The 89119-nt window shown below is 41.9% G+C and carries 76 protein-coding genes, 5 tRNA genes and 1 other RNA gene (1 of these 82 running past the window's edge); 25 read left to right on the forward strand and 57 right to left on the reverse strand.

Annotation, left to right across the window (positions count from 1 at the left end; genetic code table 11):
* A protein-coding gene (locus PSH50_RS15270; protein ID WP_273587108.1) for a hypothetical protein crosses the window boundary here: on the forward strand, positions 1-1060 show its 3' portion. It extends 89 nt beyond the left edge of the window; the window shows 1060 of its 1149 coding nt (coding positions 90-1149); its start codon lies beyond the left edge, outside the window; its stop codon occupies positions 1058-1060.
* A 48-nt stretch (positions 1061-1108) separates the two neighbouring features.
* Here PSH50_RS15270 and PSH50_RS15275 read toward each other — a convergent pair whose 3' ends face one another.
* From PSH50_RS15275 to PSH50_RS15285, 3 genes are all read right to left on the reverse strand, one after another.
* Positions 1109-1360 carry an antitoxin gene (locus PSH50_RS15275; protein WP_273587107.1) on the reverse strand — a complete coding sequence of 84 codons (252 nt, stop codon included), beginning with the start codon at positions 1358-1360 and terminating at the stop codon, positions 1109-1111.
* 74 nt (positions 1361-1434) lie between these two features.
* On the reverse strand, positions 1435-2514 hold the full coding sequence (locus PSH50_RS15280) for an RDD family protein (protein ID WP_273587106.1): 1080 nt from the start codon (positions 2512-2514) through the stop codon (positions 1435-1437).
* 192 nt (positions 2515-2706) lie between these two features.
* Positions 2707-3792 (reverse strand): alkene reductase, encoded by a 1086-nt coding sequence (locus PSH50_RS15285; protein WP_273587105.1) that lies wholly within the window; start codon positions 3790-3792, stop codon positions 2707-2709.
* A gap of 216 nt (positions 3793-4008) precedes the next feature.
* Here PSH50_RS15285 and zigA point away from each other — a divergent pair, with 216 nt between their 5' ends.
* Positions 4009-5208 (forward strand): zinc metallochaperone GTPase ZigA, encoded by a 1200-nt coding sequence (zigA, locus tag PSH50_RS15290; RefSeq protein ID WP_273587104.1) that lies wholly within the window; start codon positions 4009-4011, stop codon positions 5206-5208.
* The gene (locus PSH50_RS15295) at positions 5208-5897 is read left to right on the forward strand and encodes a DUF1826 domain-containing protein (protein ID WP_273587103.1); all 690 of its coding nucleotides are present in this window, start codon (positions 5208-5210) and stop codon (positions 5895-5897) included. The genes zigA and PSH50_RS15295 overlap by 1 nt, the downstream gene beginning before the upstream one ends.
* Before the next feature lie 26 nt (positions 5898-5923).
* Here PSH50_RS15295 and PSH50_RS15300 read toward each other — a convergent pair whose 3' ends face one another.
* The 4 genes from PSH50_RS15300 to PSH50_RS15315 form a co-directional block, all read right to left on the reverse strand.
* Complete coding sequence (locus PSH50_RS15300) at positions 5924-8683, reverse strand: response regulator (RefSeq protein ID WP_273587102.1); 2760 nt, start codon at positions 8681-8683, stop codon at positions 5924-5926.
* A 138-nt stretch (positions 8684-8821) separates the two neighbouring features.
* Positions 8822-9136 carry a hypothetical protein gene (locus PSH50_RS15305; protein WP_273587101.1) on the reverse strand — a complete coding sequence of 105 codons (315 nt, stop codon included), beginning with the start codon at positions 9134-9136 and terminating at the stop codon, positions 8822-8824.
* Between the two features lie 351 nt (positions 9137-9487).
* Positions 9488-9584, reverse strand: an RNA gene (gene ffs / locus PSH50_RS15310) — signal recognition particle sRNA small type.
* A 138-nt stretch (positions 9585-9722) separates the two neighbouring features.
* On the reverse strand, positions 9723-10598 hold the full coding sequence (locus tag PSH50_RS15315; protein ID WP_004586946.1) for a DUF3014 domain-containing protein: 876 nt from the start codon (positions 10596-10598) through the stop codon (positions 9723-9725).
* A 222-nt stretch (positions 10599-10820) separates the two neighbouring features.
* Between PSH50_RS15315 and PSH50_RS15320 the strand changes: the two genes are divergently transcribed.
* The gene (locus PSH50_RS15320) at positions 10821-11966 is read left to right on the forward strand and encodes a patatin-like phospholipase family protein (RefSeq protein WP_273587100.1); all 1146 of its coding nucleotides are present in this window, start codon (positions 10821-10823) and stop codon (positions 11964-11966) included.
* Between the two features lie 128 nt (positions 11967-12094).
* Here the strand turns inward: PSH50_RS15320 and PSH50_RS15325 are convergent, their stop codons facing one another.
* Entirely contained in the window at positions 12095-14068 is a 1974-nt protein-coding gene (locus PSH50_RS15325) for a monovalent cation:proton antiporter-2 (CPA2) family protein (RefSeq protein WP_273587099.1), read from the reverse strand.
* 133 nt (positions 14069-14201) lie between these two features.
* On the opposite strand from PSH50_RS15325, the gene PSH50_RS15330 reads away from it, so the two are divergent.
* A complete protein-coding gene (locus PSH50_RS15330) occupies positions 14202-15098 on the forward strand; it encodes a GGDEF domain-containing protein (RefSeq protein ID WP_024033826.1) in 897 nt (298 codons plus the stop codon).
* A 67-nt stretch (positions 15099-15165) separates the two neighbouring features.
* Here PSH50_RS15330 and PSH50_RS15335 read toward each other — a convergent pair whose 3' ends face one another.
* The 6 genes from PSH50_RS15335 to lpxB all read right to left on the reverse strand — a co-directional run bounded on the left by PSH50_RS15335 (position 15166) and on the right by lpxB (position 23118).
* Complete coding sequence (locus PSH50_RS15335; RefSeq protein WP_055253102.1) at positions 15166-15504, reverse strand: hypothetical protein; 339 nt, start codon at positions 15502-15504, stop codon at positions 15166-15168.
* Positions 15505-16809 (reverse strand): tRNA lysidine(34) synthetase TilS, encoded by a 1305-nt coding sequence (gene tilS, locus PSH50_RS15340; RefSeq protein ID WP_273587098.1) that lies wholly within the window; start codon positions 16807-16809, stop codon positions 15505-15507.
* 91 nt (positions 16810-16900) lie between these two features.
* Entirely contained in the window at positions 16901-17857 is a 957-nt protein-coding gene (gene accA, locus PSH50_RS15345; RefSeq protein WP_004586940.1) for an acetyl-CoA carboxylase carboxyl transferase subunit alpha, read from the reverse strand.
* A gap of 16 nt (positions 17858-17873) precedes the next feature.
* Positions 17874-21365, reverse strand: a complete 3492-nt coding sequence (gene dnaE, locus PSH50_RS15350) for a DNA polymerase III subunit alpha (RefSeq protein ID WP_273587097.1) — start codon at positions 21363-21365, stop codon at positions 17874-17876.
* A 3-nt stretch (positions 21366-21368) separates the two neighbouring features.
* Positions 21369-21971: a ribonuclease HII gene (rnhB, locus tag PSH50_RS15355; protein WP_096041417.1), complete on the reverse strand. Its 603-nt coding sequence runs from the start codon at positions 21969-21971 to the stop codon at positions 21369-21371.
* A complete protein-coding gene (gene lpxB, locus PSH50_RS15360; protein ID WP_024033822.1) occupies positions 21961-23118 on the reverse strand; it encodes a lipid-A-disaccharide synthase in 1158 nt (385 codons plus the stop codon). The genes rnhB and lpxB overlap by 11 nt, the downstream gene beginning before the upstream one ends.
* A gap of 291 nt (positions 23119-23409) precedes the next feature.
* On the opposite strand from lpxB, the gene PSH50_RS15365 reads away from it, so the two are divergent.
* The 5 genes from PSH50_RS15365 to cydC are packed head-to-tail and all read left to right on the forward strand — an operon-like array spanning position 23410 to position 29803.
* On the forward strand, positions 23410-24993 hold the full coding sequence (locus tag PSH50_RS15365) for a cytochrome ubiquinol oxidase subunit I (protein ID WP_273587096.1): 1584 nt from the start codon (positions 23410-23412) through the stop codon (positions 24991-24993).
* Complete coding sequence (gene cydB, locus PSH50_RS15370) at positions 24990-26129, forward strand: cytochrome d ubiquinol oxidase subunit II (RefSeq protein WP_096739322.1); 1140 nt, start codon at positions 24990-24992, stop codon at positions 26127-26129. The genes PSH50_RS15365 and cydB overlap by 4 nt, the downstream gene beginning before the upstream one ends.
* Before the next feature lie 12 nt (positions 26130-26141).
* Positions 26142-26306 (forward strand): cytochrome bd-I oxidase subunit CydX, encoded by a 165-nt coding sequence (gene cydX, locus PSH50_RS15375; protein ID WP_004586934.1) that lies wholly within the window; start codon positions 26142-26144, stop codon positions 26304-26306.
* Positions 26296-28068: a thiol reductant ABC exporter subunit CydD gene (gene cydD, locus PSH50_RS15380; protein ID WP_273587095.1), complete on the forward strand. Its 1773-nt coding sequence runs from the start codon at positions 26296-26298 to the stop codon at positions 28066-28068. The genes cydX and cydD overlap by 11 nt, the downstream gene beginning before the upstream one ends.
* Positions 28061-29803, forward strand: coding sequence for a thiol reductant ABC exporter subunit CydC (cydC, locus tag PSH50_RS15385; RefSeq protein ID WP_273587094.1), 1743 nt, complete (start codon positions 28061-28063; stop codon positions 29801-29803). The genes cydD and cydC overlap by 8 nt, the downstream gene beginning before the upstream one ends.
* 192 nt (positions 29804-29995) lie before the next feature.
* On the opposite strand, the gene PSH50_RS15390 is transcribed toward cydC, so the two are convergent.
* The 14 genes from PSH50_RS15390 to rpsB all read right to left on the reverse strand — a co-directional run bounded on the left by PSH50_RS15390 (position 29996) and on the right by rpsB (position 43377).
* The gene (locus PSH50_RS15390) at positions 29996-30382 is read right to left on the reverse strand and encodes a septal ring lytic transglycosylase RlpA family protein (protein WP_273587093.1); all 387 of its coding nucleotides are present in this window, start codon (positions 30380-30382) and stop codon (positions 29996-29998) included.
* A 138-nt stretch (positions 30383-30520) separates the two neighbouring features.
* Positions 30521-31291 carry an acyl-ACP--UDP-N-acetylglucosamine O-acyltransferase gene (gene lpxA / locus PSH50_RS15395; protein WP_029773689.1) on the reverse strand — a complete coding sequence of 257 codons (771 nt, stop codon included), beginning with the start codon at positions 31289-31291 and terminating at the stop codon, positions 30521-30523.
* Between the two features lie 2 nt (positions 31292-31293).
* The gene (gene fabZ / locus PSH50_RS15400) at positions 31294-31746 is read right to left on the reverse strand and encodes a 3-hydroxyacyl-ACP dehydratase FabZ (RefSeq protein WP_004586929.1); all 453 of its coding nucleotides are present in this window, start codon (positions 31744-31746) and stop codon (positions 31294-31296) included.
* A gap of 26 nt (positions 31747-31772) precedes the next feature.
* The gene (lpxD, locus tag PSH50_RS15405) at positions 31773-32795 is read right to left on the reverse strand and encodes a UDP-3-O-(3-hydroxymyristoyl)glucosamine N-acyltransferase (protein ID WP_273587092.1); all 1023 of its coding nucleotides are present in this window, start codon (positions 32793-32795) and stop codon (positions 31773-31775) included.
* A 7-nt stretch (positions 32796-32802) separates the two neighbouring features.
* Positions 32803-33321 (reverse strand): OmpH family outer membrane protein, encoded by a 519-nt coding sequence (locus tag PSH50_RS15410; protein WP_024033815.1) that lies wholly within the window; start codon positions 33319-33321, stop codon positions 32803-32805.
* 11 nt (positions 33322-33332) lie between these two features.
* A complete protein-coding gene (gene bamA / locus PSH50_RS15415) occupies positions 33333-35804 on the reverse strand; it encodes an outer membrane protein assembly factor BamA (RefSeq protein ID WP_024033814.1) in 2472 nt (823 codons plus the stop codon).
* 102 nt (positions 35805-35906) lie between these two features.
* Positions 35907-37259: a sigma E protease regulator RseP gene (gene rseP, locus PSH50_RS15420; protein WP_004586925.1), complete on the reverse strand. Its 1353-nt coding sequence runs from the start codon at positions 37257-37259 to the stop codon at positions 35907-35909.
* 1 nt (position 37260) lies between these two features.
* Complete coding sequence (ispC, locus tag PSH50_RS15425) at positions 37261-38466, reverse strand: 1-deoxy-D-xylulose-5-phosphate reductoisomerase (RefSeq protein ID WP_029773686.1); 1206 nt, start codon at positions 38464-38466, stop codon at positions 37261-37263.
* The gene (locus PSH50_RS15430; protein WP_004586923.1) at positions 38463-39329 is read right to left on the reverse strand and encodes a phosphatidate cytidylyltransferase; all 867 of its coding nucleotides are present in this window, start codon (positions 39327-39329) and stop codon (positions 38463-38465) included. Before PSH50_RS15430 ends, ispC begins: the two co-directional genes overlap by 4 nt.
* Before the next feature lie 21 nt (positions 39330-39350).
* Positions 39351-40130, reverse strand: a complete 780-nt coding sequence (locus tag PSH50_RS15435) for an isoprenyl transferase (protein ID WP_004586922.1) — start codon at positions 40128-40130, stop codon at positions 39351-39353.
* Between the two features lie 81 nt (positions 40131-40211).
* Positions 40212-40769, reverse strand: coding sequence for a ribosome recycling factor (gene frr / locus PSH50_RS15440; protein ID WP_004586921.1), 558 nt, complete (start codon positions 40767-40769; stop codon positions 40212-40214).
* Positions 40770-40782: 13 nt separating this feature from the next.
* The gene (pyrH, locus tag PSH50_RS15445; protein ID WP_039972186.1) at positions 40783-41532 is read right to left on the reverse strand and encodes a UMP kinase; all 750 of its coding nucleotides are present in this window, start codon (positions 41530-41532) and stop codon (positions 40783-40785) included.
* 159 nt (positions 41533-41691) lie between these two features.
* Positions 41692-42543: a translation elongation factor Ts gene (tsf, locus tag PSH50_RS15450; protein ID WP_029773685.1), complete on the reverse strand. Its 852-nt coding sequence runs from the start codon at positions 42541-42543 to the stop codon at positions 41692-41694.
* A 105-nt stretch (positions 42544-42648) separates the two neighbouring features.
* Entirely contained in the window at positions 42649-43377 is a 729-nt protein-coding gene (gene rpsB / locus PSH50_RS15455) for a 30S ribosomal protein S2 (RefSeq protein WP_004586918.1), read from the reverse strand.
* A gap of 238 nt (positions 43378-43615) precedes the next feature.
* Here rpsB and map point away from each other — a divergent pair, with 238 nt between their 5' ends.
* The 4 genes from map to PSH50_RS15475 all read left to right on the forward strand — a co-directional run bounded on the left by map (position 43616) and on the right by PSH50_RS15475 (position 50518).
* Positions 43616-44434 carry a type I methionyl aminopeptidase gene (gene map, locus PSH50_RS15460; protein ID WP_223230592.1) on the forward strand — a complete coding sequence of 273 codons (819 nt, stop codon included), beginning with the start codon at positions 43616-43618 and terminating at the stop codon, positions 44432-44434.
* Positions 44435-44702: 268 nt separating this feature from the next.
* Positions 44703-47321 carry a [protein-PII] uridylyltransferase gene (gene glnD, locus PSH50_RS15465; RefSeq protein WP_024033810.1) on the forward strand — a complete coding sequence of 873 codons (2619 nt, stop codon included), beginning with the start codon at positions 44703-44705 and terminating at the stop codon, positions 47319-47321.
* A 9-nt stretch (positions 47322-47330) separates the two neighbouring features.
* Positions 47331-48158, forward strand: a complete 828-nt coding sequence (dapD, locus tag PSH50_RS15470; RefSeq protein WP_273609817.1) for a 2,3,4,5-tetrahydropyridine-2,6-dicarboxylate N-succinyltransferase — start codon at positions 47331-47333, stop codon at positions 48156-48158.
* Positions 48159-48487: 329 nt separating this feature from the next.
* Positions 48488-50518 (forward strand): BCCT family transporter, encoded by a 2031-nt coding sequence (locus PSH50_RS15475; RefSeq protein ID WP_273607446.1) that lies wholly within the window; start codon positions 48488-48490, stop codon positions 50516-50518.
* A gap of 87 nt (positions 50519-50605) precedes the next feature.
* Here PSH50_RS15475 and PSH50_RS15480 read toward each other — a convergent pair whose 3' ends face one another.
* The 8 genes from PSH50_RS15480 to pspA form a co-directional block, all read right to left on the reverse strand.
* Positions 50606-50950, reverse strand: a complete 345-nt coding sequence (locus PSH50_RS15480) for a 4a-hydroxytetrahydrobiopterin dehydratase (RefSeq protein WP_004586913.1) — start codon at positions 50948-50950, stop codon at positions 50606-50608.
* A 38-nt stretch (positions 50951-50988) separates the two neighbouring features.
* Positions 50989-51786, reverse strand: a complete 798-nt coding sequence (gene phhA / locus PSH50_RS15485) for a phenylalanine 4-monooxygenase (RefSeq protein WP_273609818.1) — start codon at positions 51784-51786, stop codon at positions 50989-50991.
* A gap of 237 nt (positions 51787-52023) precedes the next feature.
* Positions 52024-53205 (reverse strand): methionine gamma-lyase, encoded by a 1182-nt coding sequence (megL, locus tag PSH50_RS15490; RefSeq protein ID WP_273609819.1) that lies wholly within the window; start codon positions 53203-53205, stop codon positions 52024-52026.
* Positions 53206-53350: 145 nt separating this feature from the next.
* Entirely contained in the window at positions 53351-54379 is a 1029-nt protein-coding gene (locus tag PSH50_RS15495; protein ID WP_273609820.1) for a TIGR01620 family protein, read from the reverse strand.
* Entirely contained in the window at positions 54376-55800 is a 1425-nt protein-coding gene (locus PSH50_RS15500; RefSeq protein WP_273609821.1) for a YcjX family protein, read from the reverse strand. Before PSH50_RS15500 ends, PSH50_RS15495 begins: the two co-directional genes overlap by 4 nt.
* 55 nt (positions 55801-55855) lie before the next feature.
* A complete protein-coding gene (gene pspC, locus PSH50_RS15505) occupies positions 55856-56257 on the reverse strand; it encodes an envelope stress response membrane protein PspC (RefSeq protein WP_126007707.1) in 402 nt (133 codons plus the stop codon).
* Positions 56254-56487, reverse strand: a complete 234-nt coding sequence (gene pspB, locus PSH50_RS15510) for an envelope stress response membrane protein PspB (RefSeq protein ID WP_004586907.1) — start codon at positions 56485-56487, stop codon at positions 56254-56256. Before pspB ends, pspC begins: the two co-directional genes overlap by 4 nt.
* A 67-nt stretch (positions 56488-56554) precedes the next feature.
* Positions 56555-57214 (reverse strand): phage shock protein PspA, encoded by a 660-nt coding sequence (pspA, locus tag PSH50_RS15515; RefSeq protein ID WP_004586906.1) that lies wholly within the window; start codon positions 57212-57214, stop codon positions 56555-56557.
* A gap of 186 nt (positions 57215-57400) precedes the next feature.
* Between pspA and pspF the strand changes: the two genes are divergently transcribed.
* Genes pspF through PSH50_RS15545 form a run of 6 tightly spaced genes read left to right on the forward strand, consistent with a single transcriptional unit; the run spans position 57401 to position 63756 of the window.
* Positions 57401-58465 (forward strand): phage shock protein operon transcriptional activator, encoded by a 1065-nt coding sequence (gene pspF, locus PSH50_RS15520; protein WP_248462753.1) that lies wholly within the window; start codon positions 57401-57403, stop codon positions 58463-58465.
* Positions 58466-58480: 15 nt separating this feature from the next.
* Complete coding sequence (locus tag PSH50_RS15525; RefSeq protein WP_121637755.1) at positions 58481-60088, forward strand: ABC transporter substrate-binding protein; 1608 nt, start codon at positions 58481-58483, stop codon at positions 60086-60088.
* Positions 60088-61122, forward strand: coding sequence for an ABC transporter permease subunit (locus PSH50_RS15530; protein ID WP_004586903.1), 1035 nt, complete (start codon positions 60088-60090; stop codon positions 61120-61122). Before PSH50_RS15525 ends, PSH50_RS15530 begins: the two co-directional genes overlap by 1 nt.
* On the forward strand, positions 61109-62002 hold the full coding sequence (locus PSH50_RS15535; RefSeq protein ID WP_024033801.1) for an ABC transporter permease subunit: 894 nt from the start codon (positions 61109-61111) through the stop codon (positions 62000-62002). The genes PSH50_RS15530 and PSH50_RS15535 overlap by 14 nt, the downstream gene beginning before the upstream one ends.
* The gene (locus tag PSH50_RS15540; protein WP_004586901.1) at positions 62003-62995 is read left to right on the forward strand and encodes an oligopeptide/dipeptide ABC transporter ATP-binding protein; all 993 of its coding nucleotides are present in this window, start codon (positions 62003-62005) and stop codon (positions 62993-62995) included. It begins immediately after the preceding gene.
* Entirely contained in the window at positions 62995-63756 is a 762-nt protein-coding gene (locus PSH50_RS15545; protein ID WP_004586900.1) for an ATP-binding cassette domain-containing protein, read from the forward strand. The genes PSH50_RS15540 and PSH50_RS15545 overlap by 1 nt, the downstream gene beginning before the upstream one ends.
* Positions 63757-63870: 114 nt before the next feature.
* Here PSH50_RS15545 and PSH50_RS15550 read toward each other — a convergent pair whose 3' ends face one another.
* The 11 genes from PSH50_RS15550 to PSH50_RS15600 form a co-directional block, all read right to left on the reverse strand.
* Positions 63871-65772, reverse strand: a complete 1902-nt coding sequence (locus PSH50_RS15550; protein ID WP_054983058.1) for a SurA N-terminal domain-containing protein — start codon at positions 65770-65772, stop codon at positions 63871-63873.
* A gap of 172 nt (positions 65773-65944) precedes the next feature.
* Positions 65945-66244 carry an HU family DNA-binding protein gene (locus PSH50_RS15555; protein WP_286247754.1) on the reverse strand — a complete coding sequence of 100 codons (300 nt, stop codon included), beginning with the start codon at positions 66242-66244 and terminating at the stop codon, positions 65945-65947.
* 183 nt (positions 66245-66427) lie between these two features.
* Positions 66428-68788, reverse strand: coding sequence for an endopeptidase La (gene lon, locus PSH50_RS15560; protein WP_004586897.1), 2361 nt, complete (start codon positions 68786-68788; stop codon positions 66428-66430).
* Positions 68789-68938: 150 nt separating this feature from the next.
* On the reverse strand, positions 68939-70222 hold the full coding sequence (gene clpX, locus PSH50_RS15565) for an ATP-dependent protease ATP-binding subunit ClpX (protein WP_004586896.1): 1284 nt from the start codon (positions 70220-70222) through the stop codon (positions 68939-68941).
* Between the two features lie 135 nt (positions 70223-70357).
* A complete protein-coding gene (gene clpP, locus PSH50_RS15570; RefSeq protein ID WP_024033798.1) occupies positions 70358-70975 on the reverse strand; it encodes an ATP-dependent Clp endopeptidase proteolytic subunit ClpP in 618 nt (205 codons plus the stop codon).
* Between the two features lie 163 nt (positions 70976-71138).
* A complete protein-coding gene (gene tig, locus PSH50_RS15575; protein WP_004586894.1) occupies positions 71139-72443 on the reverse strand; it encodes a trigger factor in 1305 nt (434 codons plus the stop codon).
* A gap of 355 nt (positions 72444-72798) precedes the next feature.
* Positions 72799-72875, reverse strand: a tRNA-Pro gene (locus PSH50_RS15580).
* Positions 72876-72926: 51 nt separating this feature from the next.
* Positions 72927-73003, reverse strand: a tRNA-Pro gene (locus PSH50_RS15585).
* A 15-nt stretch (positions 73004-73018) separates the two neighbouring features.
* Positions 73019-73094 (reverse strand) — tRNA-His (locus tag PSH50_RS15590).
* Positions 73095-73118: 24 nt separating this feature from the next.
* Positions 73119-73195 (reverse strand) — tRNA-Arg (locus tag PSH50_RS15595).
* Positions 73196-73249: 54 nt separating this feature from the next.
* A tRNA-Pro gene (locus tag PSH50_RS15600) sits at positions 73250-73326 on the reverse strand.
* 341 nt (positions 73327-73667) lie between these two features.
* Between PSH50_RS15600 and folD the strand changes: the two genes are divergently transcribed.
* Complete coding sequence (gene folD / locus PSH50_RS15605; RefSeq protein ID WP_029772557.1) at positions 73668-74522, forward strand: bifunctional methylenetetrahydrofolate dehydrogenase/methenyltetrahydrofolate cyclohydrolase FolD; 855 nt, start codon at positions 73668-73670, stop codon at positions 74520-74522.
* A gap of 72 nt (positions 74523-74594) precedes the next feature.
* Here the strand turns inward: folD and cysS are convergent, their stop codons facing one another.
* Complete coding sequence (gene cysS / locus PSH50_RS15610) at positions 74595-75974, reverse strand: cysteine--tRNA ligase (protein ID WP_273587087.1); 1380 nt, start codon at positions 75972-75974, stop codon at positions 74595-74597.
* Between the two features lie 100 nt (positions 75975-76074).
* The gene (locus PSH50_RS21255; protein ID WP_369127935.1) at positions 76075-76239 is read right to left on the reverse strand and encodes a hypothetical protein; all 165 of its coding nucleotides are present in this window, start codon (positions 76237-76239) and stop codon (positions 76075-76077) included.
* A gap of 148 nt (positions 76240-76387) precedes the next feature.
* On the opposite strand from PSH50_RS21255, the gene PSH50_RS15615 reads away from it, so the two are divergent.
* The 3 genes from PSH50_RS15615 to PSH50_RS15625 all read left to right on the forward strand — a co-directional run bounded on the left by PSH50_RS15615 (position 76388) and on the right by PSH50_RS15625 (position 78554).
* Positions 76388-76879: a peptidylprolyl isomerase gene (locus tag PSH50_RS15615; protein ID WP_024032242.1), complete on the forward strand. Its 492-nt coding sequence runs from the start codon at positions 76388-76390 to the stop codon at positions 76877-76879.
* 84 nt (positions 76880-76963) lie between these two features.
* A complete protein-coding gene (locus tag PSH50_RS15620) occupies positions 76964-77701 on the forward strand; it encodes a UDP-2,3-diacylglucosamine diphosphatase (protein WP_273587086.1) in 738 nt (245 codons plus the stop codon).
* A gap of 52 nt (positions 77702-77753) precedes the next feature.
* On the forward strand, positions 77754-78554 hold the full coding sequence (locus tag PSH50_RS15625) for an ABC transporter substrate-binding protein (RefSeq protein ID WP_004586889.1): 801 nt from the start codon (positions 77754-77756) through the stop codon (positions 78552-78554).
* A 32-nt stretch (positions 78555-78586) separates the two neighbouring features.
* Here the strand turns inward: PSH50_RS15625 and miaE are convergent, their stop codons facing one another.
* The gene (gene miaE / locus PSH50_RS15630) at positions 78587-79357 is read right to left on the reverse strand and encodes a tRNA isopentenyl-2-thiomethyl-A-37 hydroxylase MiaE (RefSeq protein ID WP_004586888.1); all 771 of its coding nucleotides are present in this window, start codon (positions 79355-79357) and stop codon (positions 78587-78589) included.
* A 215-nt stretch (positions 79358-79572) separates the two neighbouring features.
* On the opposite strand from miaE, the gene PSH50_RS15635 reads away from it, so the two are divergent.
* Positions 79573-80172, forward strand: a complete 600-nt coding sequence (locus PSH50_RS15635; RefSeq protein WP_004586887.1) for a Yip1 family protein — start codon at positions 79573-79575, stop codon at positions 80170-80172.
* A 100-nt stretch (positions 80173-80272) separates the two neighbouring features.
* On the opposite strand, the gene purF is transcribed toward PSH50_RS15635, so the two are convergent.
* The 7 genes from purF to PSH50_RS15670 all read right to left on the reverse strand — a co-directional run.
* Positions 80273-81799: an amidophosphoribosyltransferase gene (gene purF / locus PSH50_RS15640; RefSeq protein ID WP_004586886.1), complete on the reverse strand. Its 1527-nt coding sequence runs from the start codon at positions 81797-81799 to the stop codon at positions 80273-80275.
* An 18-nt stretch (positions 81800-81817) separates the two neighbouring features.
* Complete coding sequence (locus PSH50_RS15645) at positions 81818-82312, reverse strand: CvpA family protein (protein WP_004586885.1); 495 nt, start codon at positions 82310-82312, stop codon at positions 81818-81820.
* 171 nt (positions 82313-82483) lie between these two features.
* Positions 82484-83119 carry an SPOR domain-containing protein gene (locus PSH50_RS15650; RefSeq protein ID WP_273587085.1) on the reverse strand — a complete coding sequence of 212 codons (636 nt, stop codon included), beginning with the start codon at positions 83117-83119 and terminating at the stop codon, positions 82484-82486.
* 11 nt (positions 83120-83130) lie between these two features.
* Complete coding sequence (gene folC / locus PSH50_RS15655; protein WP_273587084.1) at positions 83131-84396, reverse strand: bifunctional tetrahydrofolate synthase/dihydrofolate synthase; 1266 nt, start codon at positions 84394-84396, stop codon at positions 83131-83133.
* A gap of 25 nt (positions 84397-84421) precedes the next feature.
* The gene (gene accD / locus PSH50_RS15660; protein ID WP_024032247.1) at positions 84422-85297 is read right to left on the reverse strand and encodes an acetyl-CoA carboxylase, carboxyltransferase subunit beta; all 876 of its coding nucleotides are present in this window, start codon (positions 85295-85297) and stop codon (positions 84422-84424) included.
* Positions 85298-85437: 140 nt separating this feature from the next.
* A complete protein-coding gene (truA, locus tag PSH50_RS15665; RefSeq protein WP_054983053.1) occupies positions 85438-86232 on the reverse strand; it encodes a tRNA pseudouridine(38-40) synthase TruA in 795 nt (264 codons plus the stop codon).
* Positions 86233-86503: 271 nt separating this feature from the next.
* On the reverse strand, positions 86504-89119 hold a 2616-nt coding region (locus tag PSH50_RS15670), incomplete at its 5' end, for a FimV/HubP family polar landmark protein (protein ID WP_337946902.1).

Below are 89119 nucleotides of genomic sequence, written 5' to 3' on the forward strand. Positions count from 1 at the left end.
GGCTACACTTTGGTATAATAATATGACGTTAGATGTGATTACTAAAATCTTTACTGCTGCAGGTAGTTTCGCAACTTGCCTAACTTTCATTTATTTAATCATACAAAACTCTAATAGAATTGAATTTGAAAAAAAGCAAAGTAGTTCACTCGAAAAACAGAATGAGATGCTTAACTTTCAAAAATATCAACTCCATCGGGCTGAATTCTATTCTTTGTTAGAAACTCTTGAAGATAGAAATAACGGTTTACTGATATTCCAAAATAAAGATAGACTTTATAAAAGGTTATTCCCTGAGAACTCCTTCTCTTATTTAGTCTATGACTATAGCATTAATCCAATCGCTGAAGAAAATCCACTAGAATTGAGCAAAGACGCTATTAATAGATATAAAAACGACACTATTTTGCTTAAAGATGAAAACTGTGAATACGAAACTAATATCCTAGAACAATCGTTAAAATCAATACGATTAAATACAAATAAATTACAAAACCTATTTAATATCATTGATAATTCAAAGCCTGAATTTGGATCTGTTTTATCAGAAAAACACGTTTTAATGAACTGTACTGGTGTGTTCCGTAATATAGAAACACTAATTAAGCTAATTAATGAGATTAGAATGTTTACTAACCTACCAGAATTTTATGGCAATAAAAATCAAGGTAATATTTATTATCCAATTCCTGTATCACTAAAGGTGATAAGGTATTTAACCGAAAGAGATTCTGAGCTCTCGGTTATTGGGCTTGATATCTTGAAGGCAGTTATTGAACTAGATGATAATTTAAAAAACGATAAATTTAACAACTTTGCATTTAACTCCCTTAAACTTTCATCATTTTTGAACTACACAACTTTAAAAAGTGAGTTTAATTGCAATGATGAAGAAATTATTAATGAGCTCAAAAGGCGAATCAACAATTTTAAAGAAAAGCATACAAAAGAAATCAGTGTTAATTCAAGTTTAAAAAATTCTATTCAAGAGCTAGAAGATAAACTATTAAATAACAAGCCTTTGAATAACGAAAATAGCCTATTAAACTTAATGTTTTAAAAATATATAAAAACTCTACGGGTTCCTAAACACTACTTCGATTTAAATTTATAATTTGTCTACATCCACATTAATCATTAGTGATAAATCAGCTCTACGACTTTCAACAATTTTAGTTAATTCAAATTCATCAAGCTGATCCATTAGTAACTCATACAATTGTGCTGGAACTAAATAAGCAACTGGCTCATTATATTTTAAAATTTCGATAGCCTCTCCATCAGGATTATTTATGAGGGCAATTGGATTTTTCTTTAGTTCTGAAATACTTGCTGAACAATCAGCTAAAATCTTTTTCATAGCTCACCTGATAAAGTTAAACCTGTACTTCATTTTAAGTTTTTAAACTCAACCTGTATATTTTTATAATTACTTTACGCTTTCACTGCTTCTACAACCGTTTTCACATTTACAACTTGGTTCACGCTGCCCTGAATAACCACAGTCGCTGATATTTTATCTTGAATAGCTTGCCTGTTTGGGTCCCAGTACACTTGTAAAAAGCCTAATAAGCCCGTGGCAAAACCGGCGCCGTACCCGCCGTATCTGCCAAAACAATCAAGCATACCTAGTGGCTCGCCATTTAGTGAGACCACCCGAATATTACATACTTTTTTACCTGGGGTTTGTCCGCGCCATAATAACGAGAACAACGTAAAGTATACGGCCGCCCAGCCAAAACCAAGGCCTAGGTCTTGAATAATGCCTTTACCCCACTGCAAAATGCTGGTGACAGGTTTGGTTTGCTCGCTTTTAGTTTCAGCTTTTTCAGTGATATTGCTTTTATGAGTTATTTCGCCCGAAATGCTTTCTCGCTCTGTCTCATTATTTTTAAAATCATCTGCCGCAACGGGCTCATCATCAGATATAGCCATTAAGTGCAATAATGTGCGCGTAACTTCAATACCTCCTACGTTTTGCATTTCAGCAAGCGCTGGTAATTGGCCAACTAAATTTGCTCGAGCAACGCTTTGGCAAGCGTCATCACAGTTTTTATCGTCGTCTGTTTGTGTTAAATAGGTGCGTATTATTGCTTTATCATGCTCGCTTAGCTCATCGTTTTGCTGTGTTTTTTCTAGTTGAGGTGTTTGAATAGCGGTATCGCCTTCAAAAAAATCAATCGCTAACGAGAGTACAGTTAGTGAACTTACAAATAAAAAGCTCGCGGCAAAAAGCTTTAAGGCTCTGCGCCAAAACGACGACATTTTTGGAAGATATTGCTGCGCAGTGCCTTTATAAAAAGCCATGGCCGCCACAAAGGCAATTAAAGTGGCGCTTAGCTTAGCGGCCATAAATATTAAAGTGACATCAATAGTCATCGCCAATGCACGTTTAATTGGGCTCGCTAATGGAATACCTAATAACGCTTGGTCAATTTTAAAGGCATACGGGGTGATCACGTCTTTGGTTTCAGAGTCTGATAACGCGAGTTGCTCTATCTCTTTGGTTTTCATTTTTATTTTTATTTTTATGTTTTTAAAATGGGTAAGCTGTTTAACTTACGCGCTTTTTATTGTTATATCAATCCGCTTAATTAAGTGATCTATTTTTCGAATTGGTATTAGCTCAAGTTAAAGCTATTGATTTACCAGCATAAAAAAAGGGCTGCATACATGCAGCCCTTAAAATACTTTATTTATAAATAATTAAGCGGCTGGGTAATCGGTATAGCCTTGCTCTGCACCACCAAATAAGGTGTCGGGGTTGTGGCTATTTAGCGGTTTACCTTGCTCTAAACGTGCCGGTAAATCTGGGTTAGACACAAATGGGCGACCAAAGCCAATCATGTCGGCCCAGCCTTGTGCTAGGGCTTCATCGGCACGTTCTTTAGTGTACTTACCTGCATAAATTAATACGCCGCTGTACGCTTTACGAATAGCCTGTTTAAATTCAACACTCATTAAAGGGGCATCATCCCAGTCGGCTTCAGCAATGTGCATGTAGCCCACGCCAGCGTCGTTTAGTGCTTGAGCAACGGCTAAATATGTTTGCTCTGGGTTATCATCAACCGTGCCGTTAAGCGTGGTAAGTGGTGCAAGCCTTACACCTACTTTTTGACTACCAATTTCATCGCTTACTGCATTTACAACCTCTGTTAAAAAACGCAAACGATTTTGCACACTGCCGCCATATTCATCAGTACGGGCATTTGATTGCGAGTCTAAAAATTGGTTAATTAAATACCCATTAGCGGCGTGTAGCTCTATGCCATCAAAGCCTGCGTCTACTGCATTTTTAGCCGCTTGGCGAAATTCGCCTAGTACATTTTCAATATCTTGCTTGCTCATTTCACGCGGTAACTGAGTCTCAACAAAGCCAGGTTCGCCGTTAGTATCTACAAATACTTTTACGTCTTTTGCAGCAATGGCCGATGCCGATATAGGCTGAACACCGCCCGTGTTGTCGCTGTGAGTTACGCGCCCTACATGCCAAAGCTGCGCAAACATAACGCCACCAGCATCGTGCACTTTGTTGGTCACCGTGCGCCAACCTGCGACTTGCTCGTTTGTGTAAATACCTGGTGTCCAGGCATAGCCTTTACCCAGCTCACTTATTTGTGTGCCTTCGCTTACTATTAACCCAGCACTTGCTCGCTGCGCGTAATAAGTGGCCATTAAATCATTGGCAATGTCGCCAGGCTGCGTTGAGCGCGAGCGAGTCATTGGTGGCATAACAATACGGTTTTTTAAAGTTTTACCTGCAAGTTCTATGGGTGAGAAAAGTAACGTCATAATGCCTCCTAAGTTTGATGGCGCTCATAATAGCGCAGCTATATAAATTCAAAAATAGCAAAAAACACAAAATAGCTTTGTTGTATTTGCAAAAGTGTCTGCTTATTCTTCTGCTGAGCATTACATACAAACCATTTAAAAAGTCATGCTAGTGCTAGAAAACTCAATTGATACAATATAACATACCAATATATACCTATTAGTAAGTAAAATTAAATGATCAATAAAAAGCCCGTCACAGTGTTATCAGGCTTTTTAGGCTCAGGTAAAACAACCGTACTTAGCCATATTCTTAATAACCGACAAGGGATAAAAGTGGCTGTTATAGTCAACGATATGAGCGAGATAAACATAGATGCAGCCACAATTAAAAACGATGTGTCGCTCAATCACAGCAACGAAAAACTCGTCGAAATGAGCAACGGCTGTATTTGCTGCACACTACGAGAAGATTTACTTGTTGAAGTGGGTAAACTTGCCAAAGATGGCCGTTTTGATTATCTCGTCATTGAATCAACAGGCATTTCAGAACCCCTACCGGTTGCCGAAACATTTACCTTTGCCGACGAAAACGGGGTTTCTCTTGGTGATGTTGCCACTCTCGATACCATGGTAACCGTGGTTGATGCGGTTAACTTTTTAACCGACTACGAACAAGCAAACGATTTACAAGATACTGGCGAATCGTTAGGAGAAGACGACGAGCGAAGCGTGGCCGACCTACTTGTTGATCAAATTGAATTTGCCGACGTTATTTTAATTAGCAAAACTGATTTAGTCACCAATGAACAGCTCAATAAGCTTATTGCCATTTTAAATACGCTTAATACTCAAGCTAACATTATTCCTATATCAAACGGCAACATTAATATTAATGAAGTGCTCAATACGGGCTTATTTAATTTTGCACGCGCCCAACAAGCACCAGGTTGGCTTAAAGAAATGCGTGGTGAACACATCCCCGAGACCGAAGAGTATGGTATTAGCAGCTTTAATTATACGGCGCGCCGCCCATTTAACCCTGAAAAGTTTTATCACTTGTTGCACAACACCGAGCAATTTGGCCAGCTCATTCGCTCTAAAGGGTATTTTTGGCTCGCAACGCGCCCTTTATTTTGCGCGCAGTGGAGCCAAGCAGGCGGTATAGCTCATTACGGGTTTGCTGGCATGTTTTATAAAGCAATTCCTAAAAAAGACTGGCCCACAGAGCTCGAGCTACTTGCTGATATAAACAGTAAATGGGTAGAGCCCTTTGGTGATATGCGTCAAGAACTTGTATTTATTGGTCAGTCGTTAAATAAACAAGCCATGATTGAGGCGCTTGATGACTGCCTACTGCCAGAAGAAGCTGTGCTTAAAGGTAAAGATTTTTGGAAAACCTATAACGACCCGTTTCCTATTTGGGAGGAAGTGTAATGAATGCCCTAGCTCCAATAACGGCGCAAATAAAACCCACTGAGCAACTCCACCGAAGAGCAGCTAAAGAACGTAACGCCAATGTATTGCCACACATTTATGACCAAAGCACTAACATCGTTATTTGGCAAAGAGACCTTGAACAAGTATTAACAAATGCCGTTAATACACTCATTAGCACTAATGCCATAAAACCACTTGAGCTTGCGGTATCACCCGATGATGCGCTTGATAAGTTAGTTACTGCACTTAAACCAGATGATAATAACCGCGATGAAACTGATGCGCTGTGTAAAGACATAGCATTATTAGTTGAAATGTTTTGCTGCCTATTTGATTTAAAACGCGCCGGTTTAAGGCTAAAAATATTAGATAAACCTATGTGCCCGCGTTTTCATGTAGACAAAATTCCGTGCCGATTAGTGACTACTTACCAAGGCGTTGCAACGCAGTGGTTAAATCACAGCGATGTAGAGCGCTCAAAGCTTGGAACTGGTAATTTAGGTAAGCCCGATGAAGAGTCTGGCTTATTTAAAAGCCTAAATAATATTAATCAGCTAAATCAAGGGGATGTTGCGCTACTTAAAGGTGAGTACTGGGATGAAAACGAAGGCGCAGGGCTTGTGCACCGCTCGCCACCGGTGGTTACAAACGAGCAACGCTTGTTGGTCACCCTTGATTTTATTTAAAGTTTGTTATGGTGATAAACGCTGCACTAATGGGCGTTTATCACCCTCGCGATTACTTCGTACAACCCTTGTGTATTTACCGGTTTAGAAACAAAGTCATCCATGCCTACACTTAAACAGCGCTGCTTATCATCTTCATAGGCGTTTGCGGTAATAGCAACAATGGGCACATGTGCCTTTGTGTTTACCTCGTTAGCTCGTATTGTTTGGGTGCACTCGTAGCCATCCATATTAGGCATTTGGCAATCCATTAAAATTAAATCAAAGCGATTACCTTCAATTACTTTTAGCGCTTCTATGCCGTCGGTTGCCATCACTAAGTTTACCTTTGTAGGCTCTAGCATTTTTGCAATTACTTGCCGGTTAATGGGGTTATCTTCAACCAGTAAAAGTGTTTTATCGCTTAAATTAGGCAACGACTTCGGCTGTTTAACGGGCTCTGGTTTGTTGGACTGTGCTTTAGGTGCACTTACGTAAAATTTAAGTACACTGCCTTTGCCTGGTTCGCTGTTGAGGGTAATTTCACCCTGCATTTTTTTAATTAACCCTTGGCTAATTGCTAAACCTAACCCTGTGCCACCATACTTACGTGCCACACCTACATCTGCTTGCGTAAACTCACTAAATAACAACGACTGCTGATCTTTTTCAATACCAATGCCGCTATCGGCTACGCTTATTAAAAGTTGCTCGTTTTCGTAATCAAACGATAAACGCACAAAACCACGCTCGGTAAACTTATACGCATTAGATAGCAAGTTAATAATGACTTGGTTTAAACGTAGGTCGTCTACTTTTACGCAATCTGGCAGCCTGTCGCTTTGACTAACAATAAACTCGACGTGATCAGAACTTACAATGGGAGAAAACAACGACTTTATATTGGCAATAAACGGCGCAAGGTTAGTCGCCCTAGGGCTAATTTCCATGGCGTTAGCTTCTATTTTAGAAAAATCTAAAATATCGTTTAAAATTTTCAGTAAATTTTGTGCGCTTTTTTGCTGCGTATTTAATAGCTCCCGCTGCTCATCGGTTAATGAATTATCGCGCAATAAAACCTCTCCCATGCCTAAAATACCGTTCATAGGGGTGCGTAGCTCGTGGCTCATATTGGCTAAAAATTGCGACTTAGCAACATTGGCTAAATTAGCCCTATTTACCGCTTTTTTAAGCTCTGTGGTTTGTTCTGCTACTTTGCCCTCTAGCTGCTGATTAAATTCGCTCAGCTGGGTATTTAACCCTTGGTTTCTGATATTAGAGGCTTGTAGGTTTTCTATTGAACGCTGCAGCGCATTAGCTAGTAATTCAAATTGCTGTTGCAGTTGCAATACCTCATGCCAGCTTGAGTCTGTATTAAACTTATGTGTTTTGGTTTTGCCAAAGCTTTGCATTAGCGTAGTTAAGCTAGTGATTGGCTGCACTAATAAATTAGCAAGTTGGTGTATAAAAATAACCACCATAAGCATCAATATCGCACTTAACAAAATAGTGGGTAGCCAAGCTTTTGCCACCGACATACTTAAATGCTTACGATTATAAAAGGTAATAACTTGCCAGTGATTTTGTGGATCAATGTACCTAGAGCTGTGGTACACCTCGTTTTTGCTTGAACGAAATAGGTTTTTATCACCTAAGTTACTGGTATTAAAGCCCTCCCCGTTAAAATGGCTCAGTATTTTAAATTCATCAAGGGAGCTAAATACCACTTTTTGCTGCGCATCTAGCACCACTAAATCGCCCGTGTACTCAAATAAGTTAGGTATAAACCGCTCTAAGCGGTCTAACTTTAACGAGCCCTCTACCACACCATAAAACGTATTGTTACGGTATATAGGTGCCGACAGCGCCACAATGGCCTCGTTACCTAGGCCGCGACCTTGAAACACACCACTGGTATAACCCAGAGGGAACTGCTGAGCTTGAGTAAAGTATGCTCTGTCTTTAACACTACGCTGCGCAAGGCTAAGCCCCTCTATTAAATCGCTGGGCGAGCTAAGCTCTACAAAGCCATCTGGGTTTGCATACAAGCTGGTTGTAAAGCCTGGAAATAACGACATTAATCGTTTGAGCTGCACATCGCTTGCAGTGCCCGCACTTATTGCGTCGCTACTCATAACAATGGCGTTTTTATGAAATGCTAAATAATCATTTAATTGCGTGCTAATAGACTCGGCTTTTTCTTTTAGTTGAGCGTTTACTTCATACTCTAAGCGCGCATGATGATCGTTTACTAAAATTACACTGGTTAGCAATACCACTAAAATAATAATGACACTAACCACATAGCTTAAAATTTTTGCCAGTGGCCTACCCTGATACGCACGGCTAGCGTAAGGTACAAATACACTAACTAAATCAACCACCGCCAAACTTATTAGCGCGTTAATTAAGTACTTTGATATCGCTACTATTAGCGTTAACCAGGCCAAGCCAATAACAAATTGGCCTATAACCCATACAAAGGGTAAACCAATACATAGCCAAAATACGCTACCCAGAGGAAGAATAGGTTTAGAGCGGCGTAAGCAAAAAGCATAAAGCCAACAAAGCTCGAGTAAATACACAATACTCGGCCAACAATGGCCCCATCTATAAAGTAAAAAACCAGAAACAATGGCAAGGCTTAGGCACGCGTAACGCAGCCCAGTAAATACTAAGCTGCATAAAACAAACAATTGCCCAAACAAAAATTCGGAGCTGTCGAAAAAATACAATGGCGAGAGATTTACTAACCCGCCTAATAACCCTAATAAAACAGCGAGTGTCCACTTACTTCTTTGCGGCATTAATCAACCTTGGGGCACTTTGTTAACACTTTATATGTTAAAATTAATGTAATTTTTACATTATTACGTACAAGGCAAGGGTTGTCTAGCAGCAATAAAACAGGAACAGATACACATTACCCCCTGTCAAAAAGCGTGTTATGTGTTTTTACACTTACTCTTTTTATGACTGTCACTTAAATTTAACTTAATATCCTTAAGCATAGGCTTAGCATTCGCGATTGCTAAATAGGCATTAGCTAACGCTTCTGGAGCTGCGCAATAGTCTACATCGAGTATTACTGTTGAAACATTGAGTGACTGCAATTTATTGCCAAGCTCAGTAGATGTGAGCTTTGCTTTGGAGTTGCTAATTAAGTAATTTGATTCTTTTACATAAATAGTGATTGTTTCATCTGCTAGTGCAGTAAACGGCAGTAATAAAAACAGTGTGAATGTAAAAATAATGCGCATAAATCCTCCATGGTGTATAACGCCGAAAAAGCACTAAGCAACAATTGACTATAATACAGAGCGAAGCGAAACCACAACAGCCATTACAAAAGCCTCGTCTTGAATAAATTACTGCGCCACTACAAACCGACAAATGTCCATACATTACAATGAATTCATCTTAGCCCTCGAATAAGCTCATGTAAACAAGCTAACTTAGACACACAGGTTGCTGATGTATAAACATGTAAAAACGAGGTAGAGCGGTAATAGTGGAAAATCGACACTCGTGATACTAAATATCTAACGGTGTTACTAAGGAATAATTTAAAAGGAATGTATTTTCACCCAAATGAGGAATTTGGGTGGCAGTCTTACCAGCCACATCTCGGCACACACGTCACAAACTGTGGCTGCTCCCTTCCGGGCCTGACCAGGTTCGCCTGCTAGTGTTGCGAGAGGACCAATAAGACTACCATTGAGGGCCTTGGTTGGCGCGGGAAGGATTATCTCTACTTTTGGTGTGTTATTCAAGGGATAATCAAAAAAGAAAGTGCGATTGCATACTTCATATACAATCGCGGTTAAAAACAGCCTTTAATGCCTATTAATTACGCTCTAACTCGGCTTTAATTTTACGCAGTGCTGCTTTTACTTTTTTCATGTTTTCTGGGCCCATACGTAACAGCTGTTTTTGTGCAGCCGGTAATTGCTCCCATTCAGAAAACGCATACTGATAAGTAACCGAGTCTCGCAGTAGCGGTAACTCGCCTTCTGGCTCCGGTGTATCAAGTAATAACTCAATAGCATCTTCTAGCGTTTGATTAAATTCATCATCGCCGTAACCAATTTCACTGTACGCGTTGTTGATTAATGGCTTGTACTGCTCGTACATACGCACAGCTTGGGCGGCGCTCATGCTCGTAAATACTTTTACATACGGTGTATAGCGCTCGTAGCTGTTAGGGTCAATTGTTAAAATGTCCCCTTCGTTTACGCTAAATTCTTCTTCAGGTTTAACCACTGGCGTGTGCTTTTTAGCAATTTTGCCTTTGGCTATGTTGTCTATAAATACAACGCCACGGCGAATTACATCGTCGGTTACCATTAGGCTCATTACCGAGTCGCTTAGGTATTCATCCATTTTGGCAACCACTACGGTGTCGCTTTCATCAAGCGTTGGTAATGGCTCTACAACCGGCTCTGGCTCAGCTGGGCGTTGAGCAGGTACGCTTAGCTCAGCTGGCTTTTCAGGCTTAACTGATGGCGCATCTACCACAGGGTCGTTTTCTGGCTTTAGCTCCATCACCGGTTGCTCTTTAGGTGTTTGCTCTACCTCTGTGCGAGTTTCTGGCTCGTCAGTGGGCGATAGCAGGACGAACGCAGCGGCACACACTAAAATAATTAAAATAATAACGGCGAATAAAAAATTGTTTTTAGGCGGACGTTTTTGAACATCTGACGCTTCTGGTTTATCTGACATACAAACTCCATAAATTTAAATGCATATTACTCAGAGTACGCTGAGTGGAAAAAATTCACTATCGGTAATCACTATTACTTTAAATATAGGCTTTACAACATAAACCTACACTTACTAATTAGAACAACGAGCCATAGTAACTCAGTTATTCTTTGATTCTTCTAGCTTAAAGACTTAAAGTTGATAAATAAAGAAAAGACGTTAAGCAGTTCAAAAACCACTATGAAAATCCAGCAAGTTGACCCACATAAAACTAAAATAGCCCTATTACTTACAGGTGGTGGCGCTCGCGCTGCTTATCAAGTGGGCGTGCTTAAAGCGCTTGCTCATAGTATGCCTCGCACCGCGCCTTTGCCATTTAGAATTATTAACGGCACTTCTGCAGGCGCGATTAATTCTGCAGCTTTGGCCTGTTATGCCTCGTGTGCGCATTTGGCCGTGCGTAAACTTGAGTCTGTTTGGAAAAACTTTTCAACGTCTATGGTCTACAAAAGCGACTTTTTAAGTGTGTTTGGCCATATTGCGCGCAATATTTTAACCAGTTTTCAGTCTGAGCACATAAACCACCCGCCAGGCAGTTTGCTAAATAACCGCCCTTTGCGCGGTTTATTAAACGAAATTTTAGACCTGCACCGCATTGAGCGTAATTTACACCGTAATTATTTAGAAGCGATTTCTATTACCGCTTCAAGCTATACAACCGGTGACTCTGTTGCTTTTTTTCAGTCAAACACACAAACACCTTGGCAACGTGCCAAGCGCGAAGGTCGCCCTATGCGCATTAACGTTGAGCATTTAATGGCATCAAGCGCCATTCCTATGGTGTTTCCAAGTGTTAATGTATTTAACCACTATTTTGGCGATGGCTCTATTCACCAGCTCTCACCGCTTAGCCCGTCCATTCATTTAGGGGCTGAAAAAATATTTATTATTGGGGTAGACCAACCAAAAGAGTCGCATCCGGCGGGTTACTCGCCCCACTACCCTGGGCTTTCTGCGGTTGCTGGGCATTTACTCGATAGTGTATTTAGCGACACCATGCAAGCCGACCTTGAGCGCCTTGAGCGTGTAAATCGCACCTTAGGGCTGCTTCCGGCGCGCGACAAACATCAAGAGCTGAAACAAATAGAGACGTGTATTATTAATCCATCAAAAAACTTTAACGATATTGCCGCGCAATACTACAGCGATATGCCGTGGGCAATTAAGTTGCTGCTACGCACAATTGGGGTAAAAAAGCACTCGCAATCGAGTTTAACCAGCTATTTATTGTTTGAAAAACGCTACACTCAGCACCTAATTCAAATTGGCTATGAAGATGGCATGAAAAAACTACCCGAAATACGCCAATTTTTAGAGCTCGACTAGCTAATGTTGGCCTTGAAACCTGCTATTTAAGCGCAGAGTAAGCTTTGAAACCAACTGAGCCCGATAACTACCTCTGCGTTATTTTAATAACTTGCATCTATGTCAGTAAAAAACATCAAATGCATTTTTTATTCAAGCCCATCGAGTAGGTAATGCTCTACTCGCTCTACCCGCCTAGGCTTACCTTGCAATACCAGTACATCGTTTGCGCACAATGTGGTGCTGGTTGATGGGTCGTCTATTTCTTGCCCCTCTCGGCGCAAAGCTTTTACAGTCACGCGGCGTTTAGATAAGTTAAGCTCATCTATTGTTTTATCCACCGCATAGGCTTGATCTGGCAACGCAACAACGTGCAAATATTCTAAGCGCTCAGAGGAGGTTTCTTCATTATCTTTAAAGTAACCGGCGTAAAAACTTTGCATAAGCGGGTAGCGATTACGGCGCTCTTTACTAACACGGCGTACAATGCGTGTCATCGGTACGCCCGACATCGACAACACATGCGAAACCAACATTAAGCTTGCCTCTAACGACTCAGGCACCACCTCAGTAACCCCCAACTCTTTTAAGTTGTTTAATTGGCTGTCGTCGCGGGTTCTTATTAGTATTTTAACGTTGGGTGCAAGCTGCTTTATGGCGTCTATTACCACGTGTGCATGCTCAAGCTCTGTAAAGGTAATAATCACTAAGCGTGCTCGCTCTACCCCTGCACACTTTAAAATATCTTTTTGTTTTACATAGCCAAATATTACTGGCTCACCTGCGGCTTTGCCCTCTTGTACTAAAATAGGGTTACTTTCTATGGCAACGTAATCTATGGCTTCCGGTTTTAAAAATCGCGCTATAGTTTGTCCTACGCGTGAAAAGCCACAAATAACCACGTGATCGTTATATAAGGTGCTACTTTTAGGCTCGCTCTCCCTCGCCATACTGGGGTGATCTAAAATACCCAATTGATTTAAAATTAGTGGGGTTTTATCAATTAAAAACGGGGTTAGCGCCATCGAAAGCACCCCTAAGGCAATTAAAAACGAGGCTTGCTCTGAATTGAGTAACTCATGCTGACCTGCCAAAGCAATAAGCACAAACCCAAATTCTCCCATTTGCCACAGCATAACGCCGCAGGCTAGCGAGTCTTGATTGCGCTCATGCATTAATCTGGCACTGAATGCCAGCACGGTAATTTTTAATATTAACAAGCCAAATAACGCGCCAATAATCACAAAACCATGCGAAAGCACAAATAAAATATCGAGCTGCATCCCCACAGTTACAAAAAATAGCCCCATTAAAATATCGCGAAATGGCCTAATATCAGCCTCTAGTTGATGGCGGTAATGGCTCTCTCCTAGCATCATGCCGGCTAAAAATGCCCCAAGCGCCATTGATAAACCAAACATGTAAGTTAAAAAGCCGGCAAATAACGCCACCAAAATTGTGGTAAGCACAAACAGCTCATCGGTTCGTACCTGCGCTATTTCTTTAAATACTTTAGGCAGCACCCATTTACCAATCGCCCACAGTAATAAGCACACAAACGCGCCTTTTGTAAGCGCAAATGCCAGCGCCCAACTAATACTTTGCGAATCGCTTGAGGCAAACAGCGGCAAAATAATAAGTAAGGGCACAACGGCAATATCTTGAAACAGTAATACGCCCACCGCCAATTGCCCACGGCGCTGGTTTAGTTCGCCAGTTTCTTTTAATAGCTTAACCACCACCGCGGTTGAAGAAAGCGCCATAATTGTGCCAATGGTAAAGCTAGTGAGTAAGCTAAAATTTAAGCAATATAAAATAATAATGAAGAGCAAGCTGGTAACACCAACTTGTAACGAGCCCAGTCCAAACACAATATTGCGCATGGCCATTAGCCGCGATATAGAAAATTCGAGCCCTAAACTAAACAGTAAAAATACGATGCCCAGCTCAGCAATAAACTCTATTTCGTGAGATTGCGCAAGCCAGCCAATGCCATGGCTGCCGGCTAAAACGCCTGTTGCTAAATACGCCAAAATAGGCGGCAAGCCAATGCGCTTAAAAAACCATACAAAAAGCACCGCCGCCACTAACAAGCCAAAAATTTGAGCGTTTATACTTTGCAAATTCGGCCTCCAGCGTCAATTAAACTACGGAATGAACTTTAAATATAGCAACCATATGTTTATCAAGCAATTTTAAAATATGGCATAAAAATAGCTTGGTTATTGCAAAGTAACACCCTGGGGGAAGATTTTAATGGAAAATGTCCATATTTTGACACAACGCGTGTCTGGGCGCGGCGATTTTTTGCCGTTTTCGGCAGAGCAAACACACACAAACGAAACAGCGGCAACGCACGATTTAGTTACCGAGCTACAAACAAGCCTAGTAATAGAAGATGTATTGGCTATTTATGCAAAGTTTGCCAAACAGCTACTTAACTTTTCAGGGCTGCAGTTTCAATCAACGCTCGGCACTGCACAAACCTCAGATAGCAACACGAACACTAGCCCGTACTCTTACGATTTAGCTATTGGTCGCGAGCACTTAGGACAGCTAATTTACTTTAGCCAATACCCTATTAGTAAAGCGATTGAAAACAAATTACGTGCCTTGCACAGCGCCCTTGTGTACCCACTGCGTAACGCAATGATGTACAGCCGAGTGTTAAAACTTGCCACAAAAGATGCGCTCACTGGTTTAAATAACCGTAGCCAATTTAATGACATGTTATCGCAAAAGCTCGAAAACTGCCGCCGTTACCAGCGCCCTTTTAGTTTAATGCTGCTTGATTTAGATAACTTTAAGCAAGTAAACGACAACTATGGTCATAAAGTAGGTGACGATGTTTTAAAAGAATTTTCGCAGGTACTTTGCAGCAGTATACGCGGCACAGACTCTGTATTTAGATTTGGTGGCGATGAGTTTTCGCTGATTATTGAAGACCCCGAGTTTACAACAAACAAAGTGGTTGCTGAGCGCATTATGCACTTAGTCAGAAACTCAAGTTTAATGTCTAAGTACAAAGTAACCACCAGCATTGGCTTTACCCTAGCCAATAGCCAAGATTGCGAAACAGAAATATTTGCTAGAGCCGATAAAGGCTTATATAAGGCTAAAGCCTCTGGGCGCAACTGTGCAAAAGCATATTAGTATTTATATAACTGTATTATTTATAAAAGCTTAGCTTCCCCCGCTGAGCTTTTTTATTACTGTTTAATTATTTATTAGCCAGTAATTTATAAACAAACAAGGCTGCACAAAAGCCAAAAAAGAAGCCGCTCACTAAATTAAGCAATGCTGTTATGCTTGCAAGCGGGGTAAATAACACTAAAACCAATGGTAAACTTACGCCTAAAATAAAAAATAACCCGCCTTTACCTAACCAGTAGGCTAGCAGTAATACCGCCGATATCACCCCGCCCACAACGGCATAACCTAATGTAATAATATTAAGCTCTAGTAGTACATTGGCTATAACAGCAACTAACGCTGTTATTAACATACCCATCGGCGCTTTGCTAACTAGCGATAAGCCTACATGTGGCTGATCTTTCATTTATTTACACTCCCAAAAAATGCCGTTTTCGTCTTGGTGTTTTTCACTTACAAAATAACCAACAACTTGCACAAGCTCATCGTTATAAAATATTAAAGGCACGCGCTCCCTTAACCACGGGGCTACTTTTGCATCTTTAAACCAGTGTTTAATCGTATTGCTGCCTGGCTTTTTTAACGGCTTTATACGCGCACTATTACAATTAAAGCGCACGGTGACTTGCTCGTTTGGTAAAGGGGCACGTAGGCCTTTACCTTGTTGCTTTATTAAAACGCGCCCATCATTAAGCGCAAGCTCGTTGCTCGTTAGCGCTTCATCGGCTAATAATATGTGTGGTGTAACAAAATACAAATACCCTTGATGGCGTCGTATTTGCCCCTCGCTTAAATCAACTTGCATTTGCGCATCAGCCTGCGCATTTATGGCTTGGTTAATTATTTGAAAAAGTTGCTTTTGTGAAGGCATTACTTGGGTAAATAAGCTAAGCCATGCACGAACCACATTGGTTATACGCACGTTGCTGTAGGTGGTTAGTTGGCTAACGCTCAGTGCTTGATGGGCAGTTATGCTTTGTTTTAAATCAAGTTCAGTGTACTCATCAAGTAGCGCTTGTTGTTGCTGTAGTAACTCAATGCTGCGCCCAGCACAGTGCTCAAAACCTTTAAAACGCTTTGCAAGTAAAGGCACTACACGTGCACGTAAAAAGTTACGATCAAAACGCTCATCGGTATTTGAGTCATCAGTAATGTGCGTAATATTAAACTCTGTGGCAAAGTGCTCTATATCACTGCGCGTTATGTTTAAAAGCGGCCTGTAGCATATTCGCCCGCTTTGTAATTCACGCATTTTTTGCATTGCGCCTAACCCTTTTAAGCCAGAGCCGCGCTTTAACCGCAGTAAAAACGTTTCTATTTGATCGTTTAAATGCTGACCCAGCAAAATAACACTGCCCGCGGGGCTTAGCTCATCAAGTGCTTTGTAACGCGCCTCACGTGCCTGCGCTTCAAGGCTTGTTCGTGTTTTTGAGTTTATTGTTACCTGCGCGGCATTAAACGATATATTTAGCTCAGCGCACAAGTTTTGGCAAAAGCGCTGCCAGTCATTCGCGTATTGGCTTAAACCATGATTAACATAAATCGCGTTTACGTTTAGCTTTGGTTGCGCTTGTTTTAATAAGTGCATTATATGAAGCAATACCACCGAATCCACGCCACCCGAAAGCGCCACCGTAAAGTTATACTGCTGGTGCTTAAAAAAGTGCTCAAGGGCGTGTTTAACGTGCTGATAAATAGGTGATGCTTGCATGGATACGCTATAAATTTAATGTTTGCAGTATTTTAAAACAAAAAAGCCGCATAAGCGGCCTTTTTTAACAATAAATGCGTTGGTTAGCTAATTAGCAGTAACCAAACGACATTAAACGTTTGTAACGTTGATCAAGCATGTCTTCAAGCGATAGCGCTTGTAAGTCAGCAAGGTCACGTTTTAAACGTGTTTTTAAGTTACGTGCCATTGCATCGTAATTGCGATGTGCGCCGCCTAAAGGCTCTTCAACTAAGTTATTAATTAAATCGAGCTCTTTAACACGCTCTGCAGTTACACCCATTGCCTCTGCGGCAAGTGGTGCTTTATCGGCGCTTTTCCATAAAATTGAAGCACAGCCTTCTGGCGAAATTACTGAGTACGTGCTGTATTGCAACATGTTAACTCTGTCGCCAACACCAATGGCTAATGCACCACCAGAGCCGCCTTCGCCAATAACCGTACAAATTGTGGGTACTTTAAGTGCCGCCATTACTTTTAGGTTACGTGCAATTGCCTCAGACTGACCGCGCTCTTCAGCGCCCACACCTGGGTATGCCCCTGGGGTGTCGATAAAGGTCATAATTGGCATTTTAAAACGCTCGGCCATTTCCATTAAACGTAGCGCTTTGCGGTAGCCTTCTGGTTTTGGCATACCAAAGTTACGTTTAATTTTTTCAGCTGTATCACGCCCTTTTTGCTGGCCAATCACCATTACTGGTTCGCCATCTAAACGTGCAACACCACCTAAAATAGCCGGATCGTTAGCAAAAGTACGATCGCCTGCAAACTCGTCAAATTCCGTGAAAATGCGCTCGATATAATCTCGAGTGTAAGGACGCAACGGATGACGCGCTAACTGCGATACTTGCCAAGCGCCTAAATTTGAGAATATTTCCTCTTTTTGCTTAGCGCTTTTTTCTTTTAATTTGCTGACTTCCTCTTCTAACTCAAGGTCTAATTCGCCAGCGCGGCTTATGCTTTGTAATTCTTCAATTTTTGCTTCTAATTCTGCAATCGGAAGCTCAAAATCAAGATAATTGAGGCTCATGCTCTAAACTACCTAATCAGTTAAATTCTAGTTCTACATCTTGTGCCGCCATGAGTGATAACTTATGAATTAAGTCGTCGCTCGGCGTAACACACCATTCGATCCCTAGGGTTAATTGAGCCAACGCATCGGGGCGCTGGTAATAAACCTTGATCGGACACGTTCCCATTTTATAAGGTTCGAGTACTTTTTGTAATTTATCGAAGAAACCTGCCTCGATTTGCACCATGTTCAGCGTCATTTTAATCGCTTTAATGCGTTTTTCACGCGCTTGAGCAATGGTGTTTATTTCTCTGGCGGTCATTGTAATGCCACCGGAGAAGTTATCAAAGCTGACCTGTCCAGATATTACCAAGATATTGTTTACTTGAAGCATTTCTTGGTACATTTCGAACTGCTCAGGAAACAAGCGTACATCAATACGGGCGCTCTTGTCATCTAAAGTTATTAAGCCCCAACGATTTCCTTTTTTATTAATTAAGGTCCGCGCTGAAATAACTAAACCCGCCGCCGTAGAGAGTACATCACGATTTGTTGGCTGTAAATCCACCAGCTTGCCGCTTGTGTAATGTCTAAGTTCACGGCGATACTGATTTATCGGATGCCCTGTTAAATAAAGGCCTAGCGTGTCTTTTTCGCCATCAAGCCATTGGTTATCGGTAAGCGGTGTGGCTTTAATAAAGGCTTGCTCAACTTCATCAGGCTCGGTGGCCAGTAAGCCAAATAAATCGCTTTGCCCTAGTTGCTCAGCTTTGTTGTGCTGATCGGCAGCGCGCATGGCATCTTTTAAACTTGCCAGTAATGTTGCACGCCCTGCTTGGGTTTTCTCTGGCCCGAGTTGATCAAGTGCACCGGCGTAAATTAATTTTTCGGTTACACGTTTATTTAAGCGTTTTAAATCTACACGGGCACAAAAATCAAATAAATCTTTAAATGGGCCGCCTTTTGCGCGCGCTTCTAAAATGGCCTCTACCGGCGCTTCACCTACGCCTTTAATAGCACCAATACCGTAAACAATTTCACCTTGCAGGTTTACCGTAAACTTAAATTCTCCGGCGTTTACATCAGGCGGTAATAAGGTGAGCTTCATGTTTTCACATTCATCCACCAAGATAACTATTTTGTCGGTGTTATCCATATCGGCCGACATTACCGCAGCCATAAATTCTGCTGGATGGTGCGTTTTCATCCACAGCGTTTGGTACGAAACCAGTGCATACGCTGCCGAGTGAGATTTATTAAAACCATAACCTGCGAATTTTTCTACCAGGTCGAAAATTTTAATTGCCAGTTCGCCGTCTATACCATTATTGCGTGCGCCTTCTTCAAAGGTTGAACGCTGCTTGGCCATCTCTTCGGGTTTTTTCTTACCCATTGCACGACGTAGCATGTCGGCGCCACCAAGCGTATAGCCTGCTAGTACCTGGGCAATTTGCATTACTTGTTCTTGGTACAAAATAATGCCGTAAGTAGGCTCAAGTATGGGCTTTAAGCTTTCGTGTTGGTATTGGGCATCTGGGTACGAAATTTCTTCTCGGCCAAGCTTACGGTCGATGAAGTTATCTACCATGCCTGATTGCAGTGGGCCTGGGCGAAACAAGGCTACCAATGCAATCATATCTTCAAAGCAATCGGGCTTTAATCGGCGTACGAGGTCTTTCATGCCGCGCGATTCTAGCTGGAATACCGCGGTTGTTTCGGCGCGCAGTAATAGCTCTATACTTTTTTTATCATCCAGTGGAATTGTGTTTATATCAACGGGCGCTTTGCCTTCGCGCTTCATGCGCTCGTTGGTCATATCCACAGCCCACTGCAAAATGGTCAAGGTACGTAAGCCCAAGAAATCGAACTTAACTAGGCCTGCGGTTTCTACGTCATTTTTATCAAACTGTGTTACCGGAAACTTACCTTCATCATCGCAATAAAGTGCAGCAAAGTCGGTAATGGTCGTCGGCGATATTACAACACCACCGGCGTGTTTACCGGCATTACGTGTACACCCTTCTAGGATGCGACACATATCGATTAAATCTTTTACCTCTGAGTCGCCATCATAGGCTTCTTGTAAACGCGGCTCTACCTCAAACGCTTTGGCAAGCGTCATGCCGGGATCCCCTGGGATCAGCTTAGAAATTCGATCGACAAAACCATAAGGGTGGCCAAGTACACGGCCTACATCGCGTATTACCGCTTTTGCAGCCATGGTACCAAAGGTAATAATTTGTGATACCGCGTCCCGCCCATACAATGCCGATACATGGTCAATTACCTCATCACGCCTGTCCATACAAAAATCGACATCGAAATCGGGCATTGATACACGTTCAGGGTTTAGGAATCGCTCAAAGAGTAGGTCAAATTCAAGCGGATCAAGGTCGGTAATTTTTAGGGCATACGCCACTAATGAACCCGCACCCGAACCACGCCCCGGCCCCACTGGAATATTGTTATCTTTACTCCACTGAATAAACTCCATTACGATTAAGAAGTAGCCAGGAAAACCCATTTGGTTAATTACACCAAGCTCTACTTTTAAGCGCTCGTCGTATTCGCCTCGTTTTTCTTGTCGCTCTTGTTCATCGGGGAATAAAAACTGCAGGCGCTCTTCAAGGCCATCTTCTGAAACCTTAACTAAAAAGTCTTCAATTTTTAACGAGCCGGTTGGGTAATCAGGCAAAAAGTAAGTGCCTAGTTGCACCGTTACGTTACAGCGTTTGGCTATTTCTACTGTATTTTGCAGCGCTTCAGGAATATCGCTAAATAGCTCTGCCATTTGCTCAGGCGTTTTTAGGTATTGCTCTTGTGAGAATCGTTTAGGCCGGCGTTTATCATCAAGGGTGTAACCGTCAAAAATAGCCACACGAATTTCGTGCGCTTCAAAATTTTCGGGCTTTAAAAAAACCACTTCGTTTGTGGCAACAACGGGCAGCTGCTCTTTTGCTGCAAGCTCTACCGCCATATGCAGGTAGTCTTCTTCAAGCGGACGGTCGGTGCGAATAAGCTCTACATAGTAATGATCGCTAAAATGCTGCTTATAAAAGCTCACTACAGATTCAATAACGCCTGGGTTATTTTTTAATAAGGCTTTACCTAAGTCACCGTCTTTTGCGCCTGAGAGAATAATAAGCCCTTCTTTGTGCTTAACTAGCCATTCTCGGTCAATCACCGGGCGATGAAATATATGCCCGCGTTGGTAAGCTTCAGATATTAATAAGGTAATATTTTTATAACCGTCGTTGTTTTTAGCTAGCAACGTAATACGGCTTGGCTCATCTGGAAACTCTGGGCTGCGCAACCAAAAATCGGCTCCCACTATGGGTTTAATACCGGCACTGTGGGTTGCGCCATAAAAACGCACTAAACCACAAAAGTTCATTTGATCGGTAATTGCCAGCGCTGGCATTTCAAGCTCTTGCGCTTTAGCAACAATAGGCTTGGTTTTAGCTAAGCCATCGACCATCGAAAAGTCTGAGTGAACCCGTAAATGTACAAAATCTGGAGCGGCCATTATTTATGCCTCGCCCTTTGCTTGCATTAGCACACGCTGTACTGGCTTAAAGCTTTTACGGTGCTCTTCAATAGCGCCGTATTGCTCAAGCGCTGCAAAATGTGCTTTAGTTGGGTACCCTTTGTGCCCTGCAAACCCGTATTGCGGGTAGCGTGTATCAAGCTCAAGCATTTCATCATCACGCGCTACTTTGGCTAAAATAGAGGCTGCTGAAATTTCAGCCACTAAACTGTCGCCTTTAACAACCGCTTGAGCCGGCATAGCTAATTTAGGTAAGCGGTTACCATCTACAAATACAAACTCTGGTTGCGTACTTAACCCCTCAACTGCACGCGTCATTGCAAGCATAGTTGCATGCAAAATGTTTAATTCGTCAATTTCTGTTGGGCTACAACGACCAATGGCATAACACAGCGCTTTTTGTTTTATTTCTATAGCCAGTGCTTGGCGCTTTTTGTCGGTTAGCTTTTTAGAGTCAGCTAAACCTGCAATAGGATTCGCTGGGTCAAGTATTACCGCAGCGGTAACAACATCGCCGACAAGCGGGCCACGCCCTACTTCATCTACACCGGCAATTAAGGTTACGTTGGGTCGTTCAATTTGCATTTATTAACTCCGCCACAGCCTTGGCTGCTTGTTTGCTGGCATTTAATCTAATTTTTTCGTGGATGGCTAAAAAGCGTGCTTTTAGTTCTTTATTATCGGTATTTAGCATAGGCGTAAGTGCGCCCGTTAAATTAGCCACGTTACATTCACTTTGTAAAAACTCCGGCACTAGCTCTTCATCGGCTAATAAGTTTGGCAGTGAAAAATATTTAATGTTAAAGGTAAACAAGGTTTTAAAAATCCAATAGCTCATTGGCTTAATTTTATAACCCACCACCATAGGCTTTTTATACAGCATGCCTTCAAGCGTTGCTGTGCCTGATGCCAGTAAAATGGCATCGGCTGCTTGCATGGCTAGTTTTGACTGACCATCGAGTAGGTTTACATTTAAATTTGGCGCAGTGGCATTTAAAATTTCACTAAATTGCGCTTTGCGTTTTTCGTTAACCAGCGGCACCACTATTTTAAGATCTGGGTTTTGCGCTTGTAACTGCGCAGCTGTATTTATATAGGTTTCGCTGAGTAAGCCTACTTCTGAGCCACGGCTACCTGGCAGTAAGGCCAGTACTTTGTCGTCGGTATTTAGGCCAAGTTCTTGGCGAGCTTGGCTATCGTCGTGCTCAAGCGCTATATCGTCAGCTAAGGTGTGCCCTACAAATGTACACGGTACTTGGTGCTTATCGTAAAATTCTTTTTCAAATGGCAGCAAAGCAAGCACTAAATTTGTGGCAGCACTAATGGTATGAATGCGTTTTTCGCGCCACGCCCAAACCGACGGGCTCACGTATTGAATGGTTTTAATACCGGCATCTTTTAAAGGCTTTTCTACGCGTAGGTTAAAATCGGGCGCATCAATACCGATAAATACATCGGGTGGGTTATCTTTAAAGTGCTGTACCAGCTGCTTACGTATTTTAAGTAAACGCGGCAAACGCCCTAATACTTCAACCAGCCCCATTACCGAGAGCTCGTCCATATCGTAAAGCGTTTTACAGCCTTGCGCCTGCATTTTTGGCCCTGCAATGCCTTCAAAAATGGCATCTGGAAAGTGCGTTTTAAGTGCTTTAATTAAGCCTTCGCCTAAAATATCGCCCGACAGCTCACCTGCCACAATACCAATACGTAGTTGTTTTTTCTCTTTATTCATTCGACTTTATTTATCAGGCGTTCATAGCGGTTAGTTTACCGTGTTTTAATGTTTGGTTAAACGCTTTAAATTAACGATTATTTGTAACTAATTTAGTACCAAACGATTGTTTATATTTCATACTGATGTAGCATGGTGAATATATATTAACTTTTTCTAATATGTTTATTGACAAAAATTGTGCAAACGTAAATAATATTCCAAACTTTCAGTAATTACTGAAAGTTCATTAATTTTAACTTTGCCAATTATTAATTGCCTTGTTAACCCGTCACCCTCAAGGAGCCAAAAATGATAGATGAAACCTTTGTGGATCTATCGCGATTGCAGTTTGCTGTTACCGCACTCTTCCATTTCTTATTCGTGCCTTTAACCATAGGTATGACCTGGATTTTAGTTATTATGGAATCGGTTTATGTTATGACCGGTCGCGAAATTTATCGTGATATGACTAAGTTTTGGGGAAAATTGTTTGGTATTAACTTTGCTATTGGGGTGGCAACGGGCCTGACCATGGAGTTTGAGTTTGGTACTAACTGGTCTTATTACTCGCATTACGTAGGCGATGTATTTGGCGCCCCGCTCGCTATTGAAGGCTTAATGGCGTTCTTTTTAGAGTCGACCTTTGTGGGTATGTTCTTTTTAGGCTGGGATAGGTTAACTAAACGCCAACATTTGGGCGCTACATTTTTAATGGCGCTGGGTACAAATATGTCGGCGTTGTGGATATTAATAGCTAACGGGTGGATGCAAAACCCTGTTGGGGCAGAGTTTAACTATCAAACCATGCGCATGGAAATGACCAGCTTTGCAGAGCTTGTATTTAACCCTGTGGCGCAGGTTAAGTTTATTCATACGGTATCGGCAGGTTACGTAGCCGCTTCTATGTTTGTACTGGGCATTAGTAGCTGGTACATATTAAAAGGCCGTGATTTAGCCTTTGCTAAGCGCTCGTTCTCGGTAGCATCGGGCTTTGGTTTAGCATCCATATTGTGTGTCATTTTATTAGGTGACGAATCAGGCTACGAAGTAGGCGAAGTTCAAAAAGTAAAACTTGCCACCATAGAAGCTGAGTGGCATACCGAAGAAGCACCCGCTGCGTTTACCGCGCTTGGTTTTCCTGACTCAGATGAGCAGGTAACGCATGCAGCAGTAAAAATACCTTACGCACTGGGTATTATTGCTACCCGCTCTTTAGATGAGCAAGTTATTGGTATTTCTGATTTAGAGAAAAAACACGAGGTACGCATTCGTAACGGCATGATAGCGTACGAATACCTCCAAAAGCTAAGAAATGGCGATGACAGCCAAGAAAACATAGCTAAATTTGATTCTCTTAAAGCCGATTTAGGTTATGGCTTGCTGCTTAAGCGCTATACCCCCAATGTGGTAGATGCCACAGAAGAGCACATTCAAATGGCAGTTAAAGACTCGTTCCCTAAAGTGGGGCCTATGTTTTGGTCATTTAGGATAATGGTGGCCTGTGGTGTAGCTATGCTGGCCGTGTTTGTATTGGCATTTTATTACAACGCACACCGTATCATTGAGCAAAAACGTTGGCTACTGTGGGCTGCAGTATTAAGTATTCCACTACCATGGATTGCAATAGAGTTTGGTTGGATCGTTGCTGAGTATGGTCGCCAGCCTTGGGCTATATCAGAAATATTACCGACCTTTTTAGCCACCTCGTCACTGACGGTAAACGATATTTTGATTAGCTTAACTGGGTTTATTATTTTTTACACTGGCCTTGCCATTGTAGAAGGTTGGTTAATGGTGCGCTTTATTAAACAAGGCCCAAGCTCGTTACATACAGGTAAGTATCACTTTGAGTTACCAAACAAAGCAGATAAAGACGCAGGAGAGCAATTATGATTTTTGATTATGAAACATTAAAAATGCTGTGGTGGTTGCTCATTGGCGTACTACTAATAGGCTTTGCAATTACCGATGGCATGGATATGGGCGTAGCGATGCTGCTTCGCCTAGTTGGTAAAACAGACTCAGAGCGCCGCACGGTAATAAACACCATTGGCGCCCACTGGGACGGTAACCAAGTATGGTTTATTACCGCAGGCGGCGCTTTATTTGCAGCGTGGCCTATGGTGTATGCCGCTGCATTTTCGGGCTTTTACTTTGCCATGATGCTGGTCTTGTTTGCGTTATTTTTTAGACCTTTAGGTTTTGATTACCGCTCAAAAATAGACTCTAAACGCTGGCGTAATAACTGGGATTGGGGTTTGTTTGCAGGCAGCGCCATTCCGGCTTTAGTATTTGGTGTGGCATTTGGTAACTTATTTTTAGGTGTACCGTTTAACATTGATAACTTACTGCGTGTAAGTTATCAAGGCTCGTTTTTTGGCTTACTCAACCCATTTGGCCTACTGGCAGGTTTAATTAGTATCACTATGTTAATTGCCCATGCAGGTATGTGGCTACAACTGCGCACAGCAGATGCCGTTGCAGCGCGCTCAGCGCAATATGGCCGCTACGCATTAGTGGTATTTATTGTACTGTTTGCGGCTGCGGGTTTTTGGGTAGCAAACATAAATGGCTACCAAATTGTTTCTATGCCAGATACGCAAAGCCATGCAGATCCTTTGGCAAAAGTTGTAAGCACAGCGCAAGGTGCGTGGCTTAATAATTACAGCGAGCGCCCATGGACAATGACCTTCCCTATTTTAGGCTTTGTTATGGCACTCAGTGCTTTACTGTTCTCTAAACTAAACAAGCCAGCGCTTGGGCTTATTTCAACCAGCATTATGTTAATTGGCGTTATTATGACGGCGGGTGTGTCGCTCTTCCCATTTATTATGCCATCTGTTAATAACCCAGATATTAGCTTAACTATTTGGGATGCGGTGTCGAGCCACAGAACGCTTAATATTATGTTTGTTGCTGTTGTTATATTCATTCCGTTAATTTTGGCCTACACCACCTGGTGTTACGTAAAAATGTGGCGCAGAGTAACGGTAGACGAAATTGAAAACAACACGCATGGTAGCTACTAAGGAGACTAAATTATGTGGTATTTCGCTTGGATTTTAGGTGTACTTTTAGCCTGTACCTTAGGTGTTATAAATGTAATGTGGTACGAGTTTCATCAAAATAAAAACAGCATAGCTGATGATGAACAACCGATGCACGATTTACTAAACGAAGCTAACAACACAAAAGATGACGACTAATCCCCGACCAAATCGCGCGCAGCAGCAATCTCTGCGCGCTTTTTTAAAACGGCAAAGTAAGCCTGCGGGTGCATGGCTAAAGTTAAGTATTGCACTGGGCACATTTAACGCTATTTTAATGATTGCAGGCGCCTATTTACTGGCACAAACTATTCATAATGTGATGTTTGAAGGTGCAAGCCTTTACCAAGTAACCCACTTACTTTGGCCACTTACGGGTATTATTTTACTCAGAGCCCTGTTTTTAGCTATCAGTGAAAGGCTCAGTGCTTATGCGGCACTTAAAATAAAGTCGGCTATGCGCCAAACCTTATTGACCAAATTAACGCAACTTGGCCCAAGTTATATTGAACAACACGGCCAAGGAGCAACGCTTAACACCGTGCACGATGGTGTTGAAGCACTGCACGACTACTACGCTAAATACTTGCCCGGCGTTGCTTATAGCGCGCTTATTCCACTGGCAATCTTGGTGGTTATTTTTCCAACCGACTATAAAGCAGGTTTAATATTTTTATTAACCGCTCCGCTTATTCCGTTTTTTATGATTTTGGTGGGCTCAAAGGCCGAGGCGTTAAATCAAAAAAGATGGCAGCAACTGGCCGTACTAGGTAATTACTTTTTTGACCGCGTACAAGGTTTAACACAACTTAAATTGTTTAACGCAACACAAAAAGAGCTTAAACAAATAGCCAAAATTTCTGATGACTTTAGGCACGCTACACTCGGTGTATTAAAAATTGCCTTTTTATCATCATTTGCGCTGGAATTTTTAGCCACAATTAGTGTGGCACTGGTGGCGGTAATCATTGGTTTTAGACTGTTTTTTGGCACGCTTGATTTTGCAACCGGCTTTGTTGTTTTACTACTAGCCCCAGAATTTTACTTACCACTGCGCCAATTAGGCAGCCACTACCATGCCCGTTTGCAAGGTATAAGCGCAGCGGCCGATATGGTCACTATTTTAAATGCCCCACTTCCTGAGCAATCACAGCAACATGAAGCAAAGTTTGAGGAGCACATAAGCTCAATAAACATAAACAACTTAAACTTTACCTACCCAAACAGTAACGAAGGCATAAAAAATATAAACCTTACGCTACCCGCTAAAGGATTAGTGGCAGTAGTAGGTACTAGTGGCTCAGGTAAAAGTACTTTATTTGATTGTTTATTAGGATTTCATCCGCAGGTGATTGAACAAATAAGCATTAATAATAAACCACTTGATGCTACAAGCATGAGTACATTACAAAACGCAATTGCGTGGATCCCACAAACCCCAACGCTTTTTTATCAAAGCATTAGCGATAACATAAAAATAGCCAAGCCAGCCGCTACGCAGCTAGAGCTTGAGCAAGCCGCACACCAAGCGGGCGTCTTAGATTTTATAAACACGTTAGAGAATGGGTTCGACACCCTGATAGGTGAGCAAGGTGAAGGGCTCTCTGGCGGTCAAAAGCAGCGTATAGCCCTTGCACGGGCGTTTTTAAAACAAGCGCCTATTTTAGTGCTTGACGAACCGACAGCCCACCTTGATAGCCAAACCGAGCAGCTTATTCAGCAGGCTATAAATAATTACGCTAAAAACCACTTAGTGTTGGTCATTGCCCACCGGCTAAATACAGTGAAAAACGCAAGCAGTATCCTTGTTATGAAAAATGGCGAAATAGCACAGCAAGGTACTTACAGCCAACTTGAGCAACAACAAGGCGCATTTAAATCACTCCTTAATTTACAAGCGCAAGGAGCAAACAATGACTAATTTTATTAGGCTATTAAAGCTTTGCCGACCGCATTATAAAGCCATGCTACTGGGTACTTTTTTAGCGACGTTAACGGTACTTGCAAACGTGGGCTTACTCGCTATATCGGGGTGGTTTTTAGCTTCAATGGCGGCAGCGGGTATCGCAGGCATACAAATGAATTACTTTACACCTGCAGGAACCATTCGATTTTTAGCGATTGTACGAACTGCATCACGCTATGGTGAGCGCTTAGTAACACATAACGCGACGTTTTTATTGCTTAGTGAAATACGCGTTAATATGTTTGCCACGCTAAGTAAGCTAAACAATGTAGATTTAGCAATGAGCCGCAGCGCCGATTTAGTTAACCGCTTACAAAATGATGTGGATGCGCTTGATAAGTTTTACTTAAACATATTACTACCTATGCTGGTAGCGCTGTTGAGTGTGCCCATAATTATGGTGTTTATGGCGGCCTATAACGCCAATGTTGCGCTTATTTGCTTTATAGGCATTTTATTAATTGGTGTTGTTTTACCTGCGCTGTTAAGTGCTAAATTAAATAAAAATAGCCATAAAGAAACACAGCTCAGTGCACAACTTAGAGCAGAGCTTTCTGACACCCTAACCGGCCTTAGAGAGCTGAGTATTTATCAGGCACGTGCTGGGCAAATTTCAAAATGTAATGAACTAAACGAGCAGTATAATCAACAACTTTATAGTCGCCATAAAGCACTCGCAAATAGCGACGGTTTAAGTTTGCTGGTTGTGCAGCTAGCTATGCTTGGCGCCATAGTCACTATTGTGCCTTTGGTTTACAGCGGCGCTATGGTAAATGTTGAGCTTGCTATGTTAAGCCTATTTGTATTAGCAAGCTTTGAAACTGTATTACTGTTGCCCAATGCATTTATAGAGCTGCCCACTGTACTCAAAGCCGCTGAGCGACTATTTACACTGGAAGATAAAGTCACAGCGCAAGAAGCTAATAGCGCTGAGTTAATTGAGATGCAGTTTGATAAAAACAATACAACTTTGGCGCTTAATAACATTGGCTATAAATACCAGGAGCACAGTGCTTTAACTAATATCAGCTTTACCCTTAAGGCACAGCAAAAAGTGGCGATTGTAGGCAGAAGCGGCAGTGGTAAAAGCACCTTGGTTAATTTACTTACCGGTTTATGGCCAGTGCAGCAAGGCAGTATTAGGCTAAGCGATGAAAATAACGCAGAAGAACTCCACGCACTAAGCAGCAACACCCGCGCAAGCGTTATTAATATACTCGCGCAGCAGCATCATATTTTTGATGGCACATTAAGTGAAAACTTACGCTATGCAAAGCCAAGCGCCACAAAAGAAGAAATGCTTGAAGCCATTAACCTTGCACAGCTAAAACCTTGGTTTAATGAGCTACAAGATGGATTAAAAACCCGTTTAGGTACAGGTGGGAGAAGTGTTTCTCAAGGCCAGTCAAGGCGCATCGCCATTGCGCAAGCTTTATTACAAAACCCAGCCATTTTAGTCCTTGATGAGCCTACTGAAGGGCTTGATAACCAATCTAAGCAAACGGTAATGAGCGCTATTATGCAGGTAATGAGTAACGCAAGCGTACTTACCATTACCCACGACCCTGCTCTTTTAGCGCAAATGGATAACATTATTTGGCTAGAAAATGGCAGCCTTGTAGCGCAAGGCACTCATAAAGAGCTTAGCGAAACATATTCCGATTATGTTGCCTTAACTACTCGGTTTTAGCTCGAACTCTGGTTAAGAGATTTACTAACCAACCGAATATTAATGAAACTTAATTCTGTTTTTCTCTAGCTGGAAATTTTAAGTGGAAACAAGGCTAATTTACGCGTCAATAGCTAGCCTATTGCAAGAAAATTCAACGCAGTTAGCGCTAAAAATAGCTGCTTGAGATAGATATATTATCCAGAGACCAAGTTAATCATTTAAAACGCTGATGGATACATCTATAACGCCGACTTTAGGGTCGGCAATTTTTTTAAACATACCTAACGATAAATCAATAACCCGCCCTCTAACGTACGGGCCTCTATCGTTTATTCTCACGATCACCGATTTGTTATTTGCCAAGTTTGTAACCTTCACTTTTGTACCAAAGGGTAATTCTAAATGCGCAGCAGTGGATGCATTTTGGCTAAATGTTTCGCCGTTTGCTGTTGTGCGACCATGGTATTTATTAGCGTAATAAGAGGCTTTACCTAACTGAGCACGCTCGCCATTAGCAGAGGTAACTATAGGTTGGCTGCTACACGCAGCTAAAGTTGATAAAAAACTGAGGGTAAAAATTAACTTAGTAAAAGACATAGATGCGCTTTAATTATAAAAATTCGCGCAAAGGTTAACCTTACGTGGCTGAGTGTGTACTGAATTAAAATATTTTATAGGCAATAAAAAACCACCGGCGATTACTCTTAGGTGGTTTTTTTTAAAAGCATAAAGCGCTTATCTTACGATACCGCGCTCAGAGCTTTTCACAAAATCAATCATGGTTTGTACTGCAGGATACTTAGCGGCATCTTCACTTAGTGAGGCAATTGCTTCGTCCACACTTAAGCTCTTACGATAAAACGCTTTATAAGCACGGCGTACGGCCATAATTTCGTCGCTTTCAAAGCCACGACGCTTCATACCTTCTTTATTGGTCGCAGCAGGGCCTGCTGGCATACCAATGGTGGTTACAAATGGCGGTACGTCTTTATTAACACCTGAGTACATGCCAATAAATGCGTGATCACCAATTTTACAAAATTGATGCACACCTGAGTTACCACCTAAAATAACCCAATCGCCTACATGCACGTGGCCTGCAACGCTTGCGTTATTAGCAAATATAACGTTATTACCAATTACGGCATCGTGAGCAACGTGGGTATACGCCATAAATAAGTTATTGCTACCAATTTTAGTAACACCTTGGTCTTGAATAGTACCACGGTGAATGGTTGCACACTCACGTATAACGTTGTTATCGCCCATAATAAGAGTGGTTGGTTCGTTGTTATATTTTTTGTCTTGGCAGGCTTCGCCTACTGACGCAAATTGAAAAATATGATTGCCAGAGCCAATAGTAGATGGCCCTTTAATAACAACGTGAGACTCAATAATACAGTCATCACCGATCACAACATCATTGCCAATATAGCTATATGGACCAACTGAGACATTGTTGCCTAGTTTAGCGCCAGGTTCGATTATTGCTGTAGAATGGATCACTATTAAAACTCTCTTCTCGCACACATAATTTCGGCACTACATACAACCTTGCCGTCGACTCTTGCTTCAGCGGCAAATTTCCATATATTGCGACGCTCTTTTAAAAACTCTACATGCAAATGCATTGTATCGCCCGGTATAACTGGCTGTTTAAAACGTGCGTTATCGACTGCAGCAAATAAGTAAAGCTCGTTATCGCTACGGTTTTCTACTGTTTTAAATCCTAATAAACCGGTGGCTTGCGCCATGGCTTCTAATATTAGCACACCAGGGAAAATTGGCTGATTTGGAAAGTGGCCAGTAAAAATAGGCTCGTTAACCGATACATTTTTAATCGCATGAAGTGACTCGCCAGGCGTAAAGTCAATTACACGATCAATTAAAAGCATCGGGTAGCGGTGTGGTAATAAACTTAAAATTTCTTGAATATCAAGGCTATTTAATTCGTTTGCCAAAATAGCATCCTTATTAGTGTTCAACGTTATGACTTAGCCAATGCTTCAAGCGCTTTGAGACGTGATTTCATGTCTGAAAGATTACGCAAGTGGGCAATTGATTTACGCCATTCTTTATTAGTTGTATGGGGCATACCAGATGAGTAAATACCCGGCTCGGTGATCGATTTAGTCACCATACTCATGCCGGTAATTATAACACCATCACATACTGACATGTGACCATTAATTGCGGTCATGCCACCTATTTGGCAGTTTTTACCAATGGTTACACTACCTGCTAGTACAGTACAGCCTGCAATTGCAGTACCCGAGTTAACTTCAACATTGTGTGCTATTTGACATTGGTTATCGATGATCACATTACTATGAATAATCGTGTTATCGAGTGCGCCGCGGTCAATTGTTGTGCTTGCGCCCACTTCTACCTTGTCGCCGATAATCACAGAGCCTAGCTGAGGAATTTTAACCCACTGCCCGCGCTCGTTTGCATAGCCAAATCCGTCACTGCCAATCACACTGTTTGCTTGAAATAAACAATCAGCGCCAATTTCAACATCGTGATAAATAGTCACACTCGGCCAAAGCTTTGTGCCAGAACCTATTTTAACACGTTCACCGATGAAACTGTTCGGACCAATTTGTGCGTTATCACCAATTACAGCACCGGCTTCTATAACAACATTTGCGCCAATGGCAGCACTTGTGCTTACCGTTGCACTTGGGTGAATAGTCGCACTAGCGTGTATACCCTGCTGCGCCGCTTGCGGGGTTGTATCCATAAATTGTGCAAGCTTTGCGTAGCTCACATACGGATTTCCAACAATGATTTTTGCGCCACTAAAATACGGTGCATCGGCTTCGCTAAGAATAACAGCGCTGGCTTGTGTGGTTTCAAGCTGCGTACGATATTTTGAGTTCGCTAAAAATGCAATATGCCCAGAACGGGCATTTGCAAGTGTAGCTATTTTTGTAATTTCTAAAGCGCCATCACCTTGAAGTTCGGCGCCTAGAAGTTCCGCAATGTGCGAAAGCGTATAATTTTGCATAGAGTGATTATTTCTTACTAACTGCTGATACAACTTTGCTTGAAAGATCAGTTACTTCTTTAGGGTTAAAGTAAATAGTAGTGTCTTTAACTTTAACTTCATCGAAGTCGCCATCTTTAGCAATTTCTTCAATTGTTTTAACAATTAAACCCTGAACTTTAGCAAGCTCTTGGTTTTGACGTGCTTTGATTTCTTGCTCTAAAGGACGACCTTTTTCAGCAAGGTTTTGTTGCATGCCTTGGATTTTGTCACGTAGTGCATCTTTTTGAGCTTGGCTCATTGTAGTGCTTTCACGCTTAAATTTTTCTGCTTCAAAGCGAATGTCGCCTTGTAGTTTTTCAAGCTCTTGACGACGCTCAGCAAACTCAGTTTGTAAAGACTGCTCAATTTTAGCCATTTGAGGAATTTGCTTGTAGATCTCTTGCATATCAACAATGCCTACTTTGTGGGCAAATGCACTTGCAGAGGTGCCCATCATCAATGTTGCTAACACGGCTACTGCTGTTGATTTAAATAATTTTTTCACAAAAAACTCCTTTAGAAAGTGTTACTAATATTAAAGCTGATGGTCTTTGTATCGTCATCTTCTTCTTTTTGCAATGGATACGCAAAACTAATCAGCATTGGACCCATTGGAGAGATCCATTGTAAAGATAAACCGGTTGATACCCTAAAGCGCATTGGATCAGAGTAATCATCTAACTTAGCACGCTCATCTGGCGCTAAGTTTTGGAAACGGTCAACGTTAAATTCAGTATCCCATACGTTGGCAGCATCTACAAAGAAACTGGTACGTACAGAACTGGTGTTTTCTTCATCTAAGAACGGCGTAGGTACAATTAACTCCATACCTGCAACCGCTTTTGCATTACCACCAATACGCCCTTGTGGTACTAAAATATCAAACTCATCAGAGCCACCGATGCTACCGGTTGTAGTACCATCAGCACCTGGCGTACCAGGGATTGATAAAGGAACACGTGATACAGCACGCGGCAATATAGTATTACGGTCAAAGCCACGTAGTTCCATTTCCGTTATACGGAAGAACTCTTGGAATGGCAGAGTTTGCTCATAACCATTGGTTGACCCATAACCATTACCGTAACCAAGCGCTGCACGTGTTGAGAACACCCAACGGTGGTCATTAGATATTGGCCAGTAAAAACGCGAATCGTAGTTCAGTTTAAAATACTGAAGGTCAGAGTTAGGCGTTGTGGCTGTTAAATTTAATGTTTGGCGCGAACCCGCTGTTGGGAATAAACCACGGTTAACTGTGATACGCGACCAACCAACACTTAGCTCATATTTAGTAAAGTCAAAGCCAGCATCTGGGTTTTCTTCATCTAAGAAGGTTTCGCGTAGTACGCGAGTTTGTTCGTACTCGGCAATTTCTGAAAGTTCTTCTTGAATCCAACGTACGCCAAAGTTAACACGGTTTACCGCATCAATTGGGAAACCAATATTGGTACCAATACCGTAACTTGTTGATTTATAATCTACTAGGCTAAATTTACTGGCATCGTAGTTGTTGTAAAAAATACTGCTGCCTTGCGATACACCATCTGGCGTAAAGTAAGGGTCGGTGTACGACAAGCTAATGCTTTCAGAACCAGTAGAGGTATTTAAGTTTAAGCCAATTTGATTACCCGTACCTAAAAAGTTAGATTCGGTCACACCAATATTAAACTGAAGCCCTGCGTATGAGCCATACGCTAAGCCCGCGTTAAAGCTACCGGCCGATTGCTCTTTTACTGTAAAGTCTACGTCTACTTGGTCATCTACACCCGGTACTGGTACTACGTTAAAGTCAACAGTTTCCATGTACGGTAAACGTTGAATTTGCAGCTTTGAGCGCTCAAGGTTTTGATTAGATAACCATGCACCTTCAAGTTGTGTCATTTCGCGGCGAAGTACTTCATCAGCGGTATTTTGGTTACCACCAACGATGATACGACGTACGTACACACGCTTGCCCGGATTTACCGACAGCGTAAGTTGCACTTCTTGTTTTTCATCATCAATTTCTGGAATTGTGCGTACTTCGGCATTGGCATAACCAAAGCGCGCTAAATAGCTTTTGATAAATTCTTCAGATGAGGTCACCACTGAACCATTGTAAAGCTCGCCGGCGCGAAGTGGGATAACGCTTTTGATTAGCTCTTCTCGGCCAAGTAAATCACCGATAAAGTCAAAACCTTTAACTGTGTACTTAACACCTTCTGTTAAGTTAGCAGTTACATACACAGATTCGCGCTCAGGACTTACTGATACTTGCGTAGAGTCGATATTAAAACGTAAGTAACCGCGGTCTAAGTAAAAGCTGCGAATTTTTTCTAAATCGCCTTCAATGGTTTGTTTTTGGTAACGGTCGCTACCCATAAACTGCCACCACGGTAAATCTTGTTGCGATTCAGCAAGCTTTAAAAGCTCTTCGTTAGAGAATAATTCGTTACCAACTAAGTTGATTTGACGAATAGAGGCGGCTTCGCCTTCGTCAAATTCTAGCTTAAGCTTTACACGGTTACGTGGCAGCTTAGTTACGCTAATATCAACGGTGGCATTGTATTTACCAATACTGTGGAAAAACTCTACCAACCCTTTTTCGATATTATCGATAACGGTTTTATCAAGCGGTTCACCTTGGCGAATATCTTGCTGATCGAGTGATTCGTTAAGCTGCTCGTCTTTTATATCTTTATTGCCTTCAAACTCAATAAAGCTAATAGTAGGACGCTCAGTCACTTTAAAAATAACGTTATTACCATCGCGTAACGCTTTGATGTTGTCAAAGTGACCTGAACGATAAAGTGACTTTATTGTTTTTGAAATCGTATAGTCATCAACGTTATCGCCCACATTGATAGGAACATGCGTTAGTGCTGCACCAAGTGCTACACGTTGCAAACCTTCAATTTTTAAATCTTCAACAATAAAGGAGTTTTGGCCCAGGGCTGCAAAACTTGCACCCAATAAACTTGAAACTGCCAAATGTTTTTTTATAGCCATTTTATTATCTTTATCCTTTACAACTGTATTACCGCTTAACATCAAAACTAATAATTAGTGATGCTTACAATCGTGTTCTAATTAGTAATTGTCACGCTGTAACTACAAACGCGATACATCATTGAACAAAGCGAAACATGTTAAAAATATGAGCAGCAAGGCGCCCACTTTAAAACCAAATTCTTGTGTCTTTTCAGAGACCGGCTTTTTACGGAAAAGTTCAATTATGTAATACATTAAGTGTCCACCATCAAGCACTGGCAGAGGTAATAAATTAAATACTCCCAAGTTAACGCTTATTAGCGCTAAAAAGCTCAAAAAGGCGACTAGCCCGTAGCTTACGCTAGTTCCTGCACCAACTGCAATGCCCACAGGGCCACTTAAATTTTTAACCGAAACCTGACCTGTAATTAAATTACCAATCATGTCAAAGCTAAGCGTTATAAGGCGCCAGGTCTCTTGGGTACCACGAGCAATACTATCAAGCGGACCAAAGCTTCGGGTTTCAACATAGCCCTCAGGCCAAGGTTGAACAACCGGCGCAACACCTAAAAACCCTTGTTCAATACCGTGCTCATTAATGCGCGATTTAGGCGTTACTGTTACGCTATTTATACTATCTTGTCTTTTTACACTAAACTGTAAAGATTTGTTAGCCGATTGCGTAATAAGATTAACTAATTGCTGCCAATCGCTTATTGTTTCACCATTTACAGCGATAATCGTATCGTTAACCTGCAAATTAGCCAGTTCGGCTGCTGAATTTTTAGTAATAGCCGCAATGGTTAATGTGGCTTGGGGTCTAAACGGTACAATACCCAACGAACTCAGTGGCGGCACGTCTTGTTGATCGAGCTTCCAACCCTCTACGTTAAGCATTTTTGTTTGCTCTTGGTAGTTTTCGTTACGCACTACTACGGGCACGCTTTGCTCACCTAAGCTCGACATAAGTGCAAAAGTTGCATCTTGCCAGGTGGCAATCGTGTCATCACCAATTTTAATAATTTGTTCAGAGGGCATAATGCCCGCCTGCTCTGCTCTGCTACCTTCGGTAATACTACCCACTACAGGTTTTACCGATTGCACGCCTACCATGTACATAGCCGCCAACGCCACAATAGCAAATAAAAAATTAGCCAGCGGGCCGGCTGCCACTATGGCTATACGGGCCTGAACCGATTTAGCGTTAAATGACAAATGGCGCTCATTTTCTGGCACTTCATCCACGCGTTCATCAAGCATTTTAACGTAGCCACCCAGCGGAATAGCAGCAATTACGTATTCTGTATTGTATTTATCGTGCCACTTTAAAAGCGGTTTACCAAAACCAATCGAAAAGCGCAGCACTTTAACACCCATTTTACGGGCCACCCAAAAGTGCCCATATTCATGAATAGCAACTAAAATGCCCAGCGCTAAAATAAACGAGCCAAGATTCCAAAAAAAATCTAACATATTAATGAGTCACTTTTGTTATTAGGTCCGCTGCACGTTGGCGGGCTTGTTGGTCACACGCTAATATTTCATCTAGGCTTTGTACGTTAGTGAATGTGGCCGCATCAAGCGTTTGTGCATTAATTTTATAAATGTCAGTAAAGCCAATTTGGCCTTTTAAAAATGCCGCAACCGCTATTTCGTTTGCTGCATTTACCGTTGTGGTTGCGCCTTGCCCCGCGCTGCACGCATCAATAGCAAGTTGTAAATTTGGATAACGCGCAAAATCAGGTTTTGTGAACGAAAAATCACAAATATCCGAAAAGTTGAGTGGTTTTACACCCGCGTTAATTCGATCTGGGTAAGCGAGTGCGTGTGCAATAGGTGTGCGCATATCGGGGTTACCCATTTGCGCTAAAATGGAGCCATCGTGGTATTGCACCATAGAATGAATAATACTTTGCGGGTGGATCACCACATCAATATCGCTGGTGTCACAATTAAACAGCCATTTAGCTTCAATAAATTCAAGCCCTTTGTTCATCATGGTGGCTGAATCTACCGATATTTTTTGCCCCATAGACCAATTAGGGTGAGCGACGGCTTCACTTACTGTTACTTCTTTTAAGGTATTTATATCGCGCGTTAAAAATGGCCCACCAGAGCCGGTAAGCAATATTTTACTTACGCCATGCTCTTGTAAATTTTGATCAGCGTTTGCGTTTTGAAGTGAATGAGGTAAGCACTGAAAAATAGCGTTATGCTCGCTATCAATAGGTAACAACGTGGCTTTATGCTGTTTTACTTTATCAATAAACAACTGCCCTGACATAACCAACGATTCTTTATTGGCAAGCAGTACTTTTTTACCTGCTTCAACGGCGCTTAGTGTGGGCAGTAAGCCGGCAGCGCCAACAATAGCTGACATGACGGTATCGACATCGGGATGCGCACATAAATCACTCATAGCCTGCTGTGAGTGCATTACTAAGGTTTGGCATGGCGTATTATTTAAATACGATGATAATTGCTCTGCAGCGCTTTGTGTGGCCATAACCGCATATAACGGTTCGTGCTCAATACACAGCTCAGCCATTTTTTTTGCATTGTGGCCTGCAGTGAGGGCAAATACGTTGAATAGCGCTTTGTTTCGCGCTATAACATCTAATGTACTTAACCCAATTGAACCTGTAGCGCCTAAAATAACAAGTTGTTGCTGTTGGCTCATAAACTCAAGGTCCATGCATAGCACATTACAAACATTGGGGCTGCTGCGGTTAAGCTGTCAATTCTATCTAAAATACCGCCGTGGCCGGGTAAACAGCGACCACTGTCTTTAAGGCCGGCTTCACGCTTAAACATGCTTTCGAGTAAATCACCGACAGCCGAAAACAAGGCTATAAAGGCGGTCATTACGGCATAAATAGGCCATACAGCAAAATCCACACCGGTAAAGTGACAAAAAGCTAAAACAAATATAATCGATGCAACCACACCGCCTGCTAGGCCTTCGATGGTTTTATTTGGGCTCACCTTTGGCATAAGCTTGTGCTTACCAAAACTTTTGCCTGTAAAATAAGCCCCTACATCGGCGCTCCACACAATACCAAGTACCACTAAAATCAGTACCGAGCCAAAGTGCGTTGATTCAGCGTATTGCGCGCTACGTAAGGTATTGAGTGCAAGCCAAAGTGGGATTAAAGTAAGCAACCCGGCAATGCCGCGCATTACCAAGCCTTCGTTCCATGCTTTGGCCATGGCTGGGTAGCGCCAAATTAAATAACTGGCCACAATCCACCAAGCAAACGAGAGCGTAAATAAGTAATTTGCATCCCCGACCAGCTGGCCGTTTTGCCACAGTGATTCAATCGGCCAATGTAAATTTAACAGCGCCAATAACGCGCCAATTAACACCACAAACGCACCACGTTTTAATTTTGTGCATAGGCCCATAAAAGCAGACCACTCCCACGCGCCAAGTAAAACAATAATACCGGCAAAATAACTAAACAATGTTAGTGGAGTATAAAAAACCAAGGCTAGCGCTAACGGCGCTAATACAACCGAGGTTAAAATTCGTTGTTTTAACAAAATAGTGACCCTTATTCTATTTTAGGTTTGAGCGAGTAATTGTTTTATTTGTTCGCCCGTACAACCAAAACGTCGCTCTCTGGCAACGTAACACGCAATGGCCTCAGCAAATGCTGCTTCATTAAAATCAGGCCAAAGAGTTTCGGTAAAGTAAAGTTCCGCATAAGCAGCTTGCCATAGTAAAAAGTTACTAATACGAACATCACCACCCGTGCGAATTAGTAAATCCGGCTCCGCTTGGTCTGCCATGCTCATATGCTGTGCTAAGCGCTCTTCTGTAACATCCTCTGCCTTGAGTTGTCCGTTTGCAACTTGAAGTGCTAGTTGCTTTGCTGCATTTGCCATATCCCATCTACCGCCATAATTAGCAGCCACGTTTAAATGCAAACCGGTGTTATCTGCTGTTAGCTCATGCGCAGCGTTTACTTTGCTACGTAAACTTTCAGAGAATCGTGATAAATCTCCAATAATGGTCAGTTTTACATTATTTTTATGAAGCTTTTTTACTTCCTTTGTTAAAACAAACAAAAAAAGCTCCATTAAAGTGTTTACTTCGTCTTCGGGGCGGCGCCAGTTTTCACTACTAAAAGCAAATAAGGTTAACGATTGTATCCCTAATTTAGTACAAAACTGAACAGATTGACGAACTGCGTCCACGCCTTTTTTATGCCCGAACACACGAGGTCTATTTCTAGCTTGCGCCCAACGCCCGTTACCATCCATGATGATGGCAACATGTTTAGGTAAACATTGCTGTGAAATTGTATCAGCGTCTAGAACCATAAATATTGAGTATTCCATAAAAAAACGCCGCCTAGTATACCCTAGACGGCGTTTCAAAACTAATATATTTCATAACCTGCATTGAGGTTATTTAGCTGTTTAGATTTCCATCAACTCAGCTTCTTTCGCTGTTAGTTGTGCATCCATTTCTTTGATAAATTTATCTGTAAGCTTTTGAATTGTATCTTCTGCTTGACGCGCTTCATCTTCAGAAATTTCTTTATCTTTTAATAAAGATTTTACATCGCCATTAGCGTCACGACGAATATTACGCACAGCAACACGGCCGCTTTCTACTTCGCCACGTACAATTTTAATTAAATCTTTACGACGCTCTTCTGTAAGCGGAGGAAGTGGTACGCGAATTACTGTACCAGCAGACATCGGGTTTAAACCTAAGTCAGACGCCATAATTGCTTTTTCTACAGCTTGCGCTAAAGACTTGTCAAATACGCCGATAGCAAGCGTACGAGAGTCTTCAATCGTTACATTAGCCACTTGGTTAAGCGGTGTATCAGCACCGTAGTACGATACCATAATGCCGTCTAAAATTGCTGGGTGAGCACGACCTGTACGAATTTTTGATAGTTGACTACCTAGTGCTGCTACACTTTTTTGCATGCGCTCTTGCGCATCTTTTTGAATATCGTTAATCACGGTTTAATCCTAATTATTTGATTACTTCATCTGAGGCTTGTGAAGAGATAAGTGTGCCTTCTTCTTCACCCATAATTACGCGTTTTAAGGCGCCTGATTTATTCATGTTAAATACGCTCAGTGGCATATTATGATCGCGAGCGAGTGTAAACGCCGCTAAATCCATTACTTTTAGTTCTTTATCAATAATTTCATTGTAGCTTAAGTGACGGTAAAGCGTGGCTTCTGGGTTTTTAACCGGATCATCACTAAATACGCCATCAACCTTAGTCGCTTTAATTACAGTGTCGGCTTCAATTTCAATACCGCGTAAACACGCAGCAGAATCGGTAGTGAAGAACGGGTTACCAGTACCTGCTGCAAAAATAACAACGCGGCCAGATTTTAATAAGCTAATTGCCTCAGCCCAGTTGTATGCATCACATACACCGTTTAGAGGGATTGCCGACATTAAACGACAATTAACAAATGCACGGTGTAGTGCATCACGCATTGCAAGGCCGTTCATTACGGTTGCAAGCATACCCATGTGGTCACCAACTACGCGGTTCATGCCAGCTTCTGCTAGTGATCCGCCACGTAAAAAGTTACCACCGCCGATAACCAAACCCACTTCTACGTCGAGTTCTACCAGCTCTTTAATTTCTTGGGCCATACGATCTAGCACTTTTGGGTCGATGCCGAAGCCTTCGTCTCCCATTAAAGCTTCACCACTTAATTTGAGAAGAACACGTCTAAAAATAGGTTTACGATTGATAGTCATAGTATTGGGGCCAACTTTTTATTAAATTATGGGTAAAAAATAACCGCGCTTATGATAAACATAAAAGCGCGGTTATTTTAAAGAATTTCTAAGCGTGACGCAAAAGCAAATAGTACTTTAATGGCATCTAATTTCCTTATGCATCACAAATAGTTAATCTTACTCGCCTTTTGCAGCTGCAATTTGAGCAGCAACTTCAGCAGCAAAATCTTCTTCTTTCTTCTCGATACCTTCACCAACTTCTACACGTGCGAAGCTAGTAACTGTTGCGTTTTTCTCTTTAAGAATTTCGCCAACAGATTTTTTAGGCTCCATGATGAAAGCTTGACCAGTAAGAGAAACCTCACCAGTAAATTTCTTCATGCGGCCAACAACCATTTTTTCAGCGATTTCAGCAGGCTTGCCTTCGTTCATCGCGATGTCGATTTGAACTTGCTTTTCTTTTTCTACAACGTCAGCAGGTACATCTTCAGGCGTTAAGTACTCTGGGTTTGAAGCAGCAACGTGCATTGCAATGTGCTTAAGTGTTTCTTCATCAGCAACACCTGCAACAACAACACCAATACGCTCACCGTGACGGTATTCAACAAGTGTTTCACCAGTGATGTACTGAAGACGACGTACGTTGATGTTTTCACCAATTTTAGTTACTAGCTCAACACGGTCTTCTTCAAACTTAGCTTGTAAGTCTTCGATAGTGACTGTTTCAGCGATAGCAGCGTCAGCAACTTTGTTAGCAAACGCTAAGAAGCTTTCGTCTTTTGCTACGAAGTCAGTTTGACAGTTAACTTCTACAAGTACTGCAACACCATCGTTTTGCTTGATGATGATAGTACCTTCAGCAGCAATGTTACCTGCTTTCTTAGCAGCCTTTGCAGCACCGCTCTTACGCATGTTTTCAATCGCTAACTCGATGTCGCCATCAGTTTCAGTTAACGCTTTTTTACAATCCATCATGCCAGCGCCAGTACGCTCGCGTAATTCTTTAACTAGGGCAGTAGTTACAGCCATTAGTAAATCCTCAAATCTGAAATCAGGTATTAGATAAGCGGGTAAACCGCTCTACAAGAATAGCAAGTCTTCACCTTAAAAAGATGAAGACTTGATGACAGCTAATTACTCAGCTTCTACAAAGTCGTCTTTCTCAGCTTGAGCAACGATGTTGTTCTCACGACCTTCAGTGATAGCAGCTGCAACAGAGCTAGTGTAAAGGTTGATTGCACGGATAGCATCATCGTTACCAGGTACGATGTAATCAACACCGTCTGGGTTAGAGTTAGTATCAACGATTGCAACAACTGGAATACCTAGGTTGTTTGCTTCACGGATAGCAATGTGCTCGTGATCAGCATCGATAACGAAGATAGCGTCTGGAAGGCCACCCATGTTTTTGATACCGCCAAGGCTCTTTTCAAGCTTTTCCATTTCGCGAGTAAGCATTAACGCTTCTTTCTTAGTTAACTTCTCGAAAGTACCGTCTTGGCTTTGAGCTTCAAGGTCTTTAAGACGCTTGATTGACTGACGAACTGTTTTCCAGTTAGTTAACATACCACCTAACCAGCGGTGGTTAACGAAGAACTGGTCGCTTTGTAAAGCAGCTTCTTTAACTGCTTCGCTTGCTGCGCGCTTAGTACCAACGAAAAGAACTTTACCTTTGTTTGCAGCAGCACTTGATAAAAACTTAAGTGCGTCGTTGAACATTGGTACTGTTTGCTCAAGGTTGATGATATGTACACGGTTACGTGCGCCGAAGATGAAAGGCTTCATCTTAGGGTTCCAGTAACGTGCTTGGTGACCAAAGTGAACACCAGCTTGAAGCATATCGCGCATTGAAACGTTTGCCATTTTGTAAATCCTCTATGTAGTTTAGGGTTAGGCCTCCACATATCCCATAGCACCAACACCGAAGTATTTAAACTTCAAATGCACCCAAGTGTATGTGACGATACGTGTGTGTGTTAAAATAAAATTGTGTTTGCCTTAAATACAAAAAATCATTTAAGAATTTATTTGTAAAAAGACGGCGCGCTTTATACCATATTAAAATTAAATACTCAACGTCGCGTGCAAAATTTGTGCGACGATAAATGTTAAAAAACGCAACTTTGGAGCCTCAATGAGCGCTGTGATCAAGACCCCTGAAGAAATTGAAAAAATGCGTGTAGCCGGGCGTTTAGCGGCAGACGTACTTGAAATGATTGAACCACATGTAGTGCCAGGTGTGACTACTGATGAGCTAAATACAATTTGTCATGATTATATTGTAAATGTGCAAGATGCTATCCCTGCGCCACTAAATTACCACGGTTTTCCTAAGTCGGTTTGTACCTCTGTAAATCATGTAATTTGCCACGGTATTCCAAATGACAAACCGCTAAAAGATGGCGATAGCGTCAACATTGATGTAACCGTAATTAAAGACGGTTACCACGGCGACACCTCAAAGATGTTTCATGTAGGTACGCCTAACATTCAAGGTAAACGCCTTGCACAAGTAACACAAGAAAGCTTATACCTTGCCATTAAAATGGTAAAACCAGGCGTGCGTTTAGGCGATATTGGTGAAGCAATTCAAAAATACGCAGAGAGCTTTAACTACTCAATTGTACGTGAATACTGCGGCCACGGTATTGGTAGCGAATTTCACGAAGAGCCTCAAGTAATGCACTACGGTAAAGCGGGTACTGGCGAAACACTTAAAGCCGGTATGTGTTTAACAATAGAGCCAATGGTTAACGCAGGTAAGCGCCAGTGTAAACTTTTAAAAGATGAGTGGACTGTAGTTACACGCGACCGTAGTTTGTCTGCACAGTGGGAACACACCCTATTAGTGACTGAAAATGGTGTTGAAATTTTAACGCTGCGATCAGATGATACTATCGACAGGATTATCGAACACTAATAAAAACCGAGCCGCTTGATAAAAAGTATTTAACCTCTAATCGGGTTAATATACTTAATAACATACTGAATTATATGTAATATTTAATTTATTTTTCCCAAACCGGAGATTTTCAGTGAAAACAAATCGAATTGACGCGCCAAATAGCGAGCCTATTTGCAAGTGGATTCAACACTGTTAACACTGAAAATAGCCGCTTGGGATAAACTTATTACTTCACATTCAGGTTATTTATCAATGCTAACGGTTCAATAAGGAGCCAGCCCACGTGGCATTACCCAACAAAGTAAAAAAGTTACTTAGCGATGCTGAGCAACTGAGCGATTATCGCGATTGTTCTAGCTATTTTTATAAGTGGTTACATAACGAATTTTCTAAGCAACCAGTTGGTAATTTAATTAATGCCCGGGCTGAGTTTATAGACCGCCTGCTAATTAAACTGTTTCATGTTTACGATTTAGCTCACGAGCCTGATCTTGCCCTTATTGCCGTGGGCGGGTACGGCCGTGGCGAGCTACACCCCTACTCCGACATTGACTTTTTATTGCTTGTTACGCAGCCGCCTAGCGAGCAAATATGCGAAAAAATAGGCCAGTTTGTTACCATGCTATGGGATCTCAATTTAGAGATAGGCCACAGCGTACGTACCATTGAACAAGCCATTGAGCAAAAACGTGAAGACGTTACCTTTGCCACCAGCTTGCTCGAAAGCAGGCTCATTTTTGGTAATCACATTGAGTTTGAAAAACTCAAAACGCATATTATAGAAACCCCTGTTTGGCGCTCAGGCGAATTTTTTGTAGCCAAAGTGCAAGAGCAAAACCTACGCCACAAAAAGTGCCACGGCACTGCTTACAACCTAGAGCCAAACATAAAAGAAAATCCCGGTGGTCTTCGCGATTTGCAAACCATTATTTGGGTTGCTAAAAAGCACTTTAGAGCCGAAACCCTACAAGAGCTAATTAGCCACGGCTACTTAACGCATGAAGAGTTTCAGGAGCTTTCGGAGTGCCTAGAGAACCTTTGGAATATTCGCTTTGCACTGCATTTAGCCGCTGGGCGCTCAGAAAACCGTTTGTTGTTTGACCATCAACCACACACAGCTGAAATACTTGGCTTTGGTAGCGATGGTAAAGCTTCGGTTGAGCGTATGATGAAACGCTTATTTAGAATAATGAGCCGCGTACGCGAGCTTAATCAAATGCTGCTATCGTACTTTGAAGAAAGTATTATGCCAGAGAGCAGCGAAGCGCCAGTGATTGAGTTAGACAAAGACTTTGAACGCGTTGGGCACCAAATTAGGGTTAAAAACCCATCGGTATTTTTTAGACGCGATCAACTTTTTGTTTTGTTTGAGCATATTGCCGACAACCCCGAAATTACCCATATTTACCCAAGTACTATTCGTACCATTAGGCAAGTACGCAGGCGTTTATTAGGTGACTTACAAGATTACGCAGCGTGTCGCGAGGCATTTATGCGTATTGTAAAACACCCTAACGGCATGGGCCGCGCATTCACGCTCATGCACAAACACGGCATGCTGGCCGCGTATTTACCGCAGTGGCGTAATATATTTGGGCAAATGCAATTTGACTTATTTCATGCCTACACAGTAGATGAGCACACCCATAAATTAATCAATAATATTTACCAATATTTTGATAAATCTAAAGTGAGCGAGTTTCCTATTTGTAGTGAAATAGTAACTCGTATGGATAAGCCTGAGCTGCTTTATTTAGCGGGTATTTTTCATGATATTGCTAAAGGGCGTGGCGGCGATCACTCAGAGCTAGGCTCGGTTGATGCCATTGCTTTTTCTAAATTACATGGCTTCCCATCATCTGATGGCAAGCTTATATCGTGGTTAGTTGGTAACCATTTACTTATGTCGGTTACTGCGCAGCGTAAAGACATAAATGACCCAGGTGTTATTAAAGACTTTGCCTCACGCGTAAAAACAGAGCGCCAACTCGATTACCTCTATTGTTTAACCGTTGCCGATATACGCGCAACCAACGACAACTTATGGAATGATTGGAAAAACACCCTACTACGCGAGTTATACTTACATACTCAGCGCGCATTACGCCTAGGGCTTGAAAACCCAATGGATCAACGCGACCAAATACGCGATAAAAAACACCAAGCTAAACAGCGCTTACTTAATTTGGGCTACCTAGAAAACCAAATTGATTTAATTTGGAGCCGCTTTAAAGCCAATTACTTTACTGCCTTTAGCGAGCAGCAAATATCATGGCAAACCGAGCACCTATTAAAATGCGCAGACTTAAGCCTACCCAGTGTCATTGTTTCTGATAAAGCAATGCATGGTGGCACGCAAGTGTTTGCTTATAGCCCATATTCTGGGCCGTTATTCGCTCGCTTAGTTAGCGTAATTGGTTCTAAAAAGGCGCAAATACAACACGCTCAAGTGCTTACTACCAAAGACGGCTACGCCCTATTTAACTTTGTAATACTTGAAGTGAGCGGCGACCCTATTGCAAGTAGCCGTGCTCAGTCAATTAAACGTGGGCTTGAGCAAGCACTTAGCGAACCACGTAAAAAAATACGCTTTAAAAAGAATCGCTCGCAACGATTTAAAGACTTTAATATTAAACCTAAAATAGTGCTGCGCCCTCATGCACGTAAAGATCGCAGCCTAATAGAAATTCAAGCTGTTGATATACCCGGTTTACTTACTAAAATTGCCGAAGTTTTCCAAGCGCATTTATTACACATTCACGCAGCCCGTATTACAACGGTAGGTGAACGTGCAGAGGATTTCTTTGTCGTATCAAATAACGAATACCAAGCGCTGACTGATGAAGAGCAAGCCAAAATTCATCAGGCATTACGTAAAAAATTCAACGCCGAAACAGAATAAGGACACACCATGTCAGATTTAAAAACCATGATAGAAAACGCCTGGGATAACCGCGATAGCATTAGCCCAAGCAGTGTATCTAGCGAAGTAAAACAAGCGATTATTGACGCACTAGAGCTTCTTGATAGCGGTGCAGCCCGTGTTGCTGAAAAAATATCAGGCGAATGGGTCGTACACCAATGGCTTAAAAAAGCCGTTTTATTATCGTTCCGTATTCGCGATAACCAACCAATGAACGACGGCGTAAACCAGTTTTACGATAAAGTACCGCTTAAATTTAGCGACTACACACCGGAGCAATTTCAGCAAGGTGGCATGCGCGTAGTACCAAATGCTGTAGCACGTAAAGGCAGCTTTGTAGGTAAAAACGTCGTACTTATGCCATCGTATGTGAACATTGGCGCCTACGTTGATGAAGGCACCATGGTTGATACATGGGCAACTGTTGGCTCGTGTGCACAAATTGGTAAGAACGTACACTTATCGGGCGGCGTGGGCATAGGCGGCGTTTTAGAGCCACTACAAGCTAACCCTACCATCATTGAAGACAACTGCTTTATTGGCGCACGCTCTGAAATTGTTGAAGGTGTAGTAGTAGAGGAAGGCGCTGTTATTTCAATGGGCGTTTACATTAGCCAAAGCACTCGTATTTATGACCGTGAAACCGGCGAAATTCATTACGGCCGCGTACCAGCAGGTGCTGTAGTTGTGCCAGGCGCATTACCATCAAAAGATGGCACCCACAGCCTGTACGCTGCAATTATCGTGAAAAAGGTAGATCAACAAACACGTGAAAAAGTAGGCATCAACGCCCTACTACGCTCAATTGATGATTAAAATAAGCGATAAGCTTTTAGCTGTAAGCCCTAAGCTGATTGGTGTTAAACGTAGGTTGGGTTGAGTGAAACAAAACCCAACGGCACATTAAAGCTTAGTGTTTTAACAAAATTTAGAAAGCTCTAAGCCCTTTGGGTTTAGAGCTTTTTTGTTTAGATTAGAGTTTATCTCTTAAATAGCTAAACCGTTGGGTTTCTCTGTGCTCAACTCAACCTTAATTCAAAGCAATATACGTATACAAAATAAACGACTGAATTAGCCAACACACCCAAGATATAATAAGGTAGTAAAGCATACTTGAAAGTTAGCAATTAATATTAAGGATTAATATGACAAAAACTGCTTTACGCTCAACTATTTTGCTACCGGTATTTTTGCCTGCGGTATTTATTATTCTGCTTTTGGTCATTGGTACAAGTAGTAACCCTGAACTGGCAGGGCAAGCATTCAGTGTCGCCCTCAAGTGGATAACAGAAACCTTTGGCTGGTTTTATATGTTATCAGTTGCCATCTTCTTAGTTTTCATCGTTTGTGTTGCCGCCTCCAGCTGGGGAAATATCAAGCTGGGGCCTGATCATGCGCAACCGCAATACAGCTTTGGCGAATGGTTTGCCATGCTATTTTCGGCCGGTTACGGAGTCGCATTACTTTATTTTGGTGTAGCAGAACCCGTGCTCCATTATGCATCTCCACCTGCGGGCGCCGCAGAAACCGTTAATGCCGCTAAGCAGGCTATGCAAATTGCATTTTTTCATTGGGGTTTTCATATATGGGCAATTTATGGGATTGTTGGTTTAGTGCTTGCTTACTTTGCATTTCGCCACGGTCTTCCGCTGTCTATTCGCTCAGCCTTGTATCCACTTATTGGTGATAAAATATATGGCCCTATTGGGCACACTGTTGATGTGTTTGCCATATTAGGCACGCTATTTGGTATTGCCACAACGTTAGGGCTTTCGGTTACTCAAATTAATGCCGGGCTGCACTACTTATGGCCAAGCATCCCTATTAATACCACGGTACAAATTACCGCTATTGTTATTATTACCGCAGCGGCAACGTTTTCTGTGGTGGCAGGTATGGATAAAGGCGTGAAGCGTTTATCTATAATAAACATGACACTCGCCGTATCATTAATGGCCTTTGTGTTTTTTATTGGCCCGACTATTCATATTCTTGAATCGTTTTTACAAAATACCGGCAGCTACCTTAGCGGTATTGTTGAGCGTACTTTTAATTTACAAGCCTATAGCCGTAGTGATTGGATTGGTAACTGGACTCTATTTATATTTGGCTGGACTATAGCGTGGGCACCCTTTGTTGGTATGTTTATCGCTAAAATTAGCCGCGGCAGAACCATTAGGCAATTTGTTGTGGGCGTGATGCTAGTTCCGACTATTTTTACCTTTTTATGGTTTTCTGTATTTGGTGATACCGCGCTAAATTTAATAATGAATGAAGGGTTTAATACTTTAATAACCGATGTTCAAGCAAACCATGCCGTTGCGCTATTTCAATTATTTGAAGTGCTACCGTTATCGTTTATTATTTCGCTACTAACGGTTATTTTAATCATTACCTTTTTTGTAACCTCATCTGACTCGGGCTCGTTAGTTATTGACTCCCTCGCCTCTGGCGGGAGTATTGATACGCCTGCATGGCAACGGGTGTTTTGGGCTGTGCTTGAAGGCGCTGTGGCTGCTGTTTTATTAGTAGCAGGTGGGCTAAGTGCACTACAAACTATGACAATAGCCAGTGCCCTACCCTTTGCTGTTATTATGCTTATTGCAACCGCGGGACTTTGGCGCGCACTTACCATTGAAGGCCATCGCGATACGAGCTTACAAGCACATGCGCTCAATAGCCGTAATGTTAACCTATCTCATTGGAAGCGCCGGTTAGCCGCTATGGTTAATTATCCGAATAAGGAAAAAGTGCATACCTTCATTAGTAGTGTGGTGGTACAAGCAATGCAAGCTGTTCAAGCAGAATTAAAAGCGCGCCAGTGGCATGCCGAGGTAGATTTTGATACTGACTTAGGCCGCGCCCATTTAACCGTACTACGCCATGAACATGTTGATTTTGTGTATGATATTCGCCTTACTGAGCACCCAATGCCAAGCTTTGCCTATACAGAGCTAAAACCGGATGCTGATAACTCCGAGATGTATTACAAGGCAGATGTTTTCTTACGCCGCGGTGGGTTATCTTACGATGTATATGGCTACAGTGAAGATGATATTGTGAAGGACATTCTTGATCAATTTGAGAATTACTTACACTTTTTAGGTAACAGCCCAGGGGAACTTCCGTGGGATATGGCCGAACACGATGACATGTTAAATAGCGACAAACCTTAAATAAGCGCTTTATTTAACAGCGCAATTTTGATGCAATAAAAAAGGCACTGAAAAGTGCCTTTTTAGTCTGCTCAATTAATTTTTTAATTACAGCGCGTTAAATACGTCGTCTGTTTTAGCTGCGCAAATAAAATCGTTTTTGTGCAGGCCTTTAATTGAATGGCTCCACCACGTTACGGTTACTTTGCCCCACTCGGTTAATAAACCTGGGTGATGGCCTTCATCTTCTGCCATATCACCTACTTTATTGGTAAACGCCATAGCTTGCTTAAAGTTTTTAAACTTATAAACACGCTCAAGTTGCATAATGCCGTCGCGTACCTCTGGTACCCAGTCTGGAATTTTTGTAATAAGTTGGGCAAGCTCTTCCTCAGATACTTTTGGCGCATCTACGTGACAGGCTTCGCATTTTTGTTCACTTAATGAAGACATTTTAAATCCTTACTTTAGCGTTTCTTTTTAAATTAAAGTTAACCGGCTAATTTTTCTTTAGGTGGAAATTTTGGGTCGTGCAAACCAAGCGCTTTAGCTTGCTCAACCAAAGTCATAATATCCATTTGCGATATATCAAACAGATCATGAATCGAATTTATGGTGTAGTACTGTGGTTGCATAATATCAATGCGGTACGGCGTACGCAGCACATCAATTACGCTCATAGGCGTTATCTCTGGTGTATCTGAATACACGTACTGGGTTTCACCTGGGCTTGATAATATACCACCGCCGTATATACGCAGGCCGTTTTCGGTTTGCATTAAACCAAATTCAACCGTAAACCAATACATACGTGCAAGGTATACACGATCTTTTTTCTGCGCTGTATACCCTAACTGGCCGTATTTGTGTGTGAATTCGGCAAAGTCGGGGTTTGTTAGCATAGCGCAGTGGCCAAATATTTCATGGAAAATGTCAGGCTCTTGCAGGTAGTCAAACTCTTCTCGACTACGAATAAACGTCGCTACCGGAAATTGTTTGTTTGCCAATAACCTAAAAAATTCATCAAAATCGATAAGCGCAGGTACAGGCGCTACTTGCCAACCGGTGGTGGCAAGAAGCACTTCGTTGAGTTCGCTTAACTGCGGAATACGATCGTGTGGTAGGTTTATTTTTTTAAGCCCCTCCATGTACTCATCACAAGCTTTGCCTTCTATGCACGCAAGTTGGCGCGTAACAAGCTCAGACCAAATTTTATTTTCTTCTTCGCTCCAATGAATAACACCGTTTTCATCAGGTGTTTTAGAGGTGTATTTACTTGCTTTAGCCATAATAACCTTCTTGGGGTTAAGCCCTAAATGTGTGTCAGTGTGGTACTCAAGATGAGTGAATATCTAATGCAGCCATACTATGCAAAAGTGAAGAAAAGTTTAATAGTTAGGCGGACATCTACATTTAGCACGATCCCCTAAAGTGTATAGTTAAAATTACACCAACGGCATTAATATTATACAACCATTAAATTAAAGGCGTTAAGGGTAAACTCAACTGTACACAAATAAATACACCTAACAAATTAATGTAAAAGCTTGGTTTAAGTCGTCAATAATATCGTTAACATCTTCAAGCCCTACAGAGAGTCTTATTAAGCCATCACTTATGCCTGCGGCTGCTCGCTCCTCGGGTGTGTAAGGAGAATGCGTCATTGATGCGGGGTGCTGAATAAGCGTTTCGGCATCACCTAAACTTACAGCAAGTGTGCAAAGCTTCATGCTATCTATAAACTGCGATCCTTGAGCAAGGGTGCCTTTAATTTCAAATGCGATAACGCCGCCTGCGGCTTTCATTTGCTTGCCTATATATTTGTTGCCAGGGTGCGATTTAAGCCCAGGGTAATAAACAATATTAACCTGTGGATGCGCCTCTAAATATTCGGCAACCGTTTGCGCGCTTTGGCAATGGCGCTCCATGCGTATGGCTAAAGTTTTTAATCCGCGATTAATAAGCCATGCGTCGTGCGGGCTTATGGTGGCACCAATATCTTTAAGTACCGTCATTTTTATTAAGGTAATGTGCTCATGCGTTCCACACACAAGCCCCGCTACTACATCGCCATGGCCGTTTAAGTACTTAGTGGCACTGTGCACAATAATATCTATGCCGTACTGCTTAGGTGATTGCAGCAGTGGCGTTAAAAAGGTGTTGTCGACCACACTAATTAAATTATGTTGCTTAGCGAGCGCGCCAATTAAGGCTAAATCAATGACTGCCATTGTGGGGTTGATTGGCGTTTCTACAAATATCATTTTTGAATTAGGTTTTATAGCAGCGCGAAGCTCGCCCTCGTTGGTCATATCAACAAAAGTAACTTCTATTCCCCAGCGCGGTAACATGTGAGCAAAAAACGCAAAAGTACATCCATATAATGCACTTGATGCAATTAAATGATCGCCCTGCGATAAAAAGCTTAATACCGACGCCGATACAGCGCCCATACCTGTGGCGGTAGCCGCTGCAGCTTCGCAGCCCTCTAACTGTGCTACTTTTTGCTCAAGTTCGGTGGTGGTTGGGTTACCTAGGCGGGTGTAAATATAACCGGGCTCATCGCCTGCAAAACGCGCGGCACCTTGTGCTGCATTTTCAAAATGAAAGGTAGAGGTTTGATACAAAGGCGACGTGAGTGCGCCGTGCGGATCGTTTGCTTTTTGCGGGCCATGAATACATTGGGTATTAATATGCTGCTTGCTCATTGTGTGATCTCGTTTTTATTATGTGTGTCAATTACATAAATAAAACGCACCGCAGTTTAAATCACAAGCATGCCGGATGCTCAGATGGCTATTTGTGCAAAAACCGCTCAGCGCGGTTTTGTACACAAATATTGCCACTGCTACTTTAGGACGTTGGCTCGGCCTTTTTACGGCTCATGATTTTGCTGGCAATACTTTGCACTGTGCCTTTTAACAAGCTGCGTTTGTTTTCAAGCCGTGGTAATGGGCGGCTAAGCTCCATTGCTTTGTAACCAATACGTGCTGTAAAAATACCGGCGCTTACACCTTGCGCTGCACGCCCCGAAAGCTTACCTAAAAGCTCAGCACTGAGCGCTGTGGCTGCTAAATCAGATACAAGCTCAGCACTGCCTACAAACATAACTTGTTTTATTAGCATACGGTAGAGCTTAATGCGGCTTGCGTAACCAAAACCAATGCCATAAATTTTACCAATTTGCTCTATTAATTTAGTACCGCGCCAAAGTACCGCCATCATGTCCACCAGCGCAAGTGGGCTTAAGGCAACAAGCAACGCTGACTCTGTCGCAAAACGATTTATAAGCTTTTTAGCTTTGGTGTCTTGCGTTATAAGCAAGCTATTTGCGTAAAGGGTCATTATTTCTTTATCGCTATGGTGGGTAGCCACTTGGTTTTTAAACGCTTCGAAGTTGTCTAGTTGTTGGTGCTTATTTAGTTTTTCAAGCCAGGGTAATGCGCCACCTACTTGCTCACTATTTAAGAGTCTGTCGGCTTCTTGGCGGTGTAATTGATTACGCTTTAAACTGCGCAGCATTCTGTATTCGCGCCATAGCATGCGCCCAATTAGCAACACACCGCTTACCACCGCCGTTAAATACACGCCGCCTAAAATGACCGACTGCTGAAACGCAAACACTAACGAATACGCAAATTCTAAAAGCACTAACACTAAAAAGCTTACAGCAAACACCCCTTTAAGCGTTTGCCATTTAGACTTTTTATATACCGGCTCTAGGTCTATTTCTTCATCAAGAAGTTCATCTTCAGGCTCTTCAATGTATTCACTTTGACCTTGGGTAATTATTTTTGCAGGAGCAAGCGTCGCCTCAACCTGTTCATCAGCTTGGCTATCAATTCGCCTACCTGCTTGAAAAGTTTGCTGTGTGTCGTTCATGATAATTTGTCTCCTAACAAGTACTGCATCACATGATCAAGGCGAATATGCTTAAGTTGCTTATCGGGGTTTGGCATAGGCGCAAACGATAAAAACTCAAAGCCCTGCGCTGGCCACTCATTTTTATTAAGCATGCGCTTTGGTGGCTGTGGGGGTAAATAAGTAAGCCAATCTTGCTCGTTAAGTGGTTTGCCATAAATGCAATCAAGCGTTTGGCCTTTATCGGCCACTTGGCACGGCTGCGTTGCTGCAATTGACGACATTGCCATGGTTTCTATTTGTACGCCATCAAACTTTAAGTGATTACTTTGCTCATGCACTAATGAGTCAAGTAGTAGTGCTAAGTCTTTATGGTGCTTTGCACTTATATGATCTGACTTATTTGCAGCAAACAGTATTTTATCTATGTTGGGTTTAAATAAACGCTTAAAAAATCCCGACTCGCCGTAATTAAAGTGTGAGAGTAATTGGTTTATTACACTACTTTGCTCTTGGAGTGTTTCATGGCCTTCATTTAAAGCGCTGAGTACGTCTACCAACACAATTTGGCGGTCAAAGTGTTTAAAGTGCTCATTATAAAATGGCTTAACCACCTCTTTTACATAGGCGTTAAAGCGCTTAATTAAATGCGCTAAGTTAGAGCCTGCCACTACCTCATCACTTTTTATATGCTGCGCATTTACCGGAAAAAACAACAAAAGCGGCGCACCTTGTAAGTCACCAGGCATAAGCATGCGCCCAGGTTGTAACATGGCAAGCTTAGTATCTTTTTTAAGCCCTACCAGCATACTTTGATAAAGCGCTGCAATGTGTGCAAGTAAGCCTTCATCTACAGGGGCATTTAAATCAAGCTGTTCAAGCGCGTTTAAAAATTCAGTAGAGGTGTTCACACGCGGGTGCTGTAACAATAGCGGATATTGTTGCTCGCACCACTGACTATAGCTTTGCTCAAGCATAGGTAAATCAAGTAGCCATTCACCAGGGTAGTCGATAATGTCTAAATACAGCGTAGATTGCGGCGAAAAATGCCCACGTAACCCTGATGCGCTTTGGTATTTAATCGCTAAACGCAGGGTATTAATACGCTCGGTTGATGCAGGCCATGTAGGCTCCCCATCAGTTGGGAGCAAGGCATTAAGTGCACGCGGATAGTCAAACGTAGGGACTTTTAACGCCTCTTGCGGCACCACTTTAGTGGCTATATGGCGGTGCTCTCGCATTACATCAAAAAACGGTAAGTTTTTATCATCGCTTTGTGTTGTAAGGTGCTTAACAAGTGCGGTAATAAACGCGGTTTTACCACTGCCACTTAGGCCGGTTACGGCCAATTTTACGTGTTGATCTAAACTGCGATGAAGGGCTTTTTGGGCTGAACCTTTAATACTTTTAAAGGTTTTTTTGGCAAATGAAGTGCTACTCATAATGGGCTAGCACTTCATTGATGCTTAATCACCGAACAAAGTGCTATTAAATCCTTTAAAGTTTGTTGATTTCACGGCTAACCGTAAACTCGCTTGAAGTAACATGGCGCTCCATATCTTGAAGACGCGTGTCTATTCGCGTTAAACGCTCTTTTAAGTCTTGCAATGCGCGGCGCGGTGGCTCGCCTTTTTGCCATACTTTAAATTTAACTTCTAGCGGATCGTCAGTTTTAGTTGAGCTACTAGCATGTATAGTTATGGGGTCTTTTTTATCTAAAATAAACCACGCTGCAATATACGCTACCACAAATAATGGGCCACCCGTTAGCAGTACCGCACTAACAAAAATAATGCGAACTAACCATAACTCCATATTAAAGTAGTCACTTAATCCCGCACATACACCGGCGATTTTGCCGCGCTGTGGGTCTCTTAATAATTCGCGTTTGGCACTCATACTTTGCGTCTCCATTGTGGTGACTCTTGATCGAGTAATGCTTCAAGGGTTTCTACTCTATCAGCCATTTTTTCGGCCTTGTGGGCAAGTTCCAATAACTGGCGATGTTCATGCTCACTTAACCCTTGGCTCACTTGCTTTTTGCTACGGTAGTGCAAAATTAACCACAGTGGCGCAACAAAAATCATGAACAAGATAAATGGTGCAATTAGTATCTCTGGATCAAACATAATCCTCTCCTGACAATCCGTAATCGATGTTTTAAGCAGTGGGGCACTTTAAGTACCCCTTTATAAGTTATTTATCAGCTAGCTTCTTTTTAAGTTCGGCAAGCTCATCATCTATCTTTTCATTTTTTTGTAGGTCGGCAATTTCATCTGCAAGCGACTTTTTACCTAAATCGTAAGACTCTATTTGAGATTCTAGTCCATCAATTTTAGTTTCGTAGCGCTCAAAGCGATTAAGTGCATCTTCTACTTTAGAGCTATCAAGGGCTTTTTTCACTTCAAGGCGCGACTCAGCCGAACGTTGACGTAAAATAATTGCCTTTTGACGTGCTTTAGCATCGGCTAGCTTTTCTTGTAGAGTGGTGACTTCTTGCTGAAGTTTCTCAATATGAGACTCTACATGCTCAAGCTCAGACTCTACTGCTGCGACTGCTTCTGCCGATTTTTGCTTTTCTAGTAATGCTGAACGCGCTAAATCGTCGCGGTCTTTACTTAGTGCAAGCTCTGCTTTGTCTTGCCAATCACTTACTTGTGCTTTTAGTGTGTCTACACGACGTACTAATTCTTTTTTCTCAGCCAGTGTTTTAGCTGAAGTAGAGCGCACCTCTACCAATGTGTCTTCCATCTCTTGGATAATAAGACGAACCATTTTTTCTGGGTCTTCTGCTTTATCTAAAATGGCATTGATATTAGAATTAACAATGTCTGCAAAACGTGAAAAAATTCCCATAACATTTACCTCTGTAATATAAACTTAGTTGGTCTGCTGTAACTAGTATCAATATGCTTGCCAACTTTTTAAAATCTAAAATACACTTTATTTTCATTAAGTTAAACTAAATATACAAATTCCTTTAGTTATCCCTGATTATGAAATACACTAACTGTTAGCAAAAATGACCAAGAGTTAGGAAAAATGAGCCAATATCGCCAACAGGATAATTTACTCGGCCAATCTGATAGCTTTTTAGCTGTACTTGATCAGGTATCGCAGTTAGCTAATTTAGATAAGCCAGTGCTTATTATTGGCGAGCGAGGAACCGGTAAAGAGCTTATAGCCGCCCGTTTACACTTTTTATCAAAGCGTTGGGATCAAAACTACGTAAAGCTTAACTGTGCAGCCCTTAACGAAAACCTCCTCGAAAGCGAATTATTTGGTCATGAAAGCGGTGCTTTTACCGGAGCAAGTAAACGTCACGAAGGTCGCTTTGAGCGCGCTAACAGCGGTACCTTATTTTTAGATGAGCTGGCTAATACATCGGCCATGGTACAAGAAAAGCTTCTGCGCGTTATAGAATATGGTGAATTTGAGCGGGTTGGTGGTAAACACACTGTAAAGGTAGATACTCGTTTAGTGTGTGCCACCAACGAAGATTTACCCCACCTTGCTGAACAGGGCGAATTTAGAAGTGACTTACTTGACCGCTTAGCCTTTGATGTAATTACCCTGCCACCACTGCGCGAACGTCAAGACGATATTATGCTACTCGCTGAGCAATTTGCGATGAACATGGCACGCGATTTAGAGTGGGAGTTATTTAGTGGCTTTACCCGCAGCGCCACCGAAACCCTGCTAAATTACGATTGGCCGGGTAATATACGCGAGCTTAAAAATGTAGTTGAGCGAAGCTTGTATCGTCATGGCAATGAACATATCCCCGTTCACCAGATTATTTTAGACCCGTTTGAAAGCCGTTTTAGACCCAAAGCACGCATTAAAGCTGCTATTGCAACACCGGTTGCCCCAGCTGAGCCTACAACACTAGCCACACCTGTTAGCGAGCTTAGTAACGAGCTTAGCGCCCCAATTGAATTTCCGTGTAGCTTAAAAGAGCGCTCTAACGAATTTGAAATAAATATGATTAATAAAGCCCTTGAGCATAGCCAATTTAATCAAAAGAAAACTGCAGAAGTACTCGGTTTAACGTATCATCAATTACGTGGTTATCTTAAAAAATACAATTTATTAGAAGATAAATAGTTAGAGGTTATGCGAGTGCATAAAATACTACTTGTTTTACTAGCCAGCACCTTAACAGGCTGCTTTGATAGTAAAGAAGAAATAATAGCAGAGAAAAACCAAGGCCTCGTTTATTGCGCCGAAGCGAACCCTGTGTCGTTTAATCCGCAAGTAACAACCACTGGCTCAACTATTGATATTATTGCTAATCAGTTATTTGACCGTTTAATTAGTATTGACCCTGTTACTGCAGATTTTAAAAGTGAGCTGGCAACCGATTGGAAAATTAGCAACGATGGAAAGTCGGTTACCTTTACGCTGCGTAAAGGCGTAAAATTTCATTCTACCTCGTACTTTACCCCTACTCGCGATTTTAACGCTGATGATGTGATTTTTACCTTTAGCCGATTATTTGACGTGTACAACCCGTACCATTTTGTAGGCGATGCAAACTACCCGTATTTTCAAAGTGTGGGGCTCGATCAGCTTATTCGTAAAATTGTACGCGTGTCTGACTATCAAGTGCGCTTTGAGCTATTTCACCCAGAAAGCAGTTTTTTAACGAACATGGCCACCGACTTTGCCGTGGTGCTGTCGCAAGAATACGCAATGCAATTAAAAGCGCGAGATCAAACTAATTTATTCGATCAGTACCCTATTGGCACAGGCCCCTACATTTATAAAGAGTACCGACGCGATCACTTAGTGCGCTTTTACCGCAACCCCCTTTATTGGAAGCACGATGTTGCCCTTGAACAGCTGGTTTACGACATTACGACAAACGGCACTACGCGCATAGCAAAAATGCTCACTAAAGAGTGCGATGTAACCGCGCACCCAAGTAGTGCACAACTGAGTATTTTAGCGCAACGAGACGATATAAACGTTGAAAAAGAAACCAATTTAAATATTGGTTATTGGGCCTTTAATACTGAGCGCGCCCCTTTTGATGACATTAGAGTGCGCAGAGCCCTTGCGCATGCAATTGATATAGACAAAATAATGCAAGCCGTTTATTACGGTAATGGCATACGCGCGCAATCTATTTTACCGCCGACCTCGTGGGGCTTTGAACCACAAGAAAACATGCCTATGTTTGATCCAGAGCTGGCTAAAAAACTGCTCATAGAAGCGGGGTTACCTAATGGCTTTGATATGACCATTTGGGCAATGCCGGTGAGTCGAATATACAATCCTAATGCCCGTAAAATGGCTGAGCTGATGCAAAGCGATTTACGAAAAATAGGTGTTAACGTGAGTATTGTTGAGTACGAGTGGAATACTTTTATTCAGCGTATAGGTGAGCACCGCCACGATAGCGTATTACTCGGCTGGGCTGCCGATACCCCCGATCCAGATAACTTTTTTAGCCCATTGCTAAGCTGCACTGCCACTTTTAGCGGTAAAAACCCAGCCAATTGGTGTAACCCGCAGTTTGACTTATTGCTCACCCAAGCGCTCGACACCACCGATTTAAGCTTACGCAAACAGTATTACGATCAGGTTCAAGCGCTCATTGTAGATCAGCTTCCGTTAGTGCCTATTGCTCATGGTATGCGTTTTCAAGCAAATAGTGCCGATGTAGAAGGGATAACCCTTGGCCCATTTGGGGCGATTTCACTCGCAAATGCGAGGAAAAAATAATGATACTTGATTATATATTACGCCGCCTTGGCTTGTTTTTGTTCATGATTTTAATGCTAAGCATATTTACCTTTTCGCTTAGCTACTTGTTCCCAGGGGATCCGCTTAGCAACCTAAGTGGCATTCCTAGCGGTAATTTTTCTCAGCACAGTGAGCTTGAAGATAAATACATGTATGACAGCAACTACGTTATGCAGTATTTAGCGTTTTTAGGGCGTATATTTCAAGGTGATTGGGGCGTGTCGTTTGCCTCGGGAGATAACGTTTTTCAGCACATTTTAGATTTAATTCCAGCAACTTTAGAGCTGTGTGTTTATGCGCTTATTGTATCGGTTGTGGTAGGTGTACCAGCGGGCATTTTGGCCTCAGCATATACACGCCGTTGGCCAGATAAATTAATTAGCTCTACCACCATGATTGGTTACTCTATTCCGGTTTTTTGGTTAGCGCTGTTACTTATTATGATTTTTTCGCTCAAACTGGGCTGGTTTCCTATGTCGGGTAGAATGGGATTACTATTTGAAATACCGCCTAATACCGGGTTTATATTAATCGATATTATGCTCGCAGGCTTCCCCTACAAAGGTGAAGCATTTATAGATGCACTGCATCACTTAACACTGCCAACCATAGTACTGGCCATGTTTCCTACCACTGTTTTAGTGCGCTTTACCCGCGACTCTATGCTTAAAGTAATGGATCAAAGCTTTATAAAAACAGCCAGGGCAAAAGGCCTTAATCGCCGCCAATTAATCATGCATCATGCGCTGCGCAATGCGCTATTGCCGGTAATAAAACAAATAGGGCTGCAATTTAGTACGCTCATTACGCTTGCAATGATAACCGAAGTTATTTTTTCTTGGCCGGGTATTGGCCGTTGGCTAATCGATAGTATTTACCAACGAGACTACCCTGCTATTCAAGGCGGTTTAATGGCGGTGTCTATGTTTGTTATTATTGCCACTATTGTTGCCGAGCTTACATATACTCTGTTCGACCCAATTTCGCGGAATCAGGCACATGGTAAAGTTTAAATTATTTTCTGAAGAGTCGAATAAATCGCCGCTGGCGCGTTTTTGGCGAAAATTTAAAAACAATCACCCCGCCTTGGTGGGGTTATGGATTTTTATGGCGTTTGCGTTATTGGCCGCCAGTGCGCCCTTTTTAGCGCCGTATGGAGTTAACCAGCAACATAGCGATGCTTTACTTATACCGCCATCATGGCGAGAAATGGGCGATGTGCGCTTTATTTTAGGCACCGATGATTTAGGACGCGATGTACTCTCGCGCTTGATGAATGGCGCAACCTACACGTTTGGCTTATCGGTGGTGGCTGCATTTATTACCACCATTATTGGTGTGCTTGTTGGCACCTTTGCCGGCATTAGCCGCGGCCTTCGCTCAAGCTTTTTAAATCACTTGCTTGATATCACGCTCTCTATTCCGTCTTTGCTATTGGCGATTATTATTATTGCAGTGCTTGGGCCGGGCTTAATGAATACAGTGTGGGCCATTATACTGGCGTTATTACCGCAATTTATTCACTCTATTCGTAATTTAATTGTTGATGAGCTAAGCAAAGACTACATTACCGCTTTTAGGCTTGATGGTGCCTCTAACTGGCATATTTTGTCACGGGGTATTTTTCCTAATATTTATGAGCACATTGTGGTTATTTTTACCACCGCGCTTTCTACTGCTATTTTAGATATTGCCGCCTTAGGCTTTTTAAAACTTGGTGCACAGCCCCCAACAACCGAATGGGGCGCCATACTGGCTGAGAATTTAGGCCTTATATATTTAGCACCTTGGACCGTTGCGCTACCGGGTGTATTATTATTTTTAGCGGTTTTGTCTACCAATTTAGTAGGTGATGGCCTACGAAAAGTGCTTAAAGCACGTAAGGCTGATTAAATGCAATTACTCGACGTTAGAAATTTAACCATAGAGCTGCGTACCTCTGAAACGGTGATTCGCGCTGTAGATAGAGTCAGCTTTAGCCTAAAAGAAGGTGAAGTACATGGCTTGGTGGGTGAGTCGGGCTCTGGTAAAAGCTTAATAGCCAAAGCCATTGTTGGGGTACTTAACGAACGCTGGCATATAACAGCCGATAGAATGCATTGGCGCGGTGTTGATTTAATGCGCTTAACCCCAGAGCAACGCAGAAAAACAGTCAGCCAAGACATTGCGATGATTTACCAAGACCCTAGCCGCTGCCTTGACCCGACCGCTAAAATATTTGACCAAATAGCCGAAACACTGCCTGAAACATCCACTAAAGGCTTTTTTTTAAAGCGCAATAGAGAACGTAAAGACCGCGTAAAAGCACTTATCCATAAAGTGGGTATTAAAAACCACGACGCTGTGCTTGATAGTTACCCGCACGAGCTATCAGAAGGCGTGTGCCAAAAGGTCATGATTGCCATGGCCATAGCGCGCACTCCTAAGCTACTAATTGCTGATGAGCCGACTACAGCGCTTGAAAGCACCACTCGTGCACAGGTATTTAGGTTGCTAAAAAGCTTAAATCAATTAAAAAATATGTCTATTTTGATGATTTCTCATGAGCTTGAAGAAATAGCCGACTGGTCGCACGGTATTCATGTTTTATATTGTGGGCAAATGGTTGAAGCCGGCCCTACGCAACGTATTTTCCGCCAGCCTCGCCATCCTTACACGCAAGCGTTATTAAAAAGCTTACCCAATTATGAGCAAGGCTTAGCACACAAAGAACCCTTTTATGCACTTAAAGGCACTATCCCTACTTTGCAACATTTACCTATAGGTTGCCGATTAGGCCCACGCTGCCCTCAAGCACAAAAAGAATGTGTAATTACCCCTGCACTTACTAAGCACCATGGGCACAGCTATGCGTGTCATTTTCCGCTTATTAAGGAGATGAAGTAATGCAACCGGTATTAAAAGTACAAGCGCTTTGTAAAACCTTTAACATACGTGCCGGTTTATTTAGCCGCAAAAAATTTGAGGTACTAAAAAATATCTCTTTTTGTGTGGGCAAAGGCGAAACAATCGCAGTAATCGGTGAAACCGGTGCGGGTAAAAGTACACTCGCTAAATTACTCGCAGGGGCAGATAGCGCCGACAGTGGGCAAATTTTATTAGAAAGTAACATTATTGAAGATGACGGCGTGCGCGATGATCAATGTCGACATATCCGCATGATATTCCAAGACTCCGCTGCCTCGCTCAACCCGGGTCTCACCATAGGTGATATGCTAGATGATTGCTTGCAGTATAATACCGATTCAGACCAACTCGCTCGCCAAGAAAAAATAGATGCCACGCTTTCTAAAGTGGGATTGCTAATCGATCATCAACATTATTACCCTCACATGTTTAGTGTAGGCCAATTGCAGCGTGTAGCGTTGGCGCGGGCGCTCATTTTAGACCCTAAAGTGGTGGTGCTTGATGAAGCGCTGTCGGCTTTAGATCCCTCCGTTCGTGCGCAAACAGTTAACTTATTACTTAAGCTGCAAAAAGAAACCGGTCTAACTTATGTACTCATTACGCACCATTTAAGTTTAGTGCGCCATATCAGCGATCAGCTAGTAGTGCTTGAAAAAGGTGAGGTAGTAGAATATGGGCGTACCGAAGAGGTGTTTCAAAATCCGCAATCAAAAGTAACACAGCGCTTAATTTGCTGTTAATACTAAGCTTATATTTATAAAACAATACTGCCTAATTATTTTACTAAGCACATTGAAGTTATAAAAAAGGCGCGTTACTTATAAAGTAACGCGCCTTTTTTTAACGTATCGCGATTATTCTGCTGCTTGCTCTACCACAGGTAGATTTAGCTCAGCTTTAGCCTTTAAAGACTCAATAAACGCTAAGTAGTTTTTGTTAGCTTGCGCCATAGTAATGTTTTGCTGTACTTGCGGGTCGATATTTGCGGTTACTTGCGCATCGCTTACCGATTTAAGTGCAACAATTGCTGCATCACCGTTGTTTAAATCAACCACGTCTGTGCTTGGTGCATCATTAGGACGAGGCATTTTAAACGCTTGCGTTACAATAGCAGGCGAAACCGTGTAGCTTTGACGCGTTAAGCTCGCTTCTTCACGTACCGTTAGGTTTTGCTCACTGGCCACATCGCTTAGCGTTTTACCTGCTTGAACTTGTGCAAATAACTCACGTGCTTTTTCTTTAGCAAGTGTTGATGCTTTTTCATTAACTAAACGTGTTTTGATTTGCTCACTCACTTGCGCAAGCGGTTTAGTTGCAGATGGCTCGTATTTATTTACACGTACTACAATAACGTGCTCATCACCTAGCTCAATCACTTCTGAGTTTACTTTATCTTCAAGTAATTCTACTGAGAACAACTGAGAAATTACCGCAGGTGTATTAAGTGGCTCTGGCAATGCATTACGTGCAACAAGTGGCGTGGTTTTAACTTCAACGTCTGCCACTTCTGCTGCATCGTCTAAACGGTCAGAAATCTCAAATGCTAAGGCACCCATTTCTGTTTGCTTTTCGTAAAACGCATCTACTTTTTCAGTTTGCTCAAGCTCTGCACGTAAGTCGGCTTTTACGTCGTCATACGCTTTTACTTGCTCTGGCTGTAAGTCAGTAAGTTTAATGATGTGATAACCAAACTCTGATGCTACAACTTCTGAAATATCACCTTTGCTTTGAAGCGCAAATGCAGCATCTTCAAAAGCTGGGTCCATTACATCGCGCTCAATCCACTCTAGGTCGCCGCCCATTTCGCCACTCACAACATCATCAGATGATGACTCTGCAAGCTGTGCAAAATCAGCACCTTGCTCTAACTGCTCATGTAATGCGTTGGCTTTTTCAAGCGCGGCATCATCATCTTCGCTGTTATCAATTAAAATGTGCGATACACGGCGTTTTTCAGGCTCGATGTATTGTGCTTTATTTTGCTCATAATACGCTTTTACGTCGTCTTCTGTTACCGACTCTACGGTGATATCTTGTGCTTTAAGCTCAATGTAATCAACCGATACACGCTCTGGCGATAAAAATTGTGATGCGTTTAGCTCGTAGTAATCAGCAATTTCTTGCTCAGATACGTCTACGTTTGCTTGTAACGCTTCTTTGCTTAACACAAGGTAGTCTATGCTACGCGTTTGCTGCTGCAGGGCTGCAGCGCGTTTAAGCTCGTTTTCAAGTGCAAACTCAGTACCAGCAACCGCAGACACTAATTGGCTGCGTGTCATGTCTTTACGTAAGTACTCACGAAAAGCATCTGGTTGAAAGTTCATTTGACGAATTACTTGTAGGTAACGGTCGTTATTAAATTTTTCACCAATTTGAAAGTACGGTAGTTCTAAAATTGTTTTACGTACGCTGTCGTCGCTTACGCGAAGGCCTAAATCTGCCGCTAATTGTGATTGCAATTCTTGTTGTACTAAGCGGTCAATTACACCTTGACGAATTTGCGCCATGTAATTTGGATCTGCACTGATTTGTGCAAAGTATTCGCCAAATTGTTGCTCTAAACGGCTACGTTCGTTTTGATAAGCACGATTAAATTCGGTTTGGCTAATTTTAATTCCATTTACTTCAGCAACGGGTTGTTCTGGGGTTTGACCTAAGTAACTACCGATCCCTGCTAAGGCAAAAGATAAAATCACCGCGCCTAAAATTATTTTGGCTACAGGACCCTGTGAGCCCTCTCTGATTTTCTCAAGCATTTGTTTATCTCTTATTGATCAAGGTATTTTACCTTGTCATATGTAAAAAAAGCGTATCTTACCAGATACGCTTTTTCACTTGAAGTAACTGGCGGTGAAGTTACTTAATTCATCGATTAGGATAATTAAGTTTATATACACTCGCCATAACTAATCTGTATTTAAACAGTGATTAGTTTACTGCGTCTTTCAGCGCTTTACCGGCTTTGAAAGAAGGAATATTTGCCGCAGCGATTTGGATAGTTTCACCAGTTTGTGGGTTACGGCCTGAACGAGCAGCACGCTCGCGTACTGAGAAAGTACCAAAACCTACAAGTGCAACTGAATCGCCATCTTTAAGCGCTCCAGATACAGACTCGATGAATGAATCTAGTGCACGACCTGCAGCCGCTTTAGAAATGTCAGCGTCAGCTGCGATTTGATCGATTAATTGAGATTTATTCACAATATCATCCTCTTTCATTGTTATTATCAAGAGCGATTGTTTTTTAAACTAACATCACTTTTTTGAAAATTTTAGAGCAAACTTTTAATGCTCACATGATTATATTTTTCTTAAGCCTAGGCCCCATAAGGGCTAGGCTCGAAAACCAGTGCTTAACTTATCATACCGATTAGATTTGAAAAGCCCTTTAAAGCACTTTTTTTGGGTTTTTTATTGGTTTTTCGGTGTTTCGACTGAAAAACTCTCAACAGGATGCACTAAAGCTAACTTTAATACTTCATCAATCCATGTAACTGGGTGAACATCTAAGCCTGCCAGTACGTTATCTGGGATCTCTTTTAAGTCACGTTCGTTAATTTTTGGAATGATGACTGTTTTAATTCCACCACGGTGTGCAGCAAGTAGTTTCTCTTTTAAACCACCAATAGGCAGTACTTCACCGCGCAGTGTTATTTCACCTGTCATTGCTACATCGGCTTTAACGGGGTTACCTGTTAAGCTCGATACTAAACCCGTTACCATTGCTGCACCGGCGCTTGGACCATCTTTAGGGGTCGCGCCCTCTGGTACATGCACATGAATGTCGCGTTTTTCGTAAAAATCGTTATTAATACGGAACGTATCAGCACGATTACGAACCACCGTCATGGCCGCTTGTATCGACTCTTGCATTACATCGCCCAGTGAACCTGTGTAGCTTAGCTTGCCTTTACCTGGCACAGCCGCACATTCAATGGTCAGTAAATCGCCGCCTACTTCGGTCCACGCTAAGCCTGTTACCTGGCCAATGCGATCGCCGTCTTCAGCTTTACCGTAGTCGTAGCGCTGTACCCCTAAAAACTCTTCTAGGTTATCTTGATTGATAGTGACTGTTTTAGTCTCTTTATCAAGTAAGATATTTTTAACGGCTTTACGACATAGTTTAGATACTTCGCGCTCTAAATTACGTACGCCCGCTTCACGCGTGTAGTAACGAATAATGCCAATAATTGCACTGTCTTCTATTACTAGCTCAGAAGGTTTTAAACCATTGCGTTTAACTTGCTTAGTAATTAAGTGCTCTTTTGCAATGTTTAGCTTTTCATCTTCGGTGTAACCCGATAAGCGAATAACTTCCATTCTGTCCAATAGTGGACCAGGGATATTAAAGCTATTTGATGTTGCTACAAACATTACATCCGATAAATCGTAATCAACTTCTAAGTAGTGATCAGCAAAGTGGCTGTTTTGCTCCGGATCGAGCACCTCTAATAGTGCAGATGCTGGGTCGCCGCGCATATCTGATGACATTTTGTCAATTTCATCTAACAAGAATAATGGGTTTTTAACGCCCACTTTTGTCATGTTTTGAATCAGCTTGCCTGGCATAGAGCCAATGTAAGTACGACGATGACCACGAATTTCAGCTTCGTCACGTACGCCACCTAATGCCATACGAACATATTTACGACCCGTAGAACGTGCAATAGACTGCCCTAGTGACGTTTTACCTACACCCGGTGGTCCCACTAAACATAAAATAGGCCCTTTAAGCTTATTAGTACGTTGCTGCACCGCGAGGTATTCAATTATGCGTTCTTTAACTTTATCTAAACCATGGTGGTCGCTATCAAGAATTTTTTGCGCACCTGCTAAGTCTTTTTTCACTTTAGAGCGTTTTTTCCAAGGTACGTTAATTAACGTATCAATGTATGAACGCACTACAGTGGCCTCTGCAGACATTGGCGACATCATTTTAAGCTTATTAAGCTCAGCTGATGCTTTTTCTTTCGCTTCTTCTGGCATACCTGATTCTTCAATACGCTTTTTAAGCGCTTCAAATTCGTCAGGTACATCATCAAGCTCACCAAGTTCTTTTTGAATGGCTTTCATTTGCTCGTTGAGGTAGTACTCGCGCTGAGACTTTTCCATCTGCTTTTTCACGCGGGTACGAATTTTTTTCTCAACTTGCAATAAGTCTATTTCACCTTCCATCAGTGCCATTAAGTATTCTAAGCGCTCTGTAACGCTTGAAATTTCTAACACTTTTTGTTTTTCAGGCACTTTTAATGGCATATGCGCTGCCATTGTATCGGCAAGGCGTGCTGGCTCATCAATGCCTGAAACAGAGGTTAATACCTCAGGTGGAATTTTTTTATTAAGTTTTACATAGCCTTCAAACTGGCTAACAGCGCTGCGGATGAAAATATCTTGTTCTTGCTCATCCACTGAATCAGATTCGATGAACTGAGCATTCGCTACAAAAAACTCATCGTTATCTACAAATTCTTCAATTTGTGCGCGCTGCGTACCTTCAACTAAAACTTTAACTGTACCGTCTGGTAACTTTAATAACTGAAGTACAGTAGCAATAGTACCGATACGGTAAATATCGTCTTGCTCAGGTTCGTCTACAGTTGCATCTTTTTGTGCAACCAAGAAAATTTGTTTGTCTTTATCCATTGCCGCTTCGAGGCATTTTATTGATTTTTCACGGCCTACAAAAAGCGGGATCACCATGTGCGGATATACCACAACATCGCGCAGTGCTAACACTGGGATTTCGACTCGATCGGTTCTCTCAAGCGTCATTATAGTTTCTCTTCGCACTTCATTTATTTAAAAGATTACTCAAGTATATGGGGATAATCTAATTAAAGTTCAACAATTTTCCCCAACTCGTTCAAATTAATTATAAAAAAAGGAGCCTAAGGCTCCTTTTTTATACAAATAGCTTAAAAACTACTCTGATGCAGCTTTATCTTGATTATTGTTTTCATAAATCAAGATTGGGTCAGATTCACCTTTAATCACGGTTTCATCTATAACCACTTTGCTTACATCATCCATTGATGGCAGCTCATACATAGTATCAAGCAGTACGCCTTCAACAATTGAGCGAAGTCCGCGAGCACCTGTTTTACGCTCCATTGCTTTGTGAGCAATAGCGCTTAGTGCATCATCACGGAACTCTAATTCAACGTCTTCCATACCAAACAATACAGAGAACTGTTTAGTAATGGCGTTTTTAGGTTCACTTAATATTTGTACAAGTGCCGCTTCATCAAGCTCAGTTAATGTAGCAACAACAGGTAAACGACCAATAAACTCAGGAATTAAGCCGTACTTAACTAAATCTTCTGGCTCTACGTCTTTAAATGTTTCGCTTAAAGAGCGGCTCGACGCTGACTCTTTAACGTTAACACCAAAGCCAATTCCGGTATTTTTATGGCTACGCTGTTCGATTACTTTATCTAGGCCTGCAAAGGCACCACCACAGATAAATAAAATCTTAGAGGTATCAACCTGTAAAAACTCTTGCTGCGGGTGCTTACGACCACCTTGTGGTGGTACTGAGGCAACCGTGCCTTCAATTAGTTTAAGCAGCGCTTGTTGTACGCCCTCACCCGACACGTCACGTGTAATAGATGGGTTATCTGATTTACGCGAAATTTTGTCAATTTCATCAATGTAAACAATACCACGTTGCGCTTTTTCTACGTCGTAGTCACATTTTTGTAGCAGTTTTTGAATGATGTTTTCTACATCTTCACCTACATAACCGGCTTCGGTTAGTGTAGTTGCATCTGCCATAGTAAACGGTACATCAAGTAAACGCGCAAGTGTTTCTGCTAGTAATGTTTTACCACTACCTGTAGGGCCAATAAGCAAAATGTTACTTTTACCTAGTTCTACTTCTTGCTTTGTAGATTGGTTGCGTAGGCGCTTGTAGTGATTGTATACCGCTACAGACAATACTTTTTTAGCATGGTCTTGACCAATTACGTAGTCATCTAAGTGATTACGAATTTCTTTTGGCACAGGTAGTTTATCAGACGAATTATGCTTAGGAGCAATGTCTTTGATTTCTTCCCTGATAATATCGTTACACAGCTCTACACATTCATCACAAATGTATACTGAAGGACCTGCAATTAATTTACGCACTTCGTGTTGGCTTTTGCCACAAAAAGAGCAGTATAACAATTTATTACTTTTGTCGCCGTCTGTAGGAGTGTCAGACATTCAGCTACCTCTTTTATACGTTGGCTGCCAAATAAGGTTGGCAACTATTTCAAATTCGCTTTTAACTATACCAAAATTTACTGGTTTTCGCATAGTAACTCAAAGTGGCAAGCAATTATTTGCTTGCCTACACGCTTACTTGCTTTCGCGATTTGTAAACACTGAGTCAACCAGGCCGTAATCTACAGCTTGTGATGCACTCATAAAGTTATCACGGTCAGTATCGCGTGAAATAACATCTAATGGCTGGCCTGTATGCTCTGCCATTAAGCGGTTAAGTTTGTCTTTAATAGACAGAATTTCTTTTGCGTGTATTTCAAAGTCAGATGCTTGACCTTGGAAACCACCTAACGGTTGGTGAATCATTACACGTGAGTTTGGTAAACAAAAACGCTTACCTTTAGCGCCAGCAGTAAGCAAAAATGCGCCCATGCTTGCCGCTTGGCCAACACAAATAGTACTTACATCTGGTTTGATGAAGTTCATTGTATCGTAAATTGCCATACCAGCGGTTACCGAACCACCTGGTGAATTAATATATAAAAAGATATCTTTTTCAGGGTTCTCTGATTCTAAAAATAGCATTTGCGCTAAAATTAGGTTTGCCATGTTGTCTTCAACTTGGCCCGTTAAAAAGATAATTCGCTCTTTTAATAGACGCGAATAAATGTCATACGAGCGCTCACCTTTAGCTGTTTGTTCAACAACCATAGGGACTAATGCATTTAGGGGATCTGTCATACCAGTGTTCATACTTTTTTAATTCCTTATGCGCTTATGCTTTTTCTTACTAAAGGAAGCATAGTTATCATTTTTCGCAAATTATGGGGCACAAACTAAAATGGCCCGGGCACACTGCATAAACAGAGTAACACGAGCCATTTAATCGTTAGCGAGCGCTTAAGTCAATGACTTATTAAGCACCTTGCTGAGGATTCATGATGTCATCAAATGCTTTTTCAACGTCAGACACGTTTGCTTTAGCTAAAATAGCTTCAACAGCTTGCTCTTCCATTGCAACATTACGCATTTGCTGCATAAGTTGATCATTTGCTTTGTAGTATTCTACTACTTCAGTTGGATCTTCGTAAGCAGATGCAACTGTAGCAATTAATGCTTCAACTTTTTCATCATCAACTTTGATATCGTTTGCTTTGATCACTTCACCTAGTAATAGGCCAGTTTTAACGCGAGTTACAGCTTGCTCGTGGAACAATTCAGCTGGAAGCTCAGGCATGTTTTTAGCGTCGCCACCAAAACGTTGAGCTGCTTGCTGACGTAGTGCGTCAACTTCTTGATCAATAAGTGCTTTAGGCACTTCGATTTCGTTGTTTTCTAAAAGACCTTTAATCGCTTGGTCTTTCACGTTAGCTTTAACCGCTTGGTCTAGCTCACGTGTCATGTTCTTTTTAACTTCTTCTTTAAGCGCGTCTACGCCGCCTTCGGTAACACCGAACTTAGTTGCAAACTCTTCGCTTAATTCAGGTAGCTCTTGCGCTTCAACTTTTTTCACTGTGATAGTGAATTGAGCCGCTTTACCTTTCAGGTTTTCAGCGTGGTAATCTTCAGGGAAAGTTACATCAGCAACTACTTCTTCGCCTGCTTTTTTACCAACGATGTTGTCTTCAAAACCTGGGATCATACGACCTTGGCCAAGCTCAAGTGGGAAGTCTTCAGCTTTGCCGCCTTCAAACTCTTCACCGTCGATAGTACCTACGAAATCAACTGTTACACGGTCGTTTTCGCCAGCAGCTGCGTCAACATCAGCCCAAGAAGCGTGTTGCTTACGAAGTGTTTCTAGCATGTTTGCTAAGTCTTCGTCAGTTACTGTTACTGCTGGTTTTTCTACTGCAATTTTGTCTAAACCTTGAACTTCAACTTCAGGGTATACTTCAAACGTTGCTGTAAACTCTAAATCTTTACCTGCTTCAAGTGATTTAGGTGCAAATGATGGTGCGCCAGCAGGGTTAATTTTTTCAGCAACAATTGCTTCAATGTAGTTACGCTGCATTACTTCGCCAGCTACTTCTTGACGAACCGCAGGTCCAAAACGCTTGTTAATTACTGAAACTGGTACTTTACCAGCACGGAAGCCATCGATACGCTGCGTTTTTGACAGTTGTTGTAAGCGTTTTTTTACTTCGGTCTCAACGTTCTCTGCAGGAACGGTGATGGTCAGACGGCGCTCAAGGCCTTGAGTCGTCTCAACAGAAACTTGCATGATTTACCTCAATATTCAATTTTGGCGACTGTTCGCCTTCCTTACAAACAAAGTAATCTTCATGAGTCTTGATAAATTTTAAAGCGATTTTTCACTAAAAAGCATCCGTCACTACCATGAGATCCCATTGCTGCTCTGCCCTTCGGGCACTATGTTAAACAATAGACGCGGCATTATAACCTAATAATTATGATAGTCGAGTGTAGGGGGCAATTATTTGGACTAGTTTAGCTACGATCGAGACCAACTGCGTAAAAAAAAGACTAACTGGTACGTTAAAGCGATATTTTAGTAGGAAGTAGATAGAAGTTATTGCTGAGTGATTACTCGTTTACTTTCTTTAAGGTTAAGAAAGTGGTCGGCGATGCAGGATTTGAACCTGCGACCCCTTGGACCCAAACCAAGTGCGCTACCAAACTGCGCTAATCGCCGATAATCGTGTTGAATACTTAAATGTTGAATTTAAGACCACTTATGAGGAAGTGGTCGGCGATGCAGGATTTGAACCTGCGACCCCTTGGACCCAAACCAAGTGCGCTACCAAACTGCGCTAATCGCCGATACTCGAAGTAAATTGGGGTGACTGATGGGGCTCGAACCCACGACAACCGGAATCACAATCCGGGGCTCTACCAACTGAGCTACAATCACCACGGTATTTACTTTGTTTTCAAATGGCGCACCCGGAAGGATTCGAACCTTCGACCAACGCCTTAGAAGGGCGTTGCTCTATCCAGCTGAGCTACGGGCGCATCGAAAACTTCATAGTTTGCCTGTAAGCTATTCTATTATAAAAATAAAAGAAGTGGTCGGCGATGCAGGATTTGAACCTGCGACCCCTTGGACCCAAACCAAGTGCGCTACCAAACTGCGCTAATCGCCGATGCTTACGATTGCCTGCGAGTGACCTCGTTGACAACGGGGTGCATAATAGTGATTTGCCTGGGAGAGGTCAAACGTTTTTTGCATAAAATAAATCAATCGGTCATTTTTAGTTCATAATGGTTAAATATTGCAAAACTAAGCTGAAATTTAGACGCTTTTTTTGAAAACTCCGGTTTATAACCTAAAAGCAACTTGGCGCTTCGGGCCTTTTCTGCGAAAATAGCCTGCATATTAAAAAAGCATTAATAAAATTAATTTTTTGCATACACCCCTCTTTATATGCAAATGCTTTTAAAATATAAGTATCGAAGTTTATTTAACCCCAATTAAAGGTCCCCCATGACGGCAAACATCATTGATGGTAAGGCAATCGCAAAACAAGTACGTAGTGCAGTGGCTGAGCGCGTAAGCGAACGCGTTGCAAACGGTTTACGTGCACCCGGTTTAGCAGTAGTACTGGTAGGGCTTGACCCTGCAAGCCAAGTTTACGTTGGCTCTAAGCGTAAAGCGTGTGAAGAGGTAGGATTTATTTCAAAGTCATTTGATTTACCAGCGCAAACCAGCGAAGAAGAACTACTAGCATTAATTGATGAGCTAAATAACGATGGCGAAGTAGATGGTATTTTGGTGCAACTACCGCTACCTGAAGGCCTAGATGCAGAAAAGATTTTAGAACGTATTACACCACATAAAGATGTAGACGGTTTTCACCCTTACAATATTGGCCGCTTAGCGCAACGTATGCCGGCGCTGCGCCCATGTACACCCAAAGGGATTATTACCTTATTAGATTCAACGGGCGTGCGTTACAAAGGGATGCATGCGGTAGTTGTTGGTGCCTCTAATATTGTTGGCCGCCCTATGTCGCTTGAGTTATTACTTGCCGGTTGTACTACAACGGTATGTCACAAATTTACACAAGACTTAGAAACCCATGTGCGCCGCGCAGACTTATTAGTAGTGGCCGTAGGTAAACCTGAATTTATACCTGGTGAGTGGGTAAAAGAAGGTGCGATTGTGATTGATGTAGGTATTAACCGTTTAGATACAGGCAAGTTAGTGGGCGATGTTCAGTACAGTGTTGCAGAGCAAAAAGCTGATTTTATTACTCCTGTACCGGGTGGCGTTGGCCCAATGACTGTAGCAAGTTTAATTGAAAACACCCTCGAAGCATGTGAAAAATACCATAGTTAATTTAATGCCTTAGCATTAAAAAAGGGTTGCCAACTGGCAACCCTTTTTAGTTTAAAAGCTACTTTAACGCATTTACGCTTTACGCCATGTTGTTTTACCTGCTGAGTCTTCAAGCACGACACCGAGTGCATTAAGTGCATCACGTGCTTCATCTGCAGCGGCCCAATCTTTGTTTGCGCGCGCTTCATTACGTTTTACAATCAGCGCTTCGATAGTGGCCACTTCATCATCATCTTGCCCGCCTTGCAAAAACGATTCAGGTGCTTGCTGGGCAACACCAAGCACTTCGCCTATGCTGCGTAGCACAAATGCTAATTGACCCGCTTGCTGTGTATCGGTGTCTTTAACACGGTTTAGCTCTTTAGCCAGTTCAAATAAAACCGGTAACGCCTCTGGTGTATTAAAATCATCATTCATGGCTTTTCTAAATTTAGCCACGTACTCATTGTTTTCAATATCGCACGTAATTGGCTCAACACCACGAAGTGCTGTGTAAATACGTTCAAGCGATGAACGTGCTTGATCTAAATTTTCTTGCGAGTAATTTAGCTGGCTACGGTAATGCCCTGATATTAAAAAGTAACGAACTGATTCAGCGTCATATGTTTTTAATACCTCACGCACAGTAAAAAAGTTGTCTAATGATTTAGACATTTTTTCTTTATTTACTTGTACCATGCCTGTATGGATCCACGTATTTACATACTTGCCATTGTTTGCACAGCATGATTGCGCAATTTCGTTTTCGTGATGCGGAAACTGTAAATCAGAGCCGCCACCGTGAATATCAAAATGCTCACCTAAATGCTTTGAGCTCATTGCTGAACATTCTATATGCCAACCCGGACGCCCTTCTCCCCACGGAGATGACCAAGAAGGCTCGCCTGCTTTTGCTTTTTTCCACAATACAAAATCAAGCGGATCGTCTTTATCTTGTGCAACCCCTACGCGAGAGCCTGCTTGGAGCATACTTAAATCTTGTTGCGATAGTGCGCCGTACTGCTCAAACGTAGAAACATCAAAAAGCACGTCGCCGTCGTTTGCTACGTATGCATGGCCCTTTGCAATTAAGCGCTCAACCATTTCGATAATTTCATCCATATGGTTTGTAACCGTAGGTTCAATATCTGGGCGCAGCATGTTTAGGCTATCAAAGTCTTCGTGCATGGCTTGGGTCATACGCAAAGTTAGGTCATTAATTGACTCGCCATTTTCGTTTGCGCGTTTAATTATTTTATCATCTACGTCGGTAATATTACGTACGTATTTTAAGTCGTACCCAAGGTGGCGAAGGTAGCGGACAATAACATCAAACCCGACAAATGTACGCGCATGACCGATATGACAAAAATCATAAATGGTGATACCACACACATACATGTCGATTTTGCCTTCGACCATAGGTTTAAACTGCTCTTTTTGTCGCGTGAGTGTGTTGTATATTTGTACCATTTACTTTTAGTCCTTGACTGTTTGCTGAGTTGGCTATGTTAACACTTGAAAAGCCCCCGCTCTAGCGCTTTTTATACCCAAACCTCTTCAATACGCATGTTTAAGCAGCAATTAAAACCAATTTAGGCAAGGCCTTGATTGTATGTAATAGAGGTTCTGTTGTTAAAATTAATAACACTGTAAAAATCAGTTTTAAACCACCCTGTTTATTGCTTAATTGGCTCTTGCTCTGTGCATGGTTATATATTGAAAGGAAATACCACAACGGCCAAATACCGCCTCGATATTAACCCCCTGTAAAACGCACAAGTATATACCTTGGGCAGCTTTGGATATATTGAACAAGCACTTTGTTTATCTTAGTTAACTAAGATAAAATAGCGCGACTAATTAAACCAGATATAGGAAACCACATGGTTGTTCTACACACTAATTTTGGTGACATCACCATTAAAATGTTTGAGCAAGAAGCTCCAAACACAGTTAAAAACTTTTTAGAGTACGCAAACTCAGGTTTTTACAACGGCACTATTTTTCACCGCGTAATTGACGGCTTTATGGTGCAAGGCGGTGGATTTGTACCTGGTATGGAGCAAAAAGACGTTAACGACCCAATTCAAAACGAAGCAAATAATGGCCTATCTAATAAAGTAGGTACATTAGCAATGGCGCGTACGCCTGACCCACATTCAGCAACAGCCCAATTTTTTATTAACGTTAACGACAACGACTTTTTAAACCACAGCAGCGAAACTTCGCAAGGCTGGGGTTACTGTGTATTTGCTGAAGTAGTTGAAGGCATGGACGTAGTAAATAAAATTAAAGGTGTAGCAACAGGCAGCGCTGGTTTTCACCAAGACGTACCGCTTGAAAATGTAATCATCGAAAACGTTACTGTAAGCTAAACGTTTACTCATATACTGAGTAATTAAGCGGGCATGGTACATTATGTATGCGCCCGCTTTTATTTAACCTAACTAGATGCCTCTATGACTTCTCAAACCTACTTTATTGCAGACTTACACCTAAGTGAAAACCGCCCAGATATTAGCGAGGCTTTTTATCGCTTTATAAATACGCACATTATTGGTAAGCCCGTAGATGCACTGTATATTTTAGGTGATTTTTTTGAAGTATGGGTTGGGGATGACTACGTAACAGAATTGGCTAGTGAGGTAGCAAAGCATTTAAAAGCCGTTAAAGATGGCGGTACACCAGTGTACTTTATACACGGTAATCGTGATTTTATTATGCGTGAGCAATACGCTAAACGCGCAGGTATGGTATTGCTAAACGAGCAAACGGTTATAGATTTATATGGCACTCCCACTGTTATTTTGCACGGTGATGAAATGTGTACCCAAGATATTGAGTATCAAAAGTTTCGTAAAAAAAGTCGCGGTTGGTGGTGGCCTAAATTAATGTTAGCAATGCCACTATGGTACAGAAAAAAAATTGCTCGCAATGCCAGAGAAAAAAGCAAATTAAGCCAAGCCGAAAAACCCATAGAAATTTTAGACGTAGTAGATGACGCCGTACTAGCGATGTTTGCCAAGTATAATGTAAGCAACATGATACACGGCCACACCCACCGCCCTAACGTACACACTTACACTGTAGGTAAGCAAACACTAACACGCACTGTACTTGGAGATTGGTATACTCAAGGCTCATATTTAGTGGTTACTCCACAAGGTCAAAAACTCATTAATACGCCCTTCGCATAATCTCAAATCCTGACTATTATTTAAGTACTTTTTGGTAATAGGATAAGGATATATGTATAAAGCTATTTATTGTTTGGTGCTTTGTTGCATTTTTTCCAAAGGGTATGCCTCAGAAAATTGGCAGCTCGTCGCCGAAAACTCCCCACCCTATATTGGTGAGCGCTTAATTGATAACGGCTGGGTAACTGCCTTAACTAAAGCGGCCTTAGCTAATCAAAATATTAATAACGACATTGAGTTTACCAGCTGGAACAGAGCGCTGGAGCTTACCAAAATAAATAAAAAAGATGCAATTTTAGGCGCTTTTTATACAAAGTCGCGTACTGATCTTTTTTATTACTCGCGCCCACTTGCTAACGTATACGTTGGACTATTTAAGCTCAAAGACAGACAAATAAACTATGACGGCAGTATGGACTCTTTACAGCCATACAGTATTTGTAAAGGCGTTGGCTATGCAGTAAGTGAAGTTTTTTCTGAAAGTAATGGCCTGGCCGTAACCTCAACTCGCGGGTTAATTAACAGTTTATATATGCTTCAAAAAGGACGAATAGACTTAGTAGCAGGCACTAAAGAAGTGGGTGAATACTGGTTAAAAAACACCGAAAAGCTTAATGAACCCGGCGCGCCACAAGTTGAATATATTTCGCCCGATTTAGAGCATCATCAACTGCATGTTATGTTTCCAAAGTCTGACCCTGATGCAAAACAAAAAAGAGACGCGCTTGAACAAGGCTTTTCTACTATTTTATACAATGGCACCGCAAAAGAGCTATTAGTAAAACATGGCTTTTCTCAAAGCACGGCGCTTGAGCTCATAGACTTTATAGAAAGAAGTAGCACACCTAACTAACCGGTGTGCTTGAAGAGCTAAATAACACAGCTTTAATTAGTAACTAGTGCAGGAGCGCCACTGTGAAATTTAAAGTCTTCATCAGGGCTAGTGATCAAATCAGCCTCAATTTTACCAAAAAAGTCGACTCGCTCAGTAATATCAAAATCAGCAATTTCTTGTGCCAGTGTTAAGTAATCTTGATAATGGCGCGCCTCAGAGCGAAGCAATGAAATATAAAAATCGCCTAAGCGTTTATCAACATGTGGAGCAAGTGCAGCAAAACGCTCACATGAGCGAGCCTCAATATAAGCACCTACAATTAGTTTATCGACTAATGCATTAGGCTCAAACGTTTTAACGTTACGTAGCATCCCTTTAGCGTAACGACACGGTGTAATGCTTCTGTACTCTACCCCATACTCGTCCATTATTTCGAGCACTTGATAAAAGTGATGTAATTCTTCTTTTATTAGCATCACCATTTTATCTATTAAATCTTGCCCGTAAGGTGAGTTAGACTTTGGGATAATAGATTTTGTAAGTTTATTTTTAGCCGCTAAATCACGCCAATTACCTTCGCGTTTATAAATAAGTGTTTCAAAGGGCTTTAGCCATTCAAGTAATGCATCGCTGCTGTCTTTATCTACCGCGTACTTACGAATTAAAAACATTGCACTTTGCGCTGCTTTTAACTCACAAATTAAGTGATCGATTAAAATAATCGATAAATTTTCTTTTTTTACTGCCTCAATAACCCATTCATTTGGGGTTTCACACAATAAAAAATTATTAATAGGGGCTAAAAGTTCGCTATGTGGCACAGGGCTGCTCGTTACTTCAAATAATAAAAAGCCATTTTAACACGAAAAATAACGAAGAATAAAACGAGCTAAAACAACCTCTTTAAAATGTTAATAAGCAGTTAACTTGACTTTGTATATGAACTAAACCATAAATATAGGTACTGTATAAAAAACAAACTAACTAAAACTAAATTATAACCAACAGTTATACGTTCCTTTTATGGAGTACCGCTATGATACTGAACCACCTGTGGGGCATTTATGCTCATCCACTCGAAGAATGGCAAACAATAGATAACCGCCACGAAAGCCTGACTTATAGCCTGTCGCATATTTTACTTATTGCATTATTTCCATCGATTATGGGGTATTACTCATCGGTGTATTTAGGCTGGAGTATTGGTGCGGGCAACCCAGTATTTTTAACACATGAAAGCGCACTGCTAATTGCCGTGGCTATGTATGGTGCGTTAATAGCCGGTGTGTTTGCACTGGCCTATTTAGCCCATTGGATGGCCGTTACATTTGGTGCTAAACCTACCTTTACACAAACGCTTGAACTTGCCGCTTATACTGCTACACCCGTGTTTATGTCGGCCTTAGCCGCTTTTTTACCTGAGCTGTGGTTTGTTGTTTGCGTAGGTATGATTGCCCTAGCCTACTCGGTGTACTTGCTTTATACAGGCGTGCCAATACTAATGCATATTCCACAAGAGCGCGGCTTTATTTATGCCAGCTCTGTTGTTACCTGCGGGCTAATTTTATTGGTAATAATTTTAGCTGTAACCGCAATACTTTGGACTAACGGCATTGTGAGTCCAATGTTTACCTAATCAACCACGTTGTTTGATATGAAGTGTTCCCTTTCTTTCCTTCGCAAAAAAGGAGCTAATTAGCTCCTTTTTTTTATGTCTGATTATGTTTAATCACACATTAATCAGCTTCGTTGGCATCTTGATTGTGTATTTCAAGGCCTGATGACATGGCGTTTTCGCGGTTACTTTTAGCCGAGTCGTTACGCAATTGATCAATATGATTTAAGTAATCTTGATCGATATCGCCGGTAATGTATTGCCCATCAAATACAGAGGTTTCAAACTTAGTAATTTCTGGGTTTTCTTGGCTTACAGCGGCAATTAAATCGTTTAGCGATTGAAAAATTAAGCCATCAGCACTGATGCTTTGGTTAATGTCTTCAACTTCTCGGCCATGCGCAATAAGCTCTGCGGCAGATGGCATATCAATACCATACACATTAGGAAAACGAATTTCTGGTGCTGCTGAGGCAAAATACACATTTTTTGCTCCGGCTTCACGGGCCATTTCTACAATTTGTGCCGAGGTTGTACCGCGTACAATTGAATCATCAACTAGTAAAACGTTTTTACCTTTAAACTCACGGTCAATCGCATTTAGCTTTTGACGCACTGACTTTTTACGCATTTCTTGGCCAGGCATGATAAATGTACGACCAATATAACGGTTTTTAACAAAGCCTTGGCGGTAAGGTAAATCAAGCATGCGGGCAATTTCTAACGCCACATCGCATGAGGTTTCAGGAATTGGGATAACAACATCAATGTCTTTATCGCTCCACTCACGCGCAATTTTTTCACCCAGTTTAGTACCCATGTTTACACGCGTTGCGTAAACCGACATACGATCGATGGTTGAATCAGGGCGAGCAAAATAAACAAACTCAAAAATACACGGCGCATAAGAGGCTTTTTCAGCACAACTTTGTGAATGAAATTGGCCATCTTCAGTTACGTAAATCGCTTCACCTGGCGCAACGTCACGCACAAATTCAAAGCCGTCTGGCTTTAATGCGACGCTTTCTGAGGCAAACATGTACTCAGTGCCTTTAGGGGTTTCACGCTTACCAAATACCAAAGGACGGATACCATTAGGGTCACGAAATGCTAAAACACCGTGGCCAATAATCATCGCAATAGCGGCGTAGCCACCGGTTACTTTGTTGTTTACTTCGGTTACTGCAGTGAAGATGTCTTCAGCGTCTAAATGTAATTTGTCAGACTTACTTAGCTCATGTGCCATGATATTAAGTAGTATTTCTGAGTCAGACGTTGTATTAACGTGACGACGCGCTTCTGAGAACAGTTGCTGCTTTAGAGTTTCAGCATTGGTTAAATTACCATTGTGCGCAAGCGCAATACCAAATGGTGAATTAACATAAAACGGCTGCGCTTCAGATGAACTTGACGAGCCTGCAGTAGGGTAACGTACGTGGCCAATACCAATTGTGCCTTGTAGTCGTTTCATATGGCGGGTGTGAAACACATCCTTTACTAGGCCATTTGCTTTGCGCAAGCTAAACGTATTGTTTTCAATGGTAATGATGCCCGCGGCATCTTGACCTCGGTGCTGCAAAACAGTTAAGCCATCATAAATCGCCTGATTAACAGGAGATGTTCCGACTATCCCAACGATACCACACATGTAATTTATCCTCGCCGATTAACGGTTTACTGAATTTAAAAAGCTCGAGTTGTTTTCTAGGTACGAAAAGAACCATTCAACAACAAAGCCAAATTCTGGAATCAAAATAGAATTGCCCCACCAGTGCGTGTTTGGTGCACCAGTAAAAGCATCAAGAAAGAAGAGTAACGCGCTCACGACCAACACGCCTCGTAATGCACCAAAAACAATGCCGAAGACACGATCGGTGCCAGATAAACCAGTACGTTGTACAAGCTCACCTAAAATGTAGTTTAGTAAACCGCCTAACAGTAGCGTCGCAAAGAAGAGTATGGCAATGGCCGCCGCATTTCTTAAAAGGGGTTCAGAAATACTTGTTAGGAAGGAAGCTAAATATTGGTAAAACAAACTAGAGATGATAAATGCGCAAGCCCATACTGCTAATGACATAGCTTCTTTAACAAAGCCGCGTATTAAACCGATGATGGTAGACAGTGCAATGATGCCAAGAATGGCGTAATCAACCCAGATCATATTAACCAATTAGTCGCTATTTTGGGGCGCATTCTATACCCAAACCTCGTTAATATGCAAGTTAAAGCGGGAGATAACCAGCAACTAGCACGTACAAAAACTTATCACTTTAACGGCTATTTTTAGCCCTTAAAAACAAAAAAAGCCTTGCTATAGTAAGGCCTTTTAAAATCAATTAGAGACACTGTATTGGGTGACTTTACCGTTTAACTTGGTAAGCGCTTTAAGCTCGGGTAACTTTTTGGTCAGCTCCCCCTTATCAAGCGAGGGCCCAACAAACACTTTAGTCAATGTGCCGTTTGGCGTTTTAATTGGTTTTGTAAACGTTTTAAAGCCTTTCGCTTTAAGCTTAGCTTGTAAGGCCTTAACATTAGCCGCATGGGAAAAACTACCTAGCTGAATTACATAGGCCATATCAGTGAGGTTTTCTTCACTTTTACGTGGCGCAATAGGTTTTGCTTTTACCGGCTCTGGCGCTTTCGCTACAGGCTCTGGCGCAGTCTGAGGCTCTATGCTTGCTTCGACTATTTCAGCCTCTGCTGCGTATTGGCTTTCTTTGCTTGTTAGCAAATCGTCATCGGCAGCTATGTCTTCAATTTGCTCTTGTTTTAAAGGCTCAGCCTGCGCTACTTTTTCATCTATAGACTCTTGAAGGTCAATAGTTTTAAACTCAGAGCGTTCAGGGATAGCTTTAAAGCCCTCTTTGTAGTGGACCTTTTCGCCATCGAGTATATTAGGAATAAACACAATTGCTGCGATCACCACAATACTGGTTCCGACTAAACGATTTATAAAACCTGAGTTCACCGACTTTCTCTCTATTTTTTAAAGTAGTTTATAGCATCTGCAACAGTAAAAAATGACCCAAACACAATTAAAAGCGTATCACTTTGCTGTGTAGGCATAATTACATTAAGCGCATCGTGCACACTATTATAGCGTTCATGCGTGCCTGTATGAGGTATAGTTTGCAACGCCGCGGCCATATTTTCAACATTATCGCCACGAGGTATGTGCAAGCTAGTAAGAGACCATTGATCAATTACATGGCTTACCTCTTTAAGTACACCCGCTTTATCTTTATCAGCAAGCATAGCGACTAATGCATGAATTTTAAAGCCTTTATCTTTATAGCTTGCAAGCTTTAGTGCTAAATAACGAGCAGATTCGGGATTGTGAGCTACATCGGTAAACACTAAAGGTGCAGTGCTTAACTGCTCAAAGCGTCCCTCAACAACTAAGTTAGCTAAACAATGCTTAATTACCTCATCACTTGGCAATAAATTTAGCACAGCTAAGGTTGTTAAGGCCGTTGCTGCATTTTGTGCAGGGATCGCTGGCTTATCTAACAGCAAATTATGATTTTTATATTGCCATGTAAAATGCGCTTCGTGCTCTTTGAATATAAAATCAGTACCGGATATAACCATGCCTGCTTTAATATCGGCACCGTAATCGGTCATTGTATGTGGTATGTTTAAATCACCAATAATAGCCGGCGTGTTTTGACGAAATATGCCTGCCTTATCATAAGCAACTAACTCTCGTGTATCGCCTAGGTATTCTTTATGATCTAAATCTATGGTGGTGATCACGCTTGCATAAGGTGTAACAATATTGGTGGCATCAAAGCGCCCGCCCAAACCAACCTCAAGCAGCACATAATCAACCTCAAAGCGTTTAAAAATAGCCAGCGCACCTAGGGTGCCATATTCAAAATACGTAAGCGCCGTGCTAGCGCGACCTTGCTCTAGCGTGTTAAAGGCATCAACATGGTATTGATCATCAAGCTCTTGGCCATTTATGCGCACACGCTCGTTGTATCTAATTAAATGAGGAGAGGCATACGTACCTACGCTGTAACCTTGCGCAAGTAATAGCGATTCTAAACAGCGTGCAGTTGTGCCTTTGCCGTTTGTGCCGCCAATAAGAATAATTTTGCTGGAAGTGTTTAATAAGCCAATGTTATTTGCAACAGTAGCAACGCGTTCGAGTCCCATTTCAATATTTGCAGGGTGAACACTCTCTAAATAACAAAGCCAATCATCAAGGCTTGATGATTGGCTAGGAATTGTATTTGTCATAGCGTGTAATCAGTAAAGCTGAAATTTACGCTACTCTATGCTCTTGTTCAGTAGAAGGCAAGTTCATAAATTTAGCAAGTACGCGTGCTAATGTATCGCGCATTTCACGACGGTCAATAATCATATCAATTGCACCGTGCTCTAATAAGAACTCACTGCGTTGAAAACCTTCTGGCAAGGTTTCACGTACTGTTTGCTCAATTACGCGCGGACCCGCAAAGCCAATTAAAGCTTTTGGCTCAGCTACGTTAATATCACCTAACATCGCTAATGATGCAGATACACCACCCATGGTTGGGTCGGTCATTACTGATATAAACGGCAGGCCTTTTTCGCTCATTTTAGCAAGCGCAGCGCTGGTTTTAGCCATTTGCATAAGCGACATAAGTGCTTCTTGCATACGTGCACCACCTGAGGCAGAGAAACACACTAATGGCATATTGTGCTCTAAACATTGGTCTACGGCATCAACAAAACGTGCGCCTACAACCGAGGCCATTGAACCACCCATAAATGAGAATTCAAAAGCAACCGCAGCAACAGGAATACCTTTTAAGCGGCCCTTCATTGCTACTAACGCGTCTTTTTCGCCACTTGATTTTTGGGCTGCGCTAATACGGTCTGAGTATTTTTTAGAGTCTTTAAACTTTAATACATCTTTAGGCTCGTGCTCAGTGCCAAGCTCCGTGCGGTCACCCTCATCTAAAAAGTGCTCTAAACGTTTACGGCCGCTCACACGCATGTGATGGTCGCATTTAGGACATACGTTTAATGATTTTTCTAGTTCAGCTTTATATAAAATTGAATCGCAAGCTGTACATTTAGCCCAAACGCCTTCTGGAATTTCTTTACGACCTGACGACTTAGTCGTTTTAGGTAAGATTTTTTCTAACCAACTCATTTGCAACTCTCTTAATGCTGTTCTGTGTCGCGAGTCTGCTAATAAGTAGCAGACAGATTTTTTCAATTAAAACATGAATTACACAAACACGGTATAAAAAACTGGTCTTAGTAGTTAGATAAACGCTTATAAATTCAACACTAACATTCCGAGTCAGGTAAAAATAATGGCCCTAGTGGGGTTTTAGGAATATTAAAGTGTTCTGGGTAATCTACATCTACTAAATAAAGACCCGCGGCTTTTGCTGTGGCACTGGCTTTAGCACGTTCTTTTAAATCTAATAGCTCTTTTAACCATACAGGTTGGTGCTTGTGTAGGCCTATATCCATTAAACAGCCGGTAATATTACGCACCATATGGTGTAAAAAAGCGTTCGCTTTAATATCAATAATAACGTAATCGCCCTGGCGTTGTACCGATAAATGATGAATAGTTCTGTTTGCTGTATTAGCTTGGCAATGCAGCGCTCTAAAAGAGGTAAAGTCGTGCTCGCCAATTAAGTACTGACACGCCTCTTGCATTTTCGTTTCATCAAGTGGGTGATGAAAGTGCGTAACGCCTTCATTCATAACTGCGCCTCTATAAGCGTAATTATAAATAACATAACGATAACGACGCGCTGTTGCGCTAAAGCGTGCATGAAAGTCTTCACTAACAGGTTGAGCAAAACGAATCGCTATATCTTTAGGGAGTAGCGTGTTCATACCCATAGTAAATGCAACCATCTCACGGGGAGCATGGGTTTCAAAGTGTACAACTTGACCAGTGCCATGTACACCTGCATCTGTGCGGCCCGCACACACTATTTCAACCGGATGATTACAAATGCTCGACAACGCTTTTTCTACTTCTTGTTGTACGCTATTTACATGAGACTGACGTTGCCACCCACTGTAACGTGCGCCGTTGTATTCAACTCCAAGTGCTACTCGCATAATTACTGCTTTACCTACTGTGCTAATGAACGGGGCATTTTATGCTATCTCGCGGTGCAATAAAAGTAACCTCGTCTATTTATAGTTATTCGCAAAATTAAGTAATTTATTTTACCCCAATAAAACACAGCGATAAGTTAGTGAGCTTTTAACGTTTTGGGTTTAATAAACGTCTAAAACTAATTAAGTGCTTTTATAGGTTAGAGTTATTCGTACCTATAAAAAAACCGCATTAACAAAGCTAATGCGGTTTTTTATAATCATGAATGCTCTAGTTAAGTTTAGCTTTTAAACTTTGCGCTTCTTCTTGTACATCTTCAGGGCCACTTTCAATAACATCTTCAATCACTTTAAGGGCTGAGTCAAAGTCGTCAATTTCAATGTATGCTCTTGCCAAATCAAGCTTGGCAGAATAACCACCGCTTTCTAAGTCAACATCTGTTGGGTTATCGCCTGCCAGTAACGAATCAAAGTCACTTAAGCCTACGTCCATATTAACCTCGTCATAGGGTTCGTGCTCAAGTACTGAGTCATCGCTTTGCTCAAGTAGCGCGTCAATATCAACAAAATCATCGGTTGTAGCCTGCTGATCATTTTGCGAAGGCTCTTCTTGCACCGCTTTCGCTTCAACCTCAGTGTCTAAGTCTTCGTTTAATAGGCTATCAAAGTCGACATCAAATTCGCTGCTATCTTCTAAATTTAACTCATCCGGTTCACCTAACTCACTAAGCAACGCATCAAAATCGGTTTGCGTTAAGTCAGCCATAAACTCATCGTCTAGCTGCTCGTCGGGTATAACGTCTTCATTAGTCTGATCATCAGCAGCCTGTGTTAGCTCGGCTTCTAATTGCGAATTTGTTATTTCATCTTCAACGTCTTCTGAAAGTGCTTGTTCTAAAATTGCATCGTCAAAATCAGGCTGTTCCTGCGCACTATCCGTTGTTTTCGCCTCACCTAAAGGTTCCTCTTGCGGTAAAGGCGCATCAAGCTCATCGTCAATCAGAGGCTCGTCATCTAGGTCGGCTTCTAACGCATCAATACCAGTGTTACCAGCAAGTGCATTTGCTAAGTCTTGCTCAGCTTGGCTTGGCGCCATACCGCTTGCTTGTCCATCAAGTTCATCACCTTGTAACTCTTGCGGACTATATGATTGCTGATCATCTAAATCAATTTCGTCATCGTTATCAAGCTCTAACTCAGGGTACTCGTCAAGTTCTTCACTTGGAGTTACTTGCTCATCTAATAATGCATTGAGCTCGTCGTCTAGCTCATCAACGCTTTGCAATAAATCATCATCGAAAACCCCTTCGTCTTCATCCGTATTTTCAGATAAATCTAGCTCACTTTCATCATCAGTTAATTCATCAAATGATGACGGCACTTGAGCGTGCTTATCATCTGCACCTATATCATCGGTATGTTTCGGCTCAAGTTCTAGCTCTGAAAAATCGTTATCAATGAGTAACTCATCATCAAAATCGTCTTCTAAGCTATCTAATTCACTGCCTGAAAGTGCGTTTGCTAAGTCTTGTTCAGCTTGGCTTGGCTGCATGCCTGTTGCATCACCATCAAGCTCATCTCCTAATAACTCATCAGGTAGATATTGCTGTTGCTCTGTTACATCTAACGTATCGGGGTTATCATCTGAAAAGTCTATATCATCACTAAGCGTATTATTTACAGCATCATTTTCAGGTTGAGTATCTAAAAGCGGACTCGCTGGTGCTTCTTGTGAGTCAAGCGGGTCATCACCTAAATCAACCTCTACCTCTTCAATGTCATCATCAAGATCATCTAATGCCCAATCAGGGTTTTCAACATAGTCTTCGTCTGTAGCTTGCTGTAGCTCGTTGAGTAATTCGTCAACACTTTTTAGGGTGTCGTCAGTGTACTCTTCCTGTGCATCTTCTGGGTCAAGTAACGTTTCTGAACTATCTGTAAAGTCAGTGTTTTCAAGCAAATCAGCATCAAGCTCTGGCTCTTCTACAAGCTCTGGCTCTTCTACAAGCTCTGGCTCTTCTACAAGTTCTGGCTCCTCGAGAAGCTCAGGCTCTTCTGCAAGCTCAGGCTCTTCTACAAGCTCAGGCTCCTCGAGAAGCTCAGGCTCTTCTACAAGTTCTGGCTCTTCTACAAGTTCAGGCTCTTCTACAAGTTCTGGCTCTTCTGCAAGTTCTGGCTCTTCTACAAGTTCAGGCTCTTCTGCAAGTTCTGGCTCCTCGAGAAGCTCAGGCTCTTCTAAAAGCTCAGGCTCTTCTACAAGTTCTGGCTCCTCGAGAAGCTCCGCCTCTTCTACAAGTTCTGGCTCTTCTACAAGTTCTGGCTCTTCTGCAAGTTCTGGCTCATCAATAAGTGAAGACGCTAATGTTTCAATATCATCTTCATCAAAATCTTCCTGTGCATCAGCTAGCTCTTCGACCGAATCAGCTAAAGCGCTATCAATATCTCGCTCTGTATCATCAGTTGCTACTTGAGCGGCAGATGAGTCTTCAACTTCATCAATTAGGCTGTCTATGTCGTCTAAATCAAAGTCATCGTTTTCTTCAACTAGCGCATCAGTAGGGGCTTCATCAGGTGTATCACTTGCATCATCAATTAAGCTGTCTATGTCGTCTAAATCAAAGTCATCGTTTTCTTCAACTAGCGCATTAGCCGGTGTTTCATTAGGTGTATCACTTGCTTCATCAATTAAGCTGTCTATGTCGTCTAAATCAAAGCCATCGTTTTCTTCAACTAGCGCATCAGTAGGTGTTTCATCAGGTGTATCACTTGCTTCATCAATTAAGCTGTCTATGTCGTCTAAATCAAAGTCATCGTTTTCTTCAACTAGCGCATCAGCAGGGGCTTCATCAGGTATATCACTTGCTTCATCAATTAAGCTGTCTATGTC

This window comes from Pseudoalteromonas sp. Angola-7 (assembly GCF_028599255.1).
Taxonomy (GTDB): domain Bacteria; phylum Pseudomonadota; class Gammaproteobacteria; order Enterobacterales; family Alteromonadaceae; genus Pseudoalteromonas; species Pseudoalteromonas atlantica.

Excerpts from the sequence above, each read along its gene's own strand:
- PSH50_RS15275 (WP_273587107.1), bottom strand. The coding sequence starts at position 1,360 with ATGAAAAAGATTTTAGCTGATTGTTCAGCAAGTATTTCAGAACTAAAG.
- PSH50_RS15280 (WP_273587106.1), bottom strand. The coding sequence starts at position 2,514 with ATGAAAACCAAAGAGATAGAGCAACTCGCGTTATCAGACTCTGAAACC.
- PSH50_RS15285 (WP_273587105.1), bottom strand. The coding sequence starts at position 3,792 with ATGACGTTACTTTTCTCACCCATAGAACTTGCAGGTAAAACTTTAAAA.
- zigA (WP_273587104.1), top strand. The coding sequence starts at position 4,009 with ATGATCAATAAAAAGCCCGTCACAGTGTTATCAGGCTTTTTAGGCTCA.
- PSH50_RS15295 (WP_273587103.1), top strand. The coding sequence starts at position 5,208 with ATGAATGCCCTAGCTCCAATAACGGCGCAAATAAAACCCACTGAGCAA.
- PSH50_RS15300 (WP_273587102.1), bottom strand. The coding sequence starts at position 8,683 with ATGCCGCAAAGAAGTAAGTGGACACTCGCTGTTTTATTAGGGTTATTA.
- PSH50_RS15305 (WP_273587101.1), bottom strand. The coding sequence starts at position 9,136 with ATGCGCATTATTTTTACATTCACACTGTTTTTATTACTGCCGTTTACT.
- PSH50_RS15315 (WP_004586946.1), bottom strand. The coding sequence starts at position 10,598 with ATGTCAGATAAACCAGAAGCGTCAGATGTTCAAAAACGTCCGCCTAAA.
- PSH50_RS15320 (WP_273587100.1), top strand. The coding sequence starts at position 10,821 with ATGAAAATCCAGCAAGTTGACCCACATAAAACTAAAATAGCCCTATTA.
- PSH50_RS15330 (WP_024033826.1), top strand. The coding sequence starts at position 14,202 with ATGGAAAATGTCCATATTTTGACACAACGCGTGTCTGGGCGCGGCGAT.
- PSH50_RS15335 (WP_055253102.1), bottom strand. The coding sequence starts at position 15,504 with ATGAAAGATCAGCCACATGTAGGCTTATCGCTAGTTAGCAAAGCGCCG.
- tilS (WP_273587098.1), bottom strand. The coding sequence starts at position 16,809 with ATGCAAGCATCACCTATTTATCAGCACGTTAAACACGCCCTTGAGCAC.
- accA (WP_004586940.1), bottom strand. The coding sequence starts at position 17,857 with ATGAGCCTCAATTATCTTGATTTTGAGCTTCCGATTGCAGAATTAGAA.
- dnaE (WP_273587097.1), bottom strand. The coding sequence starts at position 21,365 with ATGGCCGCTCCAGATTTTGTACATTTACGGGTTCACTCAGACTTTTCG.
- rnhB (WP_096041417.1), bottom strand. The coding sequence starts at position 21,971 with ATGCAAATTGAACGACCCAACGTAACCTTAATTGCCGGTGTAGATGAA.
- lpxB (WP_024033822.1), bottom strand. The coding sequence starts at position 23,118 with ATGAATAAAGAGAAAAAACAACTACGTATTGGTATTGTGGCAGGTGAG.
- PSH50_RS15365 (WP_273587096.1), top strand. The coding sequence starts at position 23,410 with ATGATAGATGAAACCTTTGTGGATCTATCGCGATTGCAGTTTGCTGTT.
- cydB (WP_096739322.1), top strand. The coding sequence starts at position 24,990 with ATGATTTTTGATTATGAAACATTAAAAATGCTGTGGTGGTTGCTCATT.
- cydX (WP_004586934.1), top strand. The coding sequence starts at position 26,142 with ATGTGGTATTTCGCTTGGATTTTAGGTGTACTTTTAGCCTGTACCTTA.
- cydD (WP_273587095.1), top strand. The coding sequence starts at position 26,296 with ATGACGACTAATCCCCGACCAAATCGCGCGCAGCAGCAATCTCTGCGC.
- cydC (WP_273587094.1), top strand. The coding sequence starts at position 28,061 with ATGACTAATTTTATTAGGCTATTAAAGCTTTGCCGACCGCATTATAAA.
- PSH50_RS15390 (WP_273587093.1), bottom strand. The coding sequence starts at position 30,382 with ATGTCTTTTACTAAGTTAATTTTTACCCTCAGTTTTTTATCAACTTTA.
- lpxD (WP_273587092.1), bottom strand. The coding sequence starts at position 32,795 with ATGCAAAATTATACGCTTTCGCACATTGCGGAACTTCTAGGCGCCGAA.
- bamA (WP_024033814.1), bottom strand. The coding sequence starts at position 35,804 with ATGGCTATAAAAAAACATTTGGCAGTTTCAAGTTTATTGGGTGCAAGT.
- rseP (WP_004586925.1), bottom strand. The coding sequence starts at position 37,259 with ATGTTAGATTTTTTTTGGAATCTTGGCTCGTTTATTTTAGCGCTGGGC.
- ispC (WP_029773686.1), bottom strand. The coding sequence starts at position 38,466 with ATGAGCCAACAGCAACAACTTGTTATTTTAGGCGCTACAGGTTCAATT.
- PSH50_RS15435 (WP_004586922.1), bottom strand. The coding sequence starts at position 40,130 with ATGGAATACTCAATATTTATGGTTCTAGACGCTGATACAATTTCACAG.
- pyrH (WP_039972186.1), bottom strand. The coding sequence starts at position 41,532 with ATGACTATCAATCGTAAACCTATTTTTAGACGTGTTCTTCTCAAATTA.
- tsf (WP_029773685.1), bottom strand. The coding sequence starts at position 42,543 with ATGGCTGTAACTACTGCCCTAGTTAAAGAATTACGCGAGCGTACTGGC.
- rpsB (WP_004586918.1), bottom strand. The coding sequence starts at position 43,377 with ATGGCAAACGTTTCAATGCGCGATATGCTTCAAGCTGGTGTTCACTTT.
- dapD (WP_273609817.1), top strand. The coding sequence starts at position 47,331 with ATGTCAGATTTAAAAACCATGATAGAAAACGCCTGGGATAACCGCGAT.
- PSH50_RS15475 (WP_273607446.1), top strand. The coding sequence starts at position 48,488 with ATGACAAAAACTGCTTTACGCTCAACTATTTTGCTACCGGTATTTTTG.
- PSH50_RS15480 (WP_004586913.1), bottom strand. The coding sequence starts at position 50,950 with ATGTCTTCATTAAGTGAACAAAAATGCGAAGCCTGTCACGTAGATGCG.
- phhA (WP_273609818.1), bottom strand. The coding sequence starts at position 51,786 with ATGGCTAAAGCAAGTAAATACACCTCTAAAACACCTGATGAAAACGGT.
- megL (WP_273609819.1), bottom strand. The coding sequence starts at position 53,205 with ATGAGCAAGCAGCATATTAATACCCAATGTATTCATGGCCCGCAAAAA.
- PSH50_RS15495 (WP_273609820.1), bottom strand. The coding sequence starts at position 54,379 with ATGAACGACACACAGCAAACTTTTCAAGCAGGTAGGCGAATTGATAGC.
- PSH50_RS15500 (WP_273609821.1), bottom strand. The coding sequence starts at position 55,800 with ATGAGTAGCACTTCATTTGCCAAAAAAACCTTTAAAAGTATTAAAGGT.
- pspC (WP_126007707.1), bottom strand. The coding sequence starts at position 56,257 with ATGAGTGCCAAACGCGAATTATTAAGAGACCCACAGCGCGGCAAAATC.
- pspB (WP_004586907.1), bottom strand. The coding sequence starts at position 56,487 with ATGTTTGATCCAGAGATACTAATTGCACCATTTATCTTGTTCATGATT.
- pspA (WP_004586906.1), bottom strand. The coding sequence starts at position 57,214 with ATGGGAATTTTTTCACGTTTTGCAGACATTGTTAATTCTAATATCAAT.
- pspF (WP_248462753.1), top strand. The coding sequence starts at position 57,401 with ATGAGCCAATATCGCCAACAGGATAATTTACTCGGCCAATCTGATAGC.
- PSH50_RS15530 (WP_004586903.1), top strand. The coding sequence starts at position 60,088 with ATGATACTTGATTATATATTACGCCGCCTTGGCTTGTTTTTGTTCATG.
- PSH50_RS15535 (WP_024033801.1), top strand. The coding sequence starts at position 61,109 with ATGGTAAAGTTTAAATTATTTTCTGAAGAGTCGAATAAATCGCCGCTG.
- PSH50_RS15540 (WP_004586901.1), top strand. The coding sequence starts at position 62,003 with ATGCAATTACTCGACGTTAGAAATTTAACCATAGAGCTGCGTACCTCT.
- PSH50_RS15545 (WP_004586900.1), top strand. The coding sequence starts at position 62,995 with ATGCAACCGGTATTAAAAGTACAAGCGCTTTGTAAAACCTTTAACATA.
- PSH50_RS15550 (WP_054983058.1), bottom strand. The coding sequence starts at position 65,772 with ATGCTTGAGAAAATCAGAGAGGGCTCACAGGGTCCTGTAGCCAAAATA.
- lon (WP_004586897.1), bottom strand. The coding sequence starts at position 68,788 with ATGACGCTTGAGAGAACCGATCGAGTCGAAATCCCAGTGTTAGCACTG.
- clpX (WP_004586896.1), bottom strand. The coding sequence starts at position 70,222 with ATGTCTGACACTCCTACAGACGGCGACAAAAGTAATAAATTGTTATAC.
- clpP (WP_024033798.1), bottom strand. The coding sequence starts at position 70,975 with ATGAACACTGGTATGACAGATCCCCTAAATGCATTAGTCCCTATGGTT.
- tig (WP_004586894.1), bottom strand. The coding sequence starts at position 72,443 with ATGCAAGTTTCTGTTGAGACGACTCAAGGCCTTGAGCGCCGTCTGACC.
- folD (WP_029772557.1), top strand. The coding sequence starts at position 73,668 with ATGACGGCAAACATCATTGATGGTAAGGCAATCGCAAAACAAGTACGT.
- cysS (WP_273587087.1), bottom strand. The coding sequence starts at position 75,974 with ATGGTACAAATATACAACACACTCACGCGACAAAAAGAGCAGTTTAAA.
- PSH50_RS15615 (WP_024032242.1), top strand. The coding sequence starts at position 76,388 with ATGGTTGTTCTACACACTAATTTTGGTGACATCACCATTAAAATGTTT.
- PSH50_RS15620 (WP_273587086.1), top strand. The coding sequence starts at position 76,964 with ATGACTTCTCAAACCTACTTTATTGCAGACTTACACCTAAGTGAAAAC.
- PSH50_RS15625 (WP_004586889.1), top strand. The coding sequence starts at position 77,754 with ATGTATAAAGCTATTTATTGTTTGGTGCTTTGTTGCATTTTTTCCAAA.
- PSH50_RS15635 (WP_004586887.1), top strand. The coding sequence starts at position 79,573 with ATGATACTGAACCACCTGTGGGGCATTTATGCTCATCCACTCGAAGAA.
- purF (WP_004586886.1), bottom strand. The coding sequence starts at position 81,799 with ATGTGTGGTATCGTTGGGATAGTCGGAACATCTCCTGTTAATCAGGCG.
- PSH50_RS15645 (WP_004586885.1), bottom strand. The coding sequence starts at position 82,312 with ATGATCTGGGTTGATTACGCCATTCTTGGCATCATTGCACTGTCTACC.
- folC (WP_273587084.1), bottom strand. The coding sequence starts at position 84,396 with ATGACAAATACAATTCCTAGCCAATCATCAAGCCTTGATGATTGGCTT.
- accD (WP_024032247.1), bottom strand. The coding sequence starts at position 85,297 with ATGAGTTGGTTAGAAAAAATCTTACCTAAAACGACTAAGTCGTCAGGT.
- truA (WP_054983053.1), bottom strand. The coding sequence starts at position 86,232 with ATGCGAGTAGCACTTGGAGTTGAATACAACGGCGCACGTTACAGTGGG.